Origin of the sequence: Ferrovibrio sp. (genome assembly GCF_046297895.1) — a bacterium.
GTDB lineage: Bacteria > Pseudomonadota > Alphaproteobacteria > Ferrovibrionales > Ferrovibrionaceae > Ferrovibrio.
The window spans coordinates 1-111,677 of record NZ_JBKBHC010000008.1; the positions used below are offsets into that span (position 1 = coordinate 1).

Here is a 111,677-nt window from a genome sequence, read left to right on the forward strand (position 1 = left end):
CGGCATTCTGCTTCACCGTCGTGGTGATCTCGTGCATCGAGGCCGCCGTCTCCTCGATCGAGGCCGCCTGGCTCTCCGTCCGCTGCGCCAGGTCCTGGCTGCCGGTCGAGATCTCGGCCGAGGCGGATTTCACAGCTTCGGCATTTTCGGCAAGGCGGCGGGCAAAATCGCGCAACCGCTCGGCCATGCCGTTGGCGCCATCCTTCAACTGCCCGAACACGCCGCGATAGTCGCCCCGCACACGCTTGGTCAGATCGCCTTCGGCCAGCGCGCCGGTGACGTCGGCCAGTTCGCCGGTGACCGCATGGGTACGCTGGATCATATCGTTCACCGACTGACCCACGCGCTGCATCACACCGCTCAAACCGCCGAGTTCGACCCGGCGCGAGAGGTCGCCATCGGCGGCTGCCATGACCACCTGGCCGATCGACTGCTCGAAGCGCTGTTCCTGCGCCGCACGTTCCTCGGCAAAGCGCTTTCGCTCCTCGTCCTGCTGGCGTTCCAGCGCCACCTTGTCTTCGGCATTGCGTTTGAAAACGGCCACGGCACGCGCCATCTCGCCGACCTCGTCATGACGCTCCTGATACGGAAGCGCCACGGCAAGATCGCCGCCCGAGAGGCGGTTCATCGTCTGGGTGATGGCGTCGATGGGGCGCGAGATATTGCGCCCGATCAGCCAGGCCATCAGGACGCCGACCACCAAAGCGGCCAGGCCAGCTATACCGGCGATCAACTGCGCGCGATTGATCGCACTGGTATAATCGCTGCTGTCCATGGCAATGACCACAGAACCGAAGGGCTTGTCGGAATAATCCCGCACCGCGCCGATCAGCACGGTGCGTGGCCCGGCAGCGGTTTTTATGCGCTCCACCACGGTTTCGCCCTTCAGGGCCGTGGCCAGGTGGTCTGGGCGCGTCAGCGCCTGGTCTTCGAAGGTGCCAGCGAACCGCTTCATGGCATCCTTGTCCTGCACGAACAGGGCAACATCGACGCCATAACGCTGCTTGAAGCTGTCGAAGAAGAACTGGCCGAAGGACATGCCGAGTTCGAACGAGCCGATATGCTTGCCTTCGTTATAGACCGGCACCATGCCGCGCACACCCAAACCCTCGACGCCAAATTCGAGGCCCTGGGTGGGTTTCTGCGTCGTATTCGTGGCGACCACGGTATGGCGGAAGGAAGACAGGTCGTCGCCGAAACGGTCGGGGCGATGCACGCGCAGGAACGACGTGGCCGGCGGCGTGTGGAACTGCATCTGCACCGCGCCGTGATCTTTTCTCAGCGCCTGGAAAGCCGGAACGAACATCTTGGCGAGACGGTCGCGCTCGCCAGTCGCCATCGCAGCCTGGGCATCGGGAATATTGGCGACCAGTGCGCTGAGCGCCGTGGCCTTGGCGGCCTCGGCCGCCACCGCCGCGGTGATATTCTCGTAATAGCTTTGCAACTCGCGCTGCTCGGCGCGGTCGATCAGACCGTTCATCACCAGGAGAGAGGGCGTTATGGTTGCGATAATCGCCAGCACGGCCACAACAACGGCGCAGGCGATCAGGCGCCCCTGCAGGCGCATGTTTTTGATCATTGCTTCCTCTGACCTTGATTGTATCTCGGGCTGGCCTCCTCCCCGGGCGGCCTCACCAGACCAATCAGGCAGCGGCAGGCAGCGCGGGGACGCCCTTGCTGAACAGGCGGTTGACGTCGATCAGGGCAACCATGCGGTCTTCATGGGTGGCGAGCGCGCTGAGGAAACCATGCTCCTCGTCGGCAGCGGTGGCCGGCACAGGCTGCAGGGCGCTGGCATCGAGCGCCAGGATGTCGGAAACAGTATCAACCAGCAAACCGCAGGATTCCGAACCGATCTCGACCACGATCACCACATTGGCGCTGGTCGGATTGGTGATGCCGCCGCCCAGGCGGACGCGCAGGTCGAAGATCGGCACCACGGCGCCGCGCAGGTTGATCACGCCACGCACAAAGGGCGGCGTGTTGGGCAGGGGAGTAACTTCCGTCCAGGCGCGGATCTCGCGCACGCTCAAAAGGTCGAGCCCGTAATTCTGTTCGCCAATGGTGAAGGTCAGCACTTCCTGGTTGCCGCGCAGCGCCGATCCGGCCTGGTCGGTTACGGCAGGCATACCGGGGGCGGCGGCAGTGGCGGGAACGGTGGCGGGCGTAGACATGGCGCTCACACTTTCTGCTGTGGACGGTCTTAGGATGTAGACGGTCTGCTGCGAACAGGCAGCCTTATTCAATCTGGAACAACGCGGTAAACGAAACCTTGCGGCTCCGCTCCCCCCCTGACCGCCGTCCTGGGTAACAAGGACGGCGCGGACCCGGTGGGGGTGGGTTTCGAGTTTTGGCAGGGCCCCTTCGGTGGTCGGTCCGGCAGCGGGCGTGACATACCGCGTTGCTTCAGGGGTACCGCACTACAATCATTGGCAAACTTCTAATTGATCTGCAAACAGAATCCCAAGAGGGAAAATCGGGGGGTTATCAAGAATTTACAGCATGAAATCCTGCCAATACACAACTTGTGGGGCCGGATCAGAAAACCAGCTCTATGAGTTGTGGTCCCTGTACCTCCAGCGCCGCCAGAAAGGCGCGGGCGAAATCATTCATCTCATCCACCCGCACGGCCGGCACGCCATGGCCTTTGGCCAAGGCAACCCAGTCGGGGTCAGGCCGGTCGAGGGTGAGCATGTCGATGGCGCGCGGTCCTGGGTTGGCGGCGCCGACATTGGCCAGCTCGTTGCGCAGGATGGCATAGGAACGGTTGGCGAAGACCACCATCGTGACGTCGAGCTGTTCGCGCGCCATGGTCCACAGGGCCTGCAGGGTATAGAAGGCGCTGCCATCCCCGGTGAGCGCGACGATCTTGCGCCCGGGCGCGGCGATCGCCGCGCCAACAGCCACCGGCAGGCTGTAGCCGATCGAACCGCCCATGTTGTTGAGCCAGTCATGCGGCCCGGAGGCCTGGGAAGCGGCAAAGATGCCGCGGCCCGAGGTGATGGATTCATCCACCACCACGGCGTTCTCCGGGATCAGCACAGCCATGGCGGCGGCGATCTTGTCAGGCGTCGGCGCCCCGTCGGGCAGAGCCGGCTTCGGCGGCACGATGGCGGCGGCCACGCCTTTCGGCGCGCCGACCAGATCGGCCAGACGCTCCAATGCGTCGATCAGGTCGGCTTCCACGTCGCAGACCGCGATGATGTTGCAGTCCTTCGGGGTGAGGATGCTCGGCTTTCCGGGATAGGCAAAAAAGGCCACCGGCCGGCGCGCGCCGATCAGCACCAGTTCGTGCACGTCCTTCAGGTTGGCCACGGCCTGATCGACCACGAAGGGAATGCGGCCCACATGCGGCAGGCCGCCGCCACGCTCCATGCGCGCACTGTAGCCGGAATTGGAGAGCTTGCAGCCGGTGGCGGCGGCAATGCGTGCCGCGAGCTCCAGGCCGCGCCGGCGCAGGGCGATGCCACCGAGAATCAGCATGCCCTGCGCGCCGGCTTTTTTCAGCGCAGCGGCAGCGGCGCGCAGATCGGCTTCCTCGGCCTTCGCGCGTGGCGGCACCGCCAGCGGCACGGCGACATCGACGGCATCGTTCCAGGCGGTATCGGCCGGAAGGATGAGGCTGGCAATCTGGCCGCCGTTGCTCATCGCCGCCGCCACCGCCTCGGCGCCCAGGACGGCGACATCGGCGGCCGAATTGGCCCGGCCGATCCAGTGCGACACGGGCCGCGCGATGCCTTCGATATCGGCAGTGAGCGGCGCATCGTATTGCAGGTGATAGGTGGCGTGCTCGCCGATCACGTTGACGATGCCCGAACTGGCCTTGCGCGCGTTATGCAGGTTGGCCACGCCATTGGCGAGGCCGGGCCCCAGATGCAGCAGGGTGGCGGCAGGCTTGTCGGCCATGCGCCAGTAGCCGTCGGCAGCGCCGGTCACCACGCCCTCAAACAGGCCGAGGACGCAGCGCACGCCCGGCACGCGATCCAGCGCCGCCACGAAATGCATCTCCGACGTGCCCGGATTGGCGAAGCAGGTATCGACGCCGGAGGCAACAAGGGTGCGGACAAGGCTTTCGGCGCCGTTCATGGCAGTCTCCGGGGAAGAGTTTTGTTATTCAGACTGTGGCGATGGGCGAGGATGGCGAGCCGACTGCGCCGGTGAGCCGCAGCGGCGGCGCGGTGAGCAGGAAGCGGCTGCGCTTGTGCTGCTTCAGATAGGCCGCCAGTTCGGAGAGGTACCACAACTCACCAAGCGGGATACCCAGCTTGAACAGGCAGTGTTCATGCAGCGGCAGCATGGCATGGCTGCCATCAACGGGTTTCGCGGGCAGGCCCTCGACCGCGTAATTGTCGGCGATCAGGCAACTTACGCCGCTGTCGGTGATCCAGTTCAGCAGTGCCCTGTCGCGGCCATCCAGCACGGCACAGGAATTCTCCAGCCGGTGCAGGTCGGGTTTGCGCCCCATGCTTAAGACAACGTCGCCGAAGCCGGTGTAGAAGCAGAGCATGTCGCCCTTCTCCACCTCCACCTTCTGCGTCTGCATCGCCTGCATCAGGCGGTCGTAGCCGATCCATTCCCGGCGTTCGCCGCATGCGTCATGCAGGTTCACCAGCACGCCGCGGCCCTGCAGGCCATGCCGGGCGAAATTATGAATGCCCAGCGCCTCGGTGCCTTTGGAGGGGAACCGTTCCAGCCGCGGCTCGCCCACTTTACGGTCCTCAACATCCGGCACGTCGCTGCCGCCGCGCCAGCCGTTGTAGAAGACGCGCTCAGGTACGCCGTCGCCATCGGCGTCGAACATCGAACCGATATGGGCGAAGCTGTCCCATTGCGTGGAATACTGCAGGTACAGCAGGGCCGCATCGTCGCTCGACACATCGGTGACGCGCGGATCGTACAGCGAGAGCGGCAAGGCCATGTTCGGCCGACCTTCGCGCACCACCGCAAAGAGCTGCGGCGGGAAGCGGCGCGGATTGAGCAGGTTGCCGCCCGGATATTCCAGCGGCAGCGACAGGCAGAAGGTTCTGCCCTCGCGCACTTCGGCAATGCCCTGCTTCACCTTCTCGGGCGTGATCCAGTTGACGCGGCCGATCCGGTCGTCCGGCCCGAAGTCGCCCCAGTTCGACCCTTCGGGCCGGTTCTTCCAGCGTGCCATTGGTCCTCTGTTCCGGGTTTACGCCGCGCGCTCCTGCATGGCGGCGACGGAATAATGCTTCCAGCGCGCCTCGACGGCGTCGTGCAGTTCACGGCGCAGGCCGGCGGCGAACACGGTTTCCGCCACCAGGAAGGTCGGGCCGATCAGTGCCTGCAGCAGATTGTCGGCCAGCGCCGGACGACGGCCCTCAAAGGCATGGCCAACAAGCTGGAACACCCAGCCGCCGACGAAAAAGACCGCAAAGGCGATCCAGCCGGTGGTGCTGCCCATCGCCGCCACCTGCTCGGCCAGCAGCAGCAGCACGAACCCGACCAGCACCATCAGGCCGCCGACCGTGCGGTCGAGCCAGAGATAAAAGATGCCGGTGCCAAACCACAACAGGGTGGCCAGCGTGATCGTGGCCTCGCCGCCCCAGAGTTCGGTCAGCACCACCCAATGCAGCGGGATGAAAATGGCAAATACGATGGACGGGATGCCGATGAAATGAGTGGCCCGGTTGCGCGGATCGCGGTGATAGGCCGAATACATCGCCATCTGCTCGACGAAGAACGGGTTCATGGCGGTTTCCTCCGGATTTTATCGCCCCCTGCGAGTCGCGGCCGAGTCGCCGCAACGAGGCGTCTTGTGGATAAGCCTAAAGACCCGTAAGGCATTGTCAATTGTGGAGTTTTCGCGCTGCCGTTGCGTCAGCGGGAAAGGGTTTGACTCTGTTGCACCGCAGCCTATTCTCGCGGCGTCGCATTCAGTCCGGCGGGAGAGACGCGAAACCCGAGCTTTAACGGGGGCCCGCGCGCCGAAGGAGCAACCGCCCCGGAAACTCTCAGGCCGAAGGACCGACCGGACTGGCGACACTCTGGAAAGCGGATCGGGGGTCCAATCCCGATCCCACCGAAGGAGTAAGCAGCGGGTATCCCCTGCGAATCTCTCAGGTCCCGGGACAGAGGGGGCGAACGGCGAAACCACCCGCCGCTTCGACTCTGACTCTGTCCGCAAGGTGACCTGCTTGGGCGATACGGCCGAAATCCTGAAAACCACGCCATTGAATGCGCTCCACAAGGAGCTTGGAGCCCGCATGGTTCCCTTCGCCGGCTACGAGATGCCGGTGCAGTATCCGACCGGCATCCTGACCGAACACAAGCATACCCGCGCAGCGGCCGGCCTGTTCGACGTGTCGCATATGGGCCAGGTGAAGATCACTGGCGCCGATCCGTCCAGGGCGCTGGAGGCCCTCGTGCCCGGCGACATCGTTGCGCTGGATGTCGGCAGGATGCGCTACACGGTTTTCACCAACGATGCGGCCGGCATCCTGGACGACCTGATGGTCAACAAGCGCGACCGCGACCTGTTCGTGATCGTCAACGCAGCCTGCAAGGAGCAGGACATTGCCCATATGCGCAGCCGCCTGAAAGGCTGCGAGGTGGAATATCTGGAAGACCGCGCCCTGCTTGCCCTGCAGGGCCCCGCTGCAGTCGATGTACTGTCGCGCCTGAACTCGGTGATGCCGGCGATGAGCTTCGGCATGGGCGCCACGCTGGCTTTGGGCAAATACGAGGCTTTCGTCACTCGCTCGGGCTATACCGGCGAGGACGGTTACGAGATTTCGCTGCCGGCCGCCCAGGCCGAGGAGTTTGCCCGCTGGCTGCTGTCGCAGCCGGAAGTGAAGCCCATCGGCCTGGGTGCGCGCGACTCCCTGCGCCTGGAGGCCGGCCTCTGCCTCTACGGCCACGACATCGACACCACCACGACGCCCATCGAGGCCGGCCTGGCCTGGACGATTTCCAAGCGCCGGCGCGAGGAGGGCGGCTATCCCGGTGCCGCCATCGTGCAGCAGCAGCTGAAGGATGGCGTCTCGCGCAAACGCGTCGGTATTCAGCCCGAAGGCCGCGCGCCGGCCCGCGAAGGCACCGAAATCCTGAACGACAAGGGCGAGAAGATCGGCGTGATCACCTCGGGTGGCTTCGGCCCCAGCGTCGATGCCCCCGTCGCCATGGGCTATGTCGGCACAGACTATGCCAAGGCCGGCACCCCGCTGAGCCTGATGGTGCGTGGCAAGCCGCTGCCCGCCAAGACCTGCACCCTTCCCTTCATCACCAAACGCTACGCCAAGTAAGGAGACGATCCATGACCACCCGTTATACCAAGGACCATGAATGGATCCGTCTCGATGGCGATGTCGCCACCGTGGGCATTTCCGATTACGCCCAGAGCCAGCTTGGCGACGTGGTATTCGTCGATCTGCCCGCGCCGGGCAAGAAGGTGGAAGCCGGCGCCGAAGTGGCGGTAGTGGAATCCGTGAAGGCGGCAAGCGAAGTCTATGCCCCGGCCGGCGGCGAGGTGGTGGAAAGCAACCAGGCGATTGCCGACGACCCGGCGCTGGTGAACCGCGCGGCCCAGACCGATGGCTGGTTCGTCAAGCTGAAGCTGTCCAACAAGGCCGAACTGGACGCCCTGATGGACCAGGCCGCCTACGACGCCTATCTGAAAACCCTCTGACGCAAGGAGCGCGAGATGCGCTATCTCGGTCTGACCGAAGCCGATCGCAGCGAGATGCTGGGCGTGATCGGCGCCCCCAATATCGATGCGCTGTTCAAGGATGTGCCAGCCGGCGCGCTGAACCCGGCCATCGACCTGCCCCCGCATCAGGGCGAGTTGGAGGTCGAACGTGCCTTCGCGGCGCTGGCGAAGAAGAACGTCTCGCCGATGGATGTACCGTTCTTCCTCGGCGCCGGCGCCTATCGCCATCATGTGCCGGCCGCCGTCGATCACCTGATCCAGCGTTCGGAATTCCTCACCTCCTACACGCCGTATCAGCCCGAGATCAGCCAAGGCACGCTGCAATACCTGTTCGAGTTCCAGACCCAGGTGAGCATGATCACCGGCATGGATGTGGCGAATGCGTCGATGTATGACGGCGCCACGGCGGCCGGCGAGGCCGTGCTGATGGCCCAGCGCATCACCAAGAAGGCCAAGGCCGTGCTGTCTGGCGGACTGCATCCGCATTACCGCGACGTGGTCGGCACCCTGATGGACCAGACCGATCAGCCGCATGTGGCGGCGCCTACCGATCTGGCCGGCAACGAAGACCTGAGCAGCCTGATCGACGACCAGACCGCCTGCGTCGTGGTGCAGAACCCGACCGTGTTCGGCCATCTGCGCGATCTGTCCTCGCTGGCCAAGGCCTGCCAGGCCAAGGGCGCGCTGCTGGTTGTCGTCGTGACCGAAGTGACCTCGCTGGGTCTCGTCACGCCACCGGGCGCCATGGGTGCCGACATCGTCGTGGCTGAGGGCCAGGGCCTGGGTGTGCCGCTCAGCTTCGGCGGACCGTATGTCGGCCTGTTCGCTACGCGCGAAAAGTATGTGCGGCAGATGCCGGGCCGCCTGTGCGGCGAGACCGTGGACCAGGATGGCCGGCGCGGCTTCGTGCTGACGCTGTCGGCCCGCGAGCAGCATATCCGCCGCGAGAAGGCCACCTCCAACATCTGCACCAATTCCGGCCTCTGCGCGCTGGCCTTCACCATCCATCTCAGTCTGCTCGGTGAGGCCGGCTTCACCCGGCTGGCCGAGATCAATCATGCCAAGGCGGCGCAACTGGCCGAGAAGCTTTCGGCGATCAAGGGCGTCAGCATCGTGCCGCAGGCCTTCTACAACGAATTCGCCGTCACCCTGCCCAGACCGGCGACCGATGTGGCGGAAAAACTGGTGGCGAAGAACATCCTGGGCGGCGTGCCGGCCGCGCGGCTTTTTCCGGGCGAAAAGGCCCTGGACAACGTGCTGCTGATCGCGACCACCGAAACCAATAGCGAAGGCGACATGGACAAGCTTGTCGCCGCCCTGAAGGAGGTGCTGTGATGCTGAACCGTCAGGGACGCCCCACCACGCCGAACCACGCCGCCGACAGCGCGGCCATCGGCACCATCACCGGCAACCGCGGCCTGCAGATGGAAGAGGCCCTGATCTTCGAGCAGGGCGTCGAGGGCCGCAGCGGCGTGGACCTGCCGGCGCCGCCAAAGGTGGCCGACCGTCTCGGCGGCCTGAAGCGCCAGGGCAAGATCGGCCTGCCGGGCCTGAGCGAGCCGCAGGTGATTCGCCATTTCGTGCGGCTCTCCCAGAAGAACTATTCCATCGATGCCGGGCTGTATCCGCTGGGCTCCTGCACGATGAAGCACAATCCGCGCCTGAACGAGAAGATGGCGCGCCTGCCGGGACTTGGCGACCTGCATCCGCTGCAGCCCGTGTCCACCGTGCAGGGCGCGCTGGAGCTGATCGACCAGCTTGCCGGCTGGCTGAAGAAGCTGACCGGCATGCCGGCCGTGGCGATGTCGCCCGCCGCCGGCGCCCATGGCGAGTTGTGCGGCCTGATGGCGATCCGCGCGGCGCTGAAGGCGCGCGGCGATGTGCGCAAGCGTATTCTGGCACCGGAATCGGCCCACGGCACCAATCCCGCCACGGCGGCCTTGTGCGGCTACACGGTCGATCCGATCCCGGCCACCGCCGATGGCCGCGTCGATCTCGATGCCCTGCAGGCCAAGCTGGGCCCGGATGTGGCGGCGATCATGCTGACCAATCCGAATACCTGCGGCCTGTTCGAGCGCGATATCCGCAAGGTGGCCGACATGGTGCATGCCGCCGGCGCCTTCTTCTATTGCGACGGCGCCAACTTCAACGCCATCGTCGGCAAGGTGCGGCCGGGCGACCTTGGCATCGACGCCATGCATATCAACCTGCACAAGACCTTCTCCACGCCCCATGGCGGTGGCGGCCCGGGTTCGGGCCCCGTCGTGCTCTCCGAGGCGCTGAAGGAATTTGTGCCGGTGCCATATGTGGTGCATGGCAGCGATGGTTTCAGGCTGGTGGAAGCCGACGGCAAAAGCTTTGGCCGCATGAAGGCCTTCCATGGCCAGATGGGCATGTTCATCCGCGCCCTGGCCTACATGATGAGCCATGGCGCCGACGGCCTGAAGCGGGTGGCGGAAGACAGCGTGCTGTCGGCCAATTACGTGATGGCCTCGCTGAAGGACGTGATGACGCCCAGCTTTGAAGGCCCGTGCATGCACGAGGCCCTGTTCGACGACCGCTTCCTGAAGGATACCGGCGTCACCACGCTGGATTTCGCCAAGGCGATGATCGACGAGGGCTATCACCCGATGACGGTGTATTTCCCGCTGGTGGTGCATGGCGCCATGCTGATCGAGCCGACCGAGAGCGAGAGCAAGGACAGCGTGGACACCTTCGTCGCCACCCTGCGCGGCCTGGCCGAGAAGGCCCGCCAAGGCGACCAGGCCGACTGGTTCCGCGGTGCGCCCTACATGACGCCGCGCCGCCGCCTAGACGAAACCCGCGCCGCCCGCGCCCCGGTGCTGCGCTGGAAGCCCGGCACCAACGGCGCGCCGGTCGACAAGGCCGCGGCGGAGTAAGCCGCCGCCAGCGCGCGCCAGATCAAGCCGCCCGGGCGGCGATGCCTATAAGCGTCGGCCGGGCGGCAGTATCCTGTAGTGGCCGGGTTTGCGCGGCACGGCCTGCCATTGCACCAGTCGCGCGATGACGAAGGCGGCGACGGCAATCACCGCGCCGCCGAACAGCCAGACAACAACGATCAGCGCGCCGCCGGCCGAGTCGGCCAGCGCGGCGACCCAGGACAGCCATCCGGCCGGCGCACCGACAGCCGTGAGCTGATCGGCATTGCCGGCCACGAACCCGGCCAACCAGCCGAGCATCGCGTTGCCCAGCCAGGCCAGCAGCGACCATGCGAAGAATGCCATCGCCGCGATGATCCAGATGACGCGCTGCATGGTCAGCGGCCCTCCGCCCTGTATGCGGCGTCGATCACGCCGTCGCAGCGGTCCAGATGCCGGCGCAGCAGCTCGATATTCCTGGTATTCGCGCGATAGAAGATGTCGCCGAACCAGCCGACCACCGGAATCGAACTGATCACCAGATCCACCCCCACATTGCCGGCCATGCGCAGGATGGTGCCGGCCGGAACGCCGAGCCGACGGGCTTCCCAGATCAGATAGCCGGCCATCGCCTTGGCGCCCAGCGTGCCGATGCCGGGGATGATGTTCAGCGCCGCATCCAGACCGACGCGAATATCGGTGCCGGGAATGCGCACCGCGCTGTCGAGCAGCCGCGCCAATGCCTCAAGGCGCTGCCGCGCTTCGACATGGCGTTCGGACGCATAGCCATAGTTTGTCTGCTGAAACTGAGCGGATGCCGCAGTCATGCGTGACCTCCCAAGATCAGAACGCCGGACCAAACCGGATGGCGTTCATCAGGTGGAAGAGTCCGACATCGCAGCAACCGGCTGCCAGAGGGGCCCGGACCCAGTCACGCAGACATGGGAATCCCTGTTTCCATTTCAAGAGATGACCGGCCAAACGATGACCGGCGGCCTGCCTTTGCCACCATATATACCTATAAGTGTATTCATGCAGTACTTATAGACCATTGGTTGATAATATCCCAGCCCGAGGCGTTCTCACGAAGCGCCAACCGAGGCTCATCGTTCAGGGGGAAGACATGGTCAACGAAGCACCGGTCCAGATGCTGGGCCAATTGACGTTCAACTACTCGACTGTTCCGTCCATGCCGCTGATGACGGTCATTCCGTCGGGCATGAACACGCGCGGCATCATCCTGCGCAATGCGGTCATCGTATCCATAGCCGGTGGGGGCCCTTCGACGCCGCCAATGTTGTTTGCCGATGTGAACCTGCTGCCAAACATCGCACCGCCACCGCCGCCGGTCTCTTTTTCACCCACGATGCGGGTGATCCTGGTCGGCAATCCCGTCAGCGGTCCGGGAGGCGTGGCCTCGACGAATGCACAACTTCTGTGGCCGTTATATCTGGAACCCGGCCTGGGCCTGGGCTTCAACTCTAACGGCGCCATATCGGGCATCAGCCTGTACGGGACTTTCGACTACGTCTCCTGAAGAAAGACGCAACCTCCCCGCCTCCCGTCCTCTCGGCCCGGCGCATCGCGCCGGGCTTTTTTTCAGCCGGATCAGGCTTTCCCTTCCGCCCGTTTCAGCAGCGCCATGAGCAGATAGGCCAACAGCGCAAAGCCCAGGCCGGGCAGCAGCATGTTGGTCAGCACGAAAGACCAGTCGATGCCGCAGGTGGTGGGAATACCGCTGCCACGACTCATGTCGATCGGGATATGGCCCCGGGCGGCCGGCACCGGACGGCAGAGCCCCATCGGCTCGTAGCCATGGGTGCGGAAGAGCAGAATGCCGAACAGCACCACAGGCAGCGACAGGCCAAAGGCCAGGCTGGCGATAATACGACCGGCCACCGTCTGAGGCCGGATCCAGCGCGAAAAGCGAAACACGGGGCACTCCTCGTCCGTAAGCGCCCTTCGATAGCAGCAAGCCCGGCCGGATGCCAGCCCGTGGGTATGCAAGCCTGGCGGAGCCGGCCCGGGGACCGTTCAGGCCAGCGCCGCCCTGGCCTGCCGCAGGGTTTCCCCAGGGTCCGCCCCGGCATCGACGGTTTTCCAGTCATCGGGCTGCCGCAGAGTCTGCAACTGCCAGCGCACAACGTCTTCGGTGGCGTCGGAAGCATCGTTACGCCGCGCCGCCACCCGCGCGGTCAGAATCTCGGGCGCCGCAGTCAGCCACAGCCCATCGCACCGGCAGTTCATCTCGCGTGCCAGAGCGGCAGCGGCATCGCGCTCTTCCGCTTTTCCATAGACCGCATCCAGGATCACGCTGGCTCCGCCCTGCAGCAGCACTCGCGCCCGTTCCAGCAACACGGCATAGACGCGCCGGCTGCTGTCCGGCGTGTAGCTGTCTTGCGGCAGGCGCTCCAGGGCCGGCACGTTATGCAAGGCCTTGCGCACGATATCGCTGCGCAGGATCACCGCCCCGCAGGGGCCGCCCAAATCCGGCGCCAGCGCGCGGGCCAGCGTCGACTTGCCGGTGCCCGACAGACCGCCGACCATGACCAGGCGCGGCGGCGGCGGGGCCAGAGCCTGACGCGCCAGGCCCAGGTAGCGCGCGGCATCCACGCGACCGGCATCGGTCAGCGCCGCGATATGGCAGCGGATCGCGGCACGCAGGGCGACATAGAGCGGCAGCAGGCCGATGCCGGCATCGTCGGGCATCGCCTCCAGCCAGGCATTCAGGGCCAGATTGGCCAGATCGCCGCGCCGGTGCTGCAGAAGGTCCATCAGCAGGAAGGCCAGATCGTAGAGAACATCGACGGCGGCAAGGTCGTCATCGAACTCCAGGCAATCGAACAGCACCGGCCGGCCGTCGATCATCGCGATGTTGCGCAGGTGCAGATCGCCATGGCCGTGGCGCATGCGGCTTTCGGCACGCCGCCGGGCCAGCACCGATCGGCGTCGCTCGACTTCCGCCTGCTGGACGGCGCGGAAATCGGCCAGCGCCCCTGCCGGCAACGCGCCGGCCGGCAGGCTGGCGAAGGCGGCATCGTTGAGCGCGATGGTCTGCGCCACCATGGCCGCGGCCTCGCGATCCACCGGTTCGGCTTTGGCATGAAAGGCGGCGATATCAGAGGCCAGCGCCACGATCGTGGCCGGCGTCACTGCGCCGTCGGCCAGCAGACGGTCCAGCGTCTGGCGGGGATCGAAGCGCCGCATCTCGACCAGCCATTCGACGGGGGCGGCCCGAGGCTCGAACGACAGCCGACCCGCCGGATCGCGATAGATCGCGCGGCAGCCGAGGTAAAGCTGCGGCGCGGTGCGGCGGTTGAGCGACACCTCGCGTTCGCAGGCGATGCGCCGTTTCTCCAGGGTGGAGAAATCCACATAGGGCAGAGCCACGGCCTTCTTCAGTTTCCAGGCGCGGTCGCCGGCGAGGAAGACGCGCGAGATATGCGTCTCGATCACGGCATCGGGCGCCGGTGCGAACAGTGCGGCGATATCGGCGGGGTTGGGTTCGGTCATCGCATCAATCTATCCCGACCGGGATGACGGATGTTTGACCGAGCGCAATCGGCGCCGCGCTTTTACGCCGCCTTGGAATAGGTACGGTCGACCAAGTTCACGATGGCGCGCATGATGGCGGTGAGGTCGTAATCCTTCGGCGTGAACACGCCGGCGATGCCGGCCGCCTTCAGCCGCAATTCGTCTTCCGGCGGAATGATGCCGCCCACCACCACCGGCACGTCGCCGATGCCCTCGGCACGCATGCGCTGCATCACGTCGGTGGCCAGTTCGACATGGCTGCCGGAGAGGATGGACAGACCGACCAGGTGCACGCCTTCTTCCAGGGCGGCCGAGACGATCTGCTCCGGGGTGAGGCGGATGCCTTCGTAGACAACCTCCATACCGCAGTCGCGCGCCTTCACGGCGATCTGCTCGGCGCCGTTGGAATGGCCGTCCAGGCCCGGCTTGCCGACCAGCAGCTTGAGCGGCCGGCCCAGGCGCTGGGCCACGGCCTTCACCTCCGCGCGCAGTTCGTCCATGCCATCGTTGGCGAGCGCGCCGCTAGCGGCCGCCACGCCGGTGGGCGCCCGGTATTCGCCAAACACCTTGCGCAGGGCGGCAGCCCATTCGCCGGTGGTGACGCCGGCCTTGGCGGCCCTGATGCTGGGCTCCATGATGTTGCGGCCATCGCGCGCAGCGGCTTCGAGTTCGGCGATCGCCGCGTCAACCGCCTTCTGGTCTCGGCTGGCGCGCCAGGCCTTCAGCCGCTCGATCTGCTCGGCCTCGGCCGCCGGGTCGACCGTCATGATCGCGCCGCCTTCGGATGCCACCAGCGGCGATGGCGCGCTTTCGGTGAACTTGTTGACGCCGACCACGGTGATTTCGCCGGTTTCGATGCCGCGCACCCGCGCCGTATTGCTTTCCACCAGGGCCTGCTTGAGATAGCCGGTTTCCACCGCCTGGATCGCGCCGCCCATGTCCTCGATACGCTTCAGCTCGGCGCGCGCGGCGGTCTTCAGCTGCTCGACCTTGGCATTTACGGCCGGGTTGCCGTCGAACAGGTCTTCGTATTCCAGCAGGTCGGTCTCGTAGGCCACGATCTGCTGCAGACGCAGCGACCATTGCTGGTCCCATGGCCGCGGCAGGCCGAGCGCCTCGTTCCAGGCCGGCAGCTGCACGGCGCGGGCGCGGGCCTTCTTGGACAGCACCACGGCCAGCATCTCGAGCAGGATGCGATAGACGTTGTTCTCCGGCTGCGGCTCGGTCAGCCCCAGCGAATTCACCTGTACGCCGTAGCGGAACAGCAAAGCCTTGGGATCGGTGACGCCATACCGCTCGCGGCCGATTTCCTCCCACAGGTCGACGAAGGCGCGCATCTTGCAGATTTCGGTCACAAACCGGATGCCCGCATTCACGAAGAAGCTGATGCGGCCGAAGGCCTGGGCGAAATCGGCTTCGGGCACCTGGCCGGAATCGCGCACCGCATCCAGCACCGCTATCGCGGTCGCCAGCGCATAGGCCAGCTCCTGCACCGGCGTGGCACCCGCTTCCTGCAGGTGATAGCTGCAGACGTTTGTCGGATTCCACTTCGGCAGTTCGCGGTAGGTGAAGGCGATCACGTCGGTGATCAGCCGCATCGAGGCCTGCGGCGGGAAGATGTAGGTGCCGCGCGACAGGTATTCCTTGATGATGTCGTTCTGTACCGTGCCGTTCAGATCAGCGCGTTTGGCGCCCTGCTCCTCGGCCACGGCGATATAGAGCGCCAGCAGCCAGGCCGCCGGGGCGTTGATGGTCATCGAGGTATTCATCTGGGCGAGCGGAATCTGGTCGAACAGCACCCGCATGTCGCCCAGATGGCAGATCGGCACCCCGACCTTGCCCACCTCGCCGCGGGCCAGCACATGGTCGCTGTCGTAGCCGGTCTGGGTCGGCAGGTCGAAAGCCACCGACAGGCCGGTCTGGCCCCGGCCCAGATTGGTGCGGTAGAGCGTGTTCGATGCCTTGGCCGAGCTGTGGCCGGAATAGGTGCGGAACAGCCAGGGCTTCTCGGGACCCGCCTTTTCGCGCTTGCGAACAGAAGTGGCCGTGGTAGCGTCTGTAGGGCGAGTCGCGGACATAATTTTATTCCGTGTCAAGTTGACCTTAGGTTATTTAGTTACCTATTGCGTTGCACAACCGAAATATCATAACCTCTGCTGCATTGCAAAACGATCTTGCCATTTTTTCGCTTCCGCAAAAAGATAGCAACCGTCTTGTAACAACACCGTCTCGAGGCGCTCGGCAAGGCTAATCCCGGCCGGCAGGGCCCAACAAGAGAAGAAATCAAGCTCGGAAAGAGCGTGTACAGGGACAGCGAAAGGCAAAGGAGCTTCGCCATGTCGAATGCGGGTGGAACTGTGGTGGCGCTGCAGACTGGGAATGCGGGGCAGCCCCAGAAGGCGCAAACCGGCAGCTACAAGGATCTTTACGAGGTGGGTGAAATCCCCCCGCTCGGCCATGTGCCGAAGCAGATGTATGCCTGGGCGATCCGGCGCGAACGCCATGGTCCGCCCGAGCAGTCGATGCAGCTGGAAGTGCTGCCGACGCCGGAGATCGACGCCGACGAGGTGCTGATCCTCGTGATGGCCGCTGGCGTGAACTACAACGGCGTCTGGGCCGGCCTGGGCGTGCCGATATCGCCCTTCGACGTGCACAAGGCCCCCTATCACATCGCCGGCTCGGATGCCTCGGGCATCGTCTATGCCGTCGGCCGCCGCGTGAAGCGCTGGAAGGTCGGCGACGAGGTGATCGTGCATTGCAACCAGGATGACGGCGACGACGAGGAATGCAACGGCGGCGACCCGATGAACTCGCCAACCCAGCGCATCTGGGGTTACGAAACGCCGGATGGCAGCTTCGCGCAGTTCGCCCGCGTGCAGTCGCGCCAGCTGATGCCGCGGCCCAAGCACCTGACCTGGGAGGAAAGCGCCTGCTACACGCTGACGCTGGCCACCGCCTACCGCATGCTGTTCGGCCATCGTCCGCATATTCTGCGGCCGGGCCAGAACGTGCTGGTCTGGGGTGCCGCCGGCGGCCTGGGTTCGATGGCGATCCAGTTGATCGCCATCTCGGGTGCCAACGCGATCGGCGTGATCTCGGACGAATCGAAGCGCGACTTCGTCATGAGCCTGGGCGCCAAGGGCGTGATCAACCGAAACAACTTCGACTGCTGGGGCCAGCTTCCTCCGGTCATGGATACCGAGAAATACGCGGCCTACATGAAGAAGTGCCGTGAATTCGGCAAGGCGATCTGGGACATCACCGGCAAGGGCAACGATGTCGATTTCGTGTTCGAGCATCCCGGCGAGCAGACCTTCCCGGTCTCGTGCTTCGTGGTGAAGCGCGGCGGCATGGTGGTGTTCTGCGCCGGCACCACCGGCTTCAACATCACCTTCGACGCGCGTTTCGTGTGGATGCGGCAGAAGCGCATCCAGGGCAGCCACTTCGCCAACCTGCTGCAGGCCAGCCAAGCCAACCAGCTGGTGATCGAACGCCGCCTGGATCCCTGCATGTCGGAGGTGTTCAGCTGGGCCGACATCCCGCGCGCCCATACCAAGATGTGGAAGAACCAGCACAAGCCCGGCAACATGGCCGTGCTGGTGAGCGCCAAGGTGCCGGGTCTGCGCACCGTTGAAGATGCGATCGAAGCGGGGAATTCCTAACCCTTCTCGACGCTGACCAGCCGGCGGGGGTAACCCTGCCGGCTGAACCTTTTCAGTCCTCTTTCCCATGAGCGCCACGATGTCTGCTGCCGCCAAGCCTGTCCCCGCCAACGAATCCCTGCTGATCGGCGACCTGCTGTCCAACTGCGCGGCAGCACTGAAAGCCGCGGAGCAGTTGGCGGCCCACGCCACGGCTGCGGTGGCGCAACTGGTGCGCGGCGCCGATGGCCATATCGACGGCGCGCGCCTGGAGGAAGAGCAGTTCGCTGCCCATGGCCTGGCGTGGCTGGCCACCTATGTGGCAACGCTGAAGGAAAGCCTGCATTGGGCCGAGCGCCTGCAGGCCGAGGGCAAGCTGCGCGAGTTGGAGGCGCTGATCCTGCAGGCCGGGTTCGGCGAGTATCTGGCGCAGATGCAGGGCGGCATCCCGATGAGCCAGGTGGAGGTCTGCCGCCCCGACGACCTGGGCATCACGACGGAGGCGCTGCAGGCCTTCCTGACCGCGCCTGTGCAGCGCCTGATCCAGGCCGGCAACACCTCTGCCGTGCGCAGCCGGATCGGTGCACTGATCCAGGACGGCCTTTCGACCGGCGATTTCGGCGAACTGGGCCTGGATGAAACGATGGCGATGGTGCGCGAGCAGTTCCGCCGCTTCGGCGAGGACAAGGTCGCACCCTTTGCCCATGACTGGCATCGCAACGATGACTTCATCCCCATGGAGATCGTCTTGGAGATGGCCGAGCTTGGCGTGTTTGGCCTGACCATCCCTGAGGAATATGGCGGGCATGGCCTGGGCAAGATGGCGATGTGCGTCGTCTCCGAAGAACTCAGCCGCGCCTATATCGGCGTGGGCTCGCTGGGCACCCGCGCCGAGATCGCCGCCGAACTGATCCTGCGTGGCGGCACGGAAGAGCAGCGCAAGCAATGGCTGCCCAAGCTGGCCTCGGGCGAAATCCTGCCGACTGCCGTGTTCACCGAACCCAATACGGGCTCGGACCTCGGCAGCTTGCGCACCCGCGCCGTGAAGGACGGCGACGTTTACAAGGTGACCGGCAACAAGACCTGGATCACCCATGCCGCTCGTACCGACCTTATGACACTGCTGGCGCGCACCGACCCGAACGAGAAAGGCTACAAGGGCCTTTCGATGTTCCTGGCCGAAAAACCGCGCGGCGACGATGCCAACCCCTTCCCCGCCAAGGGTATGACCGGCGGCGAGATCAAGGTGCTCGGCTATCGCGGCATGAAGGAATACGAGATCGGCTTCGACGGGTTCGAGGTGAAAGCCGAGAATCTGCTGGGCCAGCGCGAGGGGCAGGGCTTCAAACAGTTGATGGAGACGTTTGAATCCGCCCGCATCCAGACCGGCGCCCGCGCACTCGGCGTGGCGCAATGCGCGCTGGAACTCGGCCTAAAATACGCCAATGAGCGCGTCCAGTTCGGCAAGCCGATCTACAGCTTCCCGCGCGTGCATGGCAAGATCGCCTGGATGGCGGTGGAAACCATGCTGGCGCGTCAGCTCTGCTATTTCGCCGCGCGCGAGAAGGATCAGGGCCGACGCTGCGACCTGGAAGCCGGCATGGCCAAGCTGCTGGCTGCACGCATCGCCTGGGCCAACGCTGACAACGCGCTGCAGGTGCATGGCGGCAATGGCTATGCCGAGGAATATCCGATCAGCCGCGTGCTGTGCGACGCGCGCATCCTCAACATCTTCGAGGGCGCCGCCGAAATCCAGGCGCAGGTGATCGCGCGCCGCCTGCTGGAAACCCGCAACGGCTGAAGGCCCTAACGCACGAAATCCGTATCGGTGGGGTTGCCGCCGCAGACCAGCACGCCGACGCGTTCGCCGGCCGCCGGCTTGTAAACACCGCTGAGCAGGGCGGCAAAGGCGGCCGCCCCGCCCGGTTCCGCCACAAGGCGCAGCTTGTCCCACAGGGCAATCTGGGCGGCGCGGATCGCCTCGTCGCGCACCAGCACCGAGGCCGCCACATGCGACTGCGCGATGGGAAACATCAGCCCGCCGACCTGGCGTGGCGCCAGCGAGTCCGCGGCGATGCCGCCAGCCGGCGCATCCACCGGCCCGCCGGCCTGCAATGCCATATGTAGGGTCGGTGCCGTCTCGGGCTCGACCGCCACCACCTTCACCCTGCCGGCATACCAGGCGGCGATGCCGCCGATCAGCCCGCCGCCGCCCACCGCCACGAACAGGGTATCCAGCTGAGGCGCCTGTTCCTCAAGTTCCAGCCCGACGCTGCCCTGGCCCAGCAGGGTCTCGGCCTGATCGTAGGCATGCACCGGCAGGGCGCCACTTTCCGCCTGCCAGGCCTCGGAGGCTGCCAGCGCATCGGCGTAGCGCTCGCCGCCCACCACCAGGTCGGCGCCGTAATCGCGGATGCGGGCGATCTTCATCGGGGCCGCAATGCTCGGCACATAAATCCGCGCCGGCAAGCCAAGCCGCATGGCCGCAAAGGCCACCGCTGCGCCATGATTGCCGCCCGAGGCCGCCACGACGCCCGCTGGCGGCACGGCACGGCCCAGCAGGTTGGCAAAGGCGCCGCGCGCCTTGAACGACCCGGAGTGCTGCAGCAGTTCCAGCTTCAGGATGAACGGCGCACCCCGCAGGCCGAAGTCCCCCGGCTGGATTTCGATGACCGGCGTGCGCCGGACATGGCCGGCGATGGATATATATGTGCGGGCGATACCGGCGCGGTCGATGGTGAGGGCAAGGCGGTCGGCCATGAAATGATCCTGCTGTTTGCTTGACTATAATTAGGAATATGGCTAATTAGCAATATGCCTGACCTAAATTCCTTGCGCGCCCTGGCCAACGACAAGCGCCTCGCCATCCTCGACTGGCTGCGCGATCCCGTGGCCCATTTCCCGCCGCAGGTGGATGGCGATCTGGAGAAAGACGGTGTCTGCGGCCTGCTGATCGCCGAAAAGCTGGGGGTCAGCCAGCCGACCGCCAGTGAGCACCTGAAAATCCTGGTCCGGGCCGGCCTGCTGCGCACCAGGCGGATCAAGCAGTGGACCTTCTACAAGCGCGACGAAGCCGCCATCACGGCCTTCAAGCAGGCGATCCAGCGCGGGCTGTAGACCGGCGCGACGCATTGCCGCGCCGGGCGGCGGCCTGACGGTTGGACCTGCCCCGCCGGGCGCTATATCCTCCGCCCATGCAAGGCATCGTCAACACCCTGATTCCGGTTTTCGCCGTTGCCACCTTCCTGGTGCTGTGCGTGGGCATCTATGCCCTGTTCCGGGGCGGGCAGTTCAACCGCTCCTATTCCAACCTGCTGATGCGCTGGCGCATCCTGTTGCAGTTCATCGCCATCGTCCTGATCGCGGTGGCGAGCTTCGCGTTCCGGAACTGAGCCCGGCCATGGTCAAACTGGACAAGATCTATACCCGTGGCGGCGACAAGGGCATGACCTCGCTGGGCAACGGCGAGCGGGTTCCCAAACACGACCTACGGGTGGAAGCCTATGGCGCCGTAGACGAGGCCAATGCCGCCATCGGCCTGGCCCGCCTGCACACCGCCGGCACCGACCTGGATGCCATGCTGTCGCGCATCCAGAACGACCTGTTCGACCTGGGCGCCGATCTCTGTACTCCGGAGGAGGACGAGCAGGATCCCCGCCGCCGTCCGCCCCTGCGCATGGCCCAGGTGCAGGTGGATCGGCTGGAGGCGGAGATAGACGCCATGAATGCGCGCCTGAGCCCCCTCACCTCTTTCATATTGCCCGGCGGCAGCCCGGCCGCAGCCCACCTACATCTCGCCCGCACCATCGTGCGTCGGGCCGAGCGGCTGGTCACCGCCCTGCAGGATGCCGAACGGATCAATCCTGCCGCACTCAGCTATATCAACCGGCTGTCCGACCACCTCTTCGTCGCCGGCCGGCACGCCAACGGCGATGGCAAAGCCGACGTGCTGTGGGTTCCGGGCCTGAACCGGGGCTGATCACGCCATCCATCGCTGCCCGGCAATTTCTGCCGGGAACAGCGCGCCGCCGGGAAAGCCAGGCAGAAGCTGCCGCCCCCTCACCGCCCAGCCCGATGAAGTAATATTATTATAAAACAATAGCTTATGGCGCGCGCCCGAAATTGGCACGCGGCTTGCTCCTACCCTGGCAAATCGGTTTCGAGCCAGGAGGCAGTGTTATGACGATCAGTGGTTCTTTGCAGACCTCGATTACCGGCCTGAACGGCCAGTCGACGGCGATCAGCTACATTTCCGACAACGTCGCGAACGCAGGCACCATCGGCTACAAGAAGGTGGAATCGCGGTTCCAGACGCTGGTCACCCAGTCCAGCGCACAAGCCAACACCCACTCTCCGGGCGGCGCGCTGAACCAGCCCTTCTTCGCCAACAACTCGCAGGGCGCGATCCAGCAGGTGAACTCGACCACCTCGATCGCCCTGGTCGGCGGCGGTTTCATCCCGGTTTCGAAGAAAAACGGCAACGACCAGGCCACCGGCCTGCCGACCTTCGAGACGACCTCGTACTTCACCCGCGTCGGCGACTTCAACCAGAACAATGACGGTTACCTGGTGAATTCGTCGGGCTACTTCCTGCGTGGCTGGCCGATCGATCCGGTCACCGGCGTGGTCGACAGCTCGGCCACCGAGGAGGTGCGCGTGTCCAACCTGCTGGACGCCCCCGTGGCGACCAGCACGGTGGATTATGCCGCCAACCTGCCCTCGAACGCGCTGGACCCGAACGGCAACCTGCCGGCCACCCTGCCGCTGTCCTCGATCCAGGTGTTCGACGCGCTGGGCAACGCCCGCACCCTGAACCTGGAATGGACCCGCACCGGCACCAATACCTGGGAACTGGAAGTTACCGCGCCGGGCAGCGGCGTGGCCGGCTCTGGCGCCAGCGTGTTCGGCCCGGCCACCGTCACCTTCGGCGGTTCGGTCGCCGGCACCAATATCAGCCCCGGCACGATCGCGTTCCTGGGCACCGCCGGCGGCCTGACCGGCACCGCCGCCTCGGGCGTCGACGAAGACGCCTCGTTCAACTTCAGCCTCAACTACGGCTCGGGCTCGCAGAACATCAAGCTCGACCTGGGCTCGTTCGGCAACTCGATCGGCACCACCCAGTATGCCGGCGACACCCTGACGCTGAACAACTTCAGCCAGAACGGCGTGCCGCAGGGCAACTTCAAGAACCTCAGCATCGACCAGGACGGCTTCGTCTCGGTCACCTTCGACAACGGCAACGTGAAGCAGTTCTACCAGATCCCGGTGGCACGCTTCCGTGACCCGACCGAACTGGACCGCGTGGCTGGCAACGCCTTCGTCGAGACGCCGAGTTCGGGCTCCGCTGTGCTCTCGCAGTCAGGCTCCAGCGGCGCCGGCGACTATGTGTCGGCTGCCATCGAAGGCTCGAACGTCGATATCGCGGAGGAGTTCTCCAAGCTCATCGTTGCCCAGCGCACCTACTCGGCCAATGCCAGGTTGATCACGGCCGCCGACGAGCTGCTGCAGGAAACGATCAACATCCGCCGCTAACCGGACTGACCGCCGGGCCCGCAAGCCCGGCGGTCGGCCGCCAGCCCCGGCGGTGCGGAAAGCACTGCCAAGAGTTGGAAAAGGATTTCACCCATGTCGCTCAGCGCCGCCCTCAACACCGCAGTCATCGGCCTGCAGACGCTGCAGCAGCAGACCAGAATCGTTTCGGGCAACGTCTCCAACGCGCAGAACCCGAATTACAGCCGCAAGATCGCCACCCTGACCACGCCGGTCGCCGAGGGCCTGCCGCAAGCCTCGCTCATTTCCCAGATCACCCGCGTCGCCGGGCCGGAAATCCAGCAGGATCTCTACAAGATCACCGCCGATTTCGGCCAGCTCGAACAGCAGTATGCCTTCACCAAGGAACTGTCCGAGATTCTCGACGCCACCAACACCACCGGCGACCAGCCCACCCTGATCGCCATGCTGACCCGTTTCGAGGATGCCTGGAAACAGCTTGAGGCGACACCGGAAGACACCGCAATCCGCAGCCTCGTGGTTCAGCGCGGCGTTGAACTCACCACTGAAATCCGCCGACTGAACAGCCTGCAGTCGGAACTGCAGACCCGCGCTCAGGAACAGCTGATCGGCGATATCGCAATCGTCAACGAAGCCGCTCTGCAGATCGCCAAGCTGAATACCCAGATCACCTCCCAAGGCTCGGGCGGCAACCCGATCGGCGACCTGGAAGACCTGCGCGATCAGGAAGTCGCCAAACTGGCCGACAAAATCGGCATTCGGACCGTGATCAACGATCGCGGCGAACTGTTCGTGTACTCCGATGGCGGCGTTCAGATCGTCGGCACCGTGGCCCAGCAGTTCGAATATCAGGCGACCGGAACGCCGCCGGGCATCTTCCTGCAGGGCGGAACCAGCAACCTGAATCTCGGCTTTCAGAGCGGCTCGATCCGTGCGGGCCTGGATTACGTCGACTCCTCCGCCACCGCACTGGCATCGACCGATCCGAATGTCGGCACGCTTACGAAATTCTTCAACCAGCTCGACTCACTGGCCTCGAACCTCGTTGCCGTCGTGAACGAGGCCTATGATCCGACCAACGTCAACCAGTTCTTCACCTTCATCGCACCGGGCACCCCCGGCCAGGAAGCCGGCTTCATTCAGGTAAACACCGCCCTGCAGACCACGCCGGCCAACCTGGACGCCACAGCGGCGGGCCGCGTGCAGCAGGCGATGCGCAACCAGACCCTGACCGCCAACCAGATCCAGCGCACTACGGCGGCGGCGGCCACCGGAACCTATCCGCAGGCAGTGACCGTCGACCTGAACGGCCTGACCATTTCCAGCGTGAATATCTTCGGCCTGGCCAACGGCATCCTGGCCTACCATGCACGTGCGACGGCCGATAACGAGTCGAATCGCGATACCGCCGAACGCCAGCAGCATGCCCTGGATCAGAAGCTGCGCAACCTGACCGGCGTCAACATCGATGACGAACTGGCACAGCTTCAGGTTCTGCAAAACAACTACGCCGCGCTGGCTAATGTTATGAACACGGTCACCGCCATGTTCGACGAACTCGTGAACATCGGGAGGTAACGATGGTCGCTGTTTCCGGCAATACCCAGTATGCCAACCAACTCGATGTCACCCGCAACATCCGCCTGCTCAATCTGCAGCTGGCGCGGCAGAACCAGCAGCTCGGCTCGGGCAGGTATGCCGACGGCCTGATCGGCGTCTCCCAGCGCGCCCTCGAACTGGGTCAGTTGAAGTCCGAACTCGGCACCGTCAACAATTACATGTCTGCCGTGCAGACCGCCCAGAACCGGGTGAATATCTACGCCATTACCATCGAAGAGATCATCGATATCGCAACCGAAGCGCAGGATACGATGCTGAAGAACCGCGATGCGTTCTTCGCCACGACGTCGGCGCCGCGGACCCAGATCAACACCCTGCTCGACCGCGTCGGCTCCCTGCTGCAGACCAAGGACGGCGACCGCTTCCTGTTCGGCGGCACCGACTACACCGTCAATCCGCTCAACGGCCAGCTTTCCGCCCTGCCCACCACCTATGCCGCCAATGCCGTACCGGGTGCCGTCGGCTATCCGGTGCCCTTTGCTCCCGCGGCGACCTCAGGCACCTATCCGCCGGCGCCGCATACCGCGGCCAGCTTCTATCTCACCACCACCGGCACGCTGGCGAACACCTACAATTTCAACGGCATAACCCTGTATACGGACGATAACGAGCAGGTCACCTACGGCGTGTCGGCCGCCGAAAACGGCTTCCAGACCCTGATCGACTCCATGATCCGCTTCCGCGATGCCACCGCCGACATTGCGACCAATCCGGCCAACTATCAGGCCCGTGTCGACAATGCCCGGACCCAGTTGAGCACCGCACTGACCGAACTGAAAACCATTGCCTCGCGCAATGGCTACAAGCAGCAGCAGCTTGAAGAGGTGATGGATCGCCACAACCGCTCTCTCGACGTCCTGCGCACCCGCATCGGCAGAATCGAGAATGTCGACATCGCCGAAGTGTCGGTCAACATCAAGAACCTGCAGACCTCGCTGGAGGCCAGCTACGTCATCACGAGGGACAGCCTGAGCCTCTCGCTCGTCAACTTCCTGCGCTAGGCCGCGTAACGGCCATTTTCGGCGGATTCCGAGCCGGCCGGAGGGTGTATATCCCTGCCGGCCGGTTGCGATTCAGGCGACTTTGCCTATAGTCCGGCCTCTGGACAGGTCCGGCCATGCAGATACAGATCTACAACACCCTCGCCCGTCAGAAAGAGCCTTTCGTCCCGCAGGACCCCCAGCGGGTAACGATGTATGTCTGCGGCCCCACCGTCTACAATTACGCCCATATCGGCAATGCGCGGCCCGTGGTGGTGTTCGACACGCTCTACCGGTTGTTGCAGCAGGCCTACGCGAACGTGATCTACGTCCGTAACGTCACCGACGTCGACGACAAGATCAACGCTGCGGCCAAGGCCGAGAATGTACCGATCGGCACGATCACCGAACGCTACCACCAGGTCTATAGCCAGGACATGGCGGCGCTCGGCGCCCTGCCGCCGCGGATCGAGCCGAAGGTGACCCAACATATCGGCGCCATCATCGGTATGGTCGAACGCCTGATCGCCAACGGCCATGCCTATGAAGCTGAAGGCCATGTCCTGTTCAACGTGCCCTCGTTTGCCGAATATGGCCGTCTGTCGCGGCGTGACCGCGACGACATGATCGCCGGCGCCCGCGTGGACGTGGCGCCCTACAAGCGCGATCCGGCCGATTTCGTGCTGTGGAAGCCCTCGCCGCCGGACCTGCCGGGCTGGGACAGCCCCTGGGGCCGCGGCCGGCCGGGCTGGCATATCGAATGCTCGGCCATGATCGAGAAGAACCTGGGCGCCGGCACCATAGATATTCATGGCGGCGGACACGACCTGATCTTTCCGCACCATGAAAACGAAATCGCACAGAGCACCTGCGCCCATGGTGGCAGGCTGTTCAGCCGCTACTGGATGCATAACGGCTTCGTAAACATCGAATCCGAGAAGATGTCGAAATCGCTGGGCAATGTGCTGCTGGTTCACGAGTTGCTGAAACAGGCGCCGGGCGAGGCGATCCGGCTCGCCCTGCTGTCGGCGCATTACCGCCAGCCGCTCGACTGGACCGAGGCCGGCCTGCGCGAGGCCAAGGCGCAACTCGACCGGCTGTATCGCGCGCTAGACGGGTTGAGGGACGTCCAGGCGTCGGCCGACCGCGCGCCTGAAGCCTTCATCGCCGCGCTGGCCGATGACCTGAACACCCCAAAGGCACTGGCCGAACTGCACCAGATCGCCAACGCCGCAAACAAGGCGACCGATGCGGCTGAAAAATCCCGGCTGAAGGGCGAATTGCTGGCGGCGGGCTGGCTGATCGGCCTGCTGCAGCAGGATCCGGCCGCATGGCTGAAGGGCGAGGTAAGCGCCGATGTCGACGTTGCCGAGATCGAAGCCCTGATCGAAGCCCGCAAGGCTGCGCGCGCGCGCAAGGACTGGGCAGAGTCGGATCGCATCCGCGATGAACTGGCCGCACGCGGCATCCTGCTGGAAGATAAGGCCGGCCAGACGAGCTGGCGGGTGGCGTCATGAGCGAAAGCATCACGGACATCCAGGAACGGATCGTCGAGGATTTCAGCGTTTTCGACGACTGGATGGATCGCTATCGTTTCCTGATCGACCTCGGTCGCGCCCTGCCGCCCTACCCGGAGCATCTGCGGACCGATGAATGGCGCGTGAAGGGCTGCATCAACCGGGCCTGGCTGCATGGCGAGGCCCGCGAGGGCCGCGTCTATTACCAGGCCAGCAGCGAGTCAGAGATCGTGGCTGGTCTGATCGCCCTGCTGCTGAAAGTCTATTCCGGCCGCACCCCGCGCGAAATCATCGACAACCCGCCGGATTTCCTGCAGCGCATCGGCGTGTGGGAGAATATCACCTCGAACCGGATCAACGGCCTGAACGGAATGATAGCCCTGATCCGCGGCGTGGCTGAGGCCGAACTGAAAACGGCCTAGGCGTCAGGCCTTCCGGCGCGCGGCCTCGATCTGGTCAATCGCCTTCACAACGGCTTCGAAAGGCAGCAGCACGGCATTGTGACGCGCCTTGTGTTCGCGCACCGGCACCAGCACTTCGAGGTCCCGGAACGCCCCGCCGGCAAAATCCGGGCCTGGCGGCGGCCCGTTTTCCTTCAGCATGGCCCGCATGATGCCATTCAGTTCGCGCAGGGTGGCGGCGTCCTGGCCCACCACATGCCGGCCGAAAATCGAGGCGGAAGCCTGCCCCAGGGCACAGGCGCGCACCTGCTGGCCATAGCCGGTCACCCGGCCGTCTGGCCCCAGGGCCAGTTCCACCGTGATGCGGCTGCCACAGAGCGGACTGTGATGCGTAACCGTGGCATCGGCGGCGGCCAGCGGTTCGGTCTGGCCGATATGTGCCGCAAAATTAAGGATTTTCTCGTTATACAGGGCGTTCAGCATGGGCTTTCCGGGCGGCTTGGCTTGATGGAGGCGCCCCCCAACGATATATAACGGCCATTCTCGGAAGAGCAATCCGGCCGGCGCGGCGCCCTGCCCCGGCCGCCAGAGGAGTTAAGCCCGTGTTCGCCAATCGCATCAGTGTGGAACAGGTTGAGGAAGGTAACGAACTGGCGCCGAAATTCGACGCCGAGGGCCTGCTGCCCTGCGTTACCACCCAGGCCGATACCGGCGAGGTTCTGATGCTCGGCTACATGAATGCCGAGGCGCTGAAGCGCACCATCGAGACCGGCGAGGCGCATTACTACAGCCGCAGCCGCAAGGTGCTGTGGCACAAGGGCGCCACATCCGGCTTGGTGCAGAAGGTGGTCGAAATGCGCATCGACGACGACCAGGACGCCGTATGGCTCCGCGTGCGGGTGGTGGGCGATGCCTCCTGCCATGTCGGCTACCGGTCCTGCTTCTACCGCTCGGTGCCGACCGGTCAGGCGGAAAGCGGCAAGCCGGTGGAACTGACCTATGAGGAGAAGGAAAAGACCTTCGACCCCAAGGCAGTCTATGGCGACGCCCCGAATCCGACGATCCTCTGATCCTGATACTTTGCGGTCCGTTCAGAAAGCCGATGGCCAGTCCATCGGCTTTTTTCATATCAATCAACAATTTGCCGCACCGCATATTATCAACTCATAATGCCCGCAGAATCCTGTAATGCGCTAGAATGCGAGCATTCGGAATGATCCAAGTGCAGCTTCGAAATGGCGCCATCCAGCAAATCCCTGCTCGACTCTTTGGGAGACTTCTTCTTCGGTGAAGACGAAGCCGCGCGCCCTGCGCCGACTGCCGCCGGCAAGTCCGCTTCGATGAATGCGAAATCGCCCATTGCCACAGGCAAGATTCCGGCCGGCACGATGCAACTGATAGGCCTGCAGAATGTGCGCGAGATACTGGGTGCCCGCTGGCCTCAGCGGATCGAACACATTCACAGCCTGATCGAAGCCATCTTCCGCCGTCGCCTTGATCCGGCCGATGTGCATTACAAAGTGGATGATGAGAATTACCTGATCCTGTTTACCCGCCTGGGACGGCAGGAAGCTGCGTTCAAGGCCAAAGTGATCGCCGACGAAATCCAGAAACTGGTTGCGGGCGACATGCCCGAGCAGCAGGATCTGATCGTCACCTCCAATGTCACCGATGTCGATCGAAGCCTGGTGATCGAGAAGATCGATTCCCTGAAGGATTTGGTCGAATATGTGCGCAGCCATACCGCACCGGCCAACAAGGAATCTGGCGTCACCTTCTTTGATGACTCCGGCGCGCCTCAGGCCGACGAACTCAAGCCACATGCAGCCGTCGGCGCCGGCCCGGACCTCGCGGATCTGGATCAGTCGCTGGTCGGCTTGTTTCAGAAAAAAACAACGGCAACCTTCCTGAAGGAATGCCGGGCCGGATTCTATCCCGCCTACAGCCTGCGGCGCCGTGGATTCACGGCCTTTGATGCGGTGGCCATCCATACGCCCAGCAATCAGTCAGCCGACCAGGTCAACGACCCCTTCCTCGACAGGCCCGAGGAACTGCCCTTCTATCTCGACCGCTACATCCTCACCACCGGATTACTCGGACTGCACCGCATGCTGACGGGCGGTCATCGTGGCGTGGTGATGATTTCGGTATCTTTCGATACATTGGCGATGTCGAAACTGCGCGATATCTATTTCGCGCGACTGAAAGAAGTGCCTGGCGGTCTTACCAAATTCATCGGCATCATCGTCCGAAACATCCCTGTCGGCACGCCGGCCAGCCGGATCGCCGAGGTCATGGCATATATCCAGCCTTTTTGCGGTACGCGCATCCTGCGAATAGCGCCTGATTTCAAACTGATCGATCTTTATGCCAATAGCGGCGGCCATGGCTTTGCCACCTGGCTGCCTGCCGACGAGCAGGATGGCGGAAAAACCTTTCAGACAATGTCGACATTTGCGAAGCGGGCCGCCCTGCACCGGCAGGAATGCATCATTACGGACCTTGAAACCAGCGACGATGTCTCAACGGCAATTGCCGTAGGCTGTACCTATGTGACAGGCCCGGCCGTCGCGCCACTGATCGATACTCCCGGTGTGGTGGAGGGCCTGACTGCCACGCATATCCTGCGTCATGCGGGTTTCAGCTAAATCGCCCCACCGCCCAGTTCGGCATAGGGATAGAACGGCACGCGCATCCCGGCTTCCAGGCTGGTGACATCCTCTGCCAGTTCGATCAATCCATCGGTGCGCGTCAGCGACGTGATCACCCCGGCACCGTCGACCGGATATTTTTCCGCCCGCCAGCCGCCCTGTCCGTCATTCGTCAATGATACTCGCACCCATTCGCGGCGATCGGATTTTTTCTTGTAACGGAAACCAGACACCACCGGATAGCCGCGCGGGGGCACCGGCATGGCGCCGCCGAGGCGCTGCAACAACGGCCGCGCGAAAAAGCAGAATGTCAGCATTGCCGCCACCGGATTGCCTGGCAGTCCGAAAAACGGCACACGGCCGATCTGTCCCAGCGCCACCGGACGACCCGGCTTGATCGCCAACCGCCAGAAATGCAGGCTGCCATTGGCCTCGATGGCCGCCTTCACATGGTCCTCGTCGCCGGTCGACACGCCGCCGGAACTGATCACGGCGTCGTGCGATGCCGCCGCTTCACGAAAAAAGCCGATCAGGTGGTCGCGGCGATCGGGCTGGATGCCCAGATCGCTTACGATGCAGCCGGCTGCCGCCAGCAGGGCCGACAGGAGCGGCCGGTTGGCATCGTAGATCCCGCCCGGCGGCAGCGGTCCGCCAGCCGGATGCACCTCGTCTCCGGTCGACAGCAGAGCCACGCGCAGGGGGCGGTAGACATTCAGGGTCGCGTGGCCGGCGGCGGCGGCCAGGGCCAGTTCGGCCGCCCCGAGGATGCGGCCGGCCGGCAGCACCTCTTCGCCCTCGCGCAGATCCTCGCCGGCCAGCCGGCGGTTGGCGCCGCGCTTGATGCCGGGGCGGATGACGACGCGCTCGCCCTCCAGCCGGCAATCCTCCTGCATCATCACCGTATCGGGTTCGCCGCCTGGCCCATCGCCCGGCCCTGCGGGCATCACCGCGCCGGTCAACACGCGTATGGCGGTGCCGCGCGGTTGTGCGCCCGCAAAGGGATGCCCGGCCGCAGCGCGGCCGATGACGTGAAGGACGGTGTCGGACGTGGATGACAGATCATCGAAATACACCGCGTAGCCATCGACCGCGGAATTGTCGCGCGGCGGCACCGAGACCCGCGCCGCCAATGGCAGGGCCAGAACCCGGCCGCGGCAATCCTGGAGCGGCAGCGTCTCGACAGGTGCGACAGGGGCCAGTCGCCGGCCAAGCTCGGCCAGCGCCTCGTCCAACCGCATCAGCGCACCGCCATGGGCGAAGCAATCGTCACTCAGCTGCGCCACGGCGCGCTCCGTTGATGGCAGGCTGCTGCATCCAGGCCAGGATGAAATCAGCGATCTGAACGTGGTTGCCGGCATCCAGCACCGGGACAGGAAGGCCTGGCAGGGGTTGGTCGCTGGCCACGGCAATCACGTTCGGATCGCTGGGCTGCAGCATCGGCTTGCCGACCGCGCTGCGCCAGACCTCGATCTTGGCATGGCGCTCGTGCTTAAAGCCCTCCACCAGCACGAGATCGACAGCACTCAGGCGGGCCACCAGTTCGTCCAGCGTCGGCTCGGTTGCGCCACGATGTTCGTGCATCAGCGCAAACCGCTTGGCCGAACTGATCAGCACCTCGGTGGCCCCCGCCTCGCGGTGGCGGTAGGAGTCCTTGCCTGGCCGATCGACATCGAATTCGTGGTGTGCGTGTTTAATCGTCGAGACGCGCAGGCCACGCTGGACCAGCAGCGGGATCAGGTCGGCCAACAGGGTTGTCTTGCCCGATCCACTCCAGCCGGCAATGCCGAGGACCTTCATGACGGCTTTTTCCCCGAAGCCTTCAACTCAGCCGCAGCACGCTCGGCAAGATAATCATCGGTGGTGCGAATCTCGGGTCTGGGTGCACCGGCATACGGATCGATCTTACTCTCGCTCTGCACGATCACGCGACAATCGGCACACATGCGCACGCGTTCGATGGCACCCGACTGGTACATCCAGTGCCTGCCCTCAAGCTGCGCGACGATGCGCTCGATGGTCGATTTGGTGCCAAACGCCTTACCGCAGCGCACGCAATGGAAGGGCTCCTCTTCCTTGATCACACGGGCGCTGGCAGAGGCATCGATGAAATTCACCCGCGGCTCCAGCGCGATCACCTTTTCCGGACAGGTGTTCTTGCACAAACCGCATTGCACGCAGGCATCCTCGGTGAAGCTGAGGCGCGGCCGCTCGGGATCGTCGCTCAGCGCGCCGGTCGGGCAGGCCGGAACGCAGGACAGGCAGAGCGTGCATCCCTCGGTGTCGATCCTGAGGTTGCCAAAAGCGGCACCCGGCGGCAGGGCCAGCGTATCGACCGGCTGTGGCGCCACCTTATGCAGATGCTTGAAGGCCTGCCGCGTCAGATCGCGGCTGCGGCCCATTGGCAGATAACTCGCGCCGGCCGCAGCTTCGCGTGGTGTCAGCGCGGCCAGGGCCGTGCCAAGCTGGTCGGGATCGTCCGTCTCGATCAGGCCGACGCGGCCAGCTTCAAAACCGAGTCCGACCAGTATGGTTTCGGTCAACGCCAGCTGCTGTGCCAGGCCGCCTAGATCCTCGCGTCGCTTGCCCGGCGCCAGCACCCGCAGATCGGATGCCCCATAGGCGAAGGCCGAGGCGAAGGCGGCAACCCCGCATTCGGTGACGGAATGCACCGCCAGGGGCAGTACGCGCGCGGGCAGACCATCGCCATAGCGGGCCAGCGCATCGATCAGCGGCGCGCCGTGTTTGGCGTCGTGGAGCAGCAGCACGGCCTGGCGCCCGCCCGCTTCGCGATAGGCTAGCAGCAGCGCTCGTATCTGCTCGATCAGCCCGGCGGCAGGCGGCAGGCGGTAATCGGCCGCGCCGGTCGGGCAAACCGCGCCGCAATTGCCGCAGCCGCCGCAGATATAGGGATCGATGGCAACCGCATCACCCGCCGGCGTGATCGCGCCGGTGGGGCAGACATCGAGGCAGCGCGTGCAGCCTGCCTTCTTGGACCGCGAATGGGCGCAAAGCTCGGGATGGAAATCGACATACAGCGGCTTTTCGAAACTGCCCAGCAGATCGCTGGCCTCAAACAGGGCACGCTGCACGGCTGCCGGATCGTTCGGATCGGGACGCAGATAGCCGTCGCGCTTTTCATGCGCCGGAAACAGCGGCGTGCCGCCTGTGAGATCGAGGATGATGTCGCAGCGCGAGCTGGCGCCATTGCGGGCCGGACCAAAAGCCAGATGCCGGCGGGAGGATGGCAGCGGCAGGGCATAATCGTCGATCACCAGCTCGAAGGCGCCAAGATGTCCGCGCGCGCCAACGATGCGCCCCTGGACGATGGGAAGATCCATCAAGGGTTGGCCCGGCACATCCTTGGGCCGATCAAGCATGATGGTGACATCCAGCCGGTCGGCCAGCTGGCGGGCAGCGGCGATCGCGCGTTCGTCGCGGCCATAGACCAGAAGGATGCCCTGCGAGGTCATGGTCACGGCCGGCAGGGCCGGCGCCGGGAAGGCCGCCGCCGCCAGCAGGGCTGCAATCTTCGGCGTAGCCTCGGCGGCTTCGCCCGACCAGCCGGCAGTTTCGCGGATATTTACGTAGGTTATGGCGGCGCTACTGCCCCGTTCCTCGCGCTGTTCCTCGAAAAGTGGTCTTTCCTGGGTGCAGGCGACGGTGAGCGGCTCGTCCGATTTCAGCGCATCATGGAACCGCCAGAGTTCTGCCCGACATAACTGCGTCGCCAGCCCGTCTTTGTCGACGCTGCCGCCGCAGGCGCGGGCGAGCGCCGCGCCGTCGAGCGGCATCGTGCCCTCGCAGTTGCACACAAGGACGCGCTTACCGTCCAGACGCATCACGATCCCACCCGAATGCTTGGTAAACCAACTGTATCGACTATAGTGTTGAGGTATCAGGAAAACCAGCCGGAGGTCAGGATTGTCGCGGCGGCTTTTGATCTGGCTCAGCTTCTGTCTGGCGGCAAGCGGCGCGGCTGTGGCGCAAGTACCGGCAGGCTCATCGGATACGCAGGGGCTTGAACCGCCCAGCCTGGAACGGGGCGCCGAGTTGTGGGGCAAGTGTCGCGCCTGCCACACGCTGCAGGCCGATGGCCGCAACATCGTCGGACCACGCCTGCACGGCGTCTTCGGGCGCAAGGCCGGCAGCCTGCCCGATTACCGCTATTCCGAGGCGATGAAGAAATCCGGCATCGTGTGGACGGCAGAGACGATGGATAAATACCTCGCCGCCACACAGGACTATATTCCTGGAAACAAGATGTATGGTGGGTTGGCCATAGTCCAGGACCGCGTCGATCTGATTGCCTGGCTGCAGCAGCAGACCACCCGCTGACCCTTTAAAATCGCCCGCAGAACCCTGTATATTCCAGCACAATCAGTACCTTGGAGGATGCCCCATGAAAGCCTTCGTTTCCGGTGTGATCGCCGCCCTCGTCATCGCTGTGGGTGCTGCCGTGATCCTTCAGACCATGAACAAGCCTGTCGATGTGGTCTTCACCACCGAAGGCGCGCGGGTCAGCCCCGAAACGCACCAGAACTGATCGGTTGGTTTTGGGTCTCCGCGGCGACGGGCTTCAGCTGCGGGGCGCCACCGGGGCTCCGGTCGCCAGCGACCACAGCTTGATCACGGTGTCGTAGCCGCCGGAGACGGCGTATTTGCCATCCGGGGTGAAGGCCACGGACCAGACCGGTTTTTCATGGCCTGCGAACTGCTTGAGCTGGCGCCCCTCGCGCAGATCCCACAAGCGCATCAGTCGGTCTCCGCCGCCCGACAGGGCATAGCGGCCATCCCTTGAAATCGCCAGCGAGGTGACGAAGCCGGCATGGCCCGGCAGGCTGCCTGTCTCGCGACGGGCCGCCAGATCCCAGCGCTTGATTGCGCCATCGGTGCTGCCGGTCAGCGCGCTTTTGCCATCGGGCGCAACCGCCACAGCATTCACGCTTGTCTCGTGGCCGTTGAGCACCGCCAGTTCCTTGCCGCTGGCGACATCCCACAGCCTGACGCTGCGATCGTAACCGACCGAAACGATCTGCCTGTCGTCCATCGCGAAGGCCACCTGCATGACGTTGGCCTCATGGCCTTCGAGGCTGCGCTCCAGCCGCGATGCGGCAACATTCCACAGCTTAACGCTGCGATCCCAGCTTGCACTGGCAAGCCAGCGCCCGTCGCGGCTGAGTGCGATGCTGGCCACGTTGTTGACATGCCCCTTGAGGCGGGCGATCTCCTTGCCGCCGGCCAGATCCCAACGGACGATGCTGTGATCCCAGCTTGCGGAGAATGCGCTTTTGCCGTCAGGCAGAAAAACAACCGCGTTGACGCTGGCGGTATGGCCGTCGAGGACGCGGATCTCGCTTTGTCGCATCAGATCCCAAAGCCGCACCGTGTAGTCCCAGCTGGCCGACAGCAGATGCCGGCCATCGGGCGAAACAGCGACGCCATTCACCATCGCGCCATGGCCGATCATGTCTGCGCGCGCGGGCGTCGCAATCAGTGTGGCGGGAAAGGCAGCAGCCAGGATTGTGGCCGCCATGCCGATCATTGCGCAATTTCGCATGGCCATATGCAACTTCCTCGCTAGATTGCCGTTCCATCTTGTCCGAGTTGCCCCGCTTTGCAACTGGCCTGCAGGCCGGAAGCGGGAAATTTGCCGACATAATCCGCGCAATCGGTTTCCTCGCGGCGCCTGCTGCCCTATTTAGGACGGCGCCCGGACTGGCCAACCCTCAGACAAGGAGCAGATGATTATGGGTGCCCCGTTTACCATGAAAGCGCTTCCCTATGCCGACGATGCCTTGAGCCCGGTCATCAAGGCGGAAACCATCGGTTTCCATTATGGCAAGCATCATACCGCCTATCTCAACAACCTGAACAACCTGATCGCCAACGATCCGCTGAAGGACAAGAGCCTGGTCGAGATCATCAAGGCGACGCACGGCAAAGCCGACAAGACGGCGATCTTCAACAATGCCGCCCAGGTCTGGAATCATGATTTCTACTGGGACAGCCTCTCGCCCAAGGGCGGCGGCAAGCCGACCGGCCGCATTGCCGACATGATCAAGGACAGCTTCGGCGATTACGACAAGTTCAAGAGCGAATTCGCCAACACTGGCGTGACCCAGTTCGGTTCAGGCTGGGCCTGGCTGTGCCTGGAGAATGGCAAGCTGGTCTTCAAGAAGACCGGCAACGCCGAAAACCCCCTGCACATGGACGGCGTGAAGCCGCTGCTGACGCTGGATGTATGGGAGCACGCCTATTACCTCGACTGGCAGAACCGCCGGCCCGACCATCTGAATGCGGCCATCGACAAGCTGCTGAACTGGGAATTCGCCGAACAGAATCTCGGCTGATCGGTCGGCGCAGGCCAAACGGAAAAGGGCGGTGGAAATCCACCGCCCTTTTTGTGTTTCGCGATGATGCCCGGCTCAGTCGTCGCCGCCGACGCGGGCCTGGGTTTCCTTGACCCACAGGCTGTGATGCTCCTTGGCCCAGTTCATGTCGACCTGGCCGCTGCCCATGGCATCGAAAGCGCCCTCCATGCCGACCGAGCCGATATAGATGTGAGCCAGGATGATGGCCACCATCACGATACCGGCCACGGCATGCACGATCTGCGCGAGCTGCATGCCGGCGATGTCGGTGCCGTAGAACGGGAACATCAGGATATAGCCGCTGACCGCCAGAACAATGCCGCCGATCACCACCGACCAGAAGATGATCTTCTGGCCGCCGTTGAACTTGCCGGCAGGCGGATGCACGCCTTTCTGCAGCAGACCGCCGCCCTGGCGGAACCACTCCATATCGATGGCATTGAAGATGTTGTGCCGGATCCACAGCACCGCCATCAACAGAACGCCGAGCACGAAGGGGAAGCTGAGGAAGTTATGCGCCAGCTTGCCGAACGAACTCAACCCGGTGAATGCCTCGGGGCCGATCGCCGGCAGCAGCAATGTCTTGCCGAACGACAGGTTGAGGCCGCTGAGGCCGAGGATGATGAAACAGATCGCGGTCAGCCAGTGAGCAAAACGCTCGATGCCGGAGAAGCGCTCGATGGTGCGGCCCGACGGACCCGAATCGATCTTGATCCGGCCGCGGATCGCCATGAACGCGGCGAGGCCGACCACGGTGATCACCAGCAGCCAGCCGCCGGCCGACTTCACCGGGCCTTCCAGCGTTTCGCGCCATTCGCGACCCTGCGGCTGGATCAGCACGCCGGACTTGGCATCGGGGATCGAGACGCGGCCGGCTACCGGTGCGCCCTTGAGTTGCTGAAGCAGCGCCGACTCGTCGGCGGGCGCCGCCTGCTGGGCCGAAGCCGGCGTCATGCCGGCGAAGCCGAGCATGAGGCCGAAGGCAAGCGCGAGGCAGGACACCCGCATGATCACGGGCCACGCGGCGAGGGGCGTGCGCTTGTTGCTGAAAAGGCGCATCTTGTTTCTCCTTTGCTGAACCGCGATCAGGCCGAGGTGCCCGACTTGTAGGCAGTGGCCCAACCCCAGGCACCGGAGCCATAGCCACGACGGGTAACGCGCTCCTTGTAGATCTGGGCGATCACATCGCCGTCGCCGGCCAGCAGCGCCTTGGTCGAGCACATCTCGGCACAGAGCGGCAGCTTGCCCTCGGCCAAGCGGTTGGCGCCATACTTGGCGTACTCTTCCTTGGTGTTGTCGGCTTCCGGACCGCCGGCGCAGAAGGTGCATTTGTCCATCTTGCCGCGGCTGCCAAAATTGCCGACCTGCGGATACTGCGGTGCGCCGAAGGGGCAGGCATAGAAGCAATAGCCGCAGCCGATGCACAGATCCTTGGAATGCAGCACGACGCCTTCGTCGGTCTTGTAGAAGCAGTCGACCGGGCAGACCGCCATGCAGGGCGCATCCTCGCAATGCATGCAGGCCATCGAGATCGAACGCTCGCCCTTGGCGCCGTCATTGAGCGTGACGACGCGCCGGCGGTTGATGCCCCAGGGCACCTCGTTCTCGTTCTTGCAGGCTGTGACGCAGGCGTTGCACTCGATGCAGCGCTCGGAGTCGCAGAGAAATTTCATGCGTGCCATGTTCTTATCTCCCTAACCGCTGCTCAGGCCGCCTCGATGCGGCAAAGCGTGGCCTTGTTCTCATGCATGTGGGTGACCGGGTCGTAGCCGTAAGTGGTCACACCATTGACCGACTCGCCCAGCACGACTGGATCGGCGCCGGGCGGATAGTTCTTGCGCTGGTCCACGCCCTGCCAGAAGCCGGAGAAGTGGAAAGGCATGAAGGCAACGCCCTTGCCGACGCGCGGCGTGACCATCGCCTTGACCTTGGCCTTGGCCTTGTTCTCGGGACCATAGACCCAGACATTCTGGCCTTCCTTGATGCCAAGGCGGGCCGCGTCTTCCGGGTTGATCTCGACGAACATGTTCTGCTGCAGCTCGGCCAGCCACTTGTTCGAGCGGGTTTCCTCGCCGCCGCCTTCGTATTCCACCAGGCGGCCAGAGGTCAGGATCAGCGGGAAATCCTTCGAGAAGTCCTTGTCCTGGATGCTCTTGCCCAGATGCGGCAGGCGGTAGTCGCGGCGATCGGCCATGGCCGGATATTTGCCGACCAGGTCGCGCCGCGACGTGTAGATCGGCTCGCGATGAACCGGGATCGGGTCCGGCAGGCCAAAGGCGTTGGCGCGGGCCTTGGCATTGCCCATCGCCTGCACGCCATGCGCCATGGTGACACGGATGATGCCGCAGCTCAGATCGATGGCCCAGCCAACCGCGTCAGGGTTGTTGCCGCCGATCCTCTCGATCGTCGCGCGCTCGGCATCTGTGAGTTCCTTGTCCCAGCCCATCTTCTTGAGCAGGCCGTAGGTGAACTCCGGATGGCCGTCCTGGATTTCCGAGCCGACCGGATAGGAACCATCGGCCAGCAGCGACACGCCATTGCGTTCCACGCCGAAGCGGGCGCGGAAGGCACCGCCGCCATCCTTCACCGGCAGGTTGGTGTTGTAGAGCACGTGGGTGCCCGGATGCTTCATCTCCGGCGTGCCCCAGCAGGGCCACGGCAGGCCGTAGAATTCGCCCTTGAGCGGGCCCTTGGTGGCGCGCAGCGAGACGACGTCGAAATCGCCCTGATGCGCCATGTGCTCCTTCAGGCGTTCCGGCGACTGGCCGGAATAGCCGATCGAGATGGTGCCGCGGTTGATCTCGCGCAGGATGTCCTCGACATTCGGCTCGTCGCCCTCGTCGATCTTGATGTTCTTGAACATCTCCTTCTCGAAGCCGAGCTTCTTGGCGAACTTATACAGGATCCAGTGATCGGGCTTGGACTCGAAGACCGGCTTGACGATCTGTTCGCCCCACTGCAGCGAACGGTTCGAGGCCGTGCGCGAACCACGGGTTTCAAGCTGGGTGCAGGCCGGCAGCAGGTAGGTGCCGTTCTTGCGATCCGGCAGGGCGGCGGCGGTGGTGGGATGCGGATCCACCACGACCATCAACTCCACCTTCTCCATGCCGGTCTTCATTTCGGGCATGCGCGGCACGGTATTGCCGCCATGGCCCCAGAAGAACATCGCCTTCACATTGTCCTTCTGCTCGAGATCCTTCTTGTCGACCAGGACGGCGTCGAACCAGCGGGTCGACGGAATGCCCTTGGTCTCCATCATCTTCTTCGACTCGAAGCGGCCCTGCATCCAGTCGTAGTCAACGTCCCAGACGCGGCACCAGTGCTTCCACGCGCCCTCGACCAGGCCGTAATAGGCCGGCAGGGTGGTGACGTCGAGACCGAGATCGGTGCAGCCCTGCACGTTGCAGTGGCCGCGGAAGATGTTGGCGCCGCCGCCTTCCACGCCGATGTTGCCGAGCGCGAGCTGGAGGATTGACAGCGCGCGCACATTGGCGGTGCCAACGGTATGCTGGGTCACGCCCATGCACCAGATCAGCGTGCCGGGCTTGTTCTTGGCCATCAACTCGGCGACGCGCTTCATCTGCTCGCCCGGAACGCCGGTGACTTTCTCGACTTCCTCCGGGTTCCACTTGGCGACTTCGGCGCGCACGTCATCCATGCCGTAGACGCGCTGGCGGATGTATTCCTTGTCCTCCCAGCCGTTTTCGAAGATGTGCCAGAGGATGCCGTAGATGGTGGGAATATCGGTGCCGGGCCGGATGCGCACGAATTCGGTGGCATGCGCCGCGGTGCGGGTGAAGCGCGGATCGATCACGATCATCGGCGCCTTGTTCTTCTCCTTGCCGCGCAGCACATGCTGCAGCGACACCGGATGCGCCTCGGCGGGATTGCCGCCCATGATCACGATGCACTTCGAGTTGTGGATGTCGTTGTAGGAGTTGGTCATCGCACCGTAGCCCCAGGTATTGGCTACGCCGGCGACCGTGGTGGAGTGGCAGATACGCGCCTGGTGGTCGATGTTGTTGGTGCCCCAGAAGGCGGCGAACTTGCGGAACAGGTAGCCGCCTTCGTTGGAGAACTTGGCCGAGCCGAGCCAGTAAACCGATTCAGGCCCGGACTTCTCGCGGATCTCGAGCAGTTTGCTGCCGATCTCCTCGATGGCGGTATCCCAGGTGATGCGGGTCCATTTGCCGTCCACCAGCTTCATCGGATATTTCAGGCGCCGGTCGCCGTGGGTCAGCTCGCGGATCGAGGCGCCCTTGGCGCAGTGGGTGCCCAGGTTGATCGGGCTATCCCAAGCCGGTTCCTGGCCGACCCAGACGCCGTTCTCGACTTCGGCCGTCACGGTGCAGCCGACCGAGCAGTGGGTGCAGATGTTCTTCTTCTTCACGAGGTTGGCGCCGGCCGAAGGCATTGCTTTGGCCTGCTTCACCATCGTCGGGCTGAGGGCCGACACGGCGGCAAGGCCGCCGGCCGCCAGACCCGAAGCCTTGAGAAAGCCGCGGCGATCCATCGTCTGCAGCGCGGCGCCGGCCAGGATGCCTGACAGCTTGCCCTTGGCAGGCTGCGTACCGGCGGTGGAGCTCTTTTTGATCAACATGGGGCGTCTCCGTATTTCGGTCTTGCGGCGCGGCTAATCAGAGCCGGTTGGAGTCGTAATAGCGCTTCACGTGCTCGGTTTCCTTGTAGCGCTGCTTCTTGCGGGTCTCCGCATTCTCGGCCGCCTCAACCTTGGTCGGGCCAACGGCGGCGGTCGCCACGGCGGCAGCGGCGGCACCCACGCCGGCGGTGCGCAGGAAATTGCGGCGATCCATCTGGTCTTTCTTGTCGGTGGCGGTCATTGCTGGTCCTCCGTGAAAATCGGCCCTGCCGTCAAGCGGCCAGGGCGAATGCCTGGGTTTCTATGGACATGAACAGCCGGCCGACGGCGCCGAGCGGCTGGTAGAGCCGCGCGCTGGGCGCCTGCTCCAGATCGGTGAAGAAGCGTTCGCCCCACGGGGCGATGTGCTGGCGGAACAGCCGCTCCTGGGTCGAGAGTTCGGCCGGGCCGCGCCCCTCGCCGCCGCTGATGAGCAGCGACATGAGTTCGCACAGCGCGCCCATGTGGTCTTCCGGCTCATGCACGCCATCGGCGCGGGCATAGCCCAGCTTGGCCATGTCGCCGCGCAACTTGGCTAGCGGCCGTTCGTAGAGAAAGCCGGTTCGATAGAACGAGGCATAGGGCACCAGCTCGCCGCGCGGCAGGCCGATAAACAGGGCATCGTATTCGTCCTGCGCGCGCTCCAGCGAGGTGGCCTGCGCCAGTTCGGCCAGCCGGCCGAGCGCCTCGCCCATCGGCGTCGCGTCGCCCTTGAGCTGCCCCAGCGCGGTCAGCAGCGCGGTATCGGGCTGGCGGGCCAGGGCGCGGCCAAGCAGCGCATAAATCTGGCCGCGCCACCGATCTTCCTCTGGGATGACCGGAAGGGCATCGACTGCCTGGGTGTCGGGATAGAGATCGGGGCGCAGATCGTGGCGGGAAACCTGGCCTCCGCAGGCCTTCTCGATGGCCAGCACATATTCGCCGGGAACCCGGCCAGCCTTGTTCAGCCAGTGCCAGACATTGGCCTGCTTCACGCCGAGCAGTCGGGCCAGTTGCGTCTGGCCGCCGACGATGGCGATGGCTTTCGTCAGAGCTTCGGTCACGTGATCCTCTTCCCGGGCGTTAACCTACAAATACTTTTGTTGAGTAACAATAAAAATCGCCGTAAGGCCCTGATAACATTCCTGTTTTGCTGCGACTGCGAAATTTTGATAGCGATTCTCAGTCGCAGATTAATTGCATCTTCAAATTCGCGAACCGAATGTGTTAACGATGCGACAAGCCTCTGTAGAAACTATCTTTAGTGGCTGTGCGCCCTCTGAACGGATTTCCGGTCGATGTCCCATGACACCCCGCTGATCACCATGCTGGCCCTGGCATTCGTGATCGCGTTTGCCTTCGGCATGATCGCCCAGAAGTTCCGCCTGTCCCCCCTGGTCGGATACCTGCTGGCCGGAATCCTGGTCGGGCCGCACACTCCCGGCTATGTCGCCGATTCGGTGCTGGCTCAGCAGCTGGCCGAGATCGGCGTGATCCTGCTGATGTTCGGCGTCGGCCTGCATTTCACGCCGTCCGACCTGATGCGGGTGCGCTGGATCGCGATACCCGGCGCGCTGGCGCAGATCGGCGTGGCCACCCTGCTCGGCTTTGGCCTGGCCCAGTTCTTCGGCTGGGGGCTGGGCGGCGGACTGGTCTTCGGCCTGGCACTCTCCGTCGCCAGCACCGTCGTTCTGCTGCGCGCGCTGGAAAGCCGCGGCGAAGTCGACAGCGATCTGGGCCGCATCGCAGTGGGCTGGCTGCTGGTGGAAGACATCTTCATGATCGCGGCGCTGCTGCTGCTGCCGCCGCTCGCCGATATCCTGGGCGGACGCAGCGATGGCAGCGGGAATATTCTGACCTCACTGCTGCTCACCGCCGTGAAGGTGGCGGCTTTCGCTGCCCTGGCGCTGATCGTCGGTAAGCGCGTCATCCCCTGGCTGCTGCAGCATGTGGCCGAGACCGGCTCGCGCGAACTGTTCACCCTGGCCGTGCTGGCCTGCGCGCTCGGCATCGCATGCGGCGCGGCCCTGCTGTTCGATGTGTCCTTTGCGCTTGGCGCCTTCTTCGCCGGCGTGATCATGAACGAGTCCGATCTCAGCCACGATGCCGCCCAGCGTTCGCTGCCGTTTCAGGATGCTTTCGCGGTGATGTTCTTCGTCTCGGTCGGCATGCTGTTCGATCCGCGCATCGTTTTTGAGGCGCCGCTGGCCCTGCTGGGCGTCCTGTTCATTATCCTGATCGGCAAGTCGCTGGCGGCCTTCATGATCGTGCTGGCTTTCCGCCACCCGCTGCCGACCGCACTGACGGTTTCCGTCAGCCTAGCGCAGATCGGCGAATTCTCCTTCATCCTGGCTGGCCTTGGCGTCTCGCTCGGATTGCTGCCCGAAGAGGGCCGCGACCTGGTGCTGGCCGGTGCGCTGCTGTCGATCGCCTTCAATCCCCTGCTGTTCCGCGCATTGGAGCCCGCCGAAGCCTGGCTGCGGGCGCGGCCAGACCTGCTGCGACGGCTGGGCGCGAAAGACGGCGGTGAGGTTTAACCGGGCAGGGCGCCGCCATGGCGGCGGCGCGGCGGCGTGTAGACCGCCGCCGGTTCATTCGATGCGGCCTGCTCAATGTCCGGTACTTCGGCAAGCTGCTCTTCTGCCGGCGCTTCGATCAGCCGTTGCGGCTCATGCTCCGCCTCCTGTTCCGATCCGGGTGAACCAGGCGCGGGCGAACCGGGCGCGGGCGACACGGACTCGCTCGCGGGCGTTTTCGGCAGACTGCCTTCGAAGACATTCTTCACGTATTTTGCAATGTCGTCGGTGGGCAGCATCTCGCCATAGCCCGGGGCGGTGAAGTCCCAGTTGTATTCGACCAGCGGTTCGTAATTCACCACGCTGGGTTCGACCAGCCACAGCTTGCGCAACGCAGCCGCGCGCAAGGCCGGCGGCACGCCCTTTTTGAGGAAAATGCTGAAGTCGCTGGACTCGGTAAGGCTTTCGATCGGCGGCAAGCTGGCCGGATCGATCTCGGCTTCGGCTTCGCCGGCAGCCGCAGGCTCGGCTGCAGGGTCGGCTGGCGCCTCAAGCGGTTTCTCCTCGCGCGCGGCCGCCTTGCGACGCGACCAGCGCGACAGGAAACCACCCTGCCCGTCATCTGCGTTTTCGCTGTCTGGAGGAAGTTTGCTGTCGCGGGTCATCCGGCAGACCTATTCATCCTCGGGCATCTGGCGCAGCGGATCGGATTCGTAAAGTCGGGTTCGGCGGGCAAGCGCCTCGGGATCGGCACGATCGCGCTTGCGCTTGTAATGCTCCTTGGTCGGCGGATGGCGGCGGACATAATCGGTCACCCAAGCCAGGATCGCATCGGGCATCGGCACGAAGTCCACGATATCGTCGCCGGTATCGTTATGCGCATGCGCCTCGCCGGGATCGACGGAGGCGCCATGCAGCTCGATACCCATTTCATCGGGGCTGTTGCGCAGGAATATCCATACCGCTGGCTGCGCGCTTTCGATGTTGTAGGCGTATGTTTCGCTCTCATGGCGATACAGCACCAGCTCGGCCGCGCCGGCATAGAACTGCGTCCAGCCCTCACCCTCGGCCAGCTTTGTCCAGGGTTTCGAATCCGGCACGCCAGGCAGCACCTGGACCGGGCGCCAGCCGTAATCGATCCAGGGGTTGTCCAGCTTGCGGCGCTCCAGGATCACGCCGACCATGCGCGTCTCGGTTTCCGGCGGTCTGATCTCGCTGCCCATCTTCAGCTTCCCGAATTCAGCGGCAAGTTTATCACAAGATTCTGCGGCTTCATCCGCACCCGGCCCTGTCCGTCCATCGCCAGGCCCAGATAAACCGGCCGGCCGGCCACGCGGGGCAGCATCAGCGAGGGATCGCGGAATTCCAGGCGGAACAGGGCCAGGATCTGGCGCAGACGATCCTCCTCCACGCTCTGCCCCTCGTACAGTGCATTCATGATGCCGCTGGCCGTGACATCCAGCCCGACATGCCAGACCCAGCGTTCGTCGCGGATCGTCTGCACCGGCTGCACCTGCACGGCGGCCCCGGTGAGCCGCTCGACCCACAATTCGATCACACGGGCGAAGGCATCCTGGCCCGGCCGGGTGAAGCCGAAATCCAGCACGAAATCGTGGCGGTCGCTGCGCCCCCAGTATTCGGCCGCATTCTCCTTGGTCAGGATGTCCATGTCGACGCTGCGCAGGGCCGTGCCGGCCTGGGCCACCAATGCGCCGAGCGAGCCGAAACCGCCGCCGGCCGCCAGCATCTCAACCGTTTCCTCATCGGCCAGCAGGATGCGCCCCTCCTGCGTCGTGGCCTTCTGCACCCGGAAGAACAATTCGGCGGCCCGCAGGCGGAAGGCATCGCGGCTGCCATCCAGCAGATCGCGCAGGATGGCGGCAGCCAGATGGTCGATGAACAGGGCCGGCACCGGCGGTGCGTCGGGCCGGAACAGCGCGACATAGGCCGCTTCCACGCTGCCGGCCTGCAGCAGATGATCGCGGAAGCGCAGGAATATCGCGTAATTTTCGCGCGCATCGGCATCGGCCAGCGCCGCAAGTTCAGCCGCCGGCACGGCGCGCAGGGGCTGCTGCAGCAGATCGGCATGCAGCCCGCGCTCGGCGGCGCAGGCCTCGGGCGGCGGCAGCATTTCCGGCCGGCTCAGGTATGCCCGGATGAAATCCCCACCAGGCAGCAGGCGGCCGTCGTCGGCTCGGTCGAGCAGGTCGTACCCGCTGGCGATCCAGAAGGCGCTTGGCGTTTCAGCCATCGGGGGTGATCTCCCAGATTTTCGTGTGCAGCTTTTCTCCGGGCGGCGGCACGACGCGGAACTGCTCGCGGATTGCCTCGCCCTCGATGAAGCGGCTCAGGGATAGCAGCGTGTTGATCGGGTGCTCACACAGCGCGGCGGCGTAATCGACCTCCTCGCGCGCCGCGGCTTCGGCGCTGGCCTGATCCGGCGCGCCGTAATGATCGACCAGATGTTCCGCCAGCGCCGTGACAGTCGCTTCGTATTCTTCGGGCGTGATGGTCGCGACCGTCACCAGCGTGGACCTGCCGAAACTGCCCAGACCCAGAAAGCCGTTGGCAAACGCCTGGCGGTCCTGTCGGCCCAAAGCTTCCGGATCGGCATCGGCGAAGACGAAGGTTCCCGGCACCGCCCATTCGCCGGGCGCGGCGGCCCGCGGGAAGACCCGCGTGTCGGAGTCATCGAAGCGGATGCAGCGCAGGAGCTTCATGACGGCTGGCTCGCCGGTTCGGGCAGCACCCAGCTGCGGTGGCGCAGGGCATCGCGCAGGCTGCGCCAGGTTTTCGTCGCGCCATCCCCCGCCCAGGCGTCGCCATTGGCTTCGATCTTCAGCGCCTTGTCGGCAAGTTCGTTCAGCAGCGCGCGGCGGACTGGCTCAAAGCCCTCTTCCTGCCAGCGGTCGAGCCAGAGCAGCAGGTGGCGTGCGAATGCCTCGACCAGTTGCGGCACGCCGATCTCGCCGCAGCCTTCCTCATGCAGGTTGGTATATTCCAGCTCGATGCCGGGCGCGTCGTCCGAGCGATCGCCGAACATCTGCACGGTGATGCCCAGCACCAGCCAGTCGGGCACGTCGGCCATGCCCTCTTTCTCGACCAGCGGCCCATGCGCCACTTGCAGGCCGCCGACGCAGGCTTCGTTCACCAGCAGCCGGTCGGGCCAATCGATGCTGGCCGGCGTTTCGGCCGGAGCCAGCGCGGCGAGGCCGTCATGCAGGCCTAGCAGTCCGACATAGGCGAGAGTCAGCGCCGGCTGGATCGGATCGAGCGGGCGCAGCACCAATGCGGCCTCGCAGCGATCCGGCCGGTCCACCATCAGCATCAGGCCATCCTCGGCCCCCTCGCCCGCGGCCTTGCAGGCCGTGTCGAAGGCATCCGACACGCAGAGTTTCAGCGTGTAGCCCGGCGGCAGCGCGGGCCAGTCGGCGGGATTCATGCCACATCTCCCAGTTGCGCCAGCAGGCGTTCGGCCTCGGCGATGTCGTCCGGCGTGTTGGCATTGAAAAAGGGATCGACCGGCTGGGCGGCGAACTCGACCTGCACCAGTCTGTGCCGCGCGGTCCAGCGATCCACCTTGCGGATGTCTTCCTCCACCATGGCCTTGCGCAGATCCTCATGCAGGCGCACGGGCCACAGGCCCACCACGGGGTAGGCCTGGCCTGCAGAGGTGGCGCAGGCGAGATCGGCGCCAGCCTGCTCCCGCGCCTGCGCCATGCGCGCCGCCAGGTCGCGCGGCAGGAACGGCCCGTCGCCCGGCACGGTGACGATGTCGGTGACATCGGGGCGATTCTGTCTGGCCCAGGTCAGGCCCGCCAGCACGCCGGCCAGCGGCCCGGCGTAATCGGGGATGGGGTCGCCTGCAACGGGAAGTCCCCAATGCGCAAACCGCTCCGGATCGCCATTGGCGTTCAGGATCACGCCATCCACCTGCGGGCCGAGACGTTCGATGATGCGATCCAGGATCGGCCGGCCAGCCAGCATCTGCAGGCTCTTGTCGCCGCCGCCCATCCGGCGGGCCAGGCCACCCGCCAGCACAACCCCCAGAATCCTGGCCATTATGCCGCCTCGTCGCCGCGGCTGCTTTTGCGCTGCAGCTTTGCGTCTTCCTCGCCCACCGCCTGCGGGTCGGCATCGAAGCGCAGGCGCTCGGCGCCGGAAAGCGCCACGAACCGCTTGCCCTTGGCGCGGCCGATCAGGGTCATGCCGATCTGGCGCGCGAGCTGCACGCCCCAGGCGGTGAAGCCCGAGCGGCTGATCAGGATCGGGATGCCCATCTGGGCCGTCTTGATTACCATTTCGGAGGTGAGCCGCCCGGTGGTGTACATCGTCTTGCCCTGCGGCGAGATGCCGTTGACCCGCATGTAGCCGGCGATCTTGTCGATGGCGTTATGGCGACCGACATCCTCCATGTAGATCAGCGGGCGGTCCGCTTCGCACAGCACGCAGCCATGGATGGCGCCGGCCTCCAGATACAGCGACGGCGCCATGTTGATCTTCTTCGACAGGGCATAGATCCATGACGTGTGCAGCACGGCGGCGGGGTCGAGCCGCACGCTTTCCACCGCATCCATCATGTTGCCGAACACCGTGCCCTGGGCGCAGCCCGAGGTCTGGGTCTTTTTCCTGAGCCGCTCTTCATAATCGGTCTGGCGCGCGGTGCGTACCACGATGGTCTCGATCTCGGGGTCGTAATCGATCGCCGTCACTTCGTCGTCGGGCAGCAGCATGCGCTGGTTGATCAGATAGCCCAAGGCCAGATAGTCGGGATAGTCGCCGATCGTCATCATGGTGACGATCTCCTGTCCGTTCAGGAACAGGGTGAGTGGGCGCTCGACCGGCACCTTGGTCTCGACGGGCTTGCCGTCATGATCGATGCCCTGCACCGTCTCGGTGAGGGCGGGATTGGCGGGGTCCGGACGGACGAGGAATTCGGGCGGGCTGGTCATGGCCCCTATATAGGGCAGGTTTCAGCCCGTGGCGATGTATTGCCGCAGGGCCTCGGCTTCCATTTCGGTGGCCGCAATCCGGCGCTTGACCACGTCGCCGATGGAAATCATGCCGGCGAGGCGGCCGTTATCCACCACCGGCAGGTGGCGGATCCGCCGCTTGGTCATCAGGTGCATCACGTCCTGCACGGTGTCGTGGCTGGAGCAGACCATCACGTTCCGGGTCATGATGGTGTCGGCGCTCTGCTGCAGCAGGTCGGTGCCGATCATGGCCAGGCCGCGCACGATGTCGCGCTCGGACAAGATGCCCGCGATGCCGCCATCGGGGCGCAGCACCAGCACGGCGCCGATGCCCTTGTCGGCGAGAAGCTGGCAGACGCTTTCGATGCTGTCTCCGGGCTTGACGCTGATCACGCCGCCCGTCTTTTCCTTCAGAATGGCTGCTACGGTCATGGTGGTTTCCTCCGATTTTCTAGTGATTGGACAACCCGCGCGTTACGCAACCTCCTGGCGGCCGCCTCGGTTCCCGCGGGATGCGAACATGAATACGCGTCCCGTGGGGCGAAGGGTCGACCGAAACACAATGAATCCGGAATGGCCGAATCTGGCCGGAAGGGCCGGTCCGCACCACTGTGCGTGACTGGCGAGACTGGCGAAATCGCTGCGGGCGGCGAGGCTGTGACGGCCGATACCCATGCGCTCTCCCGATGCCGGCGCCGGAGGGACTCCAGAGGCGGTTTCCGCCGGGGCCGTAGCGCCAGTCTCCGCCAAGGCCGGGGCAATGACAAGACCGGCCTGCGGGGCAGGATAACTGCTTGAGGCTGCTTCGGCTTTTCAGGCTTGCCCGGCGCCGGGCGAAGCCTTGCGGGGGCGGACGGCTTCGGTTAAGGTCCGCGCCGCTTTCGACCCCCGGCCAGGCCGCGCGCCCGACCGGAACCTATGCGGAGAGGTGCCAGAGTGGTCGATCGGGGCGGTCTCGAAAACCGTTGTGCGTGCAAGCGTACCGTGGGTTCGAATCCCACCCTCTCCGCCAATATCCATCCTAAGATATTGAAATTGTTTGTGGGCGGCTTCGCTGGCGCGCCCTACCCACAAATGTACCCGCGATTCAGTTGGCAATACCGTTATTGAGGAGACGGCTGCCATAGGGGAATCTGCTGTTCGCCGCCCCTCCATAGGCTATGGTCCATTCTACCAGCCGCAGAGAATAAGAGCACTTATGTCGGACAAGCTTCCGGATGATCAGCAAGAAGATGGTGAAGACGTTGCGCAGTCGAAACAATCGTCGGCGGTAATCACCGCGACCGATTGGACAGTTGAGACAATTCTCGAGCAGCTACGCAAAGGGAATATCGAACTGAACCCTGACTTTCAGCGTCGAGAAGCGTGGAAAGTAAAACGTAAAAGCCAATTCATTGAATCACTCATCTTAGGCATTCCCGTCCCACAGATTGTTCTGGCCGAGCGGAAAAACAAGCGTGGCAGTTTCATAGTTATTGATGGCAAGCAACGTCTGCTAACTTTACGACAGTTCTGCTCCCCGGACGATACAGGAGCATTCAGACCGTTTGCGCTGACCGAGCTCGGAATCAGGAAGGATTTGGAAAAAGTTACATACTCCAAACTGTCTTCCGACCTTGCCTATGATGCTGACTATTCTGGATTTGAAAACGGAACGATTCGGACTGCAGTCATCCGCAATTGGCCAGACGAAAACTTCCTTTATACAGTCTTCTTGCGCCTGAACACGGGAAGCGTGCCTCTTTCGCCACAAGAACTTCGCCAAGCGTTACACCCTGGTGGCTTCTCAAAGTTTGTCGATGATTTCTCCATTGACAGCCAACTGCTTCGGCAAGCCTTAGGATTGTCTGCGCCGGACTTCCGAATGAGAGATGCCGAGCTCGTAATTCGTTTTTTCGCATTCAAGCAATTCCTGCCGACTTACACTGGAAACTTGAAACCACTGCTTGATGCCACCACTGCTTATTACAATTCCATTTGGAACGACAACAAGGCTGAAGTAATTGGCAGAACACGAGAGTTGGAGCTCGCCCTCCAAACTACGATCACGATATTTGGCTCCGAGCACGCTTTCCGAAAATGGAACGGCAAAAGCTTCGAGCGCCCCCTGAATCGTGCTGTATTTGATATCATGGCGATGTATTTTAGCCGCGCCGATATAGCCGAAATCGCCCTCAAAAAGAGCGAAGCTGTCGTTAGCGGTTTTCAGAACTTGTGCGAAACTGACGCTACGTTCCGCGCAAGTATTGAAGGAACAACCAAAAGTATCGACGCAATTGGCACTCGACTGAACTCGTGGGGCAAAGCATTGCGCGATATACTCGGCATCCAGTTTCCTGTTGCCGAAATACGAAACGATAGAGTGCATCTAGAGTAGTTTCGGTGCCTCGTTCCGCGAGATACAAAACTCTCGAACGTCGCTTTGAGACGCTCCGGAGACAATTTGCGCCGAAGACATTTTCCGCCACGGGCGTTTACAATAAGCGTGCGCTTGATTTCATGCGCGCGTTCCGCCTTTTGATTCATGCCGAATTCGAGCAATACTTTGAGGATCGAGTTATTGACGTTGCGGATCGCGCGGTTCAGAAGTGGCAAAATCAAAAGCGGACCAGCAAACCTTTAGCCTGCCTTCTCGCGAATATGACTGGCGAATTGAATTGCTTACCCACAAAGCTTGGAACGGGCACTACAATAACGACGCTAGCACACAAGTGCCTAGCCCAGTTTAGGTATACGGTAACCCACAATCACGGGATCAAAACTGAAAACATCCTCAGTTTAATGCTCCCAGTTGGAATTGAAGAAGCGGCTCTAGACACTGTGTGGCTCGCGAATCTAGATTCCTTTGGTGGGCTACGTGGAAAGGCCGCACACTCATCATGGATCACTTATACAATCGACCCCAAGTCGGACCTGGACTTAGCATCTGACATCCTCGTTGGCATCGACCCGGTCGACACTCTTTTGAATGAACTACGGTAGTTTGTTAGTATCCTAGGCCACAACCTCGCTAGGCTACCGAGGTTATTCGCCAGACAATTTACGAAGCCCCCTAACAATCTCACGACGTGTCCATACAGATGCCTTCTCATGCACTTTCCCGACAAAGGGCAGAGGTACTGGCTCAGTAGTCGCGATACGTTGGCATACCTTCATTGGAAGCGATTGGATGCCCAAGGCTTTTGCCACTGCCCCCGTATTCTGACTAACCCACTCAAACCTTTGCAAATGCTTGTGCAACTTGTCGCCGTCATGACCGTGGAAGTCTTGCATCCAACCAGCCACTTCTCTGGGCGTTCGAGCGGCCCCAAACCATTTGCATTCAATCACCACCCAGACGGTACCGTCTGCGCTCACCGCTAGAACATCTAAATCACCCATCTTGGCGGGCGCACCAAGCCTCCGCATTGGTATTCCACCAAATACCTGCCACCCCGCAGAAGCCGCGAGCTGAGTCACCTCTCTCTCAAATAAAAGCCCTCTGCGGTTAATAGTGATATCGACAAATCTTCTCGCATCATCGCTTAAAAGTTTGTTCTTAGGCCAAACGCCCGTTTCAAGCAAAATGGAGGCGTATTGAATACCCATCATCAACTGGCGGACACCAAACATTAGAACCGGCTCACCTGCATCATGAACCACTAAAACTGGCCGAAGCATTATCGAAAGCCGCCGCTCAAAGAACCAGGGATAGATATCGTCCATCCGAAACGGTTCCGATGGTTTGCCGTCCCATGCATCCCGTGGCAGCAAACCAAAAGCCCGCACAAAACTATGCGCCACCTCGGCCGCCATCCCTTCCCGCTCACTTCTATTTACAAACGCAGACAATCGGACGCGCGCAACGATAGCTTTTTCTTCCCAAGCTATATCCCCAAAATAGCGGACGCACTTAAATGCATCCTCCAATGAAAGGCCGAACTCTGACCGAAATGCCGATTGGAAATCAGCCCCGCTCTCGTCGTCATCATCCACGTCTTCGTAGGAAGTGAATAACGACGGATATGCATCAATGTCTTTAGCTATAGATTCACCCAAGCTTGCCAGATGGTAATTAAATAAACCAGATTCTGCATTTTCGCTTCGAGTGACGATCGAGCCATCTGGATTAAATGATATCTTGAGAGTATCCAGACTGCGCTTGACCCGATCACTGTTATGGGCTGCGCTTATGAGATGTGAGATATTCGCGGCTATGGCGTCTATGTCCGATAGACCAGGCAATCTGCCACCGCTCTCCTTCGCCTCACAAAGTGCCATCTCAGCCAGGACTCTATAGCTTTGGAAAGCAGCATCACGCCGCCCGATGCGAAGCTTTGCCCAAATCTCATAGTCTGGGCTGTCCGAGAAGTATGCCACCCGAGCTGCCGCGGCACGTTCGGCCTCCACTCTGTCTCGATGAATTCCTTCAATTTGCTGTAGCGCAAGCTCAAGAGTTGAGAACTTGTCCAGATCCGCCAAAAGCTTTCGACACCGCGCCCAATGAACATCTACTGCACCATTCAAAGCATGGATAATATCATCCGTCTCGCTAATGCTTTCCTGAATACCCACCGAGACGGCACCAGCTTGCAACAACTCAGCGTATACCCCTCTACCAGCAGACATAAGATCAGATTCCTGAAGCAATCTTGCGGGAATCCGATCGGTTTCGAGGTCAACAGCAAACCCTGCGTCCCCCCTGCCGGTGATGTGGAGCATCTTCAAACTCTGCTCCGCCATCAGCTCAGCCACCCACCTCTCCAATTCATGATCGGATAGGGAGTTTTTAGTTAGAATACTAAGTGATTTAAGGAGCGAAAATACCAACACGGCTTCGCCCGCATTATCGGCGCGTATCAATCCAGCGACAAAGCTATATGGGAGCACAACAGTGATTATTGAAACGCCTTTTGTTTCAACAAACTCTACCTCGTCAGGAGCATCTTTAATTGACTCCGGGACAGGCAGCAGCCGGATTTCTAGGGAATGATTGAATTCACGAAAGCGTCTGCTCGCTGATCGCGCAATCCTAAAAAGCCATTCTTTCGCACCTTCCCATAGGAGGTATAGAAATCTCCGTTCTTCAGCATCCGTTGGCGGCCGCCCCATAACAAGCCACCAAGATCCATACTCGCTCTCTACGACGCCGCGAAGCTCTCCCAGGACTAAAGAAATCGGGTCAAAGAATATTGGTTTGTCCAACTCCGACATAGGCGAGTCAATTTGCGTCCGAGTTTCCACACGGAGCCATTCACCTGTCGGCATAAGTGCCGCATGGACTTTTCTCGACTCTCGCCCTCGTTCAACAACCTCAATTATCTTGCTGGTGTCAGCGATCATCATTCCAAACATTTTTAAGTCGAGAGTTGGCGGCCAGAACGTGCCTCCCAAGCCATGCCATATGCTCCAATGATTAAGAACGTCAGGCCATGTACTTAATTGAATCCCCTCACCCCGAAGTGCATTTTGATCTCTCCGCATCTTCCACAGCGCCAAGAAGTCAAACTCAGGATCGGCCATAAGGGCCGCCAGGGAGTATGACGTGCAACCCACACAATACCAGTTGTCCAAATCATCTTTAGGAAACTCCTGTTGCGTACCCCAACCAGGAGAATCATACACGACCACAGTTAGACCACCGGAGAAGCCGTAACGTGCTTGAAGTACCTCCTGCGATTGCGCAATAAAACTACTCAAAGCTATAGACTGATATAAACTTGCACTCGCACTTTGATTAATCGAATGTTCGGGCGGCGATGTCCAATCTGCTTCGATGATGATTATATGAGCAACTTTGTTCTCATCAATTTTAGCCAACAATTGGATGCTTGCGGGGACCGCCAAACGTGGCTCTGGCAGTTCATAATCCGCAACGATCAGCTTCTTTGCTCCACTGATATGGAGATCGTATGCGGCCCATCGTGACATGAGAAATTCGTGAAATTTTGTCCCGACTCTTTCTGGTATTTCCCCTCGCGCTATAGCGTGAACTAGGTATAGCCGAATGGCGCCGGAAATGGCTGATGGAATTGGAACAAATACACCAAGTTCATTTGCCAGCACCGGATAACGCGACAATCCTGAATATCCGTAAACATTGTCGGTGAGATCATCCGTCTTGTTCTTGAGGAAAGGTAAAATATCACCTGGCGATACGCCTATTTCTTCAAGTTCCGCCCAAGTGAACTCCGCACAACGCCCCAACTTTTGAACCTTCTGAAGTGAGATATTCCAGTCTGTTCGCCGAGGCACACCCGGGTCGCAAGCATGATTCTGATAACCGCATCGACCAACAATCGCTTCGCTAATTGCCAGCATCGCGAATGCCGGTCGCATTAATGCGTCTTTATCGTCGAACTCAACGTACATCGCGACTTCAATCAACCGTGCGAGTGCGAAATCCGCGGCCGGGTATAGGCCATTTAGTATGCGAAAGTTTCCGTGAACCGTCGGAATGGCTGAAACGAAGACATCTTCAATTGGGTCTTCATTCTGGCCGGATTCATGATTGAGTAGTTCGTTTAAATTGTCAGACATATCGCGCAAGGTTGGCTTGCGGCTGCCATTTGCATGAACCAAGGCGACATGAATCATCGTCAGGATTCTGAGATGATTAGCCTGATATTCCGGCAGCAGAGATAGACCTATAAGTTTTCTTACAAAGTCATATTGATCGTAGCGCCGAATTCTTCGGAGAAGCCCACCCTCAATGTTATCCAGCCTGAACATATATGTATCCATTAGTTCGCGTGTGGATGCTCAACTGAAAGACCGCCGAGGAGGGAAACGACATTTCCTAGCCAGTGCGTATTTGTTGGTATTGCGGTGAAATCATTTGTTCTGCTTAAGCAGTTTTGCCGCCTTAATACCGCTCTGAAATGCCCACTCCATTGCCCGGCTGATCTCGCCGTTTGTGTCGGAGTTGAAGCCGTACTTCGCGCGCTCAGCCTTTCCCACTGTGATGTGCCGAGCAATAATCCTAAACGCCTTCTTTCGTTGGTCTTTGTCTGCCTGCTCGATTGGGACTTCTTCCAATGCCCACTCTGCAACCTCCTTAGCAGAAAGCTGCTTCAAGCGGTCATAGAGCGGATGATCTTTAATGCTGCGAACCATCTCTTTTCCTCAGCCTAACCAATTACGCATTGTCAATGCGACCTCGCGTGCATGGCCGACACCGGACCATGCGCCATATGATCCGACTACATAAAGATGCTGCTTGGCTCGTGAGACTGCTACGTTCAGGATATTCGGTGTATTTGCGGCCCAGCCGCGCGCTCCATTCTGACTGGTATTGGGAGCGCCGAGAACGACAATAACCGTGTCAGCTTCTCGCCCCTGGACTGTGTGGATAGTGCCGACACGATTATCCACCCATTCATCTGCTACAACTTGGAAAGCCGCAAACAGCTCCCTTTCCCTCTCCAACCGCCGCTTCATCTCCTGAGCTACAATACGGAAGGGTGTAATGATAAATATGTCAGGATTAGTAATGCCTGCTGCGGCAATTTCTTTTAGAAGATTAACAACCCGCTCGCCCTCTGCCGGACACCATTTGGAATCGGCCTCACCGTCAACCGATAGCCAATGTGACCGTCCAAGAACAGCGCCAATCGGGCTTGGATCACGACGACCTGGCGCGTGAACCATTTGCCCATCATAGGCAATCCTGTTTGACATGCCGAACATCGGTTCCATGCACCGCCGATGCACCAATAAGGGAACGCCAACTCGTCGTGGTCCAAGGTCAGAGCGGAAAGCCGCCTGATAGCGGGATGCTCTATCTGCAAGTGTCTGCGCTGAAGCATCGGGCGCCGCCCAGGTAGACTTATCAACCTTGAAGAATTTACAGATTTCTGAATTCAACCGCTCAGGCAACGTGACAACTGGCGGGATCTGCAAGGGGTCGCCAACCACAATGGACCGTTTCGCGCGGGTGACAGCGCCGACAGCGGCTTGTGGTAGCGCCTGCCCTGCCTCGTCGATCAGCAACCATCCAATGCTGCCTGGAGGCATCTCGCCTAACATACGGTCTATAGATGCAAAGGTGGTAGATATCACAGGGACAACGAGGAAGAGCGTTGCCCAAAGATCGTGCAGCAATGCACGCTTCTTCTCATCTGGCATTGTTCCTGCCAAAAAGGCATCCATAAAGACATTCAGATTGTGAAGAAGCTTTTGAGCTGCCGCATCAATAAAGGCGCGATGCAGGGCCAAGGCCGCGATAAACAAATCTTCGCGCTTGCGATGTAGACTGTCTGGTATCCAAGGAGAATTCAAATTCCAGTCTTCATGGCCCCGCTCGAAGAAAGAACTGTCGACAATCCGTTTGCCTAGCGTTCGTCGATGCGGCTCAATCTTCAGCGATAGCTGGTCGATGTGTTGTCGCATGCCTGCAATGCTGCCCTCCATTGTCTGGATACGAGCGTCCAAAGCCGCCAATTCGGTTTGAACACTAGAGAAGGCTTGCTCACATTTTTGTCGCAAATCCGCTGCGGCCCGCTCGGCCTCAATCAGTGGTCTGTTCGCTAGCAGCCATGCCCTCCAACGCTCAGTCCGAAACAGCCGAGAGAAAAATCCTGGGCGTGTCTTCTTGTGGCCCTCAATATCGGAAAGCCAAAGTTTATAATCCGTCACCGCTTTTTCGAGTTCGGCGCGACGATCAGCAACATCGTCCAAAAGTTGCGACTTCTGCTCTGTCAGCACCGAGAGAGCCATTTCCGCATCGGGGAGGCTGCGACGCAAGTCGGCGAGCTTTAGGCATGTTTGTCGGATACCTTCCAGCTCGCTAAGGGCTGCATCTACTTCATTCTTTAGGTTGAGGAAACGTGTGCGCGCTTTCAGCCAATTGGCTTTTGCCATTTGTGGCGATGGCGGGTTCTCGGCGGGAATGACCGCAGGTGTTTTCCGCTCAATAATTCGACCTTGTGCGTCTTTGATTTCCCGAACGACAGAATCACCCTTTGCGGCTTTTAGATAGAGGCGAAAGCCAAACTCTTCATCCCACCAAAAAGCTTGATGAAAAGCGAAGCGATTCCTTGCATTGCCAAGAACGGCAGCAATAAGACCCCAGGTCTCTACAGGATCGGGGACGACATCTTCCTCGCTATCCCCTATACCGTTCTCGTCTTCCCTGTTCCTGCGCGGCCCATGCACAAGGTCGCTGATCGACTTGAAATAGGTGAGCTCGCCTTCTGGTCTGCCAACCGCTTTGGCGGCAGGCAATTCCTTGCTGACGTTCTCGACGGCCTTGTTGTTGCTGGATGCGACCAATATTTCATGCCCTTTGAGTCGTTCATCCAGGCGATAGAGCTGAAAAAAGGCACTTGGCCCCGCAGCCATCTTTTCTCCAGATGGCGTGAAGGCTTTTTCCGGATCATCGAAAGCAGCCATTGCAAGCGCGCGATCCATCACGCAACCCGCAACAATATCGCGCAGCAAGGTCGTTTTACCGGTCCCAGGGGGACCATTGACGGCAATAATGCCTTCCTTTCCGCAAAGCTCAGAGCGCGCGACATTCACCGCCGCCTGCTGAAGCGTGACGAGTGGGTGACCGCCAGGCGATGACCATCGTGCCGCCGGGATCAATAGTGGCGCTATGGCCTTTTCGAGTGCCGATTTGTCATCGAGCAGATTGAATGTCTCGATTGGCGTATCAATGCCCAAATAGCTCCGAAGTCCTTTGGGAGTTGAACTCTGTTGCACAAGGTTCGCTGCACGAGACAAGTCATCAATGAAAAACGAATTGATAAGAGGAGCTTCGGGCGGCGCCTTGGCTTTAAAATAGTGATAAACACGAAGTGCGAAAGATGGCGCTTCGACTAGATGCGAAGGCAGATTGAACTGTGCAACCAACCAGTCATGCGCCTTCTGGATTGTTGGAAGATCGAGCGGGATCTGATTTCCATCGCGATCAACGCGCCGAACAATTCCGTCAAGCCTTTCTGCAATCTTATATTCGATACTTGGCCATGCACCGAGAGCGCCAAGTTGAAGCTTTAATGCCAATGGCAGAGCCCAAGCAAAGCTCGATACGGCGATACCATTCTCCTCAACAACAACACCTCGTTTATCGACGAGAATAACGGCAATCGCCGCTTTCTCCCGCAGGCGGGGGCTTTTCTCCTCGTCCGCCCCGAAGGCTTTTATAAGCTGCTCAGTCGCTCGGTCCATAGGAATAGAGCCAAGATAAATCTGATAATATAGCTGACGCTTGGGGCGGGAAGTTTCGCCGCGTATCCAAGGCAGTTGAGTAACCGATAGATCAACTATGCATCTGCGATCACCTCCCGCCAACTCCTCGGCTCGACGGTATGTTTTAGGGGATAATGCCTCAAGCGCCGTCCAGGCGGCGAGAATAGCCGTTGGTTCATTTGGCTTGTCTGGCATTGGGAATGAGGGCAAATCACCTAGAGCTTCGAGTGGTTGCTGTATGACCGGATTTGTCGCCTCAATCTCGGGTCCAGATCCCCGTACCGAATGCTGATCCCTCTCTTGTCTGCCATGATTCAGCGAAGGCGGCGCAGATTCATTGCTGATCTGGGCAGAATCTCCTCCGCCCTCACGGGATGGGGCAAGAGCCTCCTTAATCGTAGAGTGCAGACGGTTTGCCCGAGCTGTTTCTCGATAGCGTAGCTCGCTGTCGAGTTTACGAAGTATCTCTAGATCGCCATTTGCCCCCTCATAGAGGGCCTCAAGTTCGATAATTGATTTGCTAAAATACGGGCGGTTAGTTTCAGCACTCATAATTGCTGCCCACAGTTCCGATCAGCATAAGGCGATTGATTTAATCTGGCATTGTCTGAGATACAGGCAGGGCTGGTCTGGGGGTGGGCAAGGCAGAGAAAGCTTTCGCCAAAGCCGCTACTTTTCTCGAAAATGATTCCGCATTTCCGAGTTTTGAAAATTGGAACATCTCTCGCAACCCTGTTGCGCTGGTCAACAATAAGTATTCATACAAACCAACCGGAAGCTCCCGATTCCCCTTAAATCGGCGATCAGGCCCGCCCTTCTTGTTCACATAGCGCCAGGTTCTGGATACGATCTTTGCATCGGACGGCACGCTACCGTCTATTATGAACTGCTGTGATTCGATCTTCATCTTCAGGTCAGAATATGAGACCGCACCAACGGCTTCCCCGCTGTAAACCAAAAGTCTATCAGGTAAGAAGAACAGCCTCTCCTTTCCCGCATCCATATACGGCACTGGTATATTTGTCGTTACGCATGGCGGTGAGATATAAGTCAGCTTGATCTGATTTAACTTTACAACTTTACCAGCGCCTGCGTGATACTTTCGATCATGCACGACAGCCGCTTCATCCACCCGCGCTATAGAATTTGAACGGCCTAATTGCTCAAATGCTTCACAGACATTCTTAAACTCATCCAGCGTCGCATCTTCCAAGTCATAGAACAGAACGCACGTCTTCCTCGACTTATCTACATAGTAAAGAATGACGAGAGCCGCCGCGCACACCAAAGCAATAGAGAGCAAATGATCCGATTTCTGGGAGAGCCAAAGCCAGATAACCAAAACCGCCGCGCTGGCTGCCGCCCATTTGAATAGCGAAACACGCCGATAGCAATCGTTAATATCCTTCAGCAGAGATTCTGAAGATTCGTCAGTCATATTCTCAACATTTCCGCTGGTGATTTCGACAAATTCACCAAGCGTAGAATCATGCGATGGGATCGTCACGGGTACAGGGGGATTTTTAGACAGGTTGCCTTTTGCTGCCGACTCTACTCGTGTCTTCTTCCCTTTGCTTAAACTTGCTCGATAGTACAAACCGCCTCTGCCAGCATGAATATAGTGGCCGCGTGGACCCGTTCCGATTCGCAGGCCGCTAACACCAATTGAAGCCCCAACGCCGGAGTTACTCAAGTTGAACCGCATTGGTCCGACACGAAGGCTCTTCTTGATATAGAATGGCATGTGTTCCCCCAGAGATTTCCTGAAATTTTCAGCTCGCCGAAACCCAGTATTTGAGTGAGCAGTCCTTTGCTAAAGGCACTTTGTTGGAATCATGAAGAGGCAGAGCCATAAATTCCTTACCTCGTTGCATGGCCGCGATCGTGATTTGGTGGTTAAGCCTAAACACGTTCCCGCGATAGCTAATTCTTAGCACTGCCGATGCATCGGCTTTCCACTGCTCTCCTCTGCTCCACGGATGCTCAAGAATTTCAATCCCTGTATATGTCGCAGAGGGGTGGTAACACTTCACAACCATTGCCCCCACATCATGTAGTGATCGCACCTTATCCGGCTGCACATCCCCCGCTGGCATTGCCGCAACACTCAACAGCATATTAATCGCTGTCATGATTTCGACTGGCGACATTTCTCACCTATGAACGCTTTAGAAGCGGTGCGATCGAGGGCGTCTCGACCCTTCGACCAATAAATCAAAAGCCAATCTCCGAACGCCAATCAAAACAGGGGCTATCTCACACCTAGACGCTCCAGAGTCATGGCATCGAGCTGGCCAGAGGCACTCAAACCAGATGCCGTCTGATACCTCCGCAAAGCGTCTTGCGTCTTCTTCCCCATCACACCGTCAGCGGGCCCCGGATCGTATCCTTTCAGGATAAGCGCCATCTGCACGCGGCGAATGATCTCCTGAATCTCAGCTTGACCAAGTCGTGGCGACGTCTGCGGCACTGCAGGTTCGGCTGGCGCGGCGTAAGCTGGCGGGGTCGCCGGACGCACTTGCCGATCCGGTGTTGTGGCCGGAGGAGCGTTCGGGGCGGGCGATGAGTATGATGGCGCAGAGTAACCACCGCCACTCGATGAGTAATGCGACCGGTGCGAACTATGCGAGCGATGAGAGCTATGGCTTCTATGACTGCGATGCGCTGCAAGCTGAAGCGCGCTTTTCAGGCGTGCCGGATCCGTCCAATAGACAAGTTTTTGTTCTGTCTGCGTGTCCGGCTCCAGTGCCCCAACGCCGCCTGATACCGGCGCGGCCGACACCCCATCCTGCAGCGTAAATGGGCTTGCAGCCCCCAGAAGTAGAGCAAGGCGATGCAGCCAGTTCATGCGGCAAGTTCCTGCTGCGAAATTGTACGAATTGCTCGACTACGCCAGGCAACTCCTGCTGACGCGAAGAACCCACCACACCGACTTGCAGCGGCGCAGCTCACGCATTCTTCCGCGTAGACATTCTTCCAGTCGGAAATGGAGCGTTCGGCAAACGGCCAGAGGTGCTGTGGTAAAACACAGAGTGGTAGGTTGTAGATTGACGTCGTAAGGCCGCGATTATCGAGATAGAAGACGGCCTCTTCCAACGCCCCCAGATAGTCAGCCGGGTCTACCCAGAGATGATCACGATTGCGCTTGGCGAAGCCCATTGGCTCTATCCCCATAAGGGCAACATGCTCGACGAATGGTAAGCGGCGATAGATGAACGACGCGAGTTGCGGCAATCTGCCGACCGTCATCTTGTGAAGCACAACCCGTATTTCGACCCGTGCGCCAATACGGCCCAATTCATACAAACCATTCAATGTTTCTTGGAAACTACCGGACGCCCTCACAACATCATCATGCACGTCCGCAACATCTCCATACAGGGGTATTGCCCAGACAATACTTTGCGGACGCCGACCGGCAGTAAGAGTGGCAAATTGTCTATCGTGAAACAGGCGACCATTTGATAGGATGTGGAGCATTGTGTTTGGCAAATACTGCCCCGCAATGTCGATTAGGTGTCCAAGCTCTCCCCCCAGAAGTGTCGGCTCACCCCCCGATATACCGACCTGAATCTCGTCTATGTCAATTAGCCTTATCGTTTGCGCAAGCTCATCGAGACGCCATGAATCGTCTTCATTTCGCGGTGGCTGCGAGCACATTATACAGTCACTGTTGCAGCGTTCTGTTGCAAAAAGCGTGTTTGCTTTTGAGCCACGGCGATAAAGAACCGAGATTAAGGAAGAGTTCTCCCGCAAGCGAATGACGTCGCCGGGTCGAACCACCGCCTTGTCTCGAACATCATTAATTCGGATACCCCGCCCGTCAGTACAACCGATCGAACCTGCCGCGCCAGGTAGCTCTGCCTCCCACACAACTATATTCTCTAGGCTATATCTGCCTTCATTCGCTTCGGTAGCTGTAAGGATTTTTGCAATCTTGACGCCTTGTACGCCAGAAACAATAGCATGTGTATGAAGACCAACCGCCTTGCTCATCGGTCGATCCAACCACTATAGGAAACCGACGCTCGCGGCTTCTGCATCGCCCAGGCAACGAATGTTCGCATCGTCTCTGTTTCGCCTGTTGAAATTCGGCGAAATAGAGACTGAAAGATATGCATGTGCTTTCGGCAGAACTCCGTGTGGCTGCGGTCAGCCGCCGGGTCTCCTTGCATTGTGGCGTGGTAGACTGGGTCTGAGCCGCAGAACGGAACGAAAGCGCAGTCCTTGCATCCTGCCAGATACTCCGAGACCGCCCCCTTCGCCAGCCAGCGCATAGCCGGTGACGACATAAGTGTATCGAAAGAATCTGTCACCATACCCATCGTGAAGCGACCATCGCCGGTTTCGGCCGCCATCCGCGCCTCGTCGGCCGGATAAACTCGTCCATCATAGTTGTAGACAAGGACACCAAAACCGGCGCCGGTGGGCGACCGCAAGTCGAGATACCCTGAATGGAAAGGTGTAAAAATGTGGCGCAATAAGATTGCCGTATAGGTTTCTTCGAGCGCCTCACCAGCCGCATTGATCTCAAGAATATAGTCGAGCACCTGATCGTAGAAATTGAGGTACTCGGCTATGCCATAACCGATGGCTTTTCGTGTCTTTACGGCAAAGCCATAAGGACTGATCGGCCTTAAAAATATCGTCGAGAATCCCAAATCCCGATATTGATCTACAAGCTCTTTGGGGTTTTTCAACGCAGCGCGCGTTATTGTTGGAAGCGCACTTACTCCCTCAGGACCGAGCACCCGCCTTGCTCGCTCAAGCCCACTGATTGTTTTTTCCCATGAATCTTTCGTTATATTCGGTCGATTGAAGTTGTGTACTTCTGATGGACCATCGATCGAGGTCGAGAGACGAATCTCGTGGTCTCGGCAAAACGTAAGGTCGTCATCGGACAAGTGATGCAGGGTTGAAACCATCGCGAAGCTAAGGTTTCGGCACTCAGCTTCATTTCGCGCATTTGCCAAACCAACAATATGGCGAATTAGGTCAAATCGAAGTGCTGGTTCACCGCCCTGAAATTCAATCGTCAGATTCTGAGTTGGGGACTCGAATACACGATCAATAGCATGCGCCGCGTCTTCGTATGACATATCAAAGCCACTGGCATTCAAACTAGAGCGTGAAACCTGGCAATACTGGCAACTATGATCGCAACGCAGTGTCACCACAAAAATGTGCAGTGATGGCCCTTCAAGGACAAACGATTTGCGAGTGTTAAACGCAGCCTGCTCAAGCCACCCATTGTAGGCATTCGGCAGTAAGCTGCGGGCTTCAAGATCGCGCTTGCGATCTAGGGCCAGCCCCTCAGGACCGACTCTATAGGTCTCATACTCTTCGGCTGTGAGAACGGCATAATCCCCCAAATCATTGCTGAGCAAGATTTGTGTACCGTCTCCATCAAGAGCCGTTGATCGGATCATGCCCACCCCCAAATCTAACGTAGCTTGTGGGGAACAAGAGGATCAATGCGGTAATTCAGGCTGAACACACAAGAAATTTGCACATCAAAACAGGAGCTTATAGTGAAGCACTCTCGCTCTGCATACATTAATATGCGGCGCGCATCCTCACGCATCTGCGCAGAGAACTTTTTTCGATACTACGTCCTACTGACGCGCATCATTGTTCTTGGAATATCGTGAACAACGACCTCGATTGGCCCGCGGACGTATGTCCATGTATAGGAGTTTTGATCGTACCGATCTTTCAAGTGAGCTTTAAAAGTGAGCTGCACTTTGATTGCATACTGCTCCTCAAGATGGCGATCAATCTCCGGGAATTCACCAGCGTCATTTGAGTTATGGATACTTATGATCATTCCGGATAATGCCTCAACGGCTTGCCAACTAATCACTCCACCCGCTGACATCTCTTGCACTTGATATCTGAATGAGACCGCCGCGCGCCCCGCACTACAGGAGTGCTGGGATAGCGCGATTAATTTTTCCCTCGTAAGTCTAACAAAGGCGTCGAACAAGAATGGGTTATGAAGCGCATCCACAAGTCTTTCCCCCCAATCCTTATTGCTGGCAGATTGGCTCCAAGCCGTATAAGCATGGACAATGGGTGTAGTCGCGCCATCCAGCAGATAACTATTAACGATTTTTGCCGGTATTTTGCTCACTACAAATTTTGCATTCGCTGGATAAGCACTTGAGAACAGACGATATGCTTCGGCGATGGCTTGGAATTTCTGCTCTTTGGCAAGTTCCGACAACAGGTCAAGGAATGGGCCTGATTGCTCACCATATTTGACAGACCCCTGCAAGCTAATCGCCTGCAGTATCCGTTTCATATCCATCTCATCCACGATCCGGTCCCCTCTCATTTTTCCTTATTACTTATTTAAACAGCATCTAAAATCGTATTCTTCAAAGATACCTTTGGCATATAGCCTTTCCCTTGTGCCTCTTTGATTGCCTCGGCATTTGGGTCCACTTGCTCTCTAAAATCGTCTCCAAAAATTTGGAGCCGCAAACAATGCGCCACAACTAATTCCAGGTCATGTATTGGATCTGCCTCATACTCATCAAAGTATCGCGCATACTTGCGCGAATCATAGACGTCCGGCGCGCCTCCATGGATCACCGAAGCACGCAAATCCATAAGCTGCCTTAGCCGTGCGTCTCGCACATGAGTTCCAAGCATTTCTCTGACGCCATCAATAACGGCTTGCGTTGCATGATTGGCGTCGCCGAAAACCGCATCTAAGGTCATACAGAGAATTGGAAAGCGTTCTGGTGGGTCCAACTCCCATGCCCTATAAAAATACTCAAGGGCTCTTAATTGCCGCCGCACTACTCGTTCATTTGTCGTAAGTTTATTAGCTATTACTCCAAGCCATGCGTGGTCAGTGGCTTCGATTACTATGTCATGCATTAACGGTGGCGTGTGAGGCAAGCCGAACGAAACTTCGCTTCCTTCATCGCTGATTACGAAATTTCCGCCAAACATATCTCTGCCTGAGAATAGATATCTATATCCTGGCAATGGCGCCAAGGCTAAAGCGCCTAAAATGGCCGCCCTCATCTTCCGCGAAACTTGGAGAAGCGGTGATCGAACGCCCAGCCACGCATTAGGCAGAGACCTCTGGCCTTTCCAATCGGAAAGTGGAGGAAAACTGTCAGCCCTGATAGCTCTCACATCAATGTTGTCCCTCGACATTGTTTGATCCAAATATTCAGGAGCAACTAGAAAGAATGGTTCGGAATTGAAACTCTCGGCTACTCGAACTGGAATCAGCGGGAACAATGAGATTCTGTTTGTCGGGCAAAAGACCGGAGAGCTTGCAATAGCGTTTGCCAACCGCGACTTTGCAGCCGCAGAAACCTTCTGCGCATAGTCGGTGCTGAATCGGGTAAAGAAGACTTCGTCCGCTATGTACCCGTAGTTTTCCGTAATGAAACTACGAAGCGCGCTCGAAATGTCTCCTATAGGAAGATACTTTAAATAAGCTGGTCCGTTGCGTCGGACAAATAAAGCCGCACGTATGATCCTGGATTGGTGAAAGAATATTTCAGCCCCGAATCTTCTTTCCCATAATGGCGCGCCAGGCTTACCAAAAAGGAACGATGATCTAAGCCCGCTCGCATCCTGTTGAGATATGGATGCGAGTAACAATTCAACTGCTTCCTGATGCATCTCTTTCGGCATAGACACATAATAGCCGATAATGAGATCGCAGCATTACAGCGGGCTAATACATTTGTAGAGCTGGCATACGTTATTATGCGGTAGCGGCTCATTTCATCGACAACTCAGTAGGAAAAGATGATTTCCTACTGAGCTGATATTTGAAAGTGGTCATTGGAAGAGACAACCCTCCAATCTATGAACATTAAATCAAATTTTTCTAATTTCTATCACTGGTGCTTCTTTTGGCGTCTCCGCGCCCACCTCGCCATTTATATAGAGTTTTCTCCAACTCCTCCGAGTTCTCAACATTCATATTGATAACAGCGATGACGTAGTCGACATCCACATCACGTGCATCGCGTATGGCAGTTAGAAGGGCAGAGGTGAACTGTTCCTTGGTAGGATGAGCCTGTTCAGAAGTCCAAAGCTTCTTCAGAAACTCAACGGCAATAGACAATGTTGCCTTCAAATCAATTGAGGGAACTGCAATCATTTTTACGACACGAGAGAATGACTCCATCGACTTCTGGCTCGCAACAGCGTGATACAGCGTACTTGCATCCAGGGATGTGAAGGTATGCCCCGCATCAGCAATAGAATAGATTACTTCTTGGTACTTTTCGGGTGAGATTTCTTGAGCATTTCGCAACACAGAAACAAGCGGTTGTAGCCAAACTCCCTTAACTCCCGCACCCCATTCGGCCAGGCGCCGATACATAAAATCTTCGCTCACTAACACGCGGCCAGATCCGTTGGCCGCCGCCATTAGGTCAAAAAATGAAGGTGGTGCCTTGTCTCCAAGGTCGGCCAGCTTCTGCTGAATCGGAGATTTTTGCACGGCAGGGACAATCACCGCCCGCTGACGCGCGGCGTCCAATACAGCCCGCGCATGGTCATACGCGGCTCTCGTGTCCTCTTCAGTGTATACCGTCCTAAAGAGCTGGCCATTCTCCGCGTTCATCGTCATTGCTTCCCGGCCAGCGGTTATCTGAAGCTTCTGCTCATGACCTTCCATTTCATCTACAGACGACTGAACGAGGCCCGCAGGTCCGAAAACGGCCTCGACTGCGTCAAGTAATCCAAAAGCGTAGATCAGCCAAAATGTGACTGTGTCGAAGATCAGAGATGGCTTTGGCGCGAGCAAGGCCAATGCTGCGTTCCGCTCTACCTCCGTGCCTGCGGCTACCTTCATTTCCGTTCCCTGCATGGCGAGCCACTGCCAAGTCTCGACGACATATCGGCCCGCCATCAGCGCAACCATGGAAACCGGTAGGTTTTTCTCGATATATGCTTGCCTTACGTTAGCCGCCCTTTCTGACGTTCGCTCGACTAAGACTCTTACCTGATCGATTACAGAATCCGGTTTTGACTCCTCAATGCTAAGGCCAACCATTCCTTGCTCATTCGGAAACAGGATATTGAATTGACCGAGCGATTCATGAAACAGGTGAAGATACTTGTGCTTTATGAACGTGATCTTCTGCGCACGTTTGAAGTATTCCAGCTCAGATGTCTCGATTTCATCCCCGACCTGGCGGCCTATAGCTTTTTGCGCTAGGAAGCTGTCAGGTGAAATCTCGTTTCTTGAGAAAATTGGCGCATCGTCCGCTTCAATCGTGCGGACTGATACATGCCCAGCTCGATCAGCTATCCCGAAAACCGTGTTAGGGCCGATGATTGTGGGTTCCGGCATCGCCTTCTCCGCGCTACCATTCTTGAATATCAAACCACAATATGCCGTATGCGCGATTGGTACATCCCAATGCTTTCGGAGCGTCATGTAACCGACTGCAAGAGCGCGTTCGCCGTAGTCATTGCGATCAAGAGCATGAGCTAGGGCCATTAACTCGCTCGGCCTTGCATTGGGGAATTCCAGCGGCCCCTCAAGGAACTGCCTTATTTCATCCGTGCGCCCCCGATGTTCTGCTACTTCTAGCCACATCAACGCAGATTCCAGATCGTGAGGCCGCACCTCGCGAAGTTTGGAGAATTTCTCGAGTGAAGCGTCGTATCTGCCTATCCGATTATATAACAATGCTGCTGGCCGGAGATATTCGGGCCTATTAGCAACTTCGGGCGACATAGCCTCTATCAATGCGACCGCTTCATTCCTTCTATTCGCATTGATGAGGGCAATGAGTTGGCGTTTTAGCGGCACGGAAGCGGTATCGGGTGACGCCAAGGAGCCCAGCGCGTCAGCCGCGACATCCCATGCATGAGCTTCAAATGCTTCCATTCCCAGAACTAATCGGCTCAACGGATTAGTTCTGTAACCTTCTGTCTGCATACCTAATTCGGCGACGCCTTGCGCTTCATCTTCGTTCCCCTCAAGACCATGAATGCGACAAAGGGCGGCATAGCCAACCACATCTTCGACCTTGTCGTTAATAAGTGCCTCAGCTTCGGCTCTGGCCTCATCCTTTTTTCCGGTTTGCCATAGAAGTGAGATGCGGTCTGCAATTAGAGAAGGGCGGTCTTGTAGATCGGGTATTGCCAGCATCTTGTCGGCGAGATCGAGAGCCTCCTGAAATCTGCCTACAGAAGCCAAAACTTCAAACCGCACACCCATAATCTGGAGTTCGTCATTTGACACCAGATCGAGTATCTTTTCTGCTTCACTGCGCTTACCTTGCTCAAGCAGTATCGCAGCCTTGTGAAACAAGGTCATCGGCTCATTCGGAGCTACCTTTTCGACCTCTTCAACACGCCGCCACGCGTCGTCCAATTTCCCGAGGAAGCGCAGACCGACGATTAGGTTATAAGCATGCAAGGCATATCGCTGCGGGGCTTCGGCCTTCCTGCCTTTTTCCCAAAGAACTTCCAGAATAGCGATTGCCCGATCAATCTTGGTACGGTCCTCCAAACTTAGCTGACGCCCATGTAATTTTTGAGGATTTTTAGTAATTTCGGTAAGTAATGCTGGAGCCAAATCACCAAGAATGGCCTCATTGTCTGGCTCTGCAATTGCCGCTTTCTCAAATATAGCTATTGCCTTATTGAGATCGCCTTTTTCCCGATACCATCTCGCTGCAACCAAGAGGACACTTGGGTCAGATTGCAATGATTCGGATACGAGAGACTGCGGGTCCGTGATGCCGTCTTCATGGAATGCGGCTAGAATGCGTAAAACACCGATGTTCGAGTCTTCCGGGAACCGCTCTATTGCTGCGACGGCGGTCTCTGACGCCAAACTCCATTCATCCAATAACAGGTGGGCGTGGATGACATTTGCGGTTGCCGTCGGGTCATCTGCACCAAATTCCGCGGCAGCCTGAAAGCTTTGCGCCGCCTCCTTCACTTTTCCGAGATGCAAATAGGCCGCACCTTTATTTGTAAGCAGTCGGAAGCGCGCTCGTGGGGTTGCCTTGTCCCAGCGGGTATTTATAAGTTTATCGAATATGCTGAGCGCCGTCTGGGGCTGTTCATCATTCATTAAGTCGCGCGCGAGATTGATTTGACCCTGCAATTCTATGTCATTTTGGTCGACAGGTTTCTGCGCTGGGCCTTCACTAATCCCGCCCCGCAGCATCTCCATAATCATGTCGAGTTTTTTGTCGGTCTTACTGGAGAACTGTGGGTACCATTGCTCCAGAATCTCCTCATCGAACAGGCCGGTTATGTCTTCCCAGTGCCATATCTCAACTGTAAATCGATCTTCCTGCTTGCGAGCCAAGGAGAGCACCCGAACGTGCTCTTCGATATCAACATCCTTTGAACTGGTGGTCGCAATGATCCAGTGCTTGAGCGGTGGCTCAAACAAGTCCGCCTTGGCTATCTCTTCGTCAATTTCGGCGCGAGTGAGCTTACCGCCCTGTGATTTCTGCTTGCACTGAATGCCGTAAACATTTTCAGGTGCGTCTTCGGACCAAAAATAGATATCCGTCCCTTTCTGCTGCTGTCCTAGTCGACCATTTTTCTTGGCATTTGCCGCATATTGCCGAACAGCCAGCGCCCGGCAGATTTCTTCAAAATCTTGCCAGTTCTTCGGTGGTGGTAGTTGAAGCTGGTGAATATTCATCGACCGGCTCGATATGTTCGGTAAAGTGTAAGGACAGGCACTTAGAATCCGCCATGCCAGTTCTTGCTAAAATTTGCAGTTCGGAGCCAAGAAATCCAACCGGCACGGCCTTGAATCTACAGTCTACAGCCAGCGGCCGTCTAGTTCGTGACGACTTTCGTAGCTTCTCGGCGGCTAGAGCCGATAACTTGTCCCATAGCCGTTCTACAGGACAACTTAAAGCTAGCTGGTTGGGCTGCAATTACCCGATAGCCGCCACCGCAGCTCCACTAAGTAATATCATCTCCAGAGTTATTTAACCGCGAAATGACGGGAGAACCTGCTCAGCCGGATTCTACTGAGTAGATCGTCCTTATCCACTTGGTCCCTACTTGAGCAATCTGTCGAAGAATGCCTTGGTGCGCTTCTCGGCATCGGCTGTTGCGGCAGGGTTCATCTCAAGGCGATGCATCTCAACCTTGCCGCCGATCACAGTACCGGGAACCTCGACCGGGCGAGGGATATACTCATCGAAGGAATGCGTCACATTAGGATAAACAACCAGCTCTACGAGTTCTTTTCGCTTTAGATTGCGGCTATCGACCAGTTCCTGGCAGCGAAACACAGGGGTCCAGGAGTCTTTGTCCCCGATCAAGATCAGCAGCGGGATATCCACGTTGCCTTCGGTTTTGACGTCGCAGAGCGGGTAAAAGGCCACAGAGCCCTTGATACCGTATTCCTTGGCGTGGATATCGGCCTGCACCAGCTTCATGGTGGTCCAACCGCCATGGGAGAAGCCAATCGTGCCGATCTTGCCTTTGGCAACATAGGACTGCTGATTGAGCCATTCGGCAGCGCCGATGGCATCAGATACACGCCGCTGCGGCATCACAGCCGGGGTATTGGTGGCGATCCCGTTGGGGAAGCCGCGGGGGGTGAAGCTATCAAAGACCAGCGCCACATAACCCCAAGAGACGAATTTGCGTGCCCAATTGCGGTGGTGATCCCGCATGCCGCCGCTGCCATGCATGACGATGATCGCCGGAAACGGTCCCTCGCCTTCGGGCTTGAAGACCTCTGCCTTGATATCGAGCGGACCACTGAGCCCAGGTATTGCCGCCGTCGGATATTGGATCTGCTGCGGACCGGTAGTTTTGCAACCGGAAAACAGAAGAAGAATGGTACCAAACACGAATAGAGATGCGCGCTTCATTGAAACCTCTTAGATCGGATTATGTGAGCAACCTTCGGATTGGGCCGATCACGGCAGCCCATAGACAAGCACCTGCGTATCGCCGCCCTTCGGCCTCAGGACATAGCGAATAGGAACCTGAAAACCCTCGACACGAATGGTGCGCGGCTTGATGGTGAATGTGTATGGCTCAGGCGTTTGCGTGGCCCGATTGAACTTTTCAGCCTTCGCGTTGATCGCGCGGTCTGGTAAAGCGACATCCAGCAGTAAGCGGGCCCGACACTCGGTGGGGCCAGAGCCGGTATTCCGCATCAGCGGCTCGATGCCGATGAGATCAACAGAAGGATTGCTTGCTGCTCGGTTCGCCGCTTCGATGAAGCTTTCGTTTCTCGCAAGAAAGATGAGCGTGTCGTTGGAGTTTGGAAATGGCGCACCGTTTTGTTCGGCGACGTAAGTGCTGATTGCCTTATAAACTTCTGCGCCTAGCCCGTCGTCATTGCCTTCAAGCTTCCGATATCGCTCTTTGACGATAGCGATAACTGTGTTGCGCACGCTGGGCTGATCGCACCGGTGGGCCTGCTGCGAGTAAGCGGGGAAAGTCACCAACCCAGCAGCTAACGCAATCAGGGCCGCTGCTGAATTAAGAACACATGCTTTGGGTGTAGCCCACTTAGGCGTTTCAGGACGGTGTTCCGCCATGTAGTTCCCGCTTAGCGTTTGCTAGAAGCGCCCCCCTGATTCGGCCCTCTAAGTCGTATGCTCGGGCCATTTACGACTCTTAGAGTCGTATTTGTATCCAGGTCAATGGAAATTACGGCGTAATAAGCCGTGGTGGGCACCCTTATACCGGTCGAAAACACCGGTATGAGAGAACAAGAGCTTCTGATCCAGCTAGGCAACCGCATTAAGACCTTGCGCAAAGGCGCTGGTCTTTCGCAGGAGCAGTTAGGCGATAAAGTTGGCCTGACCTACGAATCCGTGTCCAAGCTCGAACGCGGCCTGAACTTTACTGGCTTGGGCACCCTTTTCCAAATCAGCAAGGCATTGGATTGCAGCCTTCCAGATTTGTTTAGCTGGGCGCCGAAAAGGAAGCTGACCGCCGATGAGGAACAGCTGGAGCGGGCAATTGATAGACTTCACTCACTGCATCAATCCGATGAAGCACCGTCGGCCGATGACATCGAAGAGCTGATCAGACTCATAAATCGCAAGAAGCGTAGAAAATCATAGTCAATACTCCTCTGCCCGCATCAGCGTGAGCACTCGCGTCGTGACCACTGGATCAGCAGGGTCTTCCGATCCGGCCTGCAGTGTCCGGTCGTAGTAGTCGATTTTCCAGAACAGCTTCACCCGGTCGGCATAGATCGTCCCGAAGTCATGTTCGCCATAGGGATCGTTATCCTCGGTAAATTCGTCGTAGCTGGCGACCTCTTGTAGAACCTGCGTTAGAGCGTCAGGCCCCAAGGCCCGCACCCCGCCCGTGATAACGAAGCGGCCACCGATGCCGGTCCGCCGGAATCGGTCATTCAGCTCCCGGATCTTGGCCACGCGCTCAAGTTCCTGTTGTTCATCGGACATGATTTTCCTTCCCGCCAGATCGCTCTGGCGGCCTCTCTGTGCTGATTGTCGGGTTGATTGGGGGCGGGCTTAGGCGCCCGGATGGCCGCGCCAGTTGCGGTAAGCGGCGATGGCAAATTCGAGCTTGTTCACGGCATCGGCCAAATCACCGGCTTCCCAGGTGTAGATCACCACATCGGCCTCATCGGCCATCCAGTCGGCATAGGCTTCGGCCGTAGTCGGGAGGGACGTCCGTAAACCCAGCCGCTCGTTCAAAGGCCGGTCGGGCTGCTCGGGGTTGCCCTCGATGGGGTCAGTCATGGAAAGTCTCCTGTTGTTAGGACGCAGATATGCAATCGCCCCGATCCTCGGGGCGCTAAGTCGTCTCTGGATGTTGGAAAGAGCTGTCCGCTAGGAGACGGCCTGGATGGTACTCAGGCCCTACAGCAGGGCTACCAGACGGCGCTTCGCTGCCCCGTCGCCTTCGATATACGCCTGAGTCTGCTCGATCGACCGGTGCCCGGCTAGCTGCTGGACATCCCGGAGGCTGCCACCAACCTTGAAGACCAGCCTGGCAGCCTGGGTAATGAAGGTCCGCCGCCCGGAGTGGGACGAGCATCCCTCCAGCCCCAGCTCCCGGTAAAAGGCGTGAAACCAGTTCACGACGCTGCTGGCCCGCAAGGCACCGCCGCGCTCCGACCGGATGACCGGCCCTTCCGCGACGCCGCGAGGCCGAAGCTTGGTCAGAGCCGCCTGAATATCCCGGTGCATGGGAATGGTTCGGCCAGACCGCTTCTTCGCAGCCCGATCATGCAGCTCGATCCGGTCGGCGATCTGCCCATCGGCCGTCAGCACCATCTGCCAGGTCAGGTTGGCGATCTCGCCTGCCCTGAGCCCCGCCTTAGCCGACAGCAGCAGCATGGCTTGATCCCGATCCGGCCAGCGGCCTTGTCTGGCGACGCGCAATGCGAAAGCCATTTGCGATCTGGTCAGCGTCTTAGCCTGTTTGCCAGCCATTTGGCCGATTCTCGATGCCGAATCACTACTATAAGTAGTATATAGAAATTCGGCCAAAACGTCAATATCAATTATTTATCAGTATTTTATGGTATAATTGGCCGTACAGCCGATTCGTGAAAACTTGGCAAAATTCGCGAATTTTCCCTTTATACGAGCATGACAGAGACAATGAGACTGAGACGCCAATTAACAACTTATGGCTGCGGGGTCGCCTGCGTGGCAATGATCGCCGGGGTCGGCTACTGGACGGCCTGTGAGGCCATCTTCGGGCCTGAGCCGCCACAACGTCACAACACTCATGCCGCCGATCTCAGACGCGGCCTGAAGCGCCTTGGCATCGCGCTGGCCGACCGTCTCAGCCCTCTTGGCAACCGGTCGCTAGCGGACTTGGCGACCAGCGCCATCGTGAAGGTCAATCCGCGGCGGAATGGCTGGCATTGGGTGGTTTGGGATGCTGAGCGTCAAAGGATTCTTGATCCGCGCCAGCCGTCATATCAGCGGTATCGCGTGGTCTCGCTGCTGCCAGTTCGATAAAAGTCATCCGGCATCTTGCCGCCAGACAATTCGGGTTTCGCCAACAGAGCCGCGCTTGATCGCGGCGCCAAGAATAATTATGGCGCCATGAATAGTGCTGGCGCCGATAATCATGATGGCAGAGCCGCGCCAAGAAAAATGATGGTGGCGTCGCTCGGCCAAGAATAGTGATTGTGTTGTTTTGCAGTGATGTTGAACTTTGGCCCTGTAGAAGCATCCAGGAGGCAGTTTGGAGCGTCAACGAGCCACTTTCCCATACAGGGCAGCAACAGTAGTCTACACATTCTATATATCTACACAGTAGACTCTAGACTCTATAGATATCCCCCCTCCCCATTATTAATCGTGGGTATTGTAGATAGCCGAATGGGCCAGTTTCAGCGGTGCGCGAAACAGGATCGCCAAGATGCTCGAAGCGGCCGCGTGGGCTAGTCCAAACTGGCCGCGGTTCCGAAATTAAAACTCAACATTTTGTAATTTAATTTGCCATAGAGATCGACGTAGTTCAAAAGCGGTTCTGTCGGCAAGATTGGTAGGCGGCGTTTACCGAACAGGCGACCACTCCTCGGAGCGGCCTTAACTCTGTAGGCCGCCAAGATGCGAAACCGATCTGCCCGCTCTTGGTCCTGGTGACGAGGGGAGAATTTGATCTGGTGCTTGTGCGGGAACATGCCCTTCTTCTTCAGCCCTTTCTTGTATCGCTCTAGATCAGGGATATAGGCGAGGGCATGCCAGTGCAGCAGATAAAAATCTTCATCTCGCTTTGGGTCGAGTCCCAGTTTCCGCAGCAGCTTGTATTTCCGGCGACGTTTTCGCATTTTCTGCCGCGTTTCGACATCGAGCCCGGCTTCAGCAGCCTTTTTGTGAGACCGACGGTAACGGTATAGTTCGATTTCAAAATACCCGTGGATCACAATTTCACGATACCAATCCCATCTTTTGGCGCGGTCGGCGTGGTGATTCCGTAATTTCCGGCGAGTCAACTCCATGATCGCCCTGGCCTGCTTCTCGACCTCGTCTGGCGTTCCATACAGGACCGCCACAATCCCGGTGAAGAACTTGATATCCTCATCCGATACATGCGCGAAGCTGCTAGTCATGCACCGTACATCGTGTCCAACGCGCATCTGCCGACAGTATGGCGATAGCGTCAGATTAGACGGCCGCTTCTTGTTGCAATTTAAAAGCTTCTGCAGAAGAGCAGGGTTATGCCCCGATCTGGCAAGTACCTGACAAATGCTGTTGAACTCATCGATCCGCCGGTTGACGTATTCCCGGCGGTGGCACTGCGAAAACAAGCCCTCCGCAATATACCTCTTAAGGTGCGGATTTGGCACCTTCGCAGCCAGCTCGGGGTTTACGCCGGTGCCGAACTGGAGTCCAATTTTCCCGTCGCGATAAGCGTCCTCGAAAGACGCATCCAAATCTGCAGCAGGACGCAACTTCATTGCTTCGTCACGATGGCTTCTTGAACGACAAAGGCAGTGCCCTCGCGGACGGCTGTAACCTGCAGCACGTCTCCAGCGTCCTGGTTCTCCGAGAGCTTCCCCAGGATCGCCCTGTCCCACTTTAGCCTGGGCGGCCGCATAGTGCTGTCGGGTGACTGTTGTCCGACTGCGCTCCTGAACTCCCGGATGAGGTGGGAGGCCACCAGCGCACGAGTACGCAATCCGCTGGAGAGTGTGCCCGGCTTCACTTCCGCCCAACATGCTGCTCGCAAGAGGAGGCTGTGGTCACGTGCCGAAGATTTGTTCTGTGTGAAGAATATCTTCGCTACAACGGTTCCGCCGGGCGTATCCTTGCGCGCAGGTACTCCAGTCTCCTTGGCGTAGCGCCATAGCCGTTCTTCAAATTCAGGGTCAGCGCAGGATCTTAGGAAAACGGCATAGGCCGCCTCCAGGACCTCGTCCTTAATCTCACTGAGGCTCTTTGCCTTTTTGCCAATGCTCTCGGCAAGACCGGCAATGTCATCGCTGATAGTCAGCAGTTCATTCACTGAGCGCGCGAAGTCTCGGGCTTTCTCTCGCTCGGCCTGCGATACAACCGCCAGCACCTGGGACGACATCTCAGTCCTCCTCAGCCTGGCCGGTCACGAAAGGTGCTGGCTCACCCGTTGAGGTGTCGGATTTTTCGACCTTCGGGCGCCCCGCCTTCGACTGATACTTCGGAAGGCTCTGCAGCCAACGCTCTGCCTCTTCCATATGAATGAAGGTGGAACGACCGCACTTCACAGCGGTCAGTTCGCCATCGCGCAGCATCAGATAAACCTTGGCGCGGGAGCGACCGTATCGCTCACCGAACTCTGGTATCGTCAGTAGCTTCTTGTCTTGAGAAGTAGTCATAGGCGCACTCCAAAGGTCGGCCAAAGACAAGCCGATTTTTTGGAGAGACGCGACTAAACCCTGTGCAAAGTTTCAGGCGTATTTTGGCAAAACTTTGCACAAATTAATCTGGAAGGAGCTTACGCACAGCGGTATCGATGGCCGTCCAAGACACATCCAACTCTAGAACGCCACAAAAAACCCTGACAAACGCAATAAAACTTCCGCCCTTGGTTGACCTGTCAAATGGAAGCCCATGAGACTTCCATATCCCTGCCAGCTCACCGACCAGAGAATCAGTCAAAAGGTCTGGTTTATCGCCCGTTCTCACTTCTTCAGGCTTTATGCGGCTGCGCATTCTTTGAGTGATGGCACTCAAGTCGGACAATTTCTCTAAAAATTCCTCTTTACGGATTATCCCAACATATCCGTTCACCAAGATCGCCTTGGCAGCGTCCTCCGCTGTAGTGATTGCCCGATGAAGAAATGCAATCTGCTCATTTAAATTAGGGACAATTACATCCGCTTTCTCTGAACGGGTTCGGCGCCCTTTGTAGCGACCGTATATCGCGGATAATTCATCTCCAATGGGCTTGGAAAATGCGAAGCCTACATCCTCAGCGATCCGCTTTAACTTATCAGGCGAAATTTGATTAGGCTGATCCCAGATTGTTGAACGTATGGTGTTCTTTGATCCTTTGGGTACTTTTTTATCACGCTTCTCTTTCGGCATTTTCCACCTATGCAGCAAGGATTCTGAGTTTCACCGACCGGCAGTACTCGCTCCAATCCTCCATCAGCTCACGCCGCTTCAGGAACAGATCGCCACGGCGATATGCCGCCTCCACCTTGTCTGAAATGGTGTGGGCCAAGGCCATTTCTGCCACTTCACGGGAATGCTGCGTACTCTCAGAAGCCCAGTCACGAAATGTCGACCGGAAGCCATGAACGGTCAATTTTGGGTGTCCCATCCGCCCCAGCATCTGCAGCATCGTCATGTTCGAGATGTGCTGCCCCTTCCTATATCCACGGAAGATGTATGGAAACTCATCAAGGCCGAGTGCTTTCTGCTCTTGCTTGAGTTCCGCCAGAATAGCCATGCATCTAGTGTCCAATGGCACACGGTGTTCTCGCCCTGCCTTCATGCGATCCGCTGGAATTGTCCAAGCCTTCAGTTCCCAATCTATTTCAGACCAGCGAGCCGCAATTGCCTCGCCAGTTCTGACGGCAGTCAGAATCAGGAATTCCAGTGCTCGAGGCGTGATGCCGACCTGCTTGCGTAATTGCGCCATGAACTCGGGCATTGCCTGATAATCCAAAGCTGCATGATGCACCACTTTGGCAACCCTTGACCGCTTCGGCAGGAGATTCTCGATATGCCCACGCCATCGAGCGGGATTGTCTCCAGTACGGTAACCTCGTGCAGAGGCCCAATCCAGGATGGCTTCAATACGCCCGCGCACACGTGATGCCGTCTCGGTCTTTGTTCGCCAGATCGGATCCAGTACGCGCATAACGGCCGCAGTATCTATCGACTGAACCGAGGCATTCCCAAAAACTGGGTAAGCATAGGTTGTAAGGGTGCTGCGCCATTGTTCAGCATGTTTGGCGTTTCGCCAACCTAGGGCGTGGCTTTCAATATACAGCTCAGCGCAATGCTTAAAGTCGACGACGGCTGCAGCAGCTAGAGTTTCTTGCTTGCGTGTATCACGCTTCTTTTCGAGAGGATCGATGCCCTCGAACTTCTGACGCCGATATTCGTAAGCCTTGTCCCGCGCTTCAGCCAACGTAATGAGATGGCACGGCCCAAGTCCCATTGCATGAGTGCGACCGCGAAGCATGTAGCGGTAGATCCACGATTTGCTCCCTCCCTTCGCGATCTGGAGATAAAGCCCACCCCCATCAGGGTACATGCCGGGCTCTTTGAGACGAGCCACTTGCAACGCTGTTAGGCGATTGAACGTCCGCCGCATCCCTCACCTACAAATTTACTAGTATAGGATGCAGGCATTGTGATGGTCAGCGCGAGACGTGTCTAGACTGATTTTTTAATAAATACCTGTTTTATAATGATAATTTATTCAAACATAGACGCCGGTAGACCACCTTAGATTGCGTATGTTTAGACACCCTCTCCGCCACTATTTCATGTGCAGATCAGAACGCGGGCCTGAAGCACCAACCTGGCTGATCAGAAAAATCTGTCCAGAAATCTCGCCGCATCGTCCGAGAGGCCGATGATCTTGTTCGTGGCCTGGCGATAGAACTTGAAATTGAGTTCGGTCTCCGGCCGGCCATCGTCCCAGTCGGCATAACCCTTGAGCTGGTTCCGCCCCAGCGGCCGTTTTGCGCGGGCGACGATCCTAACCGTCAGGCTCACCCGCGGGGTCTGCCGGGCGAGGCCGGGCTTTTTTGCCACCGGCTTCGCCGATACGACCATGCCGCGCGCGATCAGTCCGCGGCCACCCTCGTGATCGCTGGCAAATACGAAAACCGCGTCGCCTGCCGCGATGCGCTTGCCGCCATACATCGTCTTCTGGGCAACGAACCTGAATGTTTCCGCCCCCGGATCGCCAATGCCGGCCTTGATCGCGAATGCCATGCTTATTCCTCTTTCAGGCTCGCCACCGCGCTTGCCGCCGCGCGTTCCACCTGCGCCCGCAGCCAGATATGGGCGGGATCGTCCTGCGCGCGACGATGCCAGGCCATGTACATCGGCAGGTCGCCGATGCCCTGCCGCGCCACCTCGGGCAGCGGGATGGCGGCTTGCGCGAAATCGCGCATCAGGCCCTCGCGCAGCAGGCTGGGCATGCTGGCCAACATCGTGCTGCCGCGCAGGAAGGCCGGCACGCCGGAGAAATTCGGCACCGACACGGCCACCACGCGGCGATGGCCCGCCGCCTCCAGGCGCTTATCGAACTGCAGCCGTTCGTTGTCGCTGTAGACCACCGTGACATGCCGCGCCTGCAGATAGTCTTCCGCGCTGCGCGGCGCCTGCCGCATGGCGGCATCGAAATAGCAGACGTAGCGGTCGCTCAAGAGCCGCTTCTGCAGCACGTCGGTGCCGCTGGGCGGTACGGGCGAGATCAGCAGGTCGCAACGGCTTTCGCGCAGCATCTCGGCGCTGGGAAGCTGCGAGGGGATGGCGCGCAGGCGCACGCTGCGCGCCGCGGCCTGCAGTTGCCGCAGCAGGGTGGGCAGCAGCAGGTCGCGCTGGAAATCGTTGGCGGCGATGGTGAGGTCGAGATCGGCGGTGGCGGGGTCGAAGGCGGCGCCGCGGGCGAAGGCCTGCATGCGGTCGAGCAACTGCCGCGCCGGCTCGGCCAGCGCGCGGGCATGGGCGGTGGCAATGATGCCGCGGCCGGATTTGACGAAAAGCGGATCATGGGCGATCTCGCGCAGCTTCTGCAGGCCGTGGCTGACCGCCGACTGGGTCAGGCCCAGGCGCGTGGCGGCGGCCGTGACCGACCCTTCTTCCAGCACCGCCAGGAAGAGCTGCAGGCCATGGCCATCGAGGGCCAAATGATCGAATCTGTTCATGTGATATATTATAATTAATCAATTTATCTTTTGAATAGAGGAGTCGACACTGCTCCATGCGCATGGAGGGCCGCCCCGGCCGCCCGGCGTGCATCTAGGGAGCAAGACATGGATACCAAAGGGGAATTCTTCCAGCGCGACCGCCGCCTGCATCCGCCGGCCTATACCCCGACCTACAAGACCAGCGTCACCCGCTCGCCCAGGCACGCCCTGCTGTCGCTGCAGAATTCGCTGTCCGAGGTGACCGGTCCGGTGTTTGGCCATAACGAGATTGGGCCGCTGGATAACGACCTGATCCGCAACTACGCCCAGACCGGCGACCCGATCGGCGAGCGCATCATCGTGCATGGCCGCGTGCTGGATGAAAACGGCCGCCCGGTGCCGCGCACGCTGGTGGAATTCTGGCAGGCCAATGCCGGCGGTCGCTATCGCCACAAGAAAGACACCTATCTCGCGCCGATCGATCCGAATTTCGGCGGCTGCGGCCGCACGCTGACCGACGAGGACGGCTATTACTTCTATCGCACCGTCAAGCCCGGCCCCTATCCGTGGCGCAACTACGTGAATTCCTGGCGGCCGGCGCATATCCATTATTCGGTCTTCGGCTCGGGTTTTGCCCAACGCCTGATCACCCAGATGTATTTCGAGGGCGATCCCCTGATCCGCACCTGCCCGATCCTGCAGAACGTGCCCGACAGGGATGCCCTGGAACGGCTGGTCGCGCCGCTCGACATGAATGCATCGATCCCGCTCGACACGCTGGCCTACCGCTTCGACATCGTGCTGCGCGGCCGGCGTTCCACCATGTTCGAAAACAAGCTGGACGGGAACTGAAGCCATGCCGCAGCCCCTCACCTACCTGCCGGAAACCGCCTCGCAGACCGCCGGTCCCTATGTGCATATCGGCCTGGCGCCGCATCAGGCCGGCTTCGACATCTTCACGCATAATTTCAGCAACGTACTGGCCGGACCACAGACCAAGGGCGAGCATATCGTGATCGAGGGCCGCGTGCTGGACGGCACCGGCGCCACGCTGAACGACGTGCTGCTCGAGATCTGGCAGGCGAACGCGGCCGGCCGCTACAACCACCCGGCCGATACCCAGGCCAAGGCGCTGGAGCCCGATTTCCGCGGCTGGGGCCGCACCGGTGCCGATTTCGACACCGGCATCTACCGCTTCGAGACGGTCAAGCCCGGCCCCGTCCCGGGCCGCCACGGCCGGATGATGGCACCGCACATCAATGTCTGGATCGTGGCACGCGGCATCAATATCGGCCTCAACACGCGGATGTATTTCTCCGACGAGGAAGCAGCCAATGCCGCCGATCCGGTGCTGAACCTGATCGAACTGAAGCAGCGGCGCCAGACCCTGATCGCCCGGCGCGGCGAGAAGAAGGATGGCAAGACCGCCTACAGCTTCGACATCGTCCTGCAGGGCGACAACGAAACGGTGTTCTTCGACATCTGAGCCGGCGCCATTTGACTGGCCGGCCGGCGGCGGGCAACCTGCCGCCGGCCATGCCCACGCTTCCGCCTCCCTGCCCGCTCTGCGGCGGCAATCCGCAGCCCTATCACCGCGACGCGCGGCGCGACTATCTGCAATGCCCGGATTGCGACCTTGTTTTTGTGCCGCCGCAGCAGCAGCTGGAACCGGCGGCGGCGGAAGCCTTCTATGCCACGCACCGGAATGCGCTGGATGACGCCGGCTACCGCCGTTTCCTGGCGCGGCTGTGCGAACCGATGATCCAGCGCCTGCCGACCGGCGCCTGCGGGCTGGATTTCGGCTGCGGCCCCGCGCCGGCCCTGATGGCGATGTTCATCGCGGCCGGCTTTGCCATGCGCGGCTACGATCCGCTCTTCGCGCCCGATGCGGCGGCGCTGGCGCAACAATACGATTTCATCGTCAGCAGCGAGGTCTTTGAGCATCTGGCCGAGCCCGGCGCCGAGATCAGCCGGCTACTGGTCCTGCTCCGACCCGGTGGCTGGCTCGGCGTGATGACCAAGCGGGTACGCGACCGCGAAGCCTTCGCGCAATGGCACTACATCCGCGACCCCACCCATGTCTGCTTCTATTCCGAGGCGACCTTCCGCTTCATCGCGGCGCGACATGGCCTGCTGCTGGAATTTGCCGGTGCGGACGTCGCGCTGCTGCGCCGGCCCGCCGTCTGATTCAGCCGGTGGCGGAAGCCTGCTCGGCAAGCGAGACGCGCACACGGTTCCGGCCGGCCGCCTTCGCGCTGTAGAGCGCACCATCGGCACGGTCGATGGCGTCCTGCACGTCGCGGTCTTCCGCCGTCAGCGCCGTACAGCCCAGGCTGATGGTCAGGCCGATATCCTGCCCGTCGCCGATGGAAATCCGGCTGGCCATGATCATGCCGCGCACCCGCTCGGCATAGGTAAGGGCGGCGGCGACATCGCTTTCCATCAGCAGCACGACGAATTCCTCGCCGCCGAAGCGTGCCACCAGATCGGTATCGCGCGCAGCCTGCTGCAGGCGCGCGGCCACCTCGCGGATCGCCATGTCGCCGGCCGCATGGCCATGACGGTCGTTTACGGCCTTGAAGTGATCGATATCGGCCACCACCAGTGCCAGCCCGCGGCTGTAGCGCCGGCCATAGGCCAACTGCCGTTCGGCCGCCTCGAGGAAGGCCCGGCGGTTCAGCAGGCCGGTCAGCGGATCGGTATTGGCCAGAAAGCGCAACCGTTCGATATCCTCGGCCTTCTCGCGGTTCGCGGCGGCCTGGTTTTCCATGTCGCGCTCGGCGGCCTCCAGCCGCTGTTCGGCAAGGCCAACGCGGCGCAACAGGGACCGCAGGGCCTTTGAAAGCTGCTGCACCTCGAGGGCGCCGCCGACGCGCGGCAGGGTCTGCGCCTGGGCATCGCGGCCGATGCGTTCGGCTTCGGCTGTGATTACGCGGATCGGCCGCATCAGATAGCCGGTCAGCCACCAGGCGATCAGCGCACCCAGCAAGCTGAAGGCGACGCCCACGCCCAGGATCGACACCACGAGCTCCTGCACCGGCCTGAAGGCGACATCGACCGGCTGCTGGGTGATGACGATCCAGCCCAGGCCGGGATAGTCGCGATAACCACGGCTAACCGCGAAGCCGGTCAGCCAGCGCTTGTCGTTTCCGCTCAGCGCGATGTCATACCCATGCCCGCGCGCCGCCAGGCTGCTGGCGACGGCCGGCGTGAGCATGGCCTCGCCGATCCTGTCGCCGAGCAAAACACGGCCCTGCGAGTCCAGAATACTGATCCGCGCCTGTGTCAGGTACTTGTCGCCTCTGAGGGTCGACTCACGCACCTGCGACGCCCAGTCCCAGCTCAGATGCGCGCCCAGCACGCCGATCACCTGCCCCGAGGCATCGCGTACTGGATGCGCGACATCGACAAAGCGGAAGGGTTCGCTGTCCTTGCGCGGGCCGAGCAGCTTGGCAAGCAGAACGGCTTCATGCACATCGCCGATGAAGGGCTGCTGCAGGGCCCCTGAAAACCATGGCCGCTGGGCCACGGACAGGCCTTCGAGCATGCCGCGCGTGGCTGCATGCACGCGACCCTGCTTGTCGGCAAAGCCGATCCAGGCATATTCGGCATAGCTGTTCTGCAGGCGCTCGAGTGTGCCGCGCAGCAGAGCGGGATCGGCCTGCCACACATTCCGCAGCGGCTCGAGCCCGGCCAGGATGCCGATTTCGCGGTAGCGTTCGAACATGTCGCGATCGAGCGCGTCGGCCAGCTCGACCGAGCGTTCCGCCAGATCCGCGCCGATCAGGCGGGAGGCCTGGTCGCGGCCGACCCAGGCGGCGCCCAGCGAGGCGCACAATACCAGGATGGCGCATAACGCACCGGCCCCGACGGCGATCTGCGTCTGCAGGGATACGGTGTTGAAAAATGCGGGCAGCCGCATCGACCCTCACCCAGCGGTCCGCCGCCGGCCGGATTGCCGGCTAGGGCCGCTGCATCATCTTGCAGGTGAACAGCGACATGGCGCAATACGTTTTCTGCATGTGTCGGCTTCAGCGGGCATAGATATCCTTGTACTGCTCGCGCAGCAGGTTCTTCTGCACCTTGCCCATCGTATTGCGCGGCAGGTCGTCGACGAAAAACACCCGCTTGGGCAGCTTGAACTTGGCCAGCCGGCTGTCCAGCGCCTTCAGCACCGCCGCCTCATCCAGCCGGCAATCCTTGCCGGTCACCACCACGGCGGTGACGCCTTCGCCGAAATCGGGGTGGCTGACGCCGATCACGGCGGACTCGATCACGCCGGGCAGCGCATCGATCTCGGTTTCCACTTCCTTCGGGTAGACGTTGTAGCCGCCCGAAATCACCAGATCCTTGCCGCGGCCGACGATATGCACATAGCCAAGCGAATCGATCTTGCCGAGATCGCCGGTGATGAAGAAACCGTCGGCGCGGAATTCGGCGGCGGTCTTCTCCGGCATGCGCCAGTAGCCCTGGAACACGTTCGGCCCCTTCACCTCGATCATGCCGATCTCGCCCTGGGCCAGTGGCCTGCCGGTTTCGGGATCGGTGATGCGCAGTTCCACGCCGGGCAGCGGGAATCCCACAGTGCCGGCGACACGGTCGCCGTCATAGGGATTCGAGGTGTTCATGTTGGTCTCGGTCATGCCGTAACGCTCGAGAATGCGGTGGCCGGTGCGGGCCTCCCATTCCTTGTGCGTATCCGCCAGCAGCGGAGCGGAGCCCGAGACGAAGAGGCGCACGTGCTTCACCAGCTCCTTCGTCAGCGCGGGATGCTGCAGCAGGCGCACATAGAAAGTTGGCACGCCCATCATGCTGGTGGCACGCGGCAAGTGCCGGATCATCTCGTCGGGATCGAATTTCGACAGGAAGATCATCGAGGCGCCAGCCAGCAGGATCACGTTGCTGGCCACGAACAGGCCGTGCGTATGGAAAATCGGCAGGGCATGCAGCAGCACGTCATCGGCCGTGAAGCGCCAGTATTCCACCAGGGTCGCGGCGTTGGAATACAGGTTACGGTGACTGAGCATGGCGCCCTTGGAGCGGCCGGTGGTGCCCGAGGTATAGAGGATCGCCGCCAGGTCGTTGGCTCCGCGCGGCACCGGTGTGAAGACGGGAGATGCCGCCATGGCCTTGTCCATCAGGCTGCCATCGCCCTTCATGCCCAGCGTCTCGCAATGCGCCACGCCCAGCCGGCTGGCCAGCGGCGCCAGTTCTGCGGCCACTGACGGGCGGCAGACCACCACGCGCGGTTCGGCATCGCCGATGAAGTATTCCAGCTCGGCCAAGGTGTAGCCGATGTTGAGCGGCAGATAGACCGCGCCTGCCGCTACCACGCCCAGATACAGAATCAGCGCCTCTGCCGACTTGTCGACCTGCACGGCTACGCGGTCGCCCGGCTGAACGCCCAGCGCCACCAATGCATTGGCGAAACGTCCTGCCAGATCGAACGTGTCGGCATAGCTGAAGCGACGTCCGTCGCCGGTCTCGATGAAGGTCTTGGCCGGCTCGGCGATGCGGGCGCGGATCAGGCTGTAGAGATTGTCGGACATGATGGAACGCTGCTTCCGGTCGGTGTTTTTATACGCTGGTAATAATCGCCCGCCCGCTAGCCGGCGCAAGGCTTCCGTTGCCGCGAAATTAATCCAGACAATCGAGCTGCGCCGGGCCCAGCCGCGCCGCCCGCGCCGAGATCGTTGCCGCACGCCGCTCGATATAGGCACTGGGCGTGGCGGCGCTCCAGCGGGTCGGGGCCGGCAGGATGGCGGCCAGCCGGGCGGCCTGCACTTCGCTCAGCCGGGCGGCCGGGCGGCCGAAATGGACCTCGGCCGCAGCGGCGGCACCGAACAGGCCCGGGCCCATCTCCGCGATGTTGAGATAGACCTCCATGATGCGGCGTTTCGGCCATGCCGCATCCAGCGCCAGGGCCAGCGGCGCCTCGATGGCCTTGCGGACAAAACCGCCGCCCGGCCACAGGAACAGGTTGCGCGCCACCTGCATGGTGATGGTGCTGGCGCCGCGCAGGCGGCCGGTTTCCTCGTAATCCTCCAGAGCCTCCTGCACCGCGCCGAAATCGATCCCGTGGTGCCGGCAGAAGCGGCCGTCCTCGGAAGCGATCACGGCCCGCGGCAGGGCGGTGGCGATCTCGCCAAGGCCGACGGGGCGATACCTGACCCAGTCGCCGCGCTCGATGCTGCGGATCACCATCAGCGGCGTGGCCGGCGGATCGACGAAACGGAACAGCAGCAGCCCGCCGCCCCAGAAGGCCAGGAGCAGGGCAGCACAGATTTTCAACAGGCGGAAAACCACACGCATCGGGGCAGAAAAACCCGTGAAATCCGCCCTGTCCACCTTTTCATGCCGGTGGACAGGGGCGGGCCGGAGGGATTTACTGGCGCAGCGGGGAGAAAATCGCTTCATGCTGCAAGGCAGCGCCATACTGATTCTGTCGCTGGGCTATCTTGGCCTGCTGTTCGCGATCGCCCATCTGGGCGACAGGCTGAATGCACGCTGGTATACGGGCCGCACCGGCGCCACCATCTATGCCCTGTCGCTGGCGATCTACTGCACCTCCTGGACCTTCTATGGCTCGGTCGGCCGCGCCTCGGTCTCGGGCCCCGATTTCATCCTGATCTATGTGGGCCCGATCCTGGCCATCACGCTGGGCTACCCGGCGATGGCCAAGATGATCAAGATCGCCAAGCGGCAGAACGTGACCTCGATCGCCGATTTCATCGGCTCGCGCTACGGCAAGAGCCGCGCCGTGGCCGTGCTGGTCACCCTGATCGCCGTGATCGGCGTGCTGCCCTACATCTCGCTGCAGATGCAGGCGGTCAGCGTCACCTTCGAGGTGATGGTGGGTTCCGACATGGCCCACCTGCTCAATGCCAGCCTGCCGCCGCCTTGGCGCGACACCGCGATGTTCGTGGCCGGCATCATGGGCCTGTTCACCATCCTGTTCGGCGTGCGCCATGTGCAGGCGACCGAGCAGCATCGCGGCATGATGCTGGCGATCGCCTTCGAGTCCCTGGTCAAGCTGGCCGCTTTCCTGGCCGTCGGCATCTTCGTTTTCTATGGCCTGTTCGATTCTGGCAGCGACCTGCTGGCCAGGGTGCAGGCCGATCCGCGCCTGACCGCGCAGCTCAGCCAGGGCCTGGGCAGCAACTGGATCGCCATGACGATCCTCTCGGGCTTCGCCTTCCTGTGCCTGCCGCGCCAGTTCCATGTCGCCGTGGTCGAAGGCAGCGACCCCAACAGCCTGAAGGCGGCGCGCTGGCTGTTTCCGCTCTATCTGGTCGCCATCAACCTGTTCGTCGTGCCGATCGCCGCAGCCGGCCTGCTGCTGGCGGACAAGGGCGCCAATCCTGACTTTTTCGTGCTGACCCTGCCGATGATGGCGGACCAGCTCGCCCTTTCGGTCTTCGCCTTCATCGGCGGCCTGTCGGCCGCCACCTCGATGGTGATCGTCGCCTGCATGGCGCTGTCGATCATGGTGTCGAACGAACTGGTCACGCCCTTCCTGCTGCGCTCACGCGCCGGTGGTTCGGGCGAGGTCGGCCAGATCGTCCTGAACGTGCGCCGCGCCGCCGTGATCGTGATCCTGATCGCGGCCTACATCTACCATACCTGGATCGCGGGTTATCTGCCGCTGGCCTCCATCGGCATGATCTCGTTCTGCGCGGTGGCCAATTTCGCGCCGCCACTGCTGATCGGCCTGTACTGGCGGCGGGCGCATCGCCATGGCGTGATCGCCGGCCTGGTGGCGGGCTTTGCCATGTGGATCTATACGCTGCTGCTGCCCTCGATCAAGGGCGCGGCGACGGGACAGCCGATGGTGGCGCCGCTGACCGAGTGGCTGCCGCGCCCGTTCAGCGCTTATGACGTCATTCTCCAGGGCTTCGTCTCCAGCGTCGCAGTGAATGTGATTCTGCTGGTGGCCGTGTCGCTGCTGGTACGGCCGCGCAGCCGTGACCTGGAACAGGCCGCCATCTTCGTTTCCGGCGGCGAGGGCCTGCCGGCCGCGGCATTCGCCGAGGCCGACCACGATCCGCGCATCGACGAACTGCGCGCACTGGCCGCGCGCTTCATCGGCGAGGAGCGCGCCGAGCGGGCCTTTGCCGGCCGCCGCATGAACGCCGCCGAAGCCATGGCCTTCACCGAACATCTGCTGGGCGGCGCCATCGGCGCGGCCTCGGCCCGCATTGTGATGGCCTCCGCCCAGGGCAAGAACCTGCTGAGCCCACGGGCCGCGCGCGCCATGCTGGGCGAGGCCTCGGAGGCGATCCGCCACAATCTCGACCTGCTGCGCACCACGCTGGACCATATCAGCCAGGGCATCGGCGTGTTCGACAACCGCCAGCGGCTGGCCGCCTGGAACGACCGTTTCTTCGACCTGCTGGGCCTGCCCGCCAACCTGGCCGAAAACGGCATGCCGCTGGCAACCCTGGTGGGCGATTCCACCGAACTGGCCGGCATGCTGGCATCCGGCGCCCGCGGTTCACGCATCCACGAGCAGCGCCAGCCCAGTGGCCGGGTGATCGAAATCCGCGTCGACCCGATGCCCGATGGCGGCTTCGTCGCCACCTGCACCGACATCAGCGAGCGCGTGCGGGCCGCCGAGGCGCTGCGCGACTCCGAGCGCGCCATCCGCATCTACACCGACAACGTGCCGGTGCTGATCGCCTATGTGGACCGCAACGAACGCTATCGTTTCACCAACATGCCGTTCCGCCGCGCCCTGCATCTGCCGCAGGACCAGATCGATGGCCGCCGGGTGAGCGAGATGCTGCCTGCCGAACGCTATCAGCGCCTGAAGCCGCATATCGATGCCGCGCTGGCCGGCCAGCGCCAGAGCTTCGAAACCGAATTCCCCACCAACGACGCCAAGATCGAGGTGGCGCACGGCACCTACATTCCGCATATCGACGAGCAGGGCACGGTGCTGGGCTTCTTCCTGCTGTACCAGGACGTGACCGAACGCCGGCGCGCCGACGCCGCCCTGCGCGCCGCCTATGAAGGCCTGGAGCGCCGGGTCGCCGAACGCACCGCGGAACTGCAGCTTGCCGTGCAGGAACTGGAGGCCTCGCGCGCCCAGGCCGAGGCGGCGAATCTCGGCAAGACGCGCTTCCTGGCGGCGGCCAGCCACGACCTGCTGCAGCCGCTGCATGCCGCGCGGCTGTTCACCGCCGCCCTGGCCGAGCGCGAGCCCGACAACCTGCTGGTTACCAAGATCGACCATGGCCTGGGCGCGGTGGAGGCCCTGCTGGATGCCCTGCTCGATATTTCCAAGCTCGATGCCGGTGCGGTCTCGGTCGAGGTGCGGCCGGTGGCGCTCGGTCCGCTACTCGATTCCATCGCCTCGGCCTTCGCACCGCTGGCGGCGCGGCGGCATGTGACGCTGAAGGTGGTGCCGACCAGCGCCACGATCAGCACCGACCCCGCGCTGCTGCGCCGCGTGCTGCAGAATTTCGTCGCCAACGCGATCCGCTACGCCAGCAACGAACGGGAAGATCGCCGTGTCCTGATCGGCTGCCGCCGGCAGGGCGACAGCATCCGCATCGCGGTCTGCGACAACGGCCCCGGCATCCCGCAAGACAAGCGCCAGGTGATTTTCCAGGAATTCGCCCGCCTGGACCGTACCGGCGGCGACGCCGAGCGCGGCCTGGGCCTGGGACTGGCGATCGTCGAGCGCATCGCCAGGATGCTGAACAGCCCGATCGACCTGCATTCCAGCCTGGGCCACGGTTCGATCTTCAGCATCACCGTGCCGCGTGCCGCCGTCGAGCCGGCCCAGCCCGCCCAGCCTCAGGCCGCCCCGACGCCGGTGGCCGGTTCGCTGTCAGGCAGTTTCGTGCTGTGCATCGACAACGAGATCGCCGTGCGCGAGGCGATGACCACGCTGCTGGAAGGCTGGTCCTGCACCGTTGCCGCCGTGCCGAGCATCGAGGAAGCCCGCCGTGCGGTGGCCGCTGCCGGCCGCAGCCCCGACGTGATCCTGGCCGACCTGCATCTGGATGAGGCTTCGCCCGACGGACTGGACGCCATCACCATGCTGCGCCGCGACTGGGGACAGCAACTGCCGGCGATCCTGATCACCGCGGACCGCAGCCAGGACATGCGCCAGCGCGCCGCCGCGATCCAGGTCGACGTGCTGCACAAGCCGGTCAAGCCGGCGGCCCTGCGCGCCCTGATCACCCAGCGGCGGCGGCCCGCCGGGCCGCTGGCGGCCGCGGGCGACGACTAAGGCAATCCAGACGTCAGATCGAGAAATGCCGGGCTGCGATCACGGCCTGGGTGCGGCTGCGCACACCAAGCTTCTTGAGGATCGCGGTGACATGGGCCTTCACGGTGGCCTCGCCGACCGAAAGCTCATGGGCGATCTGCTTGTTCAGCTTGCCCTTGCTGAGCAGGGTTAGGACGCGGAGCTGCTGCGGCGTTAGCTCGGCGACGCGGCGGGCAAAATCGTCGGGCATGTCGGGCGCGCCGCCTTCTTCCATCTCGGGCGGCAGCCAGACCTCGCCATCCAGCACCGACTGCAGCGCGCTGGCGATGGTCTCCAGGGCCGCCGATTTCGGCACGAAGGCGGCAGCGCCAAACTCGATGGCGCGCCGCATCACCGCCGGCTCGCGCGTGGAGGACACGATGGCCACCGGCACGGCCGGATGGCTGGCGCGCACGGTGGCGAGTCCGGAGAAGCCGTCCATGCCCGGCATGTCGAGGTCGAGGATGAGCAGATCGACCGCCTCGCGCGCCTCCAGCGCGACAATCGCCTCGCCGAGGTCGGAACAACCAATCACTTCTACTCCGGCCATGGCTTGACGCAGCGCCTGGCCGAGGGCCTCGCGCACCAGCGGATGGTCGTCGGCGATGATGATTGTGAGTGCCGGTTCTGTGCCGGCCTTCCCTGTCCCCGTCATGATTGCGAGGGTAAACCACCGCCCGGCATGCAGCAAGCCGAAGGCGGCACTGGACATGGCCGGACGACCGGGCTAGTGCAGGCCCATCATTGGTCCCAGGGAGCCCGTCATGACCACCGAAGGCATTGTGGATATCTCGTCCCTCACTGCACGTTGCGCTTCCGCCGAGCCACGCCACGACTGGTCGCGTGCGGAAATCGACGCGCTGTTCGCCCTGCCCTTCAGCGACCTGATCTTCCTGGCCCAGCAGGTGCATCGCCGCCACTTCGCGGCCAACGAGGTGCAGATGAGCACCCTGCTGAGCATCAAGACCGGCGGCTGCCCCGAGGACTGCGCCTACTGCCCGCAGAGCGCCGCCTTCGATACCGGCGTGAAGGCCGAGAAGCTGATGGGGCTGGAGGAAACCCTGGCCGCCGCCCGCGCCGCGAAAGAGGCCGGTGCCAGCCGTTTCTGCATGGGTGCCGCCTGGCGCAGCCCGAAGGACCGCGACCTCGACAAGGTCTGCGCCATTATCGCGGAAGTGAAGGCCCTGGGCCTGGAAACCTGCGCCACGCTGGGCATGCTGTCGCCCGAGCAGGCGCAGCGGCTGGGCGCGGCCGGACTGGATTACTACAACCACAACCTCGACACCTCGCCCGAGCATTACGGCGCGATCATCACCACGCGCACCTACCAGGACCGGCTCGACACCCTGGGCAACGTGCGCGCCGCCGGGCTGAAGGTGTGCTGCGGCGGCATCGTGGGCTTAGGGGAAAAGGCCGAGGACCGCACCGGGCTGCTGCACAGCCTGGCCACCCTGCCCGCCCATCCCGACAGCGTGCCGATCAACATGCTGGTGCAGGTGGGGGGCACGCCGCTGGACGGCCAGGCGCCGCTGGACGGCATCGAGTTCGTGCGCACCATTGCGGTCGCCCGCATCGTGATGCCGGCCTCGATGGTGCGGCTGTCGGCCGGGCGCGAGCAGATGAGCGACGAGCTGCAGGCGCTGTGTTTCCTGGCCGGCGCCAACTCGATCTTCCTGGGCGACAAGCTGCTGACCACGAAGAACCCGGGCCAGGACCGCGACGCGGGCCTGCTGGCCAAGCTGGGCATCACCGCGATGCCGCACACCACGGTGGAAGTGGGTTCAGCCGAAGCGGCGGAGTGAGGGCAGCGAAGGCGGCATGCCGGTGCAGCCGGCCAGCGTGAACAGCGTGAAGGGCTGGGCGCGGTAGACGCCGATGGCGCCGGTCTCGCGCAGGCGGCCGGCAAAACCGGGATCGTCGGAGGCCAGCTCGACCGCGTTGGGCAGCCAGGTCTGCCGCACCAGCCGCGCCTCCGTTTGCGTCGCCGCCACTGTCACGGCCAGCGCGTCCCAGCCGAAGGGATAGACCGCGATCACCCGGCCGCTGGCATCCGGCGGCAGGGCGGCGCGCTGCACCGTGACGGCGAACAGCAGGCCCCAGACCAGCAGCACCGCCGCCGCGAAGGCGAGCGCGATGCGGTGCGTACTGGCCACGGGCTTCTTACTCCGCAGCCGCCGCCGGTGCGGGCGACAGGCGCGCCAGCGGGCGTTCGTCGATCGGCCAGTGCACGATGGCGGCGAAGATGCCCAGGCCCATGGATATCCACCAGACCAGATCATACGAGCCGGTCATGTCGAACAGGCGGCCGCCGAGCCAGACGCCGAGGAAGCCGCCGACCTGGTGGCTGAAGAACACGATGCCGAACAGGGTGGCCATGTAGCGCGGGCCGAAGATCTGCGCCACGAGCCCTGAGGTGAGCGGCACGGTGGAGAGCCAGAGCAGGCCCATGGCGAAGGCGAAGACCAGCACGCTGACCTGCGTCATCGGCAGCATGACGAAGACGGCGATCACCACGGCACGCGCGCCGTAGATGAAGCTGAGCAGGTATTTCTTGGAATGTTTGCCGCCCAGCACGCCGGCGGTGTACGAGCCGACCACGTTGGCCAGGCCGACCAGCGCCAGCGCCCAGGCGCCGGTGGCGGGATCGAGGCCGCGGTCGACGATATAGGCCGGCAGGTGGGTCTGGATGAAGGAGACGTGGAAGCCGCAGACGAAGAAGCCAAAGATCAGCAGCCAGTAGCTTTTCTGCACGCCGGCCTCGCGCAGGGCCTCGCCCATCGACTGCTGCGGCCCGCTGCCTTCGGGCGCCTTGCCGGCCAGCACCAGCGCCAGCGGCGCGATGGCCAGCGCGAACAGGCTGAGCAGGATCAGGGCAAACGCCGTGCCGAAGGCGGCGATGAAGGCCTGGCCCAGCGGCACCATCAAAAACTGGCCCATCGAACCGGCCGCCGTGCCGATGCCCAAAGCCCAGGAGCGTTTCTCGGGCGGCACCATGCGGGCGATGGCCGAGAGCGCCACGGTAAACGACGAGCCGGCCAGGCCGATGCCGATCAGCATGCCGAGCGTGACGTTGAGCATCAGCGGGGTGGTGGCATAGGCGGTGAGCGCCACGCCGGCGGCATAGAACACTGCGCCGCCGACCAGCACGCGGGCGGAGCCGTAGCGGTCGGCCAGGGCGCCGGCGAAGGGCTGGCCAAAGCCCCACAGCACGGTCTGGATGGCGATGCCGAAGGCGAAGACCTCGCGGCCCCAGCCATTGGCGGCGCTGATCGGCTCAAGGAACAGGCCGAAGCCCGAACGCACGCCGAAATTCAGCAGCGCGATGGTGCAGCCGGCCAGGATGACCAGCAGGGGAGTGCGCCAGGAGAGCGGGGCCCCGGACTGGGGGGCCTGGGTCTGGGTCGTCATGGGGAAGCGTCTCCTGAACGGTCGTTCGTTTATACGCCCTGCAATTAGGGAAGCGGAGCCAAAGCGGCAAGTCTTAAATTGGCACCGTGCAATTCGGGGCTGTTGCGGGCGGCGCGGCGCGGGCCGGCGCTGGTTGCGCCGCTGCGCCGGGATTTGCCGCCGGATGCGATGGATTTTGAATCGTTTTGCGATGGTTTTGCATAGGTAAGTTATTGATTCATATAAAACCGGATTTTCAACATGCCATGAACTGCAACTGGTCGTCAGACTCGGCTTCCAGTGACTCGAATACACATGCATGCAAAGCGCTTCCTACGAGAACATATATAGTACATGGAAATTGCAGAGTTTCAAGACGCAGTTTGGATGCCGGGTGTTACCCGCGCCGCCCGGTCGCCTGCTCGATTTGTTTCGCGGTGTTGTACTGGCTGAGCGAATAGACCGCCCACAGCGCCGCCGGAATCCAGCCGATCAGGGTTACCTGCAGGATCAGGCAGATGATGCCGGCAATCGGCCGCCCGATGGTGAAGAACACCATGAAGGGCAGGAAAATGGCGAGCAGCAGGCGCATGGCGGGTTCTCCGTTGAATTACAAAACAACCTTAATATAGAAGGTCTTAAGGCACTAAACCTCGATTGCAGTTTCCACGGAAGTGCGGACAGTCGCCAACGCCTTCAACTCCGCAAATATAGCGCTGTATAGGTCAACATCATTTTCGCAGGATATCGAGATAATCAGTGCGTACCGAGCATCGGCTTCATTTAGAGCGCTCTTCCACCAGCCACCAATCGGGGCCACCACCAATTTGTCTCGCGCTGCTAATTCGCTCGCTGTACCTACCCAAATGTCTGAGTGTAAGGCCCCTCGATCTCTCTGCTGCGCCCCCAAAAACCAATTATCATCTTCAACGATTGGGGCTGCATAATCATCATCTCGATCAGCCAAATTAACGCGGGCCAGGAACTCGGCCTCGTTTTCCAATGATTTTTTCAAATGGAAACGAAGACCATAAGAGGAGTAACGGTAGCGCCCCTTCCAACCTCTATTGCCCGGATTGGGATCAACGAAATAGGACAAAGTGACGCGTAATTTTATTTCGGCATCTCCGAGTTCATCGAGAATATCTTTTGGCCATGGCAAGTCATAAAAACGCAATTCCGGAATCTTTTTCTCTTTTACTACTTTAATTTCATCCATCGCTACCACTGTGACTTCGTTCGAAGTGGAGCCTTTAGCACGCTCCAAATCAGGCTCTCCGTAGCCATAAATTCGCAGCAGCCGTCCTCGTTCTCGCTTACTCGCTGCTAGGAATTTTGCATGCATCTCCCGAGACCAACTGGCGGAGTGGACAATTAGACCCTTAACAGCTTCTGGCCAAAGGCTTGGCTCATGCGCAAAAAGTTGAGCTGCGAAGTTCGACGCTCGAGCGCTCGCCGCACTCGTGGCATGAATAATATCGAATGTATGCGCGGCTACATTGGCGTGAGTTGTCAGCACCCCATAGTCATCTATGTCTGCCCACTGAGTGCCTAGCGGGTCGACGGCTAAGTTTCCGCCTTCAAAAACCACATCAGGGCGGGTGGGCCATCTAAACTCCCACGAGCAAGATGTTCGGGAGAACGGGCTTAACTCTCCGGGGCTGGCCAACGGACGCCAACCAGCATAAGTACGATCGTTAATAGCGTGTTTATGCGTGCAAGCGCCAACAACAAGGCTATTCCAAGATTGCGCTGGGCTTTCGATAGGCGACTCTGCACTTCTCTGGAGATAGCTATCACACAGATTCGTCGAGTTGTTCACATTTCCTGCGGAAATGACGAAGAGCCTTTTTACGCCATCTAGCGTCCCAAAAGTCAATTCGTCTACTGAGGCAGACCAAGATGATGGGCGTCCATTAGTCTCCTCAGCAGTCACTGCCATACAAAAAACGCGTAACCGATCTGGCGCGTTAAACTCGGCTTGAGCGACAGCTGAAATGGTAATAGGGCCATATAATTCTCGGGGGTTCGCACCATGCGGTGGGAGGATGCGAACCGATTCAAGACGGTGAGTGGCCGAAATAGGCTCTGCTTCTTCCAGAAGCCCTTGCAAGTCCCCATAGCCTGCGATCCCAGCCATCGCTGTTCCATGAGCCTGATGACCAGCGTTGTCGCCTCTAGACCAAGCAGGATCGTATGTATGCCAGTCCGCATCACTCAAAATTGGCGCAATTAAAGGATGAGCTCTACTGACGCCCGTATCCAGAACAGTCACCGCAGGGGCATCATCATCTGGTGGTGTCAAACGGCCAACGAGATCTGCACCCCATTCGGCTTGCTCATACGCTTTAAGGTTTAAGAAAAATGAAGGTGTCTCTGGAAGCCGCCGCAGTTCTGCGATGGCTCCTGTCGAATACCTTAGAATATTTAACTGAGATGGGCGCGCTCGGGCAGCGATAACTGTCCTGCCGGGAAAATGTAGTTCCCCAGAACTTCTAACAACACCCACTACGTTTAATGCCGCCTGGAACTCTTGGGCGCTATCAGAGCGTAGCCATATTTCCCACCAAATTTCGGTATCATCGACGGGAAAGCGATTCGGATCATCTGTCCACAAATAGGTCAGTTGGGACAATGCGATTGATTCGACTGCATCAACAAGTGGGGCGTGACGTGGCTTGTTCGTGCGCGTTTCCTTCGTGAGATATTCATTTATTTTTTTGCGAAAAAACTCTTCTGCGCCATTGGGAACGAATACTGTCGCACGCATAACTCCGTCTATGACGGTGACATTCGCAATTTCGATCCCCTTTCCCGCGCTCTCAAGATTGTCCAGAGGCAAGAGGTAGCCACTAGCACTTTCAAATGTCAGATAAATACCTGGAGGTGTTTTTTCTACGCCGATAAGCTGACCCGCTTCTACATAAGCGTTTTCCACTGCTTTCGCTAAATCACCACGAATCTTGTTGCCATGCCGCTGACGGATACGTCGTGGTTTTTCCTGAGGACCGCCACTCGGCGCGAGGTATTTTCGAGCTTTTCCGTACTCAGTTGCGATTAGATGGCGTGACCGCTTAGCGTCCGGCATTCCTTATGTCGCCTATCTGTAGTTGTAGGCGGTTAGCATGCCGTTTCGCCTCAAAGGCGTCTAGTAGAAAACTCTCACTTATGCGCTTGGAATCCTCAAGTACTGCAGCTTTCGCAGCTTCCTCACAGGCCCGAACAATATCTGCCTGGCTTAATCCTTGCGCGGATGATCTGATACTCACCCATTCAAGATTGGCTGTATCGAAATTAGCCAACCGATTGCGAATCACTTCCTCCACGGCCGCTGGGTCAGGAAGCGTATAAGTGATTACATCATCAAACCGACGAAAGAGCGCCTTATCCAAAATTTCAGGATGGTTAGTTGCGCCGATTATGATGCTGTTCGCGGTCTCGGCCTCAAGGAATTGAAGAAACGAATTAAGTATCCTTCGAATTTCGCCAACATCATTGTCGGCAGCCCGCTGGGCACCAAGGGCATCAAACTCATCGAATAAATACACCCCTCTCGACTCCGCGATGGCCTCAAATACGAGCCGGAGCTTGGAAGCAGTTTCCCCCATAAATTTCGTAATAAGACCATCTAGACGCACGACAAACAGCGGCAAGCGCAATTCGCCTGCCAATGCTCGTGCAGTCATCGTTTTACCTGTCCCAGGCGGTCCGATGAGAAGGAGTTTGTGACGCGGCACTAAGCCATGCGCAGCAAGCTTATCGCGTTGACGTTGCTCATGGATGACTTGCTTTAATCGGAGATGATTCTCTGAGGACAATACAAGATCACTAAGACGATCTTCTGGAAATGACGCACTTAAAAGATTTGCCAATTCCCCTTTCGGCTGAATTATGGGGACTGGCCGCCTGGAAGGGCTCAATTTGGTCTGCCGCCGCTTCGCGCTCTCAATTAAATCCTTTAGCTGCCTAGCAACCTCGTGATGACCTTGGCGCGATTCATGAGTAGCAACTTGCGACGCTATAGCCAAAAAACGATCATTTTCGTCAGCAATAAAGCTGCGAACTAACGCTAATATTTGATCCGCAGTTGCCATGCTATTACCTCACCATTCGCGAGCAACAATTCGACTTGCTGAGTCGAACGAAGCGAATCGGGATATGGTGCCCCCCAAAACGTTAAGAACTTGACTCACTCCTAAGTCGGAGGGAAGTCAATCTTTACTATGGCTAAAGGCAAGGGTTTTGAGCCCGTTCTGATGGCTAATCAGATTGCGGCTTGTCTAACCCTTTGATAAACAATGACTGCCCTTTAAGAAGGCGCTGCATATTCTCGTTGCTACTGGAATTGGTTCGTCACAACGAATGGCGGCAGGGATTATGTCTAAAATGCGAAACGACGCGCTGTTTTCCAGCCCAGCACGATCATCGCCTGCGCAGCCACATAGGTGATCCAGATCGCCGGGCCGACGAAGGGGATCGGCGCCACGAACTTGTCGAGCGCGATGAGCGAGTCCGAGATCATGAAACTGAGCGCGCCCAGCATCACCAGCGGCCGGCCGGGCAGGGTCGTGGCGGCCAGCGCCATCGCGGCGATGGCGGCGATATAGGCATAGACCGGCACCAGCAGTTTGCCCAGGCCGGGCGTGAGCAGCACCAGCATCACGCCGATGCCGGCCACGATGCCCAGCGCCACCAGTCTGCGCGCCGGCGGCAGCGTGAACGGCCGCGGACGGCGCGCCACGAACTGCCAGAGATAGACCAGGTGGGCGACCAGGAAGCTGGCCAGCCCGGGCACGAACAGGCCGACGCGATCCACCGCCAGGAAGACGTCGCCGGCCGCCGAGAACAGCAGGGCGAGCGCAAGGCGTTTGGCATCGGCATCGCCGCCGCGCGAAGCCCACAAAGCCAGCGCCAGCAGCGGGCAGACCGCGCCCTTCACGGCCGCCTTCAGCCAGACGATCTCGGGCAGCAGCGGGCCGGCGAAGAGGTAGAGCGTGCCATTACCCCGGGCGGGTTTTACGGCACCGCGACACATAATCGGCGCGCCCGTGGCTGTTGGGCGCGCCGCTTCGGTCACCGGATTACTCCGATCTCTAGTGGCTTACTTGCCCAGGCTCGGATCGATCTGCTTGCAGGCATCGACCAGGCCCTTCACGGCATTGGCCGAATGCTCGAACATCTTCTTCTCTTCGGCGTTGAGCTCGATCTCGACGATCTTCTCCACGCCGTTGGCACCGATCACCACCGGCACGCCGACATAGAGGCCGGTCTGGCCGTACTGGCCCTTGTCGAGCCAGGCGGCGCAGGGCAGCACGCGGCGCTTGTCCTTCAGATAGCTCTCGGCCATCTCGATGGCCGAGGAGGCCGGAGCGTAGAAGGCCGACCCGGTCTTGAGCAGGGCGACGATCTCGGCGCCGCCGTCGCGGGTGCGCTGCACGATCTTGTCGATCCGCTCCTGGGTCGACCAGCCCATCTTGATCAGGTCGGGCACCGGGATGCCGGCCACGGTGGAATAGCGGATCAGCGGCACCATGGTGTCGCCGTGGCCGCCCAGCACAAAGGCGTTCACGTCGTTGACCGAGACATTGAATTCCTCGGCCAGGAAATGGCGGAAGCGGGCCGAGTCGAGCACGCCGGCCATGCCGATCACCTTGTTATGCGGCAGGCCGCAGACCTCGCGCAGCACCCACACCATGGCATCCAGCGGGTTGGTGATGCAGATGACGAAGGCGTTGGGCGCATGGGCCTTGATGCCGGCGCCAACCGCCTGCATGACCTTGATGTTGATGCCCAGCAGGTCGTCGCGGCTCATGCCCGGCTTGCGCGCCACGCCGGCGGTGACGATGATGACGTCCGAACCGGCGATGTCCTTGTAGTCCTGGGTGCCGCGCAGCTTGGCATCGAAGCCCTCCACCGCGCCGGCCTGGGCCATGTCGAGCGCCTTGCCCTGCGGCAGGCCTTCCACCACGTCGAAGATGGTGATGTCGCCCAGTTCCTTCATGCCGGCCAGCAGGGCCAGCGTGCCACCGATATTGCCGCCGCCAATGAGGGCGATTTTCTTGCGCGCCATGGGGAAAAACCTCCGGGTTTTGCGTCTATTCTGGGGTGGAAATGGTCGGCCCAAGGGGTAGCGGGAATCGCGCAGGCCGGCAAGGCTCCCGGCCCCCTCCGAAGGGTAAAGAAAAGGCCGCCGGTTGACCGGCGGCCGTAAAAAGCAAGGCGTGGATGCCCGGATCAAGTCCGGGCATGACGAAAGGATTGTCTCGTTAATAAACGTCATGGCCGGGCTTGGCCCGGCCATCCACGAGATGTTTTACTTCGGCGCCATCCGGAGGGCGCCGTCGAGGCGGATGGTCTCGCCGTTCAGCATCACGTTCTCGCAGATGTGGCGCGCCAGTGCGGCATATTCCTCCGGCCGGCCCAGGCGCGACGGATACGGCACCGACTTGCCCAGACTCTCCTGCGCCTCGGGCGGCAGGGCGAACATCATCGGCGTGCCGAACAGGCCCGGCGCGATGGTGCAGACACGGATGCCGAACTGGGCGAATTCACGCGCCAGCGGCAGGGTCATGCCATGCACGCCGGCCTTGGAGGCGCCGTAGGCGGGCTGGCCGATCTGGCCGTCGAAGGCCGCCACCGAGGCGGTGTTGATGATGCAGCCGCGTTCCTTGTCGGCCATTTCCGGCTGCTGCTGCATGTGGTGCGCGACCAGGCGGATCATGTTGAAGGTGCCGACCAGGTTGATCTGCACGACCTTGATGAACTTCTCCAGCGCGACCGGGCCGTCCTTGCCCACCGCCTTCATCGGCGTGCCGACGCCGGCGCAGTTGACCAGCACACGCACCGGGCCGACCTTGGCAATGGCTTCCTTCACGGCGGCCTCGCCGCCCGGGCCGTCGGCCACGTCGCATTTCACGAACACGCCGCCGATCTCCTTGGCGGTCTGCTCGCCGATTTCGGCATTCATGTCGAAGATGGCGACCTTGGCGCCGGCCTTGGTCAGCTCGCGCGCGGTGGCAGCCCCCAGACCGGATGCGCCGCCGGTGACAATCGCGCCTACGCCCTGCAACTGCATGGAACCTTCCTCCTGATCGTTTGTATCCATAACGAAGTCGCCGGGTTCTAGCAGATCGGCCGCCCCCTGACGAGACTTTGGGGCTCTAGTCCTGCCCTTGCGGCAGGCGGCATCGCCCCCCATATCCGGGACGTGCTGATCGATCCCAATCCGCCCGCCTACCAGCTGCCGGCCGATCCCGCCCGCCTGCGCCTGGAACAGCCGCGCCTGGCCAGGCGCTTCTGGCGCAAGCTGAAACGCGTGCTGGGCCACCTGCCGTTCGCCGAGACCTTCCTGGCGGCCTATTACGCCGCCATCGACCCGAAAACGCCGCTGGGCGCCAAGGCGATCCTGCTGGGCAGCATCGGCTATTTCATCGTGCCGCTGGACGTGATCCCCGATGTTTTCGGCGCCATGGGCTATGGCGACGACCTGGCCGTGATCCTGGCCGCGATCCGCGCGGTGGAGACCAGCATCACCGACCGCCACCGCGACAAGGCGCGCGAGCGGCTGGAGGCCCTGCGCAAACAGGCGTGAGCGGTGTAGGCTGGCCGGCATGACCCGGCTGCCTTCCCTGTTTCTGCTGCTTGCTCCGCTTCTGCTGATCGCTTCGGTCGCACAGGCGCAGGCGAACGATCCCGCCCCACCGTTGTCTTTCGCGGCCGGCAGCGTGCTGGCCGGTGGTCACGAGCTGGCCGAGGATGTGATGCTGCCGCCCACCGCCGGCCCGGTGACGCTGCGCGTGCGCGACGGCGCGCCGCTGCGCTGGCGGGTGGCGGTGGAAAACGGCGAGACGCGTTTACTCGACGGCGCCGGGCGCTGGGCCGCGAAGGCCGAGTATCACCGCCTCATGCGGGACGGCAGCGCGGTCTGCCAGATCTATCAGACCACCATTTCGCCGGAATGGGCTCTGCAGCGCGGCGACAGGCCTGGCCGCCCCGATTTCAGCCCGGCCGACGATCGCATCTACAGCTTCCGCGACGTGCCCTGTCCGTGACCGGCATCCCGTCAGACTGATCAGCGTCGGGCAAGGCATCACGCGTAAGCGATCCAGCCGCGCCACGTGAAAGCGGCATAGAACATGGTTATATCCGAAAAGCCTGCATCGCGGAGGATGGCCTCGTCCTGCTCGGGAGCAAGCATCGGCAAATGCGCGTCCAATGTCGCGATCATCTTTTCCACCTGTGCGGAATCGGCGCCTGATGCGCGCGCGAAAGCACCATAACGCGACAACCAGAGGAGACGAGCGTCGCCACTCTGCGGAAAGCTGGAATGCGCCGCCACGAACGGAGCACCGGGCTTGAGCCGCCGACGAAGCTCGGCGAGCGTGCGTCTGCGTTCTTCGGTTGCCAGGAAGTGCAGGGTCAGAAGACAGGTCGCGGCGTCAAACGGGCCTTCGGGGGCATCATCGATATATCCCTCGCAAAACATGACACGCGCCGCATCCTGACCGAGTGCGCGCCTGGCCTCGCTGAGCATGGCACCGGCTGGATCGACGCCGACAAAGGTCCAGCTCGGCTGCGCAGTCGCGAAGACCCGCAACTCAAGACCGCCGCCAGCTCCCAGCACCAGCACGCGGGCATCTTTGGGGGCACGTTCCGCCAGCAAAATCGCAGTCATGCGATGCAGGTCCGTAATGGCCGGGACGAAGCGTTGGGGACCGTCACTGTAGCGACGTGCATGCTCGGGATCGTTAAAGGCTGCAAGCAGCGCCTGCATCGCGCCATTATCCGACATGAACCGCCTCCAGATCGCAAGATTGCCTGCGATCGGCCAGTCGATTGCGAAGGTCGTCGCTGAGCTGCCCGAGCGACACCGAGGCGAAGTGCGACAACAACATCGCTTCGACTTCATCGAAGGCTCGGCCCAGCGCGGCGTTGACCGACTGCTCAATGAGACAGCCAGGCGCTTCGGTCCTGTTGCCAATCGCCAGGAGCGAAGGCTCGCCGAGCGCCTCGTAGACATCACGCAACGTGAGCTTCGAGAGGTCGCAGGCAAGCGTCCAACCGCCGCCATGCCCTTTTTCCGAATGCACATAGCCGCGCTTGCGCAGCCCCGCCATGATTCGGCGTATCACCACCGGGTTGGTCTGCATCGCTTTTGCGAGCATTTCGGATGTCGCCGGTGCATCCCGCTGCGCCATATGCAGCAGCACATGAAGCACACCCGATAATTTGCTGTCTCTTTTCATGTAACATTATATATTACATGAAAAGAGACCCGTCAACAGTCCGCATCAAGGGCTTGCCGCCGCTGCCAGACGATGGGGGAGAAGCTTGCGGCAAAAATCAGGGCCCGCCCCCACGCGGGGACGGGCCCTGAACTCAACACCTCGGCTGATGCTTAGCGGCTGATGCTTAGCGGCTGATGCTTAGCGCGCCGGATTGAGGATCACGCTGCCCGGCGGCGCGGTGGCAGGCGCCGGCTGCACCACATAGGTATTGGCCGGGACGCTGCCCTGCGGGGCAGGCTGCACGATCACCGTGCCGCCGGGCGGCACCACCGTGGCGGCGGTTGCCGGGGCCGGCACCACCATGGCCGCCACCTGCTCCAGCTCGATGTCGATATGGCTGCTCGGCGCGGTCTTGGTCAGCACCTGATAGACCTTGGCGTTGCGGAACAGGATGCGGCCGCCCTGCTCGACCCAGGCATTCACCACATAGGTGGCGTTCGGGTTGATCTCGCCATGGCGATAGGGCAACGCGAAGCGGGTGACGCCGCTGCTGTTGGGCAGGATGCGCTGCTCGGTCACCACCTGGGGATAGGACTGCCCCTTCGAGATATCCTCCAGCCGCACCACCACCTGCGAATCGGCCGGCAGGATAAGCCTTTCGCGATAGGATACCGTGCCTGACACGGCATCGCTGCGCGCGGCGCAGGCTGCGACTGACGACAGCGCGATGGCAGCGGCGGCAATACCGATGAAAGAACGACGCGGGATCATGGGTCTTCTCCTTGACTGCGAGGTCCGGAGACAGCAAACCGCCCGCACGCCATCGCGGGATGGCGCGGCAAAACGATCCGCTGTCCGATATCCGGTCGGAGAAGAAACGCCGCAGGCCCGGTGCGGTTCCGCGCCTACAGATAGGCGATCAGCCGGCCGCCGATGATGGCGCCAGACCAGGCCAGCAGAGAGACCACGGCTCCCAGTTTCGCAGCAGGGGGAACCAAACCGCCGGGCGCGCCCCATGCCGCCATGCTGCGCCAGGGCCCCAGATGGAACAATGCGATGTTGATCAGGCCGATGGCGATGCAGGCCAGCTTGGCCTGGAAGGCCGGATTGGCGGCGATGCTGGTGGCCTCGGTGACGAACAGCAGGAATCCGCATGGAACCGCGATGGCGAAACCCAGCGCCGAGAGCGGAACGACCAGACGCGCGAAGGGCGCCAGCGGCAGGTGCCGGCCAATCCCCAGCACGCGCAGGTCGAAGCCCAGGATGCTGCCGGCCAGCACGACGAAACCGAAGATGTGCAGGATCTCGACGGCGGGATAGAGCAGCAGCGACTGGCGCATCGCCGCCCCCAGCCCCGACTGCTCCAGCGCGACCAGCCAGGGATGTGCGTCTGCCGTGTGATCCATGCGGCCTAGCGCAACTCGACGGTCACGCCGTTATGGGTGATGCGCTCGGCGCGCATCTCGTTCGCATGCGTCTTGCTGGCATACCCCACGGCGACCAGCCGGTCGCCGGCCCTGATCTCGGCAATCGGCTTGCCGCGGTTGGCCATGCGCGAAGGCGGCGAGAGGATGACCTGCCAGACCTTGCCGTCGGCCTTCAGCATCAGCTCGCCATGGGGATTGTCGGGAATCACCTTATCCACCACGCCGTCCAGGGTGAGCGTTTTCGTGGCATCGTAGGAACCCCAGCCGTGATGGGCCAGGGCGAGGCTGAACGGCGCCGCTCCGGAAAGGGCGAATACGGCAGCGGCGGAACCGGCGAGCAGAAAACGGCGATGCAGCATGATCTCCTCCATTCGCACCAGCATGCCAGCAATCTAGGCCGATGCCAGACATAAAAAAGGGCCCCGGCGGTTTGCGCCGGGGCCCTTCCCTGCGATCGGCAGGTTACTTGGCGCTGTCGGCGACGGTGTAGTCCGCGCCGGTCTTGGCCTTCAGCTCCTCCAGCGACACGCCGGGGGCACGCTCGATCAGGGTCATGCCGCCCTTCTTCTTGTCGATGGTGAAGACGGCCAGGTCGGTGATCACCATGTCGACGACGCCGGCGCCGGTGAGCGGCAGGTCGCATTTCTTGAGCAGCTTCTTCTCGCCGTCCTTGGAATTGTGTTCCATGACGACGACGACGCGCTTCACGCCGGCGACCAGGTCCATGGCGCCGCCCATGCCCTTGACCATCTTGCCCGGAATCATCCAGTTGGCCAGATCGCCATTCTCGGCCACCTGCATGGCGCCGAGGATGGAGAGGTCGATATGGCCGCCGCGGATCATCGCGAACGACTGGTCGGAACCGAAGAAGCTGGAATGCGGCAGTTCGGTGATGGTCTGCTTGCCGGCATTGATGAGGTCGGGATCTTCCTCGCCCTCGTAGGGGAAGGGGCCCATGCCGAGCATGCCGTTTTCCGACTGCAGCACGACGTCGACGCCCTCGGGGATGAAGTTCGATACCAGCGTGGGAATGCCGATGCCGAGGTTGACGTAGTAGCCGTCCTTCAGCTCCTTCGCTGCACGGGCGGCCATTTCATCGCGGGTCCAAGCCATGATCTTGCTCTCCTTCTGGCTCAGCCGCGCTTACGCACGGTGCGGTTTTCGATGATCTTGTTATACGGCGCACCGCAGATGATGCGCTGCACGTAGATGCCCGGGGTGTGGATGTGGTCGGGATCGAGCTGGCCGGGTTCGACCAGTTCTTCCACCTCCGCCACCGTGATCTTACCGGCCGTGGCCATCGCGGGGTTAAAGTTGCGCGCGGTCTTGCGGTAGACCAGGTTGCCCGCGGTGTCGCCCTTCCAGGCCTTCACCAGCGAGAGGTCGGCGACCAGCCCAGTCTCCATGATGTAGCGCTCGCCGTTGAAGACGCGCTCTTCCTTGCCCTCGGCGATCAGGGTACCCACGCCGGTCTTGGTGAAGAAGGCCGGGATGCCCGCGCCGCCGGCGCGGATGCGCTCGGCCAGAGTGCCCTGCGGATTGAATTCGAGTTCCAGTTCGCCGGCCAGGTATTGCTGGGCGAAGATCTTGTTCTCGCCGACATAGGACGAGATCATCTTCTTGATCTGGCGGGTGGCGAGCAGCTTGCCCAGTCCGGCACCGTCGACGCCGGCATTGTTGGACACGCAGGTGAGGTTCTTGGCGCCACTTTCCATCAGCGCGTCGATCAGACGCTCCGGCAGGCCGCTGAGGCCGAAACCGCCGCACATCACCATCATGCCGTCGCGCGTGATGCCCTCAAGCGCGGCCTTCGCATTCGGATAAACCTTGTTCATGCCCTCTTCCTAGACCTTGGGTGCAGGGTTCAAGTCCCTGAAACGCGGGGACATTAGCCGCGCCGCCGCCCCCCGGCAACGCCCGACTTGACGCCGGGGCGCCCGGCTGGCAATTTGTTAGCGATATGAACAAAATTCGCCGGCTACACACCCTCCTTCTTAGCTGCCCGATCCTGTAAGCAGGGTCGGGTCATCGCTGAGCGTGTGTGTTGTCGAACCAGCCGGTCGGTTGTCATGTCTGTCCAGTCCATCCGCAAAATCATTGGTTTCCAGCGCCCCGCCGCCTGCGCGGCCGCGCTCCTGACGCTTCGACTTACCAGCGGCCGCTGAACAGCGGGCCTCTGTCAGCGGCCGTGTGACGGCCCCATCCCTACACCGTCGAACGCAATTTCCTTTCGCTTCAGGAGCGAAGACCATGAACAAGATGAATTTCCACAAATACCGACCCTTCCAGCCGGTGCCCCTGCCCGACCGGACCTGGCCGAACAAGACCATCACCAAGGCGCCGATCTGGTGCAGCGTCGACCTGCGCGACGGCAACCAGGCCCTGATCGAGCCGATGGGCCCGGAGCGCAAGCGCCGCATGTTCGACACCCTGGTGAAGCTGGGCTTCAAGGAGATCGAAGTGGGCTTCCCGTCGGCCTCCGATACCGATTTCGCCTTCGTGCGCGAGATCATCGAGAGCAAGGCGATCCCCGGCGACGTGACCATTCAGGTGCTGACCCAGTGCCGCCCGGAACTGATCACCCGCACCTTCGAGGCCCTGAAGGGCGTGCACCGCGCCATCGTGCATTTCTACAACTCCACCTCCACGCTGCAGCGCCGCGTGGTGTTCGGCCTGGACCAGGCCGGCATCACCAAGATCGCCACCGATGGCGCGGCGCTGGTGAAGCAGCTGGCCGATGCGGCGCCGGAGACCGACTGGGTGTTCCAGTATTCGCCGGAAAGCTTCACCGGCACCGAGGTTGATTACGCCGTTCAGATCTGCGAGGCGGTGATGGACGTGATCAAGCCCACGCCGCAGAAGAAGATCATCCTCAATCTGCCGGCCACGGTGGAGATGAGCACGCCCAACATCTATGCCGACCAGATCGAGTATTTCCTGCGCAAGGTGAAGAACCGCGACTGCATAACCTTAAGCCTGCATCCGCATAACGACCGCGGCACCGGCGTGGCGGCGGCGGAACTGGGCGTGATGGCCGGCGCCGACCGCGTGGAAGGCACGCTGTTCGGCAACGGCGAGCGCACCGGCAATGTGGATGTGGTGACGCTGGCGATGAACCTGTTCAGCCAGGGCGTGGACCCCGAACTGGATTTCACCGACATCACATCCGTGGCCCGCACGGCGGAATACTGCAACCAGTTGCCGGTACATCCGCGCCATCCGTATGTGGGCGAGTTGGCCTTCACGGCCTTCTCCGGGTCGCACCAGGATGCGATCAAGAAGGGCATGGCGGCGCAGGCCCAGCGCAATGACGGCATCTGGGAAGTGCCCTATCTGCCGATCGATCCGGCCGATGTGGGCCGCGCCTACGAGCCGGTGATCCGTATCAACAGCCAGTCGGGCAAGGGCGGCATTTCCTATGTTCTGGAAAACGACTACGGCCTCGAACTGCCGCGCCGCCTGCAGATCGAATTCAGCCAGGTGATCCAGAGGATCGCCGATGCCAGCGGCAAGGAGATCGGCCCGCAGCTGATCTGGGACACCTTCGAGAGCGAATACCTCAAGCAGCCGGCCGGCCGCTTCGGCTTCATCGGCCACCGCACCCTGCCCGATCCGCACAAGAGCGAGCAGCGCAGCCTGACCGCCAGTATCAGCGATGGCGGCAAGACCGTTGAGCTGCAGGGCCAGGGAACCGGACCGATCGATGCCTATATCGATGCGCTGGGCCGCCATGCCGGCGTGACCATCAATCTGGTGGATTATCGCGAGCATGCCATCGCCCCCAGCGCCAGCAATGGTGGCGCCTCGTCGGAGGCCGTGGCCTATGTGGAGGTGAAACGCGCTGACGGTTCGACATTGTTCGGCGTCGGCCGCGACCGCAACATCGTTGCCGCCTCGCTTAAGGCGGTGACCTCGGCGGCCAATCGCATGCTCGCAGCCTGATCGCGAGTCGCCACCGCAATTTGCCCCATGTCAAACCTGATCAAGGAGGGGGAGCCCGCAGCTCCCCCTCTTTGACTCACGTCAAAGACGGATCGCCGCCACACTCCTACCACGCGGACAGTCTTTTCATTGTCCCGTGCCGGAGCGATTGCCGTGATATCCGTCCAGACGCCGCTGCGCCGCTTCCTGCTGCTGCCCGGCAACCGCCACCTGACCGAACATCTGCTCAACGCGCTTACCGCCCTGCTGGTGCGGCGCCATGGCGCGCTGCCGGAACGACTGACTGATTTCGCCGGCGCCACCTGCCTGGTGGCACCGCTGGACCTGCCCATCGCCTTGCTGATCACGCTGCAGCCGCCGCCGCAGGCGCCGCGCCTGCAGCTGGTCGATCCGGCCAGAGTGGATTCAGCCGGGGTGAATCAGCCACGCGCCACCATCCGCGCCGACATCGCCACGCTGGTCGAATTGCTGGAGGGCCGGATCGACGGCGACGCGTTGTTCTTCTCGCGCGACCTGGTCGTGGAGGGCGACATGGAGGTGGCGGTGGCCCTGCGCAATGCCGTCGACGATGCCGGCATCGACCTGATCGCCGATGCGACATCCGCGTTTGGCCCCTTCGCCGCGCCGGCCGAACGGTTGGGGCGCAGGATGACAGGCTTTGCCGCCCGCCTGCACAGGCGGTTCAATCCTGTCCGGAGCCATACGGCATGAGCATGGTTTCCCTCGAACTGGTCTGCCCGGCCGGCACGCCGGCCGCCCTGCGCGATGCCGTCGATGCCGGCGCCGATGTGGTTTATGTTGGCTTTCGCGACGAGACCAACGCGCGCAATTTCCCCGGCCTGAATTTCAGCCAGCCGGAACTGCGCGATGGCATCGGCTATGCCCATCAGCGCGGCCGCGAGGTCTTTGTTGCCATCAACACCTATGCTGCGGCCGGCAACCAGGCTGCCTGGCATACCGCGATCGACGATGCGGCAGCCCTGGGCGCCGATGCGGTGATCATCGCCGATATCGGCCTGCTGGATTACGCGGCGCAGAAACACTCCGATCTGCGGCTGCACCTTTCCGTGCAGGCCGCCGCCTCCCATGCCGACGCGATCCGCTTCTATCACGAGGCGTTTGGCGTGCGCCGCGTGGTGCTGCCGCGCGTCCTCACGGTGGCCGAGATCGCGCAGCTGACGCGCCAGATTCCGGTCGAGACGGAAGTGTTCGCCTTCGGCGGCATGTGCCCGATGGCGGAGGGCCGCTGCTCGCTGTCGTCCTACGTGACCGGCCAGTCGCCCAACCGCCAGGGCGTGTGTTCGCCGGCCAGCCATGTGCGCTACGAGCAACGCGGCCAGGCGCTGGTCTCCAGTCTGGGCGGTTCGACCATCAACGTCTTCGACAAGGGCGAGAAGGCCGGCTACCCGACTTTGTGCAAGGGCCGCTTCAGCGTGGGCAGCTATGCCAGTTATCTGTTCGAGGAACCCACCTCGTTGAGTACGGGCGAAATCCTGCGCGACCTGGCTGCGGCCGGCGTGAAGGCGCTGAAGATCGAGGGACGGCAGCGCGGCCGGGCCTATGTGGCCGAGGTGGTGCGGCAGTTCCGTACGCTGGTGGACGGGCTGGCGCATGATGAAGCCCCGGATGCCGCCGCTGCCGCCCTGCGCCGGCTGGCCGAGGGCCAGCAGGACACCTCGGGCGCGTACCGGAAGGGCTGGCGATGACAGACGACCATTCGACGAAACTCGTGCTCGGTCCGGTGCTGTTCCACTGGCCGGCCGAACAGATGAGCGATTTCTACGCCCGCATCGCCGACGAGGGCGAGATCGACATCGTGCATCTGGGCGAGATCGTCTGCTCGAAACGCGCGCCCTTTTTCGATCCGCTGCTGCCCGACCTGATCGAGCGGCTGCAGCGCGGCGGCAAGCAGGTGGTGCTGGCCTCGCGCGCGCTGGTGATGAGCGAACGCGAGACAAAGATGACGGCGGCGCAGATCGACGGCGCCGAGGATACCGGCTTCATGGTCGAGGCCAACGATCTGGGCGCGGTGCGCCGGCTGGCCGGTCGGCCGCATGTGATCGGGCCATTCGTGAATGTCTATAACGAGGGCACGCTGGCCTATCTGGCCCGGCAGGGCGCGGTGCGGGTCTGTCTGCCGCCGGAACTGCCCGGCACCGGGATAACAGCCCTTGCCAAGGCCACAACCGTGCCGCTGGAGGTGCTGGTCTTCGGGCGGATGCCGCTGGCGATCTCGGCGCGCTGCTTCCATGCCCGCGCCCATGGCCTGCACAAGGATTCCTGCCGCTATGCCTGCGGAGCCGACCCCGATGGCCGCACGGTGAGCACGCTGGACGGCGAGGCCTTCCTGGCCATCAACGGCACCCAGACCCTGTCGCAGACCTGCCTGAACCTGGCCGGCGAAATCCCCGGCCTGCGGGCCGCCGGCATCCGGCATTTCCGTCTGTCGCCGCAGAACCTGGACATGGTGGCGGTGGCGCGGATATTCCGCGCGGTGGCCGGGCAGCGGCTGGACCCGGCCGCGGCATGCGGCCAACTGGCCGCGCTGGCGGGCGATCTGCGGTTTTCCAACGGCTTCATCCACGGCCGCGAAGG

At 61.2% G+C, this 111,677-nt stretch carries 107 protein-coding genes, 1 tRNA gene and 1 riboswitch (1 of these 109 running past the window's edge); of the genes, 36 read left to right on the plus strand and 72 right to left on the minus strand.

What is annotated here, in order from left to right; all coding sequences use genetic code 11:
- The 5 genes from ACK4FK_RS14310 to ACK4FK_RS14330 all read right to left on the minus strand — a co-directional run.
- A partial coding sequence (locus tag ACK4FK_RS14310; RefSeq protein WP_409745662.1) for a methyl-accepting chemotaxis protein occupies positions 1-1,579 on the minus strand: 1,579 nt, incomplete at its 3' end.
- A gap of 64 nt (positions 1,580-1,643) precedes the next feature.
- The gene (locus ACK4FK_RS14315) at positions 1,644-2,174 is read right to left on the minus strand and encodes a chemotaxis protein CheW (protein WP_409745664.1); all 531 of its coding nucleotides are present in this window, start codon (positions 2,172-2,174) and stop codon (positions 1,644-1,646) included.
- A 364-nt stretch (positions 2,175-2,538) separates the two neighbouring features.
- On the minus strand, positions 2,539-4,086 hold the full coding sequence (locus tag ACK4FK_RS14320; RefSeq protein ID WP_409745666.1) for an acetolactate synthase large subunit: 1,548 nt from the start codon (positions 4,084-4,086) through the stop codon (positions 2,539-2,541).
- A gap of 28 nt (positions 4,087-4,114) precedes the next feature.
- Positions 4,115-5,155: a cyclase family protein gene (locus ACK4FK_RS14325; protein ID WP_409745668.1), complete on the minus strand. Its 1,041-nt coding sequence runs from the start codon at positions 5,153-5,155 to the stop codon at positions 4,115-4,117.
- 18 nt (positions 5,156-5,173) lie between these two features.
- Positions 5,174-5,713, minus strand: a complete 540-nt coding sequence (locus ACK4FK_RS14330; protein ID WP_409745669.1) for a DUF962 domain-containing protein — start codon at positions 5,711-5,713, stop codon at positions 5,174-5,176.
- A gap of 285 nt (positions 5,714-5,998) precedes the next feature.
- Positions 5,999-6,106, plus strand: a riboswitch (glycine riboswitch).
- Positions 6,107-6,158: 52 nt separating this feature from the next.
- Between ACK4FK_RS14330 and gcvT the strand changes: the two genes are divergently transcribed.
- Genes gcvT through gcvPB form a run of 4 tightly spaced genes read left to right on the plus strand, consistent with a single transcriptional unit; the run spans position 6,159 to position 10,569 of the window.
- Positions 6,159-7,265 carry a glycine cleavage system aminomethyltransferase GcvT gene (gene gcvT, locus ACK4FK_RS14335; protein ID WP_409745671.1) on the plus strand — a complete coding sequence of 369 codons (1,107 nt, stop codon included), beginning with the start codon at positions 6,159-6,161 and terminating at the stop codon, positions 7,263-7,265.
- 11 nt (positions 7,266-7,276) lie between these two features.
- The gene (gene gcvH, locus ACK4FK_RS14340) at positions 7,277-7,648 is read left to right on the plus strand and encodes a glycine cleavage system protein GcvH (RefSeq protein WP_374303969.1); all 372 of its coding nucleotides are present in this window, start codon (positions 7,277-7,279) and stop codon (positions 7,646-7,648) included.
- Positions 7,649-7,663: 15 nt separating this feature from the next.
- Complete coding sequence (gene gcvPA / locus ACK4FK_RS14345) at positions 7,664-9,004, plus strand: aminomethyl-transferring glycine dehydrogenase subunit GcvPA (protein ID WP_409745673.1); 1,341 nt, start codon at positions 7,664-7,666, stop codon at positions 9,002-9,004.
- On the plus strand, positions 9,004-10,569 hold the full coding sequence (gene gcvPB / locus ACK4FK_RS14350) for an aminomethyl-transferring glycine dehydrogenase subunit GcvPB (protein ID WP_409745675.1): 1,566 nt from the start codon (positions 9,004-9,006) through the stop codon (positions 10,567-10,569). Before gcvPA ends, gcvPB begins: the two co-directional genes overlap by 1 nt.
- 45 nt (positions 10,570-10,614) lie before the next feature.
- Here gcvPB and ACK4FK_RS14355 read toward each other — a convergent pair whose 3' ends face one another.
- Together ACK4FK_RS14355 and ACK4FK_RS14360 are read right to left on the minus strand one after the other, a co-directional pair.
- A complete protein-coding gene (locus ACK4FK_RS14355) occupies positions 10,615-10,944 on the minus strand; it encodes a hypothetical protein (RefSeq protein WP_409745677.1) in 330 nt (109 codons plus the stop codon).
- A 2-nt stretch (positions 10,945-10,946) separates the two neighbouring features.
- A complete protein-coding gene (locus tag ACK4FK_RS14360; RefSeq protein ID WP_409745679.1) occupies positions 10,947-11,375 on the minus strand; it encodes a DUF4112 domain-containing protein in 429 nt (142 codons plus the stop codon).
- Between the two features lie 296 nt (positions 11,376-11,671).
- Between ACK4FK_RS14360 and ACK4FK_RS14365 the strand changes: the two genes are divergently transcribed.
- Positions 11,672-12,085, plus strand: a complete 414-nt coding sequence (locus ACK4FK_RS14365) for a hypothetical protein (RefSeq protein ID WP_409745680.1) — start codon at positions 11,672-11,674, stop codon at positions 12,083-12,085.
- 71 nt (positions 12,086-12,156) lie between these two features.
- On the opposite strand, the gene ACK4FK_RS14370 is transcribed toward ACK4FK_RS14365, so the two are convergent.
- The 3 genes from ACK4FK_RS14370 to ACK4FK_RS14380 all read right to left on the minus strand — a co-directional run bounded on the left by ACK4FK_RS14370 (position 12,157) and on the right by ACK4FK_RS14380 (position 16,160).
- Entirely contained in the window at positions 12,157-12,483 is a 327-nt protein-coding gene (locus ACK4FK_RS14370; protein WP_409745682.1) for a hypothetical protein, read from the minus strand.
- 99 nt (positions 12,484-12,582) lie between these two features.
- A complete protein-coding gene (locus tag ACK4FK_RS14375) occupies positions 12,583-14,061 on the minus strand; it encodes an AAA family ATPase (protein WP_409745684.1) in 1,479 nt (492 codons plus the stop codon).
- 62 nt (positions 14,062-14,123) lie between these two features.
- Positions 14,124-16,160 carry a methylmalonyl-CoA mutase family protein gene (locus ACK4FK_RS14380; protein WP_409745685.1) on the minus strand — a complete coding sequence of 679 codons (2,037 nt, stop codon included), beginning with the start codon at positions 16,158-16,160 and terminating at the stop codon, positions 14,124-14,126.
- A 258-nt stretch (positions 16,161-16,418) separates the two neighbouring features.
- On the opposite strand from ACK4FK_RS14380, the gene ccrA reads away from it, so the two are divergent.
- Together ccrA and ACK4FK_RS14390 are read left to right on the plus strand one after the other, a co-directional pair.
- A complete protein-coding gene (gene ccrA, locus ACK4FK_RS14385) occupies positions 16,419-17,744 on the plus strand; it encodes a crotonyl-CoA carboxylase/reductase (RefSeq protein ID WP_409745687.1) in 1,326 nt (441 codons plus the stop codon).
- Positions 17,745-17,823: 79 nt separating this feature from the next.
- Positions 17,824-19,524 carry an acyl-CoA dehydrogenase family protein gene (locus tag ACK4FK_RS14390; protein WP_409745689.1) on the plus strand — a complete coding sequence of 567 codons (1,701 nt, stop codon included), beginning with the start codon at positions 17,824-17,826 and terminating at the stop codon, positions 19,522-19,524.
- Between the two features lie 5 nt (positions 19,525-19,529).
- On the opposite strand, the gene ACK4FK_RS14395 is transcribed toward ACK4FK_RS14390, so the two are convergent.
- Positions 19,530-20,483: a threonine/serine dehydratase gene (locus ACK4FK_RS14395; protein ID WP_409745691.1), complete on the minus strand. Its 954-nt coding sequence runs from the start codon at positions 20,481-20,483 to the stop codon at positions 19,530-19,532.
- A 54-nt stretch (positions 20,484-20,537) separates the two neighbouring features.
- Between ACK4FK_RS14395 and ACK4FK_RS14400 the strand changes: the two genes are divergently transcribed.
- The 8 genes from ACK4FK_RS14400 to ACK4FK_RS14435 all read left to right on the plus strand — a co-directional run bounded on the left by ACK4FK_RS14400 (position 20,538) and on the right by ACK4FK_RS14435 (position 27,773).
- On the plus strand, positions 20,538-20,840 hold the full coding sequence (locus ACK4FK_RS14400; RefSeq protein WP_409745693.1) for an ArsR/SmtB family transcription factor: 303 nt from the start codon (positions 20,538-20,540) through the stop codon (positions 20,838-20,840).
- A 77-nt stretch (positions 20,841-20,917) separates the two neighbouring features.
- A complete protein-coding gene (locus tag ACK4FK_RS14405; protein WP_409745695.1) occupies positions 20,918-21,115 on the plus strand; it encodes a twin transmembrane helix small protein in 198 nt (65 codons plus the stop codon).
- A gap of 8 nt (positions 21,116-21,123) precedes the next feature.
- Positions 21,124-21,702, plus strand: coding sequence for a cob(I)yrinic acid a,c-diamide adenosyltransferase (locus ACK4FK_RS14410; RefSeq protein ID WP_409745697.1), 579 nt, complete (start codon positions 21,124-21,126; stop codon positions 21,700-21,702).
- A gap of 200 nt (positions 21,703-21,902) precedes the next feature.
- Positions 21,903-23,255 (plus strand): flagellar hook protein FlgE, encoded by a 1,353-nt coding sequence (locus ACK4FK_RS14415; RefSeq protein ID WP_409745698.1) that lies wholly within the window; start codon positions 21,903-21,905, stop codon positions 23,253-23,255.
- Between the two features lie 93 nt (positions 23,256-23,348).
- A complete protein-coding gene (flgK, locus tag ACK4FK_RS14420) occupies positions 23,349-24,812 on the plus strand; it encodes a flagellar hook-associated protein FlgK (protein WP_409745700.1) in 1,464 nt (487 codons plus the stop codon).
- Positions 24,813-24,814: 2 nt separating this feature from the next.
- The gene (locus tag ACK4FK_RS14425; RefSeq protein ID WP_409745701.1) at positions 24,815-25,855 is read left to right on the plus strand and encodes a flagellin; all 1,041 of its coding nucleotides are present in this window, start codon (positions 24,815-24,817) and stop codon (positions 25,853-25,855) included.
- A 116-nt stretch (positions 25,856-25,971) separates the two neighbouring features.
- Entirely contained in the window at positions 25,972-27,351 is a 1,380-nt protein-coding gene (gene cysS, locus ACK4FK_RS14430) for a cysteine--tRNA ligase (protein WP_409745702.1), read from the plus strand.
- Positions 27,348-27,773, plus strand: coding sequence for a SufE family protein (locus tag ACK4FK_RS14435; RefSeq protein WP_409745704.1), 426 nt, complete (start codon positions 27,348-27,350; stop codon positions 27,771-27,773). Before cysS ends, ACK4FK_RS14435 begins: the two co-directional genes overlap by 4 nt.
- A 3-nt stretch (positions 27,774-27,776) precedes the next feature.
- Here the strand turns inward: ACK4FK_RS14435 and ACK4FK_RS14440 are convergent, their stop codons facing one another.
- The gene (locus ACK4FK_RS14440) at positions 27,777-28,235 is read right to left on the minus strand and encodes an iron-sulfur cluster assembly scaffold protein (RefSeq protein ID WP_409745706.1); all 459 of its coding nucleotides are present in this window, start codon (positions 28,233-28,235) and stop codon (positions 27,777-27,779) included.
- Between the two features lie 119 nt (positions 28,236-28,354).
- Here ACK4FK_RS14440 and hisI point away from each other — a divergent pair, with 119 nt between their 5' ends.
- Positions 28,355-28,822 carry a phosphoribosyl-AMP cyclohydrolase gene (gene hisI / locus ACK4FK_RS14445; protein WP_409745708.1) on the plus strand — a complete coding sequence of 156 codons (468 nt, stop codon included), beginning with the start codon at positions 28,355-28,357 and terminating at the stop codon, positions 28,820-28,822.
- Between the two features lie 123 nt (positions 28,823-28,945).
- Here hisI and ACK4FK_RS14450 read toward each other — a convergent pair whose 3' ends face one another.
- Positions 28,946-29,494, minus strand: a complete 549-nt coding sequence (locus ACK4FK_RS14450) for a hypothetical protein (protein ID WP_409745710.1) — start codon at positions 29,492-29,494, stop codon at positions 28,946-28,948.
- Here ACK4FK_RS14450 and ACK4FK_RS14455 point away from each other — a divergent pair.
- Positions 29,441-30,400, plus strand: coding sequence for a hypothetical protein (locus tag ACK4FK_RS14455; protein WP_409745711.1), 960 nt, complete (start codon positions 29,441-29,443; stop codon positions 30,398-30,400). The genes ACK4FK_RS14450 and ACK4FK_RS14455 overlap by 54 nt on opposite strands.
- Here ACK4FK_RS14455 and glp read toward each other — a convergent pair.
- Genes glp through ACK4FK_RS14470 form a run of 3 tightly spaced genes read right to left on the minus strand, consistent with a single transcriptional unit; the run spans position 30,397 to position 34,242 of the window.
- Positions 30,397-31,686, minus strand: coding sequence for a gephyrin-like molybdotransferase Glp (gene glp, locus ACK4FK_RS14460; RefSeq protein WP_409745713.1), 1,290 nt, complete (start codon positions 31,684-31,686; stop codon positions 30,397-30,399). The genes ACK4FK_RS14455 and glp overlap by 4 nt on opposite strands.
- The gene (gene mobB / locus ACK4FK_RS14465; protein WP_409745714.1) at positions 31,670-32,200 is read right to left on the minus strand and encodes a molybdopterin-guanine dinucleotide biosynthesis protein B; all 531 of its coding nucleotides are present in this window, start codon (positions 32,198-32,200) and stop codon (positions 31,670-31,672) included. Before mobB ends, glp begins: the two co-directional genes overlap by 17 nt.
- On the minus strand, positions 32,197-34,242 hold the full coding sequence (locus tag ACK4FK_RS14470) for a 4Fe-4S binding protein (RefSeq protein ID WP_409746083.1): 2,046 nt from the start codon (positions 34,240-34,242) through the stop codon (positions 32,197-32,199). Before ACK4FK_RS14470 ends, mobB begins: the two co-directional genes overlap by 4 nt.
- 82 nt (positions 34,243-34,324) lie before the next feature.
- Here ACK4FK_RS14470 and ACK4FK_RS14475 point away from each other — a divergent pair, with 82 nt between their 5' ends.
- On the plus strand, positions 34,325-34,738 hold the full coding sequence (locus ACK4FK_RS14475) for a c-type cytochrome (RefSeq protein WP_409745715.1): 414 nt from the start codon (positions 34,325-34,327) through the stop codon (positions 34,736-34,738).
- 64 nt (positions 34,739-34,802) lie between these two features.
- A complete protein-coding gene (locus ACK4FK_RS14480) occupies positions 34,803-34,946 on the plus strand; it encodes a hypothetical protein (RefSeq protein ID WP_409745717.1) in 144 nt (47 codons plus the stop codon).
- A 33-nt stretch (positions 34,947-34,979) separates the two neighbouring features.
- Here ACK4FK_RS14480 and ACK4FK_RS14485 read toward each other — a convergent pair whose 3' ends face one another.
- On the minus strand, positions 34,980-35,966 hold the full coding sequence (locus tag ACK4FK_RS14485; RefSeq protein WP_409745719.1) for a WD40 repeat domain-containing protein: 987 nt from the start codon (positions 35,964-35,966) through the stop codon (positions 34,980-34,982).
- Between the two features lie 184 nt (positions 35,967-36,150).
- Between ACK4FK_RS14485 and ACK4FK_RS14490 the strand changes: the two genes are divergently transcribed.
- Complete coding sequence (locus ACK4FK_RS14490) at positions 36,151-36,753, plus strand: superoxide dismutase (protein ID WP_409745721.1); 603 nt, start codon at positions 36,151-36,153, stop codon at positions 36,751-36,753.
- A 75-nt stretch (positions 36,754-36,828) separates the two neighbouring features.
- Here the strand turns inward: ACK4FK_RS14490 and ACK4FK_RS14495 are convergent, their stop codons facing one another.
- From ACK4FK_RS14495 to ACK4FK_RS14515, 5 genes are read right to left on the minus strand one after another with little or no spacing between them, the layout of a single operon-like run.
- Positions 36,829-37,833, minus strand: a complete 1,005-nt coding sequence (locus tag ACK4FK_RS14495) for a formate dehydrogenase subunit gamma (RefSeq protein WP_409745723.1) — start codon at positions 37,831-37,833, stop codon at positions 36,829-36,831.
- Between the two features lie 26 nt (positions 37,834-37,859).
- Positions 37,860-38,456 (minus strand): formate dehydrogenase FDH3 subunit beta, encoded by a 597-nt coding sequence (fdh3B, locus tag ACK4FK_RS14500; protein ID WP_409745724.1) that lies wholly within the window; start codon positions 38,454-38,456, stop codon positions 37,860-37,862.
- Positions 38,457-38,479: 23 nt separating this feature from the next.
- Positions 38,480-41,374, minus strand: a complete 2,895-nt coding sequence (locus ACK4FK_RS14505) for a formate dehydrogenase subunit alpha (RefSeq protein ID WP_409745726.1) — start codon at positions 41,372-41,374, stop codon at positions 38,480-38,482.
- Between the two features lie 37 nt (positions 41,375-41,411).
- Positions 41,412-41,615 carry a twin-arginine translocation signal domain-containing protein gene (locus ACK4FK_RS14510; protein ID WP_409745727.1) on the minus strand — a complete coding sequence of 68 codons (204 nt, stop codon included), beginning with the start codon at positions 41,613-41,615 and terminating at the stop codon, positions 41,412-41,414.
- Between the two features lie 31 nt (positions 41,616-41,646).
- Positions 41,647-42,456 (minus strand): molecular chaperone TorD family protein, encoded by an 810-nt coding sequence (locus tag ACK4FK_RS14515; protein ID WP_409745728.1) that lies wholly within the window; start codon positions 42,454-42,456, stop codon positions 41,647-41,649.
- 234 nt (positions 42,457-42,690) lie between these two features.
- Here ACK4FK_RS14515 and ACK4FK_RS14520 point away from each other — a divergent pair, with 234 nt between their 5' ends.
- Positions 42,691-43,929 (plus strand): cation:proton antiporter, encoded by a 1,239-nt coding sequence (locus ACK4FK_RS14520; protein WP_409745730.1) that lies wholly within the window; start codon positions 42,691-42,693, stop codon positions 43,927-43,929.
- Here ACK4FK_RS14520 and ACK4FK_RS14525 read toward each other — a convergent pair.
- The 8 genes from ACK4FK_RS14525 to ACK4FK_RS14560 are packed head-to-tail and all read right to left on the minus strand — an operon-like array spanning position 43,926 to position 49,313.
- The gene (locus ACK4FK_RS14525) at positions 43,926-44,573 is read right to left on the minus strand and encodes a DUF3306 domain-containing protein (protein WP_409745732.1); all 648 of its coding nucleotides are present in this window, start codon (positions 44,571-44,573) and stop codon (positions 43,926-43,928) included. The genes ACK4FK_RS14520 and ACK4FK_RS14525 overlap by 4 nt on opposite strands.
- Positions 44,574-44,582: 9 nt before the next feature.
- Complete coding sequence (locus tag ACK4FK_RS14530) at positions 44,583-45,131, minus strand: DUF3305 domain-containing protein (RefSeq protein ID WP_409745733.1); 549 nt, start codon at positions 45,129-45,131, stop codon at positions 44,583-44,585.
- A 2-nt stretch (positions 45,132-45,133) separates the two neighbouring features.
- Positions 45,134-46,159 carry a DUF6352 family protein gene (locus ACK4FK_RS14535; protein WP_409745734.1) on the minus strand — a complete coding sequence of 342 codons (1,026 nt, stop codon included), beginning with the start codon at positions 46,157-46,159 and terminating at the stop codon, positions 45,134-45,136.
- The gene (locus ACK4FK_RS14540; protein ID WP_409745736.1) at positions 46,152-46,628 is read right to left on the minus strand and encodes a DUF6505 family protein; all 477 of its coding nucleotides are present in this window, start codon (positions 46,626-46,628) and stop codon (positions 46,152-46,154) included. The genes ACK4FK_RS14535 and ACK4FK_RS14540 overlap by 8 nt, the downstream gene beginning before the upstream one ends.
- Positions 46,625-47,350 carry a biotin/lipoate--protein ligase family protein gene (locus ACK4FK_RS14545; protein ID WP_409745738.1) on the minus strand — a complete coding sequence of 242 codons (726 nt, stop codon included), beginning with the start codon at positions 47,348-47,350 and terminating at the stop codon, positions 46,625-46,627. The genes ACK4FK_RS14540 and ACK4FK_RS14545 overlap by 4 nt, the downstream gene beginning before the upstream one ends.
- Entirely contained in the window at positions 47,347-47,970 is a 624-nt protein-coding gene (gene mobA / locus ACK4FK_RS14550; RefSeq protein ID WP_409745740.1) for a molybdenum cofactor guanylyltransferase MobA, read from the minus strand. The genes ACK4FK_RS14545 and mobA overlap by 4 nt, the downstream gene beginning before the upstream one ends.
- Positions 47,970-48,860 (minus strand): formate dehydrogenase accessory sulfurtransferase FdhD, encoded by an 891-nt coding sequence (locus tag ACK4FK_RS14555; RefSeq protein WP_409745742.1) that lies wholly within the window; start codon positions 48,858-48,860, stop codon positions 47,970-47,972. The genes mobA and ACK4FK_RS14555 overlap by 1 nt, the downstream gene beginning before the upstream one ends.
- Positions 48,861-48,881: 21 nt before the next feature.
- On the minus strand, positions 48,882-49,313 hold the full coding sequence (locus ACK4FK_RS14560) for a CBS domain-containing protein (protein ID WP_409745744.1): 432 nt from the start codon (positions 49,311-49,313) through the stop codon (positions 48,882-48,884).
- A gap of 490 nt (positions 49,314-49,803) precedes the next feature.
- On the opposite strand from ACK4FK_RS14560, the gene ACK4FK_RS14565 reads away from it, so the two are divergent.
- Together ACK4FK_RS14565 and ACK4FK_RS14570 are read left to right on the plus strand one after the other, a co-directional pair.
- Positions 49,804-49,893: transfer RNA gene (locus ACK4FK_RS14565), tRNA-Ser, on the plus strand.
- 186 nt (positions 49,894-50,079) lie between these two features.
- Positions 50,080-51,258, plus strand: a complete 1,179-nt coding sequence (locus ACK4FK_RS14570) for a DUF262 domain-containing protein (protein WP_409745746.1) — start codon at positions 50,080-50,082, stop codon at positions 51,256-51,258.
- A gap of 647 nt (positions 51,259-51,905) precedes the next feature.
- Here the strand turns inward: ACK4FK_RS14570 and ACK4FK_RS14575 are convergent.
- The 13 genes from ACK4FK_RS14575 to ACK4FK_RS14635 form a co-directional block, all read right to left on the minus strand.
- Positions 51,906-55,604: a hypothetical protein gene (locus tag ACK4FK_RS14575; protein WP_409745747.1), complete on the minus strand. Its 3,699-nt coding sequence runs from the start codon at positions 55,602-55,604 to the stop codon at positions 51,906-51,908.
- Positions 55,605-55,694: 90 nt separating this feature from the next.
- Complete coding sequence (locus ACK4FK_RS14580) at positions 55,695-55,976, minus strand: hypothetical protein (protein WP_409745749.1); 282 nt, start codon at positions 55,974-55,976, stop codon at positions 55,695-55,697.
- 9 nt (positions 55,977-55,985) lie between these two features.
- Positions 55,986-59,606 carry an AAA domain-containing protein gene (locus ACK4FK_RS14585; RefSeq protein ID WP_409745751.1) on the minus strand — a complete coding sequence of 1,207 codons (3,621 nt, stop codon included), beginning with the start codon at positions 59,604-59,606 and terminating at the stop codon, positions 55,986-55,988.
- Between the two features lie 40 nt (positions 59,607-59,646).
- On the minus strand, positions 59,647-60,798 hold the full coding sequence (locus ACK4FK_RS14590) for a DUF4236 domain-containing protein (protein ID WP_409745753.1): 1,152 nt from the start codon (positions 60,796-60,798) through the stop codon (positions 59,647-59,649).
- Positions 60,799-60,826: 28 nt separating this feature from the next.
- Positions 60,827-61,204, minus strand: a complete 378-nt coding sequence (locus ACK4FK_RS14595) for a hypothetical protein (RefSeq protein ID WP_409745755.1) — start codon at positions 61,202-61,204, stop codon at positions 60,827-60,829.
- Between the two features lie 101 nt (positions 61,205-61,305).
- Entirely contained in the window at positions 61,306-61,902 is a 597-nt protein-coding gene (hxsA, locus tag ACK4FK_RS14600; RefSeq protein ID WP_409745757.1) for a His-Xaa-Ser repeat protein HxsA, read from the minus strand.
- Complete coding sequence (hxsC, locus tag ACK4FK_RS14605; RefSeq protein ID WP_409745759.1) at positions 61,899-63,050, minus strand: His-Xaa-Ser system radical SAM maturase HxsC; 1,152 nt, start codon at positions 63,048-63,050, stop codon at positions 61,899-61,901. The genes hxsA and hxsC overlap by 4 nt, the downstream gene beginning before the upstream one ends.
- Entirely contained in the window at positions 63,047-64,483 is a 1,437-nt protein-coding gene (hxsB, locus tag ACK4FK_RS14610) for a His-Xaa-Ser system radical SAM maturase HxsB (RefSeq protein ID WP_409745761.1), read from the minus strand. Before hxsB ends, hxsC begins: the two co-directional genes overlap by 4 nt.
- A 179-nt stretch (positions 64,484-64,662) precedes the next feature.
- Positions 64,663-65,373: a hypothetical protein gene (locus tag ACK4FK_RS14615; RefSeq protein WP_409745763.1), complete on the minus strand. Its 711-nt coding sequence runs from the start codon at positions 65,371-65,373 to the stop codon at positions 64,663-64,665.
- A 35-nt stretch (positions 65,374-65,408) separates the two neighbouring features.
- Positions 65,409-66,716: a hypothetical protein gene (locus tag ACK4FK_RS14620; protein WP_409745765.1), complete on the minus strand. Its 1,308-nt coding sequence runs from the start codon at positions 66,714-66,716 to the stop codon at positions 65,409-65,411.
- A gap of 199 nt (positions 66,717-66,915) precedes the next feature.
- Positions 66,916-70,716: a PIN domain-containing protein gene (locus tag ACK4FK_RS14625; protein ID WP_409745767.1), complete on the minus strand. Its 3,801-nt coding sequence runs from the start codon at positions 70,714-70,716 to the stop codon at positions 66,916-66,918.
- Between the two features lie 367 nt (positions 70,717-71,083).
- Positions 71,084-71,908 (minus strand): dienelactone hydrolase family protein, encoded by an 825-nt coding sequence (locus ACK4FK_RS14630; RefSeq protein WP_409745769.1) that lies wholly within the window; start codon positions 71,906-71,908, stop codon positions 71,084-71,086.
- A gap of 48 nt (positions 71,909-71,956) precedes the next feature.
- Complete coding sequence (locus ACK4FK_RS14635) at positions 71,957-72,586, minus strand: hypothetical protein (RefSeq protein WP_409745771.1); 630 nt, start codon at positions 72,584-72,586, stop codon at positions 71,957-71,959.
- A gap of 129 nt (positions 72,587-72,715) precedes the next feature.
- Here ACK4FK_RS14635 and ACK4FK_RS14640 point away from each other — a divergent pair, with 129 nt between their 5' ends.
- Positions 72,716-73,117, plus strand: a complete 402-nt coding sequence (locus tag ACK4FK_RS14640) for a helix-turn-helix domain-containing protein (protein ID WP_409745773.1) — start codon at positions 72,716-72,718, stop codon at positions 73,115-73,117.
- On the opposite strand, the gene ACK4FK_RS14645 is transcribed toward ACK4FK_RS14640, so the two are convergent.
- The 3 genes from ACK4FK_RS14645 to ACK4FK_RS14655 form a co-directional block, all read right to left on the minus strand.
- Positions 73,118-73,465: a DUF3768 domain-containing protein gene (locus tag ACK4FK_RS14645; RefSeq protein WP_409745775.1), complete on the minus strand. Its 348-nt coding sequence runs from the start codon at positions 73,463-73,465 to the stop codon at positions 73,118-73,120.
- A gap of 69 nt (positions 73,466-73,534) precedes the next feature.
- A complete protein-coding gene (locus ACK4FK_RS14650) occupies positions 73,535-73,765 on the minus strand; it encodes a hypothetical protein (protein WP_409745777.1) in 231 nt (76 codons plus the stop codon).
- Positions 73,766-73,885: 120 nt separating this feature from the next.
- The gene (locus ACK4FK_RS14655) at positions 73,886-74,461 is read right to left on the minus strand and encodes a tyrosine-type recombinase/integrase (RefSeq protein WP_409745779.1); all 576 of its coding nucleotides are present in this window, start codon (positions 74,459-74,461) and stop codon (positions 73,886-73,888) included.
- Between the two features lie 219 nt (positions 74,462-74,680).
- Here ACK4FK_RS14655 and ACK4FK_RS14660 point away from each other — a divergent pair, with 219 nt between their 5' ends.
- Positions 74,681-74,998, plus strand: coding sequence for a hypothetical protein (locus ACK4FK_RS14660; RefSeq protein WP_409745781.1), 318 nt, complete (start codon positions 74,681-74,683; stop codon positions 74,996-74,998).
- A 428-nt stretch (positions 74,999-75,426) separates the two neighbouring features.
- Here the strand turns inward: ACK4FK_RS14660 and ACK4FK_RS14665 are convergent, their stop codons facing one another.
- From ACK4FK_RS14665 to ACK4FK_RS14695, 7 genes are all read right to left on the minus strand, one after another.
- Positions 75,427-76,446 carry a hypothetical protein gene (locus ACK4FK_RS14665; RefSeq protein WP_409745783.1) on the minus strand — a complete coding sequence of 340 codons (1,020 nt, stop codon included), beginning with the start codon at positions 76,444-76,446 and terminating at the stop codon, positions 75,427-75,429.
- Positions 76,443-77,063, minus strand: coding sequence for a hypothetical protein (locus ACK4FK_RS14670; RefSeq protein WP_409745785.1), 621 nt, complete (start codon positions 77,061-77,063; stop codon positions 76,443-76,445). Before ACK4FK_RS14670 ends, ACK4FK_RS14665 begins: the two co-directional genes overlap by 4 nt.
- Before the next feature lies 1 nt (position 77,064).
- A complete protein-coding gene (locus tag ACK4FK_RS14675; RefSeq protein ID WP_409745787.1) occupies positions 77,065-77,340 on the minus strand; it encodes a helix-turn-helix domain-containing protein in 276 nt (91 codons plus the stop codon).
- A gap of 103 nt (positions 77,341-77,443) precedes the next feature.
- Entirely contained in the window at positions 77,444-78,052 is a 609-nt protein-coding gene (locus ACK4FK_RS14680; RefSeq protein ID WP_409745789.1) for a hypothetical protein, read from the minus strand.
- 7 nt (positions 78,053-78,059) lie between these two features.
- Entirely contained in the window at positions 78,060-79,292 is a 1,233-nt protein-coding gene (locus ACK4FK_RS14685; RefSeq protein ID WP_409745790.1) for a tyrosine-type recombinase/integrase, read from the minus strand.
- Between the two features lie 218 nt (positions 79,293-79,510).
- The gene (locus ACK4FK_RS14690) at positions 79,511-79,921 is read right to left on the minus strand and encodes a hypothetical protein (RefSeq protein ID WP_409745792.1); all 411 of its coding nucleotides are present in this window, start codon (positions 79,919-79,921) and stop codon (positions 79,511-79,513) included.
- 2 nt (positions 79,922-79,923) lie between these two features.
- The gene (locus tag ACK4FK_RS14695) at positions 79,924-80,859 is read right to left on the minus strand and encodes a LysR family transcriptional regulator (protein ID WP_409745794.1); all 936 of its coding nucleotides are present in this window, start codon (positions 80,857-80,859) and stop codon (positions 79,924-79,926) included.
- Between the two features lie 108 nt (positions 80,860-80,967).
- Here ACK4FK_RS14695 and pcaH point away from each other — a divergent pair, with 108 nt between their 5' ends.
- The 3 genes from pcaH to ACK4FK_RS14710 are packed head-to-tail and all read left to right on the plus strand — an operon-like array spanning position 80,968 to position 83,028.
- Positions 80,968-81,693: a protocatechuate 3,4-dioxygenase subunit beta gene (gene pcaH / locus ACK4FK_RS14700; RefSeq protein WP_409745796.1), complete on the plus strand. Its 726-nt coding sequence runs from the start codon at positions 80,968-80,970 to the stop codon at positions 81,691-81,693.
- Between the two features lie 4 nt (positions 81,694-81,697).
- Positions 81,698-82,327, plus strand: coding sequence for a protocatechuate 3,4-dioxygenase subunit alpha (gene pcaG, locus ACK4FK_RS14705; protein WP_409745798.1), 630 nt, complete (start codon positions 81,698-81,700; stop codon positions 82,325-82,327).
- Positions 82,328-82,377: 50 nt separating this feature from the next.
- Complete coding sequence (locus ACK4FK_RS14710) at positions 82,378-83,028, plus strand: class I SAM-dependent methyltransferase (protein WP_409745800.1); 651 nt, start codon at positions 82,378-82,380, stop codon at positions 83,026-83,028.
- Position 83,029: 1 nt separating this feature from the next.
- Here the strand turns inward: ACK4FK_RS14710 and ACK4FK_RS14715 are convergent, their stop codons facing one another.
- The 3 genes from ACK4FK_RS14715 to mtgA form a co-directional block, all read right to left on the minus strand.
- On the minus strand, positions 83,030-84,763 hold the full coding sequence (locus ACK4FK_RS14715) for a diguanylate cyclase (RefSeq protein ID WP_409745802.1): 1,734 nt from the start codon (positions 84,761-84,763) through the stop codon (positions 83,030-83,032).
- A gap of 109 nt (positions 84,764-84,872) precedes the next feature.
- A complete protein-coding gene (locus tag ACK4FK_RS14720; RefSeq protein ID WP_409745804.1) occupies positions 84,873-86,390 on the minus strand; it encodes a malonate--CoA ligase in 1,518 nt (505 codons plus the stop codon).
- Between the two features lie 88 nt (positions 86,391-86,478).
- Complete coding sequence (gene mtgA / locus ACK4FK_RS14725) at positions 86,479-87,153, minus strand: monofunctional biosynthetic peptidoglycan transglycosylase (protein WP_409745806.1); 675 nt, start codon at positions 87,151-87,153, stop codon at positions 86,479-86,481.
- Between the two features lie 103 nt (positions 87,154-87,256).
- Between mtgA and ACK4FK_RS14730 the strand changes: the two genes are divergently transcribed.
- Positions 87,257-91,081 (plus strand): NahK/ErcS family hybrid sensor histidine kinase/response regulator, encoded by a 3,825-nt coding sequence (locus ACK4FK_RS14730; RefSeq protein ID WP_409745808.1) that lies wholly within the window; start codon positions 87,257-87,259, stop codon positions 91,079-91,081.
- Positions 91,082-91,094: 13 nt separating this feature from the next.
- On the opposite strand, the gene ACK4FK_RS14735 is transcribed toward ACK4FK_RS14730, so the two are convergent.
- Entirely contained in the window at positions 91,095-91,754 is a 660-nt protein-coding gene (locus ACK4FK_RS14735; RefSeq protein ID WP_409745810.1) for a response regulator, read from the minus strand.
- A gap of 109 nt (positions 91,755-91,863) precedes the next feature.
- Here ACK4FK_RS14735 and bioB point away from each other — a divergent pair, with 109 nt between their 5' ends.
- The gene (gene bioB, locus ACK4FK_RS14740; RefSeq protein WP_409745812.1) at positions 91,864-92,901 is read left to right on the plus strand and encodes a biotin synthase BioB; all 1,038 of its coding nucleotides are present in this window, start codon (positions 91,864-91,866) and stop codon (positions 92,899-92,901) included.
- Here the strand turns inward: bioB and ACK4FK_RS14745 are convergent.
- The 8 genes from ACK4FK_RS14745 to ACK4FK_RS14780 form a co-directional block, all read right to left on the minus strand.
- Positions 92,881-93,252, minus strand: coding sequence for a hypothetical protein (locus ACK4FK_RS14745; RefSeq protein ID WP_409745814.1), 372 nt, complete (start codon positions 93,250-93,252; stop codon positions 92,881-92,883). The genes bioB and ACK4FK_RS14745 overlap by 21 nt on opposite strands.
- Before the next feature lie 7 nt (positions 93,253-93,259).
- Positions 93,260-94,507, minus strand: coding sequence for an MFS transporter (locus tag ACK4FK_RS14750; RefSeq protein ID WP_409745816.1), 1,248 nt, complete (start codon positions 94,505-94,507; stop codon positions 93,260-93,262).
- A 376-nt stretch (positions 94,508-94,883) separates the two neighbouring features.
- Positions 94,884-95,078, minus strand: a complete 195-nt coding sequence (locus ACK4FK_RS14755) for a YqaE/Pmp3 family membrane protein (RefSeq protein ID WP_409745818.1) — start codon at positions 95,076-95,078, stop codon at positions 94,884-94,886.
- Between the two features lie 54 nt (positions 95,079-95,132).
- Positions 95,133-97,574, minus strand: coding sequence for a S8 family peptidase (locus ACK4FK_RS14760; RefSeq protein ID WP_409745820.1), 2,442 nt, complete (start codon positions 97,572-97,574; stop codon positions 95,133-95,135).
- Entirely contained in the window at positions 97,561-98,580 is a 1,020-nt protein-coding gene (locus ACK4FK_RS14765) for an AAA family ATPase (RefSeq protein ID WP_409745822.1), read from the minus strand. The genes ACK4FK_RS14760 and ACK4FK_RS14765 overlap by 14 nt, the downstream gene beginning before the upstream one ends.
- Positions 98,581-98,867: 287 nt before the next feature.
- The gene (locus ACK4FK_RS14770) at positions 98,868-99,521 is read right to left on the minus strand and encodes a lysoplasmalogenase (RefSeq protein ID WP_409745823.1); all 654 of its coding nucleotides are present in this window, start codon (positions 99,519-99,521) and stop codon (positions 98,868-98,870) included.
- 66 nt (positions 99,522-99,587) lie between these two features.
- Entirely contained in the window at positions 99,588-100,556 is a 969-nt protein-coding gene (mdh, locus tag ACK4FK_RS14775) for a malate dehydrogenase (RefSeq protein WP_409745825.1), read from the minus strand.
- A gap of 243 nt (positions 100,557-100,799) precedes the next feature.
- Positions 100,800-101,561, minus strand: a complete 762-nt coding sequence (locus ACK4FK_RS14780; protein ID WP_409745827.1) for a 3-hydroxyacyl-CoA dehydrogenase — start codon at positions 101,559-101,561, stop codon at positions 100,800-100,802.
- 132 nt (positions 101,562-101,693) lie between these two features.
- On the opposite strand from ACK4FK_RS14780, the gene ACK4FK_RS14785 reads away from it, so the two are divergent.
- Complete coding sequence (locus tag ACK4FK_RS14785) at positions 101,694-102,077, plus strand: YkvA family protein (RefSeq protein ID WP_409745828.1); 384 nt, start codon at positions 101,694-101,696, stop codon at positions 102,075-102,077.
- A 19-nt stretch (positions 102,078-102,096) separates the two neighbouring features.
- Entirely contained in the window at positions 102,097-102,537 is a 441-nt protein-coding gene (locus tag ACK4FK_RS14790) for a hypothetical protein (protein WP_409745830.1), read from the plus strand.
- A 38-nt stretch (positions 102,538-102,575) separates the two neighbouring features.
- On the opposite strand, the gene ACK4FK_RS14795 is transcribed toward ACK4FK_RS14790, so the two are convergent.
- From ACK4FK_RS14795 to ACK4FK_RS14825, 7 genes are all read right to left on the minus strand, one after another.
- Positions 102,576-103,277, minus strand: coding sequence for a class I SAM-dependent methyltransferase (locus ACK4FK_RS14795; protein WP_409745831.1), 702 nt, complete (start codon positions 103,275-103,277; stop codon positions 102,576-102,578).
- A complete protein-coding gene (locus ACK4FK_RS14800) occupies positions 103,267-103,731 on the minus strand; it encodes an Rrf2 family transcriptional regulator (protein ID WP_409745833.1) in 465 nt (154 codons plus the stop codon). The genes ACK4FK_RS14795 and ACK4FK_RS14800 overlap by 11 nt, the downstream gene beginning before the upstream one ends.
- A 180-nt stretch (positions 103,732-103,911) precedes the next feature.
- Positions 103,912-104,484 (minus strand): YbaY family lipoprotein, encoded by a 573-nt coding sequence (locus ACK4FK_RS14805; RefSeq protein ID WP_409745835.1) that lies wholly within the window; start codon positions 104,482-104,484, stop codon positions 103,912-103,914.
- Between the two features lie 134 nt (positions 104,485-104,618).
- Positions 104,619-105,119, minus strand: coding sequence for a hypothetical protein (locus ACK4FK_RS14810; RefSeq protein ID WP_409745837.1), 501 nt, complete (start codon positions 105,117-105,119; stop codon positions 104,619-104,621).
- 5 nt (positions 105,120-105,124) lie between these two features.
- Entirely contained in the window at positions 105,125-105,523 is a 399-nt protein-coding gene (locus ACK4FK_RS14815; RefSeq protein ID WP_409745839.1) for a DUF6152 family protein, read from the minus strand.
- 79 nt (positions 105,524-105,602) lie between these two features.
- A complete protein-coding gene (locus tag ACK4FK_RS14820) occupies positions 105,603-106,253 on the minus strand; it encodes a CoA transferase subunit B (RefSeq protein WP_409745841.1) in 651 nt (216 codons plus the stop codon).
- A 20-nt stretch (positions 106,254-106,273) separates the two neighbouring features.
- The gene (locus ACK4FK_RS14825) at positions 106,274-106,975 is read right to left on the minus strand and encodes a CoA transferase subunit A (RefSeq protein WP_409745842.1); all 702 of its coding nucleotides are present in this window, start codon (positions 106,973-106,975) and stop codon (positions 106,274-106,276) included.
- A gap of 415 nt (positions 106,976-107,390) precedes the next feature.
- Between ACK4FK_RS14825 and leuA the strand changes: the two genes are divergently transcribed.
- The 4 genes from leuA to ACK4FK_RS14845 all read left to right on the plus strand — a co-directional run.
- Positions 107,391-109,082: a 2-isopropylmalate synthase gene (leuA, locus tag ACK4FK_RS14830; RefSeq protein WP_409745844.1), complete on the plus strand. Its 1,692-nt coding sequence runs from the start codon at positions 107,391-107,393 to the stop codon at positions 109,080-109,082.
- A 153-nt stretch (positions 109,083-109,235) separates the two neighbouring features.
- Entirely contained in the window at positions 109,236-109,793 is a 558-nt protein-coding gene (locus ACK4FK_RS14835; RefSeq protein WP_409745845.1) for an SCP2 domain-containing protein, read from the plus strand.
- 2 nt (positions 109,794-109,795) lie between these two features.
- A complete protein-coding gene (locus tag ACK4FK_RS14840; protein WP_409746084.1) occupies positions 109,796-110,788 on the plus strand; it encodes a peptidase U32 family protein in 993 nt (330 codons plus the stop codon).
- A protein-coding gene (locus ACK4FK_RS14845) for a U32 family peptidase (protein ID WP_409745847.1) crosses the window boundary here: on the plus strand, positions 110,785-111,677 show its 5' portion. The gene runs 46 nt beyond the window's last position; only the first 893 of its 939 coding nucleotides appear in the window; it begins with the start codon at positions 110,785-110,787; its stop codon lies beyond the right edge, outside the window. The genes ACK4FK_RS14840 and ACK4FK_RS14845 overlap by 4 nt, the downstream gene beginning before the upstream one ends.

What these genes read in the sequence shown, in the direction of transcription:
- ACK4FK_RS14645 (WP_409745775.1), bottom strand. Translation starts at nt 73,465, where the DNA reads ATGTCCGATGAACAACAGGAACTTGAGCGCGTGGCCAAGATCCGGGAG.
- ACK4FK_RS14555 (WP_409745742.1), bottom strand. Translation starts at nt 48,860, where the DNA reads ATGACCAGCCCGCCCGAATTCCTCGTCCGTCCGGACCCCGCCAATCCC.
- ACK4FK_RS14750 (WP_409745816.1), bottom strand. Translation starts at nt 94,507, where the DNA reads ATGACGACCCAGACCCAGGCCCCCCAGTCCGGGGCCCCGCTCTCCTGG.
- ACK4FK_RS14840 (WP_409746084.1), top strand. Translation starts at nt 109,796, where the DNA reads ATGGTTTCCCTCGAACTGGTCTGCCCGGCCGGCACGCCGGCCGCCCTG.
- ACK4FK_RS14730 (WP_409745808.1), top strand. Translation starts at nt 87,257, where the DNA reads ATGCTGCAAGGCAGCGCCATACTGATTCTGTCGCTGGGCTATCTTGGC.
- ACK4FK_RS14375 (WP_409745684.1), bottom strand. Translation starts at nt 14,061, where the DNA reads ATGACCGAACCCAACCCCGCCGATATCGCCGCACTGTTCGCACCGGCG.
- ACK4FK_RS14620 (WP_409745765.1), bottom strand. Translation starts at nt 66,716, where the DNA reads ATGCCGAAAGAGATGCATCAGGAAGCAGTTGAATTGTTACTCGCATCC.
- ACK4FK_RS14435 (WP_409745704.1), top strand. Translation starts at nt 27,348, where the DNA reads ATGAGCGAAAGCATCACGGACATCCAGGAACGGATCGTCGAGGATTTC.
- hxsC (WP_409745759.1), bottom strand. Translation starts at nt 63,050, where the DNA reads ATGAGCAAGGCGGTTGGTCTTCATACACATGCTATTGTTTCTGGCGTA.
- ACK4FK_RS14535 (WP_409745734.1), bottom strand. Translation starts at nt 46,159, where the DNA reads ATGGCTGAAACGCCAAGCGCCTTCTGGATCGCCAGCGGGTACGACCTG.
- ACK4FK_RS14320 (WP_409745666.1), bottom strand. Translation starts at nt 4,086, where the DNA reads ATGAACGGCGCCGAAAGCCTTGTCCGCACCCTTGTTGCCTCCGGCGTC.
- ACK4FK_RS14495 (WP_409745723.1), bottom strand. Translation starts at nt 37,833, where the DNA reads ATGCGCCTTTTCAGCAACAAGCGCACGCCCCTCGCCGCGTGGCCCGTG.
- flgK (WP_409745700.1), top strand. Translation starts at nt 23,349, where the DNA reads ATGTCGCTCAGCGCCGCCCTCAACACCGCAGTCATCGGCCTGCAGACG.
- ACK4FK_RS14770 (WP_409745823.1), bottom strand. Translation starts at nt 99,521, where the DNA reads ATGTGTCGCGGTGCCGTAAAACCCGCCCGGGGTAATGGCACGCTCTAC.
- ACK4FK_RS14815 (WP_409745839.1), bottom strand. Translation starts at nt 105,523, where the DNA reads ATGCTGGTGCGAATGGAGGAGATCATGCTGCATCGCCGTTTTCTGCTC.
- ACK4FK_RS14470 (WP_409746083.1), bottom strand. Translation starts at nt 34,242, where the DNA reads ATGCGTCTGGACGGTAAGCGCGTCCTTGTGTGCAACTGCGAGGGCACG.
- ACK4FK_RS14440 (WP_409745706.1), bottom strand. Translation starts at nt 28,235, where the DNA reads ATGCTGAACGCCCTGTATAACGAGAAAATCCTTAATTTTGCGGCACAT.
- gcvPB (WP_409745675.1), top strand. Translation starts at nt 9,004, where the DNA reads ATGCTGAACCGTCAGGGACGCCCCACCACGCCGAACCACGCCGCCGAC.
- ACK4FK_RS14490 (WP_409745721.1), top strand. Translation starts at nt 36,151, where the DNA reads ATGGGTGCCCCGTTTACCATGAAAGCGCTTCCCTATGCCGACGATGCC.
- ACK4FK_RS14635 (WP_409745771.1), bottom strand. Translation starts at nt 72,586, where the DNA reads ATGGCGGAACACCGTCCTGAAACGCCTAAGTGGGCTACACCCAAAGCA.
- ACK4FK_RS14690 (WP_409745792.1), bottom strand. Translation starts at nt 79,921, where the DNA reads ATGGCATTCGCGATCAAGGCCGGCATTGGCGATCCGGGGGCGGAAACA.
- ACK4FK_RS14415 (WP_409745698.1), top strand. Translation starts at nt 21,903, where the DNA reads ATGACGATCAGTGGTTCTTTGCAGACCTCGATTACCGGCCTGAACGGC.
- ACK4FK_RS14760 (WP_409745820.1), bottom strand. Translation starts at nt 97,574, where the DNA reads ATGCCGGACGCTAAGCGGTCACGCCATCTAATCGCAACTGAGTACGGA.
- ACK4FK_RS14365 (WP_409745680.1), top strand. Translation starts at nt 11,672, where the DNA reads ATGGTCAACGAAGCACCGGTCCAGATGCTGGGCCAATTGACGTTCAAC.
- ACK4FK_RS14510 (WP_409745727.1), bottom strand. Translation starts at nt 41,615, where the DNA reads ATGACCGCCACCGACAAGAAAGACCAGATGGATCGCCGCAATTTCCTG.
- ACK4FK_RS14410 (WP_409745697.1), top strand. Translation starts at nt 21,124, where the DNA reads ATGGTCAAACTGGACAAGATCTATACCCGTGGCGGCGACAAGGGCATG.
- ACK4FK_RS14355 (WP_409745677.1), bottom strand. Translation starts at nt 10,944, where the DNA reads ATGCAGCGCGTCATCTGGATCATCGCGGCGATGGCATTCTTCGCATGG.
- ACK4FK_RS14545 (WP_409745738.1), bottom strand. Translation starts at nt 47,350, where the DNA reads ATGAATCCCGCCGACTGGCCCGCGCTGCCGCCGGGCTACACGCTGAAA.
- pcaH (WP_409745796.1), top strand. Translation starts at nt 80,968, where the DNA reads ATGGATACCAAAGGGGAATTCTTCCAGCGCGACCGCCGCCTGCATCCG.
- bioB (WP_409745812.1), top strand. Translation starts at nt 91,864, where the DNA reads ATGACCACCGAAGGCATTGTGGATATCTCGTCCCTCACTGCACGTTGC.
- ACK4FK_RS14695 (WP_409745794.1), bottom strand. Translation starts at nt 80,859, where the DNA reads ATGAACAGATTCGATCATTTGGCCCTCGATGGCCATGGCCTGCAGCTC.
- hxsB (WP_409745761.1), bottom strand. Translation starts at nt 64,483, where the DNA reads ATGATCCGATCAACGGCTCTTGATGGAGACGGTACACAAATCTTGCTC.
- ACK4FK_RS14675 (WP_409745787.1), bottom strand. Translation starts at nt 77,340, where the DNA reads ATGACTACTTCTCAAGACAAGAAGCTACTGACGATACCAGAGTTCGGT.
- ACK4FK_RS14680 (WP_409745789.1), bottom strand. Translation starts at nt 78,052, where the DNA reads ATGCCGAAAGAGAAGCGTGATAAAAAAGTACCCAAAGGATCAAAGAAC.
- ACK4FK_RS14480 (WP_409745717.1), top strand. Translation starts at nt 34,803, where the DNA reads ATGAAAGCCTTCGTTTCCGGTGTGATCGCCGCCCTCGTCATCGCTGTG.
- ACK4FK_RS14670 (WP_409745785.1), bottom strand. Translation starts at nt 77,063, where the DNA reads ATGTCGTCCCAGGTGCTGGCGGTTGTATCGCAGGCCGAGCGAGAGAAA.
- ACK4FK_RS14520 (WP_409745730.1), top strand. Translation starts at nt 42,691, where the DNA reads ATGTCCCATGACACCCCGCTGATCACCATGCTGGCCCTGGCATTCGTG.
- ACK4FK_RS14590 (WP_409745753.1), bottom strand. Translation starts at nt 60,798, where the DNA reads ATGCCATTCTATATCAAGAAGAGCCTTCGTGTCGGACCAATGCGGTTC.
- gcvH (WP_374303969.1), top strand. Translation starts at nt 7,277, where the DNA reads ATGACCACCCGTTATACCAAGGACCATGAATGGATCCGTCTCGATGGC.
- ACK4FK_RS14405 (WP_409745695.1), top strand. Translation starts at nt 20,918, where the DNA reads ATGCAAGGCATCGTCAACACCCTGATTCCGGTTTTCGCCGTTGCCACC.
- ACK4FK_RS14580 (WP_409745749.1), bottom strand. Translation starts at nt 55,976, where the DNA reads ATGGTTCGCAGCATTAAAGATCATCCGCTCTATGACCGCTTGAAGCAG.
- ACK4FK_RS14540 (WP_409745736.1), bottom strand. Translation starts at nt 46,628, where the DNA reads ATGAAGCTCCTGCGCTGCATCCGCTTCGATGACTCCGACACGCGGGTC.
- ACK4FK_RS14720 (WP_409745804.1), bottom strand. Translation starts at nt 86,390, where the DNA reads ATGTCCGACAATCTCTACAGCCTGATCCGCGCCCGCATCGCCGAGCCG.
- ACK4FK_RS14650 (WP_409745777.1), bottom strand. Translation starts at nt 73,765, where the DNA reads ATGACTGACCCCATCGAGGGCAACCCCGAGCAGCCCGACCGGCCTTTG.
- ACK4FK_RS14505 (WP_409745726.1), bottom strand. Translation starts at nt 41,374, where the DNA reads ATGTTGATCAAAAAGAGCTCCACCGCCGGTACGCAGCCTGCCAAGGGC.
- mdh (WP_409745825.1), bottom strand. Translation starts at nt 100,556, where the DNA reads ATGGCGCGCAAGAAAATCGCCCTCATTGGCGGCGGCAATATCGGTGGC.
- pcaG (WP_409745798.1), top strand. Translation starts at nt 81,698, where the DNA reads ATGCCGCAGCCCCTCACCTACCTGCCGGAAACCGCCTCGCAGACCGCC.
- ACK4FK_RS14390 (WP_409745689.1), top strand. Translation starts at nt 17,824, where the DNA reads ATGTCTGCTGCCGCCAAGCCTGTCCCCGCCAACGAATCCCTGCTGATC.
- ACK4FK_RS14330 (WP_409745669.1), bottom strand. Translation starts at nt 5,713, where the DNA reads ATGAACCCGTTCTTCGTCGAGCAGATGGCGATGTATTCGGCCTATCAC.
- ACK4FK_RS14805 (WP_409745835.1), bottom strand. Translation starts at nt 104,484, where the DNA reads ATGATCCCGCGTCGTTCTTTCATCGGTATTGCCGCCGCTGCCATCGCG.
- ccrA (WP_409745687.1), top strand. Translation starts at nt 16,419, where the DNA reads ATGTCGAATGCGGGTGGAACTGTGGTGGCGCTGCAGACTGGGAATGCG.
- ACK4FK_RS14585 (WP_409745751.1), bottom strand. Translation starts at nt 59,606, where the DNA reads ATGAGTGCTGAAACTAACCGCCCGTATTTTAGCAAATCAATTATCGAA.
- ACK4FK_RS14450 (WP_409745710.1), bottom strand. Translation starts at nt 29,494, where the DNA reads ATGGCTGCGCACATATTCGACCAAATCCTTCAGGGAATCGATCTTCTC.
- ACK4FK_RS14315 (WP_409745664.1), bottom strand. Translation starts at nt 2,174, where the DNA reads ATGTCTACGCCCGCCACCGTTCCCGCCACTGCCGCCGCCCCCGGTATG.
- ACK4FK_RS14630 (WP_409745769.1), bottom strand. Translation starts at nt 71,908, where the DNA reads ATGAAGCGCGCATCTCTATTCGTGTTTGGTACCATTCTTCTTCTGTTT.
- mtgA (WP_409745806.1), bottom strand. Translation starts at nt 87,153, where the DNA reads ATGCGTGTGGTTTTCCGCCTGTTGAAAATCTGTGCTGCCCTGCTCCTG.
- ACK4FK_RS14755 (WP_409745818.1), bottom strand. Translation starts at nt 95,078, where the DNA reads ATGCGCCTGCTGCTCGCCATTTTCCTGCCCTTCATGGTGTTCTTCACC.
- ACK4FK_RS14665 (WP_409745783.1), bottom strand. Translation starts at nt 76,446, where the DNA reads ATGAAGTTGCGTCCTGCTGCAGATTTGGATGCGTCTTTCGAGGACGCT.
- ACK4FK_RS14820 (WP_409745841.1), bottom strand. Translation starts at nt 106,253, where the DNA reads ATGGCTTGGACCCGCGATGAAATGGCCGCCCGTGCAGCGAAGGAGCTG.
- ACK4FK_RS14780 (WP_409745827.1), bottom strand. Translation starts at nt 101,561, where the DNA reads ATGCAGTTGCAGGGCGTAGGCGCGATTGTCACCGGCGGCGCATCCGGT.
- ACK4FK_RS14360 (WP_409745679.1), bottom strand. Translation starts at nt 11,375, where the DNA reads ATGACTGCGGCATCCGCTCAGTTTCAGCAGACAAACTATGGCTATGCG.
- ACK4FK_RS14655 (WP_409745779.1), bottom strand. Translation starts at nt 74,461, where the DNA reads ATGGCTGGCAAACAGGCTAAGACGCTGACCAGATCGCAAATGGCTTTC.
- ACK4FK_RS14400 (WP_409745693.1), top strand. Translation starts at nt 20,538, where the DNA reads ATGCCTGACCTAAATTCCTTGCGCGCCCTGGCCAACGACAAGCGCCTC.
- ACK4FK_RS14530 (WP_409745733.1), bottom strand. Translation starts at nt 45,131, where the DNA reads ATGGGCAGCGAGATCAGACCGCCGGAAACCGAGACGCGCATGGTCGGC.
- ACK4FK_RS14825 (WP_409745842.1), bottom strand. Translation starts at nt 106,975, where the DNA reads ATGAACAAGGTTTATCCGAATGCGAAGGCCGCGCTTGAGGGCATCACG.
- mobB (WP_409745714.1), bottom strand. Translation starts at nt 32,200, where the DNA reads ATGAAGGTCCTCGGCATTGCCGGCTGGAGTGGATCGGGCAAGACAACC.
- ACK4FK_RS14525 (WP_409745732.1), bottom strand. Translation starts at nt 44,573, where the DNA reads ATGACCCGCGACAGCAAACTTCCTCCAGACAGCGAAAACGCAGATGAC.
- ACK4FK_RS14795 (WP_409745831.1), bottom strand. Translation starts at nt 103,277, where the DNA reads ATGTCGGATAATGGCGCGATGCAGGCGCTGCTTGCAGCCTTTAACGAT.
- hxsA (WP_409745757.1), bottom strand. Translation starts at nt 61,902, where the DNA reads ATGAACTGGCTGCATCGCCTTGCTCTACTTCTGGGGGCTGCAAGCCCA.
- ACK4FK_RS14735 (WP_409745810.1), bottom strand. Translation starts at nt 91,754, where the DNA reads ATGACGGGGACAGGGAAGGCCGGCACAGAACCGGCACTCACAATCATC.
- ACK4FK_RS14560 (WP_409745744.1), bottom strand. Translation starts at nt 49,313, where the DNA reads ATGACCGTAGCAGCCATTCTGAAGGAAAAGACGGGCGGCGTGATCAGC.
- ACK4FK_RS14765 (WP_409745822.1), bottom strand. Translation starts at nt 98,580, where the DNA reads ATGGCAACTGCGGATCAAATATTAGCGTTAGTTCGCAGCTTTATTGCT.
- leuA (WP_409745844.1), top strand. Translation starts at nt 107,391, where the DNA reads ATGAACAAGATGAATTTCCACAAATACCGACCCTTCCAGCCGGTGCCC.
- gcvPA (WP_409745673.1), top strand. Translation starts at nt 7,664, where the DNA reads ATGCGCTATCTCGGTCTGACCGAAGCCGATCGCAGCGAGATGCTGGGC.
- ACK4FK_RS14685 (WP_409745790.1), bottom strand. Translation starts at nt 79,292, where the DNA reads ATGCGGCGGACGTTCAATCGCCTAACAGCGTTGCAAGTGGCTCGTCTC.
- ACK4FK_RS14800 (WP_409745833.1), bottom strand. Translation starts at nt 103,731, where the DNA reads ATGAAAAGAGACAGCAAATTATCGGGTGTGCTTCATGTGCTGCTGCAT.
- ACK4FK_RS14625 (WP_409745767.1), bottom strand. Translation starts at nt 70,716, where the DNA reads ATGAATATTCACCAGCTTCAACTACCACCACCGAAGAACTGGCAAGAT.
- ACK4FK_RS14380 (WP_409745685.1), bottom strand. Translation starts at nt 16,160, where the DNA reads ATGTCCGCGACTCGCCCTACAGACGCTACCACGGCCACTTCTGTTCGC.
- ACK4FK_RS14715 (WP_409745802.1), bottom strand. Translation starts at nt 84,763, where the DNA reads ATGCGGCTGCCCGCATTTTTCAACACCGTATCCCTGCAGACGCAGATC.
- cysS (WP_409745702.1), top strand. Translation starts at nt 25,972, where the DNA reads ATGCAGATACAGATCTACAACACCCTCGCCCGTCAGAAAGAGCCTTTC.
- fdh3B (WP_409745724.1), bottom strand. Translation starts at nt 38,456, where the DNA reads ATGGCACGCATGAAATTTCTCTGCGACTCCGAGCGCTGCATCGAGTGC.
- ACK4FK_RS14325 (WP_409745668.1), bottom strand. Translation starts at nt 5,155, where the DNA reads ATGGCACGCTGGAAGAACCGGCCCGAAGGGTCGAACTGGGGCGACTTC.
- ACK4FK_RS14595 (WP_409745755.1), bottom strand. Translation starts at nt 61,204, where the DNA reads ATGTCGCCAGTCGAAATCATGACAGCGATTAATATGCTGTTGAGTGTT.
- ACK4FK_RS14395 (WP_409745691.1), bottom strand. Translation starts at nt 20,483, where the DNA reads ATGGCCGACCGCCTTGCCCTCACCATCGACCGCGCCGGTATCGCCCGC.
- ACK4FK_RS14570 (WP_409745746.1), top strand. Translation starts at nt 50,080, where the DNA reads ATGTCGGACAAGCTTCCGGATGATCAGCAAGAAGATGGTGAAGACGTT.
- ACK4FK_RS14485 (WP_409745719.1), bottom strand. Translation starts at nt 35,966, where the DNA reads ATGGCCATGCGAAATTGCGCAATGATCGGCATGGCGGCCACAATCCTG.
- mobA (WP_409745740.1), bottom strand. Translation starts at nt 47,970, where the DNA reads ATGGCCAGGATTCTGGGGGTTGTGCTGGCGGGTGGCCTGGCCCGCCGG.
- ACK4FK_RS14425 (WP_409745701.1), top strand. Translation starts at nt 24,815, where the DNA reads ATGGTCGCTGTTTCCGGCAATACCCAGTATGCCAACCAACTCGATGTC.
- ACK4FK_RS14710 (WP_409745800.1), top strand. Translation starts at nt 82,378, where the DNA reads ATGCCCACGCTTCCGCCTCCCTGCCCGCTCTGCGGCGGCAATCCGCAG.
- ACK4FK_RS14575 (WP_409745747.1), bottom strand. Translation starts at nt 55,604, where the DNA reads ATGGATACATATATGTTCAGGCTGGATAACATTGAGGGTGGGCTTCTC.
- ACK4FK_RS14790 (WP_409745830.1), top strand. Translation starts at nt 102,097, where the DNA reads ATGACCCGGCTGCCTTCCCTGTTTCTGCTGCTTGCTCCGCTTCTGCTG.
- ACK4FK_RS14810 (WP_409745837.1), bottom strand. Translation starts at nt 105,119, where the DNA reads ATGGATCACACGGCAGACGCACATCCCTGGCTGGTCGCGCTGGAGCAG.